Source organism: Xanthobacter sp. DMC47, assembly GCF_056313845.1.
In genome coordinates this window covers 313,113-425,441 of sequence record NZ_JBQUZM010000001.1, presented here as the reverse complement: position 1 = coordinate 425,441, position 112,329 = coordinate 313,113, and the positions used below count along the sequence as shown (strand labels likewise).

The 112,329-nt window shown below is 68.4% G+C and carries 109 protein-coding genes (1 of these 109 cut by a window edge); 73 read left to right on the top strand and 36 right to left on the bottom strand.

Going from position 1 to position 112,329, the window contains the following annotated elements:
* Positions 1–1,246 carry the 5' portion of a hypothetical protein gene (locus tag ACT54R_RS02035; RefSeq protein WP_476322947.1) on the bottom strand. 689 nt of this gene lie to the left of the window's left edge, so the window shows 1,246 of its 1,935 coding nt (coding positions 1–1,246); it begins with the start codon at positions 1,244–1,246; its stop codon lies off the left edge, out of view.
* A gap of 264 nt (positions 1,247–1,510) precedes the next feature.
* On the opposite strand from ACT54R_RS02035, the gene ACT54R_RS02030 reads away from it, so the two are divergent.
* From ACT54R_RS02030 to ACT54R_RS01995, 8 genes are all read left to right on the top strand, one after another.
* A complete protein-coding gene (locus tag ACT54R_RS02030) occupies positions 1,511–2,374 on the top strand; it encodes a peptidyl-prolyl cis-trans isomerase (protein ID WP_476322944.1) in 864 nt (287 codons plus the stop codon).
* Positions 2,375–2,385: 11 nt separating this feature from the next.
* Positions 2,386–3,375: a HupE/UreJ family protein gene (locus ACT54R_RS02025; RefSeq protein WP_476322941.1), complete on the top strand. Its 990-nt coding sequence runs from the start codon at positions 2,386–2,388 to the stop codon at positions 3,373–3,375.
* Between the two features lie 36 nt (positions 3,376–3,411).
* Positions 3,412–4,023 carry a HupE/UreJ family protein gene (locus tag ACT54R_RS02020; RefSeq protein WP_476322938.1) on the top strand — a complete coding sequence of 204 codons (612 nt, stop codon included), beginning with the start codon at positions 3,412–3,414 and terminating at the stop codon, positions 4,021–4,023.
* Entirely contained in the window at positions 4,020–4,649 is a 630-nt protein-coding gene (locus ACT54R_RS02015) for a HupE/UreJ family protein (protein ID WP_476322935.1), read from the top strand. Before ACT54R_RS02020 ends, ACT54R_RS02015 begins: the two co-directional genes overlap by 4 nt.
* A gap of 138 nt (positions 4,650–4,787) precedes the next feature.
* On the top strand, positions 4,788–6,371 hold the full coding sequence (locus tag ACT54R_RS02010; protein WP_476322933.1) for a Do family serine endopeptidase: 1,584 nt from the start codon (positions 4,788–4,790) through the stop codon (positions 6,369–6,371).
* 237 nt (positions 6,372–6,608) lie between these two features.
* On the top strand, positions 6,609–7,325 hold the full coding sequence (locus ACT54R_RS02005) for a winged helix-turn-helix domain-containing protein (RefSeq protein WP_476322930.1): 717 nt from the start codon (positions 6,609–6,611) through the stop codon (positions 7,323–7,325).
* Between the two features lie 98 nt (positions 7,326–7,423).
* Positions 7,424–8,782 carry an ATP-binding protein gene (locus tag ACT54R_RS02000; protein WP_476322927.1) on the top strand — a complete coding sequence of 453 codons (1,359 nt, stop codon included), beginning with the start codon at positions 7,424–7,426 and terminating at the stop codon, positions 8,780–8,782.
* A gap of 156 nt (positions 8,783–8,938) precedes the next feature.
* Positions 8,939–11,902 (top strand): bifunctional [glutamine synthetase] adenylyltransferase/[glutamine synthetase]-adenylyl-L-tyrosine phosphorylase, encoded by a 2,964-nt coding sequence (locus tag ACT54R_RS01995; RefSeq protein ID WP_476322924.1) that lies wholly within the window; start codon positions 8,939–8,941, stop codon positions 11,900–11,902.
* A 42-nt stretch (positions 11,903–11,944) separates the two neighbouring features.
* Here ACT54R_RS01995 and ACT54R_RS01990 read toward each other — a convergent pair whose 3' ends face one another.
* From ACT54R_RS01990 to ACT54R_RS01975, 4 genes are all read right to left on the bottom strand, one after another.
* Entirely contained in the window at positions 11,945–15,712 is a 3,768-nt protein-coding gene (locus tag ACT54R_RS01990) for a PIG-L family deacetylase (protein ID WP_476322922.1), read from the bottom strand.
* Between the two features lie 188 nt (positions 15,713–15,900).
* Positions 15,901–18,531 carry an aminopeptidase N gene (pepN, locus tag ACT54R_RS01985; RefSeq protein ID WP_476322919.1) on the bottom strand — a complete coding sequence of 877 codons (2,631 nt, stop codon included), beginning with the start codon at positions 18,529–18,531 and terminating at the stop codon, positions 15,901–15,903.
* 42 nt (positions 18,532–18,573) lie between these two features.
* Positions 18,574–19,434, bottom strand: coding sequence for a TSUP family transporter (locus tag ACT54R_RS01980; protein ID WP_476322916.1), 861 nt, complete (start codon positions 19,432–19,434; stop codon positions 18,574–18,576).
* A gap of 191 nt (positions 19,435–19,625) precedes the next feature.
* Positions 19,626–20,447 carry a sulfite exporter TauE/SafE family protein gene (locus ACT54R_RS01975; protein ID WP_476322913.1) on the bottom strand — a complete coding sequence of 274 codons (822 nt, stop codon included), beginning with the start codon at positions 20,445–20,447 and terminating at the stop codon, positions 19,626–19,628.
* Between the two features lie 207 nt (positions 20,448–20,654).
* On the opposite strand from ACT54R_RS01975, the gene ACT54R_RS01970 reads away from it, so the two are divergent.
* Complete coding sequence (locus ACT54R_RS01970) at positions 20,655–20,927, top strand: hypothetical protein (protein ID WP_476322910.1); 273 nt, start codon at positions 20,655–20,657, stop codon at positions 20,925–20,927.
* 46 nt (positions 20,928–20,973) lie between these two features.
* Here ACT54R_RS01970 and hisG read toward each other — a convergent pair whose 3' ends face one another.
* Both hisG and ACT54R_RS01960 read right to left on the bottom strand, forming a co-directional pair.
* Positions 20,974–21,951, bottom strand: coding sequence for an ATP phosphoribosyltransferase (hisG, locus tag ACT54R_RS01965; RefSeq protein WP_168460455.1), 978 nt, complete (start codon positions 21,949–21,951; stop codon positions 20,974–20,976).
* Entirely contained in the window at positions 21,948–23,111 is a 1,164-nt protein-coding gene (locus tag ACT54R_RS01960) for an ATP phosphoribosyltransferase regulatory subunit (protein ID WP_476322906.1), read from the bottom strand. The genes hisG and ACT54R_RS01960 overlap by 4 nt, the downstream gene beginning before the upstream one ends.
* A gap of 155 nt (positions 23,112–23,266) precedes the next feature.
* On the opposite strand from ACT54R_RS01960, the gene ACT54R_RS01955 reads away from it, so the two are divergent.
* Both ACT54R_RS01955 and ACT54R_RS01950 read left to right on the top strand, forming a co-directional pair.
* Entirely contained in the window at positions 23,267–23,656 is a 390-nt protein-coding gene (locus ACT54R_RS01955) for a hypothetical protein (RefSeq protein WP_210254646.1), read from the top strand.
* A gap of 63 nt (positions 23,657–23,719) precedes the next feature.
* The gene (locus ACT54R_RS01950) at positions 23,720–23,995 is read left to right on the top strand and encodes an exodeoxyribonuclease VII small subunit (protein WP_029559001.1); all 276 of its coding nucleotides are present in this window, start codon (positions 23,720–23,722) and stop codon (positions 23,993–23,995) included.
* A gap of 96 nt (positions 23,996–24,091) precedes the next feature.
* Here ACT54R_RS01950 and ACT54R_RS01945 read toward each other — a convergent pair whose 3' ends face one another.
* Both ACT54R_RS01945 and ACT54R_RS01940 read right to left on the bottom strand, forming a co-directional pair.
* Positions 24,092–24,682 carry a protein-S-isoprenylcysteine O-methyltransferase gene (locus tag ACT54R_RS01945; RefSeq protein WP_476322903.1) on the bottom strand — a complete coding sequence of 197 codons (591 nt, stop codon included), beginning with the start codon at positions 24,680–24,682 and terminating at the stop codon, positions 24,092–24,094.
* Positions 24,679–26,055: a hypothetical protein gene (locus ACT54R_RS01940; RefSeq protein ID WP_476322900.1), complete on the bottom strand. Its 1,377-nt coding sequence runs from the start codon at positions 26,053–26,055 to the stop codon at positions 24,679–24,681. The genes ACT54R_RS01945 and ACT54R_RS01940 overlap by 4 nt, the downstream gene beginning before the upstream one ends.
* 335 nt (positions 26,056–26,390) lie before the next feature.
* Between ACT54R_RS01940 and ACT54R_RS01935 the strand changes: the two genes are divergently transcribed.
* The 3 genes from ACT54R_RS01935 (at position 26,391) to dxs (ending at position 30,513) form a co-directional block, all read left to right on the top strand.
* Entirely contained in the window at positions 26,391–27,536 is a 1,146-nt protein-coding gene (locus tag ACT54R_RS01935) for a glycosyltransferase family 9 protein (protein ID WP_476322898.1), read from the top strand.
* A gap of 7 nt (positions 27,537–27,543) precedes the next feature.
* Complete coding sequence (locus ACT54R_RS01930) at positions 27,544–28,461, top strand: glycosyltransferase family 2 protein (RefSeq protein WP_476322895.1); 918 nt, start codon at positions 27,544–27,546, stop codon at positions 28,459–28,461.
* A 120-nt stretch (positions 28,462–28,581) separates the two neighbouring features.
* Positions 28,582–30,513, top strand: coding sequence for a 1-deoxy-D-xylulose-5-phosphate synthase (gene dxs / locus ACT54R_RS01925; RefSeq protein WP_476322892.1), 1,932 nt, complete (start codon positions 28,582–28,584; stop codon positions 30,511–30,513).
* A gap of 5 nt (positions 30,514–30,518) precedes the next feature.
* On the opposite strand, the gene ACT54R_RS01920 is transcribed toward dxs, so the two are convergent.
* From ACT54R_RS01920 to ACT54R_RS01895, 6 genes are all read right to left on the bottom strand, one after another.
* Positions 30,519–31,409 carry an MBL fold metallo-hydrolase gene (locus ACT54R_RS01920; RefSeq protein WP_476322890.1) on the bottom strand — a complete coding sequence of 297 codons (891 nt, stop codon included), beginning with the start codon at positions 31,407–31,409 and terminating at the stop codon, positions 30,519–30,521.
* On the bottom strand, positions 31,406–33,562 hold the full coding sequence (scpA, locus tag ACT54R_RS01915) for a methylmalonyl-CoA mutase (RefSeq protein WP_168460440.1): 2,157 nt from the start codon (positions 33,560–33,562) through the stop codon (positions 31,406–31,408). The genes ACT54R_RS01920 and scpA overlap by 4 nt, the downstream gene beginning before the upstream one ends.
* Positions 33,563–33,664: 102 nt before the next feature.
* The gene (locus ACT54R_RS01910) at positions 33,665–35,503 is read right to left on the bottom strand and encodes a methylmalonyl-CoA mutase subunit beta (protein ID WP_476322885.1); all 1,839 of its coding nucleotides are present in this window, start codon (positions 35,501–35,503) and stop codon (positions 33,665–33,667) included.
* Positions 35,504–35,746: 243 nt separating this feature from the next.
* Positions 35,747–36,976 (bottom strand): class I SAM-dependent methyltransferase, encoded by a 1,230-nt coding sequence (locus ACT54R_RS01905; protein ID WP_476322882.1) that lies wholly within the window; start codon positions 36,974–36,976, stop codon positions 35,747–35,749.
* A 344-nt stretch (positions 36,977–37,320) separates the two neighbouring features.
* On the bottom strand, positions 37,321–39,348 hold the full coding sequence (locus ACT54R_RS01900) for an acetyl-CoA carboxylase biotin carboxylase subunit (RefSeq protein WP_476322879.1): 2,028 nt from the start codon (positions 39,346–39,348) through the stop codon (positions 37,321–37,323).
* 199 nt (positions 39,349–39,547) lie between these two features.
* A complete protein-coding gene (locus ACT54R_RS01895; protein WP_168460432.1) occupies positions 39,548–41,080 on the bottom strand; it encodes an acyl-CoA carboxylase subunit beta in 1,533 nt (510 codons plus the stop codon).
* A 260-nt stretch (positions 41,081–41,340) separates the two neighbouring features.
* On the opposite strand from ACT54R_RS01895, the gene ACT54R_RS01890 reads away from it, so the two are divergent.
* From ACT54R_RS01890 to ACT54R_RS01880, 3 genes are all read left to right on the top strand, one after another.
* Complete coding sequence (locus ACT54R_RS01890; protein WP_476322876.1) at positions 41,341–42,765, top strand: helix-turn-helix domain-containing protein; 1,425 nt, start codon at positions 41,341–41,343, stop codon at positions 42,763–42,765.
* Between the two features lie 156 nt (positions 42,766–42,921).
* Positions 42,922–44,574 (top strand): SH3 domain-containing protein, encoded by a 1,653-nt coding sequence (locus tag ACT54R_RS01885; protein ID WP_476322873.1) that lies wholly within the window; start codon positions 42,922–42,924, stop codon positions 44,572–44,574.
* 101 nt (positions 44,575–44,675) lie between these two features.
* A complete protein-coding gene (locus tag ACT54R_RS01880) occupies positions 44,676–46,040 on the top strand; it encodes a glutamate--tRNA ligase (RefSeq protein WP_476322870.1) in 1,365 nt (454 codons plus the stop codon).
* A 229-nt stretch (positions 46,041–46,269) separates the two neighbouring features.
* On the opposite strand, the gene ACT54R_RS01875 is transcribed toward ACT54R_RS01880, so the two are convergent.
* The 6 genes from ACT54R_RS01875 to ACT54R_RS01850 all read right to left on the bottom strand — a co-directional run bounded on the left by ACT54R_RS01875 (position 46,270) and on the right by ACT54R_RS01850 (position 50,990).
* On the bottom strand, positions 46,270–47,760 hold the full coding sequence (locus ACT54R_RS01875; RefSeq protein ID WP_476322867.1) for a DegQ family serine endoprotease: 1,491 nt from the start codon (positions 47,758–47,760) through the stop codon (positions 46,270–46,272).
* A gap of 235 nt (positions 47,761–47,995) precedes the next feature.
* The gene (locus ACT54R_RS01870) at positions 47,996–48,184 is read right to left on the bottom strand and encodes a DUF2065 domain-containing protein (RefSeq protein WP_168460424.1); all 189 of its coding nucleotides are present in this window, start codon (positions 48,182–48,184) and stop codon (positions 47,996–47,998) included.
* Between the two features lie 17 nt (positions 48,185–48,201).
* Positions 48,202–49,116 carry a protease modulator HflC gene (gene hflC, locus ACT54R_RS01865; RefSeq protein ID WP_168460422.1) on the bottom strand — a complete coding sequence of 305 codons (915 nt, stop codon included), beginning with the start codon at positions 49,114–49,116 and terminating at the stop codon, positions 48,202–48,204.
* Positions 49,113–50,246 (bottom strand): FtsH protease activity modulator HflK, encoded by a 1,134-nt coding sequence (gene hflK / locus ACT54R_RS01860; RefSeq protein ID WP_168460420.1) that lies wholly within the window; start codon positions 50,244–50,246, stop codon positions 49,113–49,115. Before hflK ends, hflC begins: the two co-directional genes overlap by 4 nt.
* A 290-nt stretch (positions 50,247–50,536) precedes the next feature.
* Positions 50,537–50,815 carry a ribbon-helix-helix domain-containing protein gene (locus ACT54R_RS01855; RefSeq protein ID WP_476322862.1) on the bottom strand — a complete coding sequence of 93 codons (279 nt, stop codon included), beginning with the start codon at positions 50,813–50,815 and terminating at the stop codon, positions 50,537–50,539.
* Positions 50,796–50,990, bottom strand: a complete 195-nt coding sequence (locus tag ACT54R_RS01850) for a DUF4169 family protein (RefSeq protein ID WP_476326342.1) — start codon at positions 50,988–50,990, stop codon at positions 50,796–50,798. The genes ACT54R_RS01855 and ACT54R_RS01850 overlap by 20 nt, the downstream gene beginning before the upstream one ends.
* A gap of 266 nt (positions 50,991–51,256) precedes the next feature.
* Between ACT54R_RS01850 and fumC the strand changes: the two genes are divergently transcribed.
* Both fumC and ACT54R_RS01840 read left to right on the top strand, forming a co-directional pair.
* Positions 51,257–52,645, top strand: coding sequence for a class II fumarate hydratase (gene fumC, locus ACT54R_RS01845; RefSeq protein WP_476322860.1), 1,389 nt, complete (start codon positions 51,257–51,259; stop codon positions 52,643–52,645).
* Positions 52,646–52,756: 111 nt separating this feature from the next.
* Positions 52,757–53,356: a ParB-like protein gene (locus tag ACT54R_RS01840; protein WP_476322857.1), complete on the top strand. Its 600-nt coding sequence runs from the start codon at positions 52,757–52,759 to the stop codon at positions 53,354–53,356.
* Between the two features lie 6 nt (positions 53,357–53,362).
* Here the strand turns inward: ACT54R_RS01840 and ACT54R_RS01835 are convergent, their stop codons facing one another.
* Together ACT54R_RS01835 and ACT54R_RS01830 are read right to left on the bottom strand one after the other, a co-directional pair.
* Complete coding sequence (locus ACT54R_RS01835; RefSeq protein WP_476322854.1) at positions 53,363–53,740, bottom strand: type II toxin-antitoxin system VapC family toxin; 378 nt, start codon at positions 53,738–53,740, stop codon at positions 53,363–53,365.
* Complete coding sequence (locus tag ACT54R_RS01830) at positions 53,737–54,021, bottom strand: type II toxin-antitoxin system Phd/YefM family antitoxin (protein ID WP_476322851.1); 285 nt, start codon at positions 54,019–54,021, stop codon at positions 53,737–53,739. Before ACT54R_RS01830 ends, ACT54R_RS01835 begins: the two co-directional genes overlap by 4 nt.
* Positions 54,022–54,177: 156 nt before the next feature.
* Here ACT54R_RS01830 and ACT54R_RS01825 point away from each other — a divergent pair, with 156 nt between their 5' ends.
* The 49 genes from ACT54R_RS01825 to ACT54R_RS01585 all read left to right on the top strand — a co-directional run bounded on the left by ACT54R_RS01825 (position 54,178) and on the right by ACT54R_RS01585 (position 89,280).
* On the top strand, positions 54,178–54,804 hold the full coding sequence (locus tag ACT54R_RS01825) for a LemA family protein (RefSeq protein WP_476322848.1): 627 nt from the start codon (positions 54,178–54,180) through the stop codon (positions 54,802–54,804).
* Positions 54,805–54,820: 16 nt separating this feature from the next.
* Complete coding sequence (locus ACT54R_RS01820) at positions 54,821–55,678, top strand: TPM domain-containing protein (RefSeq protein WP_476322845.1); 858 nt, start codon at positions 54,821–54,823, stop codon at positions 55,676–55,678.
* 66 nt (positions 55,679–55,744) lie between these two features.
* Positions 55,745–56,407: a TPM domain-containing protein gene (locus ACT54R_RS01815; protein WP_476322842.1), complete on the top strand. Its 663-nt coding sequence runs from the start codon at positions 55,745–55,747 to the stop codon at positions 56,405–56,407.
* Positions 56,408–56,547: 140 nt separating this feature from the next.
* Positions 56,548–57,531, top strand: a complete 984-nt coding sequence (locus ACT54R_RS01810) for a malate dehydrogenase (protein WP_024278436.1) — start codon at positions 56,548–56,550, stop codon at positions 57,529–57,531.
* 538 nt (positions 57,532–58,069) lie between these two features.
* Positions 58,070–58,441, top strand: a complete 372-nt coding sequence (rpsL, locus tag ACT54R_RS01805) for a 30S ribosomal protein S12 (RefSeq protein WP_012113697.1) — start codon at positions 58,070–58,072, stop codon at positions 58,439–58,441.
* Between the two features lie 17 nt (positions 58,442–58,458).
* A complete protein-coding gene (gene rpsG / locus ACT54R_RS01800; RefSeq protein ID WP_024278437.1) occupies positions 58,459–58,929 on the top strand; it encodes a 30S ribosomal protein S7 in 471 nt (156 codons plus the stop codon).
* Positions 58,930–58,947: 18 nt separating this feature from the next.
* Complete coding sequence (gene fusA / locus ACT54R_RS01795; protein WP_476322839.1) at positions 58,948–61,023, top strand: elongation factor G; 2,076 nt, start codon at positions 58,948–58,950, stop codon at positions 61,021–61,023.
* Positions 61,024–61,088: 65 nt separating this feature from the next.
* Positions 61,089–62,279 (top strand): elongation factor Tu, encoded by a 1,191-nt coding sequence (gene tuf, locus ACT54R_RS01790; RefSeq protein ID WP_029557786.1) that lies wholly within the window; start codon positions 61,089–61,091, stop codon positions 62,277–62,279.
* A gap of 65 nt (positions 62,280–62,344) precedes the next feature.
* On the top strand, positions 62,345–62,653 hold the full coding sequence (gene rpsJ / locus ACT54R_RS01785; RefSeq protein ID WP_012113701.1) for a 30S ribosomal protein S10: 309 nt from the start codon (positions 62,345–62,347) through the stop codon (positions 62,651–62,653).
* 22 nt (positions 62,654–62,675) lie between these two features.
* A complete protein-coding gene (rplC, locus tag ACT54R_RS01780) occupies positions 62,676–63,404 on the top strand; it encodes a 50S ribosomal protein L3 (RefSeq protein WP_168458255.1) in 729 nt (242 codons plus the stop codon).
* Positions 63,404–64,024, top strand: coding sequence for a 50S ribosomal protein L4 (rplD, locus tag ACT54R_RS01775; RefSeq protein ID WP_476322834.1), 621 nt, complete (start codon positions 63,404–63,406; stop codon positions 64,022–64,024). Before rplC ends, rplD begins: the two co-directional genes overlap by 1 nt.
* Positions 64,021–64,326: a 50S ribosomal protein L23 gene (locus tag ACT54R_RS01770; protein WP_168458253.1), complete on the top strand. Its 306-nt coding sequence runs from the start codon at positions 64,021–64,023 to the stop codon at positions 64,324–64,326. Before rplD ends, ACT54R_RS01770 begins: the two co-directional genes overlap by 4 nt.
* 25 nt (positions 64,327–64,351) lie before the next feature.
* Complete coding sequence (gene rplB, locus ACT54R_RS01765) at positions 64,352–65,185, top strand: 50S ribosomal protein L2 (RefSeq protein WP_168458252.1); 834 nt, start codon at positions 64,352–64,354, stop codon at positions 65,183–65,185.
* A gap of 11 nt (positions 65,186–65,196) precedes the next feature.
* The gene (gene rpsS, locus ACT54R_RS01760) at positions 65,197–65,475 is read left to right on the top strand and encodes a 30S ribosomal protein S19 (RefSeq protein ID WP_168458251.1); all 279 of its coding nucleotides are present in this window, start codon (positions 65,197–65,199) and stop codon (positions 65,473–65,475) included.
* A gap of 6 nt (positions 65,476–65,481) precedes the next feature.
* Positions 65,482–65,862, top strand: a complete 381-nt coding sequence (gene rplV, locus ACT54R_RS01755) for a 50S ribosomal protein L22 (RefSeq protein ID WP_038193664.1) — start codon at positions 65,482–65,484, stop codon at positions 65,860–65,862.
* Positions 65,862–66,623: a 30S ribosomal protein S3 gene (rpsC, locus tag ACT54R_RS01750; protein WP_168458250.1), complete on the top strand. Its 762-nt coding sequence runs from the start codon at positions 65,862–65,864 to the stop codon at positions 66,621–66,623. Before rplV ends, rpsC begins: the two co-directional genes overlap by 1 nt.
* A 29-nt stretch (positions 66,624–66,652) precedes the next feature.
* Positions 66,653–67,066, top strand: a complete 414-nt coding sequence (rplP, locus tag ACT54R_RS01745; RefSeq protein WP_024278447.1) for a 50S ribosomal protein L16 — start codon at positions 66,653–66,655, stop codon at positions 67,064–67,066.
* 10 nt (positions 67,067–67,076) lie between these two features.
* Positions 67,077–67,289: a 50S ribosomal protein L29 gene (gene rpmC, locus ACT54R_RS01740; protein WP_024278448.1), complete on the top strand. Its 213-nt coding sequence runs from the start codon at positions 67,077–67,079 to the stop codon at positions 67,287–67,289.
* A 7-nt stretch (positions 67,290–67,296) separates the two neighbouring features.
* Positions 67,297–67,545: a 30S ribosomal protein S17 gene (gene rpsQ / locus ACT54R_RS01735; RefSeq protein WP_024278449.1), complete on the top strand. Its 249-nt coding sequence runs from the start codon at positions 67,297–67,299 to the stop codon at positions 67,543–67,545.
* Positions 67,546–67,736: 191 nt separating this feature from the next.
* Entirely contained in the window at positions 67,737–68,105 is a 369-nt protein-coding gene (rplN, locus tag ACT54R_RS01730; protein WP_024278450.1) for a 50S ribosomal protein L14, read from the top strand.
* Positions 68,105–68,422, top strand: a complete 318-nt coding sequence (gene rplX, locus ACT54R_RS01725) for a 50S ribosomal protein L24 (protein ID WP_168458249.1) — start codon at positions 68,105–68,107, stop codon at positions 68,420–68,422. The genes rplN and rplX overlap by 1 nt, the downstream gene beginning before the upstream one ends.
* On the top strand, positions 68,415–68,972 hold the full coding sequence (gene rplE, locus ACT54R_RS01720) for a 50S ribosomal protein L5 (protein ID WP_168458248.1): 558 nt from the start codon (positions 68,415–68,417) through the stop codon (positions 68,970–68,972). The genes rplX and rplE overlap by 8 nt, the downstream gene beginning before the upstream one ends.
* 145 nt (positions 68,973–69,117) lie before the next feature.
* Positions 69,118–69,423, top strand: coding sequence for a 30S ribosomal protein S14 (gene rpsN, locus ACT54R_RS01715; protein ID WP_024278453.1), 306 nt, complete (start codon positions 69,118–69,120; stop codon positions 69,421–69,423).
* A 10-nt stretch (positions 69,424–69,433) separates the two neighbouring features.
* Positions 69,434–69,832 (top strand): 30S ribosomal protein S8, encoded by a 399-nt coding sequence (gene rpsH, locus ACT54R_RS01710; protein ID WP_168458247.1) that lies wholly within the window; start codon positions 69,434–69,436, stop codon positions 69,830–69,832.
* Positions 69,833–69,846: 14 nt separating this feature from the next.
* The gene (rplF, locus tag ACT54R_RS01705) at positions 69,847–70,380 is read left to right on the top strand and encodes a 50S ribosomal protein L6 (RefSeq protein ID WP_168458246.1); all 534 of its coding nucleotides are present in this window, start codon (positions 69,847–69,849) and stop codon (positions 70,378–70,380) included.
* 12 nt (positions 70,381–70,392) lie between these two features.
* Positions 70,393–70,755, top strand: a complete 363-nt coding sequence (gene rplR / locus ACT54R_RS01700) for a 50S ribosomal protein L18 (RefSeq protein WP_168458245.1) — start codon at positions 70,393–70,395, stop codon at positions 70,753–70,755.
* A gap of 17 nt (positions 70,756–70,772) precedes the next feature.
* Positions 70,773–71,330 (top strand): 30S ribosomal protein S5, encoded by a 558-nt coding sequence (gene rpsE / locus ACT54R_RS01695; RefSeq protein ID WP_024278457.1) that lies wholly within the window; start codon positions 70,773–70,775, stop codon positions 71,328–71,330.
* Positions 71,331–71,360: 30 nt separating this feature from the next.
* Positions 71,361–71,543 carry a 50S ribosomal protein L30 gene (gene rpmD, locus ACT54R_RS01690; RefSeq protein WP_024278458.1) on the top strand — a complete coding sequence of 61 codons (183 nt, stop codon included), beginning with the start codon at positions 71,361–71,363 and terminating at the stop codon, positions 71,541–71,543.
* Positions 71,544–71,553: 10 nt separating this feature from the next.
* A complete protein-coding gene (gene rplO / locus ACT54R_RS01685; RefSeq protein ID WP_476322826.1) occupies positions 71,554–72,030 on the top strand; it encodes a 50S ribosomal protein L15 in 477 nt (158 codons plus the stop codon).
* Positions 72,031–72,533: 503 nt separating this feature from the next.
* The gene (secY, locus tag ACT54R_RS01680; protein ID WP_168458243.1) at positions 72,534–73,868 is read left to right on the top strand and encodes a preprotein translocase subunit SecY; all 1,335 of its coding nucleotides are present in this window, start codon (positions 72,534–72,536) and stop codon (positions 73,866–73,868) included.
* Position 73,869: 1 nt separating this feature from the next.
* Positions 73,870–74,457 carry an adenylate kinase gene (locus tag ACT54R_RS01675; protein WP_476322823.1) on the top strand — a complete coding sequence of 196 codons (588 nt, stop codon included), beginning with the start codon at positions 73,870–73,872 and terminating at the stop codon, positions 74,455–74,457.
* A gap of 113 nt (positions 74,458–74,570) precedes the next feature.
* A complete protein-coding gene (locus ACT54R_RS01670; protein WP_476322820.1) occupies positions 74,571–74,876 on the top strand; it encodes a hypothetical protein in 306 nt (101 codons plus the stop codon).
* A gap of 201 nt (positions 74,877–75,077) precedes the next feature.
* Positions 75,078–75,446 carry a 30S ribosomal protein S13 gene (gene rpsM, locus ACT54R_RS01665; protein WP_024278462.1) on the top strand — a complete coding sequence of 123 codons (369 nt, stop codon included), beginning with the start codon at positions 75,078–75,080 and terminating at the stop codon, positions 75,444–75,446.
* Positions 75,447–75,568: 122 nt separating this feature from the next.
* Positions 75,569–75,958 carry a 30S ribosomal protein S11 gene (rpsK, locus tag ACT54R_RS01660; protein ID WP_024278463.1) on the top strand — a complete coding sequence of 130 codons (390 nt, stop codon included), beginning with the start codon at positions 75,569–75,571 and terminating at the stop codon, positions 75,956–75,958.
* 142 nt (positions 75,959–76,100) lie between these two features.
* Positions 76,101–77,117, top strand: coding sequence for a DNA-directed RNA polymerase subunit alpha (locus tag ACT54R_RS01655; RefSeq protein ID WP_024278464.1), 1,017 nt, complete (start codon positions 76,101–76,103; stop codon positions 77,115–77,117).
* Positions 77,118–77,220: 103 nt separating this feature from the next.
* On the top strand, positions 77,221–77,637 hold the full coding sequence (rplQ, locus tag ACT54R_RS01650) for a 50S ribosomal protein L17 (protein ID WP_024278465.1): 417 nt from the start codon (positions 77,221–77,223) through the stop codon (positions 77,635–77,637).
* A gap of 220 nt (positions 77,638–77,857) precedes the next feature.
* Positions 77,858–79,318, top strand: coding sequence for a DegQ family serine endoprotease (locus ACT54R_RS01645; RefSeq protein ID WP_476322817.1), 1,461 nt, complete (start codon positions 77,858–77,860; stop codon positions 79,316–79,318).
* 20 nt (positions 79,319–79,338) lie between these two features.
* Positions 79,339–80,649: a replication-associated recombination protein A gene (locus ACT54R_RS01640; protein ID WP_476322814.1), complete on the top strand. Its 1,311-nt coding sequence runs from the start codon at positions 79,339–79,341 to the stop codon at positions 80,647–80,649.
* A gap of 71 nt (positions 80,650–80,720) precedes the next feature.
* Positions 80,721–80,948 carry a hypothetical protein gene (locus tag ACT54R_RS01635; protein ID WP_394008356.1) on the top strand — a complete coding sequence of 76 codons (228 nt, stop codon included), beginning with the start codon at positions 80,721–80,723 and terminating at the stop codon, positions 80,946–80,948.
* Positions 80,948–81,226 (top strand): type II toxin-antitoxin system RelE/ParE family toxin, encoded by a 279-nt coding sequence (locus ACT54R_RS01630; RefSeq protein WP_476322810.1) that lies wholly within the window; start codon positions 80,948–80,950, stop codon positions 81,224–81,226. The genes ACT54R_RS01635 and ACT54R_RS01630 overlap by 1 nt, the downstream gene beginning before the upstream one ends.
* 21 nt (positions 81,227–81,247) lie before the next feature.
* Positions 81,248–81,637 (top strand): fluoride efflux transporter CrcB, encoded by a 390-nt coding sequence (gene crcB, locus ACT54R_RS01625; RefSeq protein WP_168458236.1) that lies wholly within the window; start codon positions 81,248–81,250, stop codon positions 81,635–81,637.
* A gap of 168 nt (positions 81,638–81,805) precedes the next feature.
* Complete coding sequence (locus ACT54R_RS01620) at positions 81,806–82,900, top strand: RluA family pseudouridine synthase (RefSeq protein WP_476322806.1); 1,095 nt, start codon at positions 81,806–81,808, stop codon at positions 82,898–82,900.
* On the top strand, positions 82,897–83,595 hold the full coding sequence (locus ACT54R_RS01615) for a hypothetical protein (RefSeq protein ID WP_476322803.1): 699 nt from the start codon (positions 82,897–82,899) through the stop codon (positions 83,593–83,595). The genes ACT54R_RS01620 and ACT54R_RS01615 overlap by 4 nt, the downstream gene beginning before the upstream one ends.
* 166 nt (positions 83,596–83,761) lie before the next feature.
* The gene (locus tag ACT54R_RS01610; protein WP_168458232.1) at positions 83,762–84,388 is read left to right on the top strand and encodes a TRAP transporter small permease subunit; all 627 of its coding nucleotides are present in this window, start codon (positions 83,762–83,764) and stop codon (positions 84,386–84,388) included.
* Between the two features lie 148 nt (positions 84,389–84,536).
* Positions 84,537–86,351: a TRAP transporter large permease gene (locus tag ACT54R_RS01605; RefSeq protein ID WP_476326340.1), complete on the top strand. Its 1,815-nt coding sequence runs from the start codon at positions 84,537–84,539 to the stop codon at positions 86,349–86,351.
* Between the two features lie 248 nt (positions 86,352–86,599).
* The gene (locus ACT54R_RS01600; RefSeq protein ID WP_476322800.1) at positions 86,600–87,280 is read left to right on the top strand and encodes a hypothetical protein; all 681 of its coding nucleotides are present in this window, start codon (positions 86,600–86,602) and stop codon (positions 87,278–87,280) included.
* Positions 87,277–87,996 (top strand): HAD-IA family hydrolase, encoded by a 720-nt coding sequence (locus ACT54R_RS01595; RefSeq protein ID WP_168458231.1) that lies wholly within the window; start codon positions 87,277–87,279, stop codon positions 87,994–87,996. The genes ACT54R_RS01600 and ACT54R_RS01595 overlap by 4 nt, the downstream gene beginning before the upstream one ends.
* Before the next feature lie 11 nt (positions 87,997–88,007).
* Entirely contained in the window at positions 88,008–88,781 is a 774-nt protein-coding gene (locus ACT54R_RS01590; RefSeq protein WP_476322797.1) for an ATP12 family chaperone protein, read from the top strand.
* 25 nt (positions 88,782–88,806) lie between these two features.
* Complete coding sequence (locus ACT54R_RS01585) at positions 88,807–89,280, top strand: TfoX/Sxy family protein (protein ID WP_476322794.1); 474 nt, start codon at positions 88,807–88,809, stop codon at positions 89,278–89,280.
* 63 nt (positions 89,281–89,343) lie between these two features.
* Here the strand turns inward: ACT54R_RS01585 and ACT54R_RS01580 are convergent, their stop codons facing one another.
* Positions 89,344–90,933, bottom strand: a complete 1,590-nt coding sequence (locus ACT54R_RS01580; protein WP_476322791.1) for a DEAD/DEAH box helicase — start codon at positions 90,931–90,933, stop codon at positions 89,344–89,346.
* Positions 90,934–91,273: 340 nt separating this feature from the next.
* Between ACT54R_RS01580 and ACT54R_RS01575 the strand changes: the two genes are divergently transcribed.
* Positions 91,274–92,443, top strand: a complete 1,170-nt coding sequence (locus ACT54R_RS01575) for an MFS transporter (RefSeq protein ID WP_476322788.1) — start codon at positions 91,274–91,276, stop codon at positions 92,441–92,443.
* On the opposite strand, the gene ACT54R_RS01570 is transcribed toward ACT54R_RS01575, so the two are convergent.
* Positions 92,440–93,450, bottom strand: a complete 1,011-nt coding sequence (locus ACT54R_RS01570) for an aldo/keto reductase (protein WP_476322785.1) — start codon at positions 93,448–93,450, stop codon at positions 92,440–92,442. The two genes, ACT54R_RS01575 and ACT54R_RS01570, sit on opposite strands and share 4 nt — an antisense overlap.
* Before the next feature lie 107 nt (positions 93,451–93,557).
* Between ACT54R_RS01570 and ACT54R_RS01565 the strand changes: the two genes are divergently transcribed.
* Positions 93,558–94,454 carry a LysR family transcriptional regulator gene (locus ACT54R_RS01565; protein WP_476322782.1) on the top strand — a complete coding sequence of 299 codons (897 nt, stop codon included), beginning with the start codon at positions 93,558–93,560 and terminating at the stop codon, positions 94,452–94,454.
* A 39-nt stretch (positions 94,455–94,493) separates the two neighbouring features.
* Here the strand turns inward: ACT54R_RS01565 and ACT54R_RS01560 are convergent, their stop codons facing one another.
* Together ACT54R_RS01560 and parE are read right to left on the bottom strand one after the other, a co-directional pair.
* Positions 94,494–94,841: a hypothetical protein gene (locus ACT54R_RS01560; protein ID WP_476322779.1), complete on the bottom strand. Its 348-nt coding sequence runs from the start codon at positions 94,839–94,841 to the stop codon at positions 94,494–94,496.
* 59 nt (positions 94,842–94,900) lie between these two features.
* Complete coding sequence (gene parE / locus ACT54R_RS01555) at positions 94,901–96,970, bottom strand: DNA topoisomerase IV subunit B (RefSeq protein ID WP_476322776.1); 2,070 nt, start codon at positions 96,968–96,970, stop codon at positions 94,901–94,903.
* 122 nt (positions 96,971–97,092) lie between these two features.
* Here parE and recJ point away from each other — a divergent pair, with 122 nt between their 5' ends.
* Positions 97,093–98,958 (top strand): single-stranded-DNA-specific exonuclease RecJ, encoded by a 1,866-nt coding sequence (gene recJ, locus ACT54R_RS01550; protein WP_476322773.1) that lies wholly within the window; start codon positions 97,093–97,095, stop codon positions 98,956–98,958.
* Positions 98,959–98,982: 24 nt separating this feature from the next.
* Positions 98,983–99,672, top strand: a complete 690-nt coding sequence (locus tag ACT54R_RS01545; RefSeq protein WP_476322770.1) for a YoaK family protein — start codon at positions 98,983–98,985, stop codon at positions 99,670–99,672.
* A gap of 15 nt (positions 99,673–99,687) precedes the next feature.
* On the opposite strand, the gene ACT54R_RS01540 is transcribed toward ACT54R_RS01545, so the two are convergent.
* The 9 genes from ACT54R_RS01540 to ACT54R_RS01500 all read right to left on the bottom strand — a co-directional run bounded on the left by ACT54R_RS01540 (position 99,688) and on the right by ACT54R_RS01500 (position 109,911).
* The gene (locus ACT54R_RS01540) at positions 99,688–100,185 is read right to left on the bottom strand and encodes a hypothetical protein (RefSeq protein WP_476322767.1); all 498 of its coding nucleotides are present in this window, start codon (positions 100,183–100,185) and stop codon (positions 99,688–99,690) included.
* Positions 100,178–101,086: a ParA family protein gene (locus ACT54R_RS01535; RefSeq protein ID WP_476322764.1), complete on the bottom strand. Its 909-nt coding sequence runs from the start codon at positions 101,084–101,086 to the stop codon at positions 100,178–100,180. The genes ACT54R_RS01540 and ACT54R_RS01535 overlap by 8 nt, the downstream gene beginning before the upstream one ends.
* A gap of 59 nt (positions 101,087–101,145) precedes the next feature.
* Positions 101,146–102,537 carry a GntP family permease gene (locus tag ACT54R_RS01530; RefSeq protein ID WP_476322761.1) on the bottom strand — a complete coding sequence of 464 codons (1,392 nt, stop codon included), beginning with the start codon at positions 102,535–102,537 and terminating at the stop codon, positions 101,146–101,148.
* Positions 102,538–102,736: 199 nt separating this feature from the next.
* Positions 102,737–104,128 carry a GntP family permease gene (locus ACT54R_RS01525; RefSeq protein ID WP_476322758.1) on the bottom strand — a complete coding sequence of 464 codons (1,392 nt, stop codon included), beginning with the start codon at positions 104,126–104,128 and terminating at the stop codon, positions 102,737–102,739.
* A 246-nt stretch (positions 104,129–104,374) separates the two neighbouring features.
* Positions 104,375–105,427, bottom strand: a complete 1,053-nt coding sequence (gene argC / locus ACT54R_RS01520) for an N-acetyl-gamma-glutamyl-phosphate reductase (RefSeq protein ID WP_476322755.1) — start codon at positions 105,425–105,427, stop codon at positions 104,375–104,377.
* A 345-nt stretch (positions 105,428–105,772) separates the two neighbouring features.
* Entirely contained in the window at positions 105,773–106,768 is a 996-nt protein-coding gene (glpX, locus tag ACT54R_RS01515; protein ID WP_168458216.1) for a class II fructose-bisphosphatase, read from the bottom strand.
* Positions 106,769–106,805: 37 nt separating this feature from the next.
* Positions 106,806–108,101, bottom strand: a complete 1,296-nt coding sequence (locus ACT54R_RS01510; RefSeq protein ID WP_476322752.1) for a homoserine dehydrogenase — start codon at positions 108,099–108,101, stop codon at positions 106,806–106,808.
* 139 nt (positions 108,102–108,240) lie between these two features.
* Entirely contained in the window at positions 108,241–109,461 is a 1,221-nt protein-coding gene (locus ACT54R_RS01505) for an LL-diaminopimelate aminotransferase (protein WP_476322749.1), read from the bottom strand.
* A gap of 159 nt (positions 109,462–109,620) precedes the next feature.
* Positions 109,621–109,911, bottom strand: coding sequence for a hypothetical protein (locus ACT54R_RS01500; protein ID WP_476322746.1), 291 nt, complete (start codon positions 109,909–109,911; stop codon positions 109,621–109,623).
* 249 nt (positions 109,912–110,160) lie between these two features.
* On the opposite strand from ACT54R_RS01500, the gene phaC reads away from it, so the two are divergent.
* On the top strand, positions 110,161–112,131 hold the full coding sequence (gene phaC, locus ACT54R_RS01495; protein WP_476322743.1) for a class I poly(R)-hydroxyalkanoic acid synthase: 1,971 nt from the start codon (positions 110,161–110,163) through the stop codon (positions 112,129–112,131).
* Positions 112,132–112,329: the final 198 nt, after the last annotated feature.

Here is a 112,329-nt window from a genome sequence, read left to right as displayed (position 1 = left end):
GGTCGCCCTGCACCGAGTAGACGTTACCCGAACGCACACCGTCGACCACCACCTGCGGGCGCAGGGTGACGGACTTCTTGGGGCGCGGGATGTAGAGCTTCTGGAACTCGCCCGGATAGAAGTCGTTGGTGGTGCTCTTCTCATAGATGGAGAAGGCGCCGCGGTTGTGCCAGTCGGAGCTGGCGAAGAAGAACCAGTTGCGGCCTTCGCCCAGCAGCGCGTCCCACACGCCGCCGATCTTGGCGGCATAGACACCCGTGCCGCCGAAGGTGGTCACGCCCACCGAGTCGCAGCCATTGCCGCAGAAGCCGGCGCGGTATTCGCCGCGGTTGTTCGACGCCTGGTGGCCCGGCTGGCTCTCGAAGCCCACCGCGACGGTCGGACCCGCGTTGTTGAAGTCGCGGAAGTGCTCGATGTTGAAGCCGTTGTTGCCGTTCGGATTGAACACGCCGGCGCGCTCAACGTGCGCGGGCACGTAGTAGCTGTCGAGGGGATAGTACTTCTGCAGCCACTGGACGGACGGAACCGCCTTGGCGTCGTGGTTCTTCTGGCCCGAGCCGGAACCCGAGGCGTTGGCCACCTTGCCGGTCCAGTTGTGGGTGGGCGCACCGAGGCTGAAATCGGTGTCCGAACGGTCGAAGCGGTATTCGAACTCGGCCACGGCGCTCGCGTTGCCGGTGTCCTTGTCCTTGTTCTTGTTGCCGAACAGGCCCTTCTTCTCGATGGCGTTCTGCGGCTTCTGGTTGCCGATCACCGCCATGGAGGTGTGCTCGTGGCCGGGCACGTTGGTCTCGATGCCCGCGTAGAGCATCGGCACGCCGGTTTCCTTGGCGAGGCGGACGAGCTCGGGGAAGATGATCTCTTCCGCGCTCTGCCAGCGCCACATGGAGCGGTGGCCCTGCGAGGTGGCGGTGTCGCCCTTGATGACCAGGCCCTGGACCTGATCGAAGAAGCGGCCCTTGCCGGTGGTGGAGCCGTCACCTTCCGGATCGTCCACGCGGCAGTCGCGGGGGCTGGAGCCGCCGTGGTCGGCCGCGCCGAGCCATTCCAGGCCGTAGCTCTGGACCGCCTTCTTCACCATGGTCTCGACCGACGAGCGGCCATCCGAGCACGGCGTGTGATTGTGGAAGTCGCCGGCCATGTAGCTGTCGGCGAACGCCTGCGACGGCATAAACGCCGCTCCGCCGGCAACAGCGAGGACCGACGCCCCCGCGATGAGCTGCTGTGTCAGCACCCCGCCCTTCATGCTCCAACCCCTGATTTTCCCACGGACGCCAGTCCGCCCGTAAGGGCCTCCTAGCGGCGTTCTGTGACCGCGTGCTGAAGGTTCTGTGACGCCGGGGAAGATGAGCCGGGCAACCTTGCGAGACCGTCCGGACCCTGCGTCGGCCGCGGCGCTGTCATCAAGCCGACACTGGTCCCCCGTTAGGGGAAGCGCCGCCAGCGGTAGCGGACGCACGAGGTGGCGGGGATGCGTGTTTTTCGCATTCCTGTGGGCGGGGGACGAGTCTTGACGTCATCGGGTTTGAATACGGGCGCGGAAGCGCCGGCCGGCACCAAGAGCAAGAGCCTCATCCGGAGGCTCGTGGGCGAGCCGCTGCTCCAGTTCATGGTGCTGGGCGCCATGATCTTCGCGGCCCATGCGGCGGTGACGCCGGCGGTGCCGAAGGAAAAGCTCATCGAGGTCACCCCCGAGGTGCGCCAGAGCATCGTCGATGCCTTCAAGTCCACCCACGAGGGCCGCGAGCCGGGGCCGGACGAATATCGCAAGCTGGTGGACGTCTGGATCCTGAACGAGATCACCTTCCGCGAGGCGCTGGCGCAGGGCCTCGACAAGGGCGACGAGATGATCCGCGACCGCATCGTCCACAAGATGCGCCTGCTCATCTTCAACGGCGTGGAGGTCAAGGAGCCGACCCGCGCCGAGCTCGAAGCCTGGTATGAGAAGCGCCGGGCGCAGTATGACGTGCCCGAGACCATCAGCTTCATCTCCGTCCCCTTAACCGGCCCCAACGCCGAGGCGGACGCCCGCGCGACGCTGGAGCAGATTCTGGCCGGCACGGAATCCGAGGATACGCAGAACCGCGCCCTCATCTTCGGCGAGCGCCCGCGCAAGTCGCTGGAGCCGTCCTTCGGCACGCCCTTCGTCGAGACGCTCGTGACGCTGCCGCAGGGCGAGTGGCGGGTGGTCCAGTCGAAGGATGGCTGGAACGTGGTTCGCCTCGATGCCTATGCGCCCGGCCATCCCACCGATCTCGACGAGGTGTCCGCCCAGGTCGCCCTGGCCTGGAAGGATGAGCGCCGCCGCATCCTCGGCATCGCCGCGACCAAGGACCTCGGCAACGCCTACGTCATCCGGCGTGGCGAGCCATGATCGACCGCGCGATGACGACACAAGTCGCGAAAACGTCCGCGCGCCGCGCCCTCCGGTCCGGCCTGCTCGCGGTGCTGGCGCTGTTCTGCGCGTTCCTGCTGCCCTCGCTGGCGGCGCGGGCGCATGAGGCGACCATGGCGGTCATCACCCTGCGCGAGATCGCGCCGGGCCGCTTCATCGGCCAGTGGACCATGCCGCCGGTGGACGTGACCCTGCAGCCCATCTTTCCGGCCCATTGCGAATGGAACCCGCCCGAGCTGGTCTGCGGCGAGCGCGGGCTCACCGGCCGCCTCAGCTTCATGGGCCTCGGCAGCAAGCAGTCGGTGGCCACCATTCGCGTGGTGCCGCGCGAGGGACCGACGGTCGCCTACACCGTGAGCGCCGCCAAGCCCACCATGATGGTGGCGAGCGAGCCGGGCACCAATCTCGCTGTCTGGGCGGATCTCGCGGACACCTATGTGAATCTCGGCATCGACCACATCCTGCGCGGCATCGACCACCTCCTGTTCGTGCTCGGCCTGATCTGGATCGTGAAGGGCGGCTGGCGGCTTGTGAAGACCATCACAGCCTTCACGGTCGGCCATTCCATTTCGCTCGCCGCCGCCACCTTCGGCTGGGTCGGCGTGCCGGAGCGGCCGCTCAATGCCGCCATCGCTTTGTCCATCGTCTTCGTGGGCGTCGAGATCGTGAAGATGCAACGGGGCGAGCCGGGGCTGACCGCGCGCTATCCCTGGGTCGTCGCCTTCGCCTTCGGCCTCCTGCACGGCCTCGGCTTCGCCACGGCGCTCACCGCGCTCGGCATCCCGCAAGCGACGCTGCCCATCGCGCTCCTGTTCTTCAATGTGGGCGTGGAGATCGGCCAGCTGATGTTCGTCATGGCGGTGCTCGCCCTCATGTGGGCGCACCGGCAGGCGCAGGCGCTGCTGCCGCGCTGGGGCGCGGCCATCCCTGCCTATGTCATCGGCTCCGTCGCCTCGTTCTGGTTCCTCACCCGCATCTGAGCCCTACCGGGCGCGCACCTTGGAAGGACATTCGTCATGAAGTCCCAAAGCCCGAATCCGGCGCTTGTCCTCGCCGGCCTGCTGGCCATGATCCCGCTGTCTCCGGCCCTCGCCCATACGGGCACGGGCATGCAGATCGGCCTTCAGAGCGGCTTTCTTCATCCGCTCTCCGGCGCGGACCACATCATTGCCATGGTGGCGGTGGGCCTGTGGGGCGCGCAGCTCGGCAACCCGGCCATCTGGGTGCTGCCCATCACCTTCCCGCTGGTGATGGCGGTGGGTGGCCTCATCGGCGTGACGGGCATCGACCTGCCCTTCGTCGAGCTGATGATCGCGCTGTCCGGCATCGCGCTCGGCTCCATGGTGGCCCTGAACATCCGCCCGCCGCTGTGGGTGGCCGCGACCATCGTCGGCGTGTTCGCCATCTTCCACGGCTATGCCCACGGCAAGGAACTGCCGGATGCGGCCGATGCGGTGGCGTTCGCGGTGGGCTTCGTGGTCGCCACCGGCATGCTCCACCTGCTGGGCATCCTCATCGGCGTCGCTGTGCGCTGGGAGGCGGGGGCCAAGGCGGTGCGCGCCTGCGGCGCTGCCATCGGCTGCCTTGGCGTCTACTTCCTGCTCGGTGCCATCGGGATCATCGAATGACACGTCTTTTCCGGCGCGCCGCGACAGCCGGCGCGCTTGCCTGCCTCTTCGCGCTCACGCCCAGCTTCGCCCATGCCCACCTCGTGGACACGCGACTCGGCGATTTCTATTCCGGCGCACTGCATCCGCTGACCGATTTCGAGCAGATCCTGCCCTGGCTCGCGCTGGCGGTGCTCGCCGCCTTCCAGGGGCCGCGCACGGCGCGCTGGGTGGTGCTCGCCTTCCCGCTGGCGCTGGCCGCCGGCGGGGCGCTGTCACTGGTGCTGCCGCCGCCGCCCTTTGCGCCGGTGGCGGGCGTCACGCTGGTGGCGCTCACCGGCCTCGCCGTCGCCGCGCAGCTCAGGCTGCCGCTCGCGGCCCTGCTGGTGTTGGCGGTGGGGCTCGGCCTGCTCGATGGCTACCAGAACGGCGGCGCCATGCTGGCGAGCACCGACCGCTTCCTGTTCCTCTCCGGCGTGACGGTGATCGGCTACGCCTTCGTCACCCTCGCGCTGGGCTGCGCCGTCGCCTTCCTCTCCGGCGTCGGCGGCTGGCGGCCCATCGCGCTCCGGGCGGCGGGAAGCTGGGTCGCGGCGGTGGGAATCATGGTGCTGGGCCTTCATCTGGTGTCGCGCGGGGTCGGCTGATCCCGCGCCAGCCCCGCTCACGGCGTCGCGAACGACATTACGGAAGCTTAATCCAGCCGCCAGATTGCCGTAACGATCCAAGCCTTAGCTTCCCTCTCGAACCTGCCGGGCATGGCAGGCAACAGAGAGACGCGACGCATGACCCGCTCCCCCTCCACCCCGTCCGTGACGAAGCGCAACCGCCGTGCCATGCTCGCGAGCGTCTTCGGTCTCGCCCTCGCCGGCGTCGTGGCCGGCCAGTTCATCCCGCCCGCCAATACCCCCGCCCTCGCGCAGATCACCACCAGCCAGCCGGCCAACACCTTCTCCTTCGCCGACATCGTCGAGAAGGTCTCGCCCGCTGTCGTCTCGGTGAAGGTGAAGAAGGACATCAGCGACCAGCAGATGGCCATGGGCGGCGAGGGCCTCGGCGGCAACGTCCCGCCCCAGATCGAGGAATTCCTGAAGCGCTTCGGCTTCGGCCAGGGCGGCCCCGGCATGGGTCCGGGCGGTCCCGGCGGCTCCGGCATGGGCCCGCGCGGCGGCATGGGCCCCAAGGGCGAGCGCCCGGTGGTGGGCCAGGGTTCGGGCTTCATCATCTCGGCTGACGGCTATGTGGTCACCAACAACCATGTGGTGGACGGCGCCGACGAGGTGGACGTGACCACCACCGACGGCAAGGAATACGTCGCCAAGGTGATCGGCACCGATCCGCGCACCGACGTGGCCCTGCTCAAGATCGAGAACGTCACCAACATGCCGTGGGTGAAGCTCGCCGATGGCGCGCCCCGCGTCGGCGACTGGGTGATCGCGGTCGGCAACCCCTTCGGCCTTGGCGGCACCGTGACCGCCGGCATCGTCTCGGCCCGCGGCCGCGACATCGGCTCCGGCCCGTATGACGACTTCATCCAGATCGACGCCCCCATCAACCGGGGCAATTCCGGCGGCCCGACCTTCTCGCTGAACGGCGAGGTGATCGGCATGAACACCGCCATCGTCTCTCCCTCGGGCGGCAACGTGGGCATCGCCTTCGCCATCCCGTCCGAGACGGTGAAGACCGTGGTGACCCAGCTGCGCGACAAGGGCTCGGTGGCCCGCGGCTATATCGGGGTGCAGATCCAGCCGGTGACGGACGATCTCGCCTCCGGCCTCGGCATCAAGAGCGCCGAGGGCGCGCTGGTTGCCCAGGTGCAGCCCAACACCGCCGGCGCCAAGGCGGGCCTGAAGGCCGGCGACGTGGTGGTCAAGGTGAACGGCGAGCCGATCAAGGAAGCCCGCGAGCTGTCCCGCAAGGTGGGCATGATGAAGCCGGGTGCCGAGGTCCAGCTCTCGGTGATCCGCGACACCAAGCCCATGGACATCAAGGTGGTGCTCGACCAGCTGCCCAACGAGCAGGTGGCCGCGCGCACCAACGCCCCGCAGGGTGAGGACGACAGCGCCGGCAACAAGGACATGCCGCGCCTCGGCCTCCAGCTCGCGCCCTCCAAGAGCGTGCAGGGTGCCGGCGGCGAAGGCGTGGTGGTCACCGGCGTCGAGCCCAACGGCCCGGCTGCCCAGCGCGGCCTGAAGACCGGCGACGTCATCCTGAAGGTCGGCGACAAGACCGTCGCCACCCCCAAGGACGTGCGCGACGGCCTCGCGGCCGCCAAGGCCGAGAACCGCAAGGCGGTGCTCATCCAGGTGAAGAGCGGCGAGGGCGTGCGCTTCGTCGCCATCTCGCTGGAAGGCAAGGCCAAGGGCTGAGCCAAGATCGGCTGAGCCAAATCGGCTGACCTCTGGCCCGAGCCTGAGACAAGGCCCGACCCGCATGACACGCCGGGGCTCATCCCCCGGCGACGGGCCTCCGGACCGAGGCGGATATCGCCATCGCCCCTGATGCCGCTTCGGCTCCGCAGGCGCGGGAAGCTCCAGAGGGCTTCCCGCGCCACTTTTTTCGGTGCGCGCGCCCGCATGGACCTGCCTGAAAGGTGAGCTAGAGTGATGACAGCGAATCTTGATCCGGGTCCTCTCTCCGCCATGCGCCTTCTCCTGGTCGAGGACGACCGCGACGCCGCCGAATATCTGCGCAAGGCCTTCCGCGAGGCCGGTCACGTGGTGGACCATGCGGCAGACGGCGAGGAGGGGCTCGCCCTCGCCCTGGACGGCAAATACGACGTGATGGTGGTGGACCGCATGCTCCCCGCCCGCGACGGCCTCTCCCTCGTCACCGAGCTGCGCGGCCGCGGGCACACGACCCCGGTGCTCATCCTCTCGGCGCTCGGGCAGGTGGACGACCGGGTGCAGGGGCTGCGCGCCGGGGGCGACGACTATCTGCCCAAGCCCTACGCCTTCACCGAGCTTCTGGCGCGGGTCGAGGCCCTGTCGCGGCGTGGCGTCAGCCAGGGTGCCGAGACCGTCTACAAGGTGGCGGACCTCGAACTCGACCGCCTCGCTCACCGTGTCACCCGCTCCGGCAAGGAGATCCAGCTCCAGCCGCGCGAGTTCCGGCTGCTGGAATATCTCATGCGCCACGCGGGGCAGGTGGTGACGCGCACCATGCTGCTGGAAAACGTCTGGGACTATCATTTCGACCCCCAGACCAACGTTATCGACGTCCACGTCTCGCGCCTGCGCTCGAAGATCGACAAGGGCTTCGACGTGCCGCTGATCCATACCGTCCGCGGCGCCGGCTACATGGTGCGGGCGGGGCTGGCGTGAAAGCGGAGGGCGCCCCGGCGGCCGGCGCGGGTGCGTCCGGAAACGGGGGGAGGGGGCAGGGTCCCATTACCAGCCCGTTCGCGCACGCGGCGCGTCTCGTGCGCACCACGGCGTTCAAGCTGCTCGCCGCCTATCTCGTCGTCTTCGCGCTGTTTGCGGTGTCGGTCATCGTCTACACCGCCTGGCACACCCGCTCCCTGATCCAGGGGCAGGTGGCGGACGACCTCGACCGCGAGGTCGTCGGGCTTTCCGACCAGTACCGCATCGGCGGCATCCAGCGGCTGGTCTATGTCATCGACCGGCGCACGCGGCGCCCGGGCTCTTCCATCTACGTGCTCTCCAATTTCCAGGGTGAGGTGCTGGCCGCCAACGTGACGGACCTGCCCATCGGCCTGCTCGATAAGGAGGGCACCCGCTTCACCACCTACAATCGGCCGGACGATCCCGTCGCCAAGAGCCATGTGGCCTTCGTGCAGACCATGATCCTGCCCGGGGGCTACCGCCTGCTCGTCGGCCGCGACATCGAGGAGCGCGACACGCTGCGCGATCTCGTGGCGCGGCCCGCCCAGTGGGCGGTGGTGCTGATCGTGGTGCTGGGCCTTGCCGGTGGCGTGTTCGTGACGCGGCGGGTGCTGAAGCGCATCGATTCCATGACGGCCACAGCCGAGACCATCATGGCCGGCAACCTCTCCGGCCGCCTCGCGCTGATGGGGACGGAGGACGAGTTCGACCGCCTCGCCCACTCCCTCAACGCCATGCTGGACCGCATCGAGCGGCTGATGCTCGGCCTGAAGGAAGTTTCCGACAACATCGCCCACGACCTGAAGACCCCGCTCACCCGCCTGCGCAACCGCGCCGAGGAGGCGCTGCGCACCGCCCGCACCGAGGAGGACTGGCGCGCCGCGCTGGAGACCACCATCGAAGAGAGCGCCGGCCTCATCCGCACCTTCGACGCCCTCCTGATGATCGCCCGCGCCGAGGCTGGGCAGGGGCGGGCGACCATGGGCGACGTGGACCTCGCCGAGATCGCCGAGGCGGTGTCCGAGCTTTACGAGCCGCTGGCGGACGAGCAGGGGCTCGACCTCACCGTCAGCGCCGTACCGGCGACCGTCCACGGCGTGAAGGAACTGCTGGCGCAGGCGCTCTCCAACCTCATCGACAACGCGATCAAGTATGGCCGTCCGGCCGACGGGGGCAGGGGACGCATCACGGTCACGCTGAAGCGCGACGGAGCGGACGCCGTGCTGACGGTGTCGGACACCGGACCGGGCATTCCGCCGGGCGACCGCGAGCGGGTGGTGGAGCGATTCGTGCGGCTGGAGGCCAGCCGCACCCGCCCCGGCTCGGGCCTCGGCCTCTCGCTGGTCGGCGCCGTGGCGCGGCTGCACGGTGGCACGCTCGCCTTCTCCGAAAACGGACCCGGGCTGGTGGCCACTTTCCGTTTGCCGGCGAAATGATGGCCGAGCGTGAACCAAGCCGTCGGCGCGGGCGTTAACCGCTGTAATGACCTCTTCATTCTCCCTCAACCCTGATGCGCGCCGCGGCTCCCGTTGCGGTGCTCCGATGAAAGAAGGCTTGCGCGCGGCAAGTCGCTGGTGCCTTTAGACCTGACCATGCGTTGGCCCACGGAACCGGATTCGGCGGACCAGCCGCCCCTTGCCCTGCAGATGCGGGAAACGCCCGTCGTGGCGGATCCGGAGGCGGCAAAGATTAAGCTTTCCCACGCCATCGAACGGCTGGCGCCGGAGGCGTGCGCCGCGCTCGATGCGCTGTTGGCGGATGCGCCTTGCGCCGTGCAGGTCTGTCTCGGGATTGCGGAAAGCTCGCCCTTCCTCACCGAGGTGATCCGCTCCGATCCGGAGCGGCTGCTGCGTGTGCTGAGCCGCCCGCCGCAGGCGCATCTTCATGCGCTCATCGCCGAATGCGCGGCCGTCGAGGGGAGCGAGGCCAATGTGATGCGTGCGCTGCGGCGGATGCGCAGCGAGGCTGCGCTGCTCATCGCCGTCGCCGACATGGGAGGCGTGTTCGGCCTCGTGGAAGTCACCGCGGCGCTGACCGGCGTGGCCGACGCGGCGGTGCGCAAGGCGCTGTCCTTCCTCCTCGGCGAGGCGGTGAAGGCCGGGCGGCTGATGGTGCCTGATGCCGCTGATCCGGAGGCCGGCTCCGGGCTCGCGGTGATCGCCATGGGCAAGCACGGCGCCCGGGAACTCAACTATTCCAGCGATATCGACCTGGTGGTGGTCTACGACCGCGACAGGGCGCCCCTCTCGGATAGCGTCTCAGCCTCGCCCTTCTTCGTGAAGATCACGCAGGGGCTGGTGCGCCTGCTGCAGGAACGCTCGGCGGACGGCTACGTGCTGCGCGTGGACCTGCGCCTGCGCCCCGATCCCGGCTCGACGCAGGTCGCCCTCTCCACCGTCTCCGCCCTCGACTATTACGAGCGGGAGGGCGCCACCTGGGAGCGCGCGGCCTACATCAAAGCGCGCCCCGTGGCGGGCGATGCGGAGGTGGGGCGGCAGTTTCTCGCCGATCTCTCGCCCTTCGTCTGGCGCCGCGTGCTGGACTTCCAGGCCATCGCCGACGTCCACGCCATGAAACGCGAGATCCACGCCTTCCGCGGCCACGATGTGGTGGCGGTGGAGGGACACAATGTGAAGCTCGGCCGCGGCGGCATTCGCGAGATCGAGTTTTTCGTCCAGACCCAGCAGCTCATCGCCGGCGGGCGCGACCCCCTGCTGCGCACCAGCCGCACGCTGGACGCCCTTGATGCGCTCACCGCCCATCGCTGGATCGAGCCCAAGGTGCGCGACGACCTCGCCGAGGCCTATCACTTCCTGCGCCGGGTGGAGCACCGCATCCAGATGGTGGCGGATGCGCAGACCCATTCGCTGCCCGAGAGCCGCGAGGCCATGGAGGGCTTCGCCCGCTTCATGGGCTATCCTGACCGCGACGCCTTCGCGGCGGCCCTGGTGCAGCGCCTCACCACTGTGCAGGGGCACTATGCCCATCTGTTCGAGGATGCACCGCCCCCGGCCGTGCTCGATGCCGACCTGCTCTTTCCGCCGGACGAGAACGACCGGCCGACTCTCTCCGCCCTCGCTCGCCTCGGCTTCAAGGATCCGGCGGCGGCGAGCGGCATCGTCCGGCGATGGCTCGCGGGCGCGCCGCGTGCCTTGAAGACCGAGCCGGCCCGGGCCCATCTCGCCCGCATCGTACCGCTGATGCTGGAAGCCCTCTCGCGGGGCGGCGACCCGGATGGCGCGCTCATCGCCGCCGACCGCTTCCTCACCGAGCTGCCGGGGCCGCATCTTCTCACCGCCTTGGACCGGCATCCGGACCTGGTGCGGCTGCTCGCGACGATCCTCACCGCCGCCCCCCGCCTCGGCGAAACACTGGCGCGGCGGCCGTCGCTCACCGACGCGCTGCTCGATCCCGCCTTCTTCGACGTGCTGCCCGACGAGGCGAGCCTCTCCGAGCACCTCGAGCTGCTGCTCGACACGGCCGAGACCGACGAGGAACAGTTCGACCGCGCCCGCCGGTTCCGGCAGGAGCAGCATGTGCTCATCGGCGTGCGCATCGCCTCCGGCACGCTTCCGGCGGCGCGGGCGGGAGAGGCCTATGCGACGCTGGCGGAGGTCATCATCCGCGCCCTGCACCGGCGCGTGTGGGAGCGCTTTCGCGAGGCCCATGGCAGCATCCCGGGGGCGGAGACGGCCGTACTGGCCATGGGCAAGCTCGGCGGTCGGGAGATGACGGCGGGGTCCGACCTCGACCTCATCGTGCTCTATGATTTCGACCCCGAGGCAGATCCCACCTCCGACGGCGCGCGCCCGCTCACCGGCGCGCAATATTTCGCCCGCTTCACCCAGCGGCTCGTCACGGCGCTGACCTCGCTCACCAATGCCGGCAAGCTCTATGACGTGGACCTGCGCCTGCGGCCCTCCGGCCGCTCCGGACCGCTCGCGACGCGGCTCTCCTCATTCGCCACCTATCAGCAGGCGGAAGCCTGGACGTGGGAGCATATGGCGCTGACCCGCGCCCGCGTGATCGCCGCGACGCCGGAGTTCGGCGCCATCGTGCGCGATGTCATCGGTGGCATCATGGGGCAGCCGCGCGACCCGCGCCGGCTGGCGGGCGACATTCTCGACATGCGCCGCGCCATCGCCGCCGAGAAGGGCGAGGACGACCGCTGGAACCTGAAGCACGCGGCCGGCGGGCAGGTGGACGTGGAATTCCTTGCCCAGTATCTCGTCCTGGCTCACGCCCACGATCACCCCGAGATCGTGGACACGGCCACCGCCCGTGTGCTCGCCACCGCCGAGCGGCTGGCGCTGCTGGCGCCGGAGGATGCGCACGTCCTGCTACGCGCCTGCCGCCTCTATCAGAACCTGACGCAAGTGCTGCGCCTGTCCGTGGATGCCCACGTGGTGCCGCAGGACGCGAGCCCGGCGCTCCGCGCGCTCCTCGCCCGGGCCGGTGAGATGCCCGACTTCGCGACGCTGGAGGCCGATCTGTTCGAGACCGAGCAGAAGGTCCGCGCCATCTTCGCGCGCGTGCTGGAGACCGCGGCGGAGTGAGGCGATGCCCCGCCGCATGATCGCGGGGCGGGGCACCGAGCTTCAGTGGAAGTCGGCATCCCCGCCGGTCAGCCAGACATGCCCGCGCATCTCTTCTGCCGGAATGCCGGGCCGCCAGGCGGTGGTGGGCGTTTCCACCTGGATGTCACGCAACTCGCATTCCGGGCCGGCGATCCGCGCCGCGACGCAGGTCTCGGCGAACCAGCCCCAGAGGTCGCGCGCGCCCGCGGCCCCTGCAATGCGGCGTGCCGCTTCCACCAGCGCCGGCATGGCGGCGAGCGGACCGACGAGATCGAGCAGCTCCACGGCGTCTTCGGCGGTCCGCCGCAGGACGACGAGGCCGAGCGCGTCGCCCTCCTCCGGGCCGGTCACGAGGTGGAGTTCATAGACCTTTTCGGGATGGCGCAGATATCGCTGGACCAGGCTGTCCCAGTCCCGGATCGCGACCACCTCGGCGCTCAGGTCGGCCGCCATCTGCCCCCACAGCGCATCCACCTGCTGCCGCGCGTCGGCATTGTCCGGATCGGCGAGCCGGCGGGCCTCCGGGGAGGAGCCGTCGGTGATGGCGGGCCAGTGCAGCTCCATCACCCGGTCAGTGGCCTCGGTGTAGAGGCCGAGCAGGCGCGGCCCCCGCATGGCCTTGGCATTGGGGAAGCCGGCGGCCACGAGATGGTCCGTTCCGAACCCGCTGTAGATTTCCTGCATGGTGGCGGCCGCTGCGAAGAACGGACCCTGACGGCCGAGGCTGCGCTGGCTGCCCTTGCGGGCCATCAGGTCGCCCGAGAGCGACAGGCGCGTCGGATGGCCGAACGCCAGCGTGGGCCGGCTGATGCCGCCATAGTGGATGGCGAGCTGGCCGTCGATCCAGATGCCGAGGCCGTGGCCTCTGTTGTCACCGTACTTCCAGATCCAGTGATCGAGAGACATGTCGTGGCCGAACGTCTCGCGGAACAGTTCGGCGAACGCGGGAAACAGGTCCGGCGTGATGCGGCGCATGCGCCAGCCTTTTTCGACGCTGCGCCGCAGGACCAGCAGGCGATAGCCGAAGCGGCCTTCGGCATAGGCCGATTGATAGGCGCGGTTCGAGGCATCGAGGGCGTCGAGCATGGCCCCGGGCACGCCGAGTTCGCGTTCGAGCGTTGCCCGGTGGCGCCCGGTCATCTCCAGCATGGCGTCAACCGTATGCACCGCCATGGCGCTGAAGTCCTGCTCCACCTCCTTCGTGAAGCCAAGCCGTTCCGCCAGCGCGACGATGTGGCCGTAAAGGTGGAGCGGTTCCGGCGTCAGAAGAGTGCGCTGGATGGCGAACTCGTCGAGGATGACAACGACTCCCCCAGGCTTCAGCAGGTCGAGCGCGCGGTCGAAAATCTCAAGAGAGCCGATATATTGCGCGCTCTCCTGGAACAGGATCACGTCGAAGGGCGCGGCATCGGGCGGCGGGGTCCAGCCCTCGTAGGTGGCCTCGACCAGGGGCAGGTCGGCGCCGAAGCGCGCTCGCGCGACCGCGACCTGGGCCGGGTCCGGATTGATGCCGGTCACGTCGTAGCCTTTGGCCACGAGCTCGGCGAGCAAGGTGCCGAGCCCGGTACCAACCTCCAGAATGCGGGCCGGCGGCGGCGGGAGCTGCGCCAGCAGGAGGTCCGTGGACCGACGCTGGGCGGTGACCATCGGTTCGCCGGCATGATCGAACAGGGCGAAGTGCAGCCACGCCACCTCGCCCACCTCAATCTGCAGCAACGCCCCATAGACATTGAGCGGAAACGGCAGGGCCTTGAACGCGGACAGGTCCGGCGGCCCGTCTGGCCCGGCATGGCTGGCGTGCTCAGCGGCCTCGGTGGAGAAGGGGGATGTTGCCACGGCATCGTCAGGACCCGTGTCCGCCGGGGCATCCGGTGCCGGGGTGGCGGCCTCGGGGGGCGCCTCGTGTGCAAGGTCCGGAGCGTCGTCCGCCCCATGGAGGCCGATGCCGGGCCCATCAGTCGGCTGCGCGGGCTCGGCTGGGGGGGCTCCGGCTGGCTCTTCCTTCTCCGGCTGCTCGGTCGGGGCATCGGCCACTGCCGGCTCTTCGTCCTCGCGATTGCCCTCGTCTTGGCCTGGAAGGGCCGGGGTATCGCAGACTGGCTGGACCTCGGCGGTCTGCACGTCCTCCGGCTGCGGTTCAGCCGTTGCCGTCGCCGCTTCACCGGGCGCCGCGGCGGCTTTCGCCAGCTCCGCCTCCAGCGCGGCGATCCGGTTCTGCAGCGCGGCGGCCTCGCCGCGAAGCTTGCCATTCTCCGCCTGCACGTGACGCAGACGATGCTCGGTGGAGCGATGGAGGCCGAGGACGCGGTTGATGTCCTCCGGCTGCCACAGCCCCAGCCATTTGCGGTAGACGGCAAGGCGGGCACCGTGGGCGACCGCCGGATCGAACGCCCCCGTGCCCGCGCCCGAGCCGCCCGTGCTCACATAGGTCGCGCTTACGCCATCCGACCTCAGGAAGCGGCCGTGGCGCGATACCTGGAGCCAGAAATCCCAATCCTCATAGAGGACAAGGCTCTCGTCGAACCGGCAGCCGGCGTCGAGCGCGCGGCGGCGGAACAGCACCGCGTGGACCGGCAGGTAATTATCGTAGGCGAGGCGATCGGCGTCGAAATGTTCGTGAAATACGGTGATGGGGGGCTGCCTGGGGTCCCGGCTCTCGACCACGCGCACACCGGAATAGGCCGCGACGGCATCATCCGCGCCGCGGAGAAGGGCGGCGAGAGTCGCCACGTGGTCCGGGTCGATGTAGTCGTCATCATCCAGGAGGAGGATCATTTCGCCGCGCGCATGGGCAAGGCCGAGATTGGCTGCCGCGGGACGGTCGAGCGGCGCGGTGCCGCCCACGGCGCGCAGGGGATAGCGCCAGCAGCCCTCGCCGGAACGGCCGGCCTGTGCGGGATCCGCCTCCACCAGCACGATCTCGATATGGGGGTAGGTCTGGGCGCAGATGGAATCGAGCGTCTCCGCAAGGCTGCTGCGCCCGATGGTGCGCGTGACGATGGAGACGAGAGGGGCGACGGTGCCGGCCGGCGCGGCCACGGTCGGGGGCACCCCCGCATCGGCCCAGGCGCCCATGAGCGCGCGGTAGAGCCCCGGCGTGCGGGCCCGCAACTCCTCGCCCGTCGCCATCCAGTAGGCCTCGGCAGCATCCACGCCCGGCCCGAGCGTATAGGCGCGGAACCGGTTCAGGCCGTCGAGGACGTAGCTGTCATAGGGCCGCTCGGCGAGCTGGGAGGGAAAGCACCGCATGGCCGCCTTGAGCGTGTCGGTCAGGTCGGTCACGTCGAGGAGGCGGTTGGGCAATTGGGGATTGCCGATTTCGTAGCATGCGATGGCGAGCGGGCCGCCGCGCCGGCGCACCGCCTCGATGGCGGCCAAGGCCAGCGCGCGGTGGTCGGGATGCACCTCGTAGATGGAGGGCGCATAGACGATGGCCGGCCGGTGGATGGCGATGAGCGAGGCGACGCGGGCGACGAGGTCTTCGTCGTAGGCGAGCCCGCGGTCGGGATAGTCCAGAAAGTGGGGCGCGCCATAGCCCAGCACCTGCGCCGCAGCGCGGGACTCCGCCTGGCGCATGGCCACATAGTCGCCGGCATGGTCGGCCGCGCCGGAGGCCGCCGCGCCGTCCGTGAAGATCACCACCGTGACGGGCTCGCCGGCGCCCACATGGCGCAGAACCGCGCCGCCGCAGCCGAGAATCTCATCGTCGGGATGGGGCGCGAGGACGAGGGCGGCGCCCTCGATCAGACGCCGCACGCAGCTATAGGGGATGATGCTTGCTTCGTTCATTGGACCCCGACCGCCGGCTGGAGCACGCCTTCGCTTTGAAAAAAGCGGGCTCACCATGTGTCCCGCATCGCATGGCGGTACGGGACACATGGATCGGCTTTAGCACAGCCAAGGGGATATGCGAGCGAAACCCGATCCACCCTGCGTTGGTCACAGGGTGAACGGTGAGGGCGGCCTGTCTCGCGCCCTCAGCCCAGGGCGCGGGTGGCGATGTCGGCCACGTCCGGCGAGAGGCCGGGTGTCTCCGCCACCTTGCGCAGGGCCCGCTCCGCGCTGGCGCGGCGCACCGGCTCCAGCTGACGGAACGTCTTGAAAGAGGCGAGGAGGCGGGCCGCCACCTGCGGGTTCTTGCCGTCCAGCGTCAGCACCACGTCGGTGACGAACTCGTGCCCGGCGCCGTCCGCCCGGTTGAACTGGGTGGGGTTGGTGGCCGCGAAGGCCCCGACCAGCGAGCGCACCCGGTTGGGATTGCCCAGCGAGAAGGCGGGGTGCAGCATCAGGTCCTTGATGCGCTCAAGGGTGCCCGGCGCGGCGATCTGAGCCTGCAGGGTGAACCATTTGTCGATGACCAGGGCATCCCGCTCGAAGCGGTCATAGAAGGCCTGAAGCGCGGCCTCGCGCTCCGGCACCTCGTGCTGGGTCAGCACGGCGAGCGCCGTGATGCGGTCGGTCATGTTGTCCGCCGCCTCGAACTGCGCCTTGGCGCGGGCGATGCCGTCGGCGGAACCCGTCACCGCGAGGAAGTCCAGCGACAGGTTGCGCAGCGCCCGCCGCCCGGCCGAAGCCGCATCCGGCGAGAAGGGGCCGGTGGCGGCCATGGCCGCATAGGTGGTGGCGAATGCGCCTTCCAGCGCCGTGCCCACCGCGATGCGCAGCGCCTTGCGGGCGGCAAACACGGCATCCGGGTCCACGTCCTTCGCCAGCTCGCGCGCCACCTCGCCTTCACCGGGCAGGGCCAACGCCTGCGCCTTGAAGGCGGCGTCGAGCGTGGTATCGGCGAGGATGGCGCGGGCGGCGGTGACGAGCGCCTCCGTGGCCGGCAGGCTGCCGGTGCGCGCGCCGGTCTTCAGCATTTCCAGCGCGATGCGCTGGATGGCGTCGAAGCGGTTGAAGGGGTCGGCGTCATGGGCGGCGAGGAACACCCGGTCGGCCTCGGTGAGGTCGCTCACGAGGTTCACCGGGGCCGAGAACCCGCGATTGAGCGAGGGCACGGGCCGCGCATCGAGGCCGGTGAAGAGGAAGCTCTGGCGCGCCTCGCTCACCTCCACCACCCCGTTCTCCACCGGCGTATTGCCCAGCGCCAGCGGCCGGTCGCGCCCGTCCGGGCCGACGAGGCCGAGGGCGAGGGGGATGAGCATGGGCTTCTTGGTGGGCTGGCCCGGCGTGGGCGGCACCTCCTGCGCCACGTCCAGGCGATAGGTGCCGGCCTCGGCGTCCCACGCGCCGCTGACGGTGAGCACCGGCGTGCCGGACTGCGCGTACCACAGCGCGAATTGGGAGAGATCGCGGCCGGTGGCGTCGGCGAACGAGGCGACGAAGTCCTCGATGGTTGCCGCCTCGCCGTCGTGGCGCTCGAAATAGAGGTCCATGCCCGCCCGGAACCCGGCTTCGCCGAGCAGGGTCTTCAGCATGCGGACCACCTCGGCGCCCTTCTCATAGACGGTCGCCGTGTAGAAGTTGTTGATCTCGCGATAGGTCTCCGGCCGCACGGGATGCGCGAGCGGGCCCTGGTCCTCCGTGAACTGGGCCGCCTTCAGCGCCCGCACGTCGGCGATCCGCTTCACCGGGCGGGAGCGCTCGTCGGAGGAGAATTCCTGGTCGCGGAAGACGGTGAGACCTTCCTTCAGGCACAGCTGGAACCAGTCGCGGCAGGTGATGCGGTTGCCGGTCCAGTTGTGGAAATATTCGTGGGCGATCACGCCCTCGATGCCGGAGTAGTCCGCATCGGTCGCGGTCTCGGGCGTGGCGAGGACATACTTGTCGTTGAAGACGTTGAGGCCCTTGTTCTCCATGGCCCCCATGTTGAAGTCCGACACGGCGACGATGTTGAACACGTCGAGGTCGTACTCGCGGCCGAACGCTTCCTCGTCCCAGCGCATGGAGCGCTTCAGCGCGTCCATGGCATAGCCGGCCCGGGCTTCCTTGCCGTGCTCCACATAGATGCCCAGTTCCACCTCGCGCCCGGAGCGGGTGCGGAAGCTGTCGGAGATCTTGGCGAGGCGACCGCCCACGAGCGCAAACAGATAGGACGGCTTCGGCCACGGATCATGCCACACGGCGTAATGGCGGCTGGTGCCATCCACCTTGCCCGCTTCCACCAGATTGCCGTTGCCGAGCAGCACGGGCGCCTCGGCCTCGTCCGCCTCGACGCGGGTGGTGAAGACGGAGAGCACGTCCGGCCGGTCCGGATAATAGGTGATGCGGCGGAAGCCCTCGGGCTCGCACTGGGTGCAGTAATTGCTGGAGGTACGGTAGAGCCCCATGAGCTGGGTGTTGGCTGTGGGGTCCACCAGCGTCTCGATCTCCAGCACGAAGGCATCGGCCGGGGGATGGGCGAGGGTCAGGCGATCGGGCGTCGCCTCGAAGCTCGGGCCGGCGAGCGGCTTTCCGTCGATGGCGAGGCGCACCAGCGTCAGTCCGTCGCCCTCCAGCACCACCGGGGCGCCGGGGATGCCGGCCGGGTTGCGGCGCAGGGACAGCTTCGACGTGACGCGGGTCTGCGAGGGGTGCAGGGAGAAATCAAGGTCCACCTTGTCCACCAGCCAGTCCGGCGGACGATAGTCGGAAAGGTGGATGGCCTTGGGCTCGGCATCACGCATGTCAACGCTCCTGGCGCCGGCATGGGAAAGGCCGGCGTCTCGCTATTCTGTCGGGTCGGCGGGGAGAGTAGAGCGCGAAGGCGGCGGAGGAAAGCGCACGGCGGGCGCGGCGCTCCGTCCCTGCTGCCAGATCTTCACGGAGGAACCGGCCAGCAGCAGGGCGAGGAGCGGCAGCAGCACCTCTGCCCGGACGATGCCGAGGAGCAGGCTGCCCAGGAAGGCGCCCGCCACCGACCCGAGCCCCATCGCGATAAGGAAGCCGCGATTGCGCGCCAACACGGCGAAGCTCTTGTCCTGGCTGTAGCGCGCGAAGCCCACCAGCATGGTCGGCAGGCTCACGGCGAGGGAGAGGCTGCCGGCGAGCTTCACGTCGCAGCCGAAGAGCAGGATCAGGGTAGGGATGAGCAGTTCGCCGCCGGCCACGCCCAGCACCGAGGCGAAGATGCCGATGGCGAAGCCCGCCGCCACGCCCGCCACCTGTTGCAGGACGCCCTCGAACAGCGGCTGGCCCGTGCCGCCGGCATGGCCGAACAGCAGCACCACCGCGATCAGCGCCAGCAGCAGCGCGATCACCCGGTAGAGCGCGGGCGAGGCGATTCGCAGCACCATCCCGGCGCCGACCCAAGCCCCGAGCAGGCTTCCCGCCAGCAGATTGGCCACCACCAGCCAATGGTCCGCAATCTGCGCAAACGGAACGACGCTCGCGCGAAAGGGTAGGGCGACCGCCACCACGATGAGGCTGACGGCCTTGTTGACGATGATCGCGTCCAGCGCCCGGAAATGGAACAGGCCGATCAGCACCGGCAGCCGGAACTCCGCGCCTCCCAGCCCGATGAGTCCGCCGAGCGTGCCGATGACGCCGCCGGTGGAGAAGGCAAAGGAGTTGAGCGATGCAGCCTTCATGAAACGGGCGACCGTTGCGAAATGGGTCGACACCGTGCGCACGGAATGAACACGCCGTCCATGAATATTGCAGACGGCAACCTGTCTATTTCAATTACGTTCTCGTGGCGGGTTAAATGTATTGTATTCGTTCATATACAGGTGTTGATGAGCTGTATTTGCGGCAATACAATTTCATTCCCGGCGCGCCGCTATTTGCCCGATGCCGAGCCGTGACGCCAGATTTTCCATGCCGACATCAGCAGGATCACCCCGAGCAGCGGCAGCAACGCTGCAGCTGGCACGATGCCGAGCAGCTGGCCGCCGAGGAAAGCGCCGAGCATGGATGCGGCGGTCATCACCGCGAGGAATGTGAGATTTTCCCGCACGACGGCCAAGGTGTTGTCCCGGCCGAAGCGGGCGAAGCCGACGAGGAGGGTCGGCAGGCTCACCGCCAGCGCGACGCTGCCCGCAAGCTTCACCGGCAGGCTGAACAGCAGCACCAGCGTCGGCACCAGCAATTCCCCGCCCGAAACCCCCATGAGCGCCACTGCCAGGCCGATGATGAAGCCGGCGAGCACCCCGGACACCAGCCGCACGGTGCCGTCGATGGCCATGTGTTTCAGGTCCGGATCCTCGCTCAGCAGCATCATAAGCGCGGTGAAGACGAGCATGGCCGCGATGACGCGGAATAGGGTGCGCGAGGCGAAGCGGGTCGCGTAGGTCGCTCCCGTCCAGGCGCCTACGAGGCTGCCCGCCAATAGGGTCACGATCACCCGCCAGTGCTCGGCGACTTCGGCGAAGGGAATGGTGGCCGCCCGGGCCGGCAGGGCGAATGCCACCACCACGAGGCTCAGCACCCGGTTGATGATGATCGCCGGCAGCGCCTCGAAGCCCAGCGCGATCAGCACCGGCAGGCGGATTTCCGCGCCGCCGAGGCCGATGAGGCCGCCGACCGTTCCAATGGCCAGCCCTGCCAGGGACCCGTGCAGCAGACGCCGTCGCGTAGACGTTGCGGAACGCTCGAAAGACATGCCGATCACGCCCCCTTGAACGGTCCATTTCGCACCGTCACCCCAGTCTCAGGATAGGGGGTGGACCGTTGAATTCAAAGGAGTCTGGTCGATTGTCCAAAAATTCCCAACGATTGTTTCGCTAAGGGCGCCTTATCGAATTTTGCGCCGCACCCTAGCTCCTACTCATCAAAGGGCGTGGTGGGGTTGGTATTTAAGGAGATCAACATGCGTAATCTGACTTTTGGCGCCGTCGCGCTCGCCGCCCTGCTTGCTTCCGGCGCGGCCTTTGCGGGTGACGAACCGTCCCTCGCCGCAGCCGATGCCGAGGCGCAGGCTGCTGCGACCATCCATTCGCAGATTCAGCCGCTCGGCTACGCGACGCCCCGCGCCACCCATCCGGCCTTCGCGAATCTCTCGGCCGGCCAGGAGCAGAGCCCGATCTCGGCGGCCGACCGCCTGTTCCTGAGCCAAGGCGATCGCGGCCTCGGCACCAACTGATGAAGAACCCCGGCCGGCGTCGCGCGCCGGCCGGGGCCTTCCAAGTTCAGCCGCTCAGGCGCGCGTCCAGCGCCTCATAGAGCGGGTTGTCGGCGGCGAAGACGTATTCGATGGGGCCGACTGTCACCATGCTGGCACCGCGCTGGCGCAGGAAGGTGGCGAGGGCGTGCAGCGTGTCCGGCGGGCAGTGCAGCGTGAGCATGCCGGACGACGTCGGTCCGCCAAAGGGCGCCACGCAGCGATAGGCCGCCACCGCCTCGTCCACCAGCGAGGCATCGCAATCGGCGAAGCGCGTGCGCACCTCCCGCATGGTCCGCGCCCGCTTCTCGGCTCCCAGCCGGTCGAACATCGCGCGCGCGGCCGCGAGGGCCCCGCCGCTCCAGTTGGCGGTGAGCGAGGCGACGAGGTTCGCCTCGGACTTCAGGATGATGCCGTCGTCCACCACCTTCAGCGCATTGGCGGCGAGCGTCGCACCCGTGGTGGTGATGTCGACGATCAGTTCGGCCGTGCCGGCGGCTGGGGTGCCCTCGGTCGCGCCGGCGCTTTCGACGATGCGGTAGTCGATAATGCCGTGGCGGGCGAAAAAGCCGCGTGTGAGGTTCACGTATTTGGTGGCGACGCGGATGCGTCGGCCGGTGCGGCCGTGGAAGTGGCTGGCCACGTCGTCGAGATCGTCCATGGTGCGCACGTCGATCCACGCCTGCGGCACCGCGACCACCACATTGGCATGGCCGAAGCCGAGCTTCTCCAGAAGCGCCACGCGGCTGTCGGCCTCGTGGATGTTCTCGCGCACCAGATCCTCGCCGGTGACGCCGAGATGGGCGGCGCCGGAGGCGAGCGCGGCGGCGATTTCCGAGGCGGAGAGATAGGCGACCTCCACCCCCTCCACCCCGCCGAGCGCGCCGCGATAGTCGCGGGCGCCGCGGGCCTGCGTCAGCGGCATGCCGGCGCGGGAGAAGAAGGCGTGGACATTGTCCTGCAGCCGCCCCTTGGACGGCACGGCGAGGATGAGCGGGGTAGTCATCGGGCGTCCTCCGCGGCACCGGCGAGCCCTGCGAGGCGCTCCACCCAGGCGGCGAGGCCGACGCCGGGGATGGTGCCTTCCGCGCCGAGCCGGGACAGCAGCCGGTCGTAGCGCCCGCCCGCCACCAGAGGGCCGGCATCCGGCCGCGCCGGATCGCGCAGCTCGAACACCATGCCGCTGTAATAATCGAGGGGCCGCCCGAAGGCGGTGGAGAAGCGCACGGACGAGAGGTTCACGGCATAGGCGGTGAAGAAGCCGGTGCGTCGGTCGAACAGATCGAGGGCCGCGTGGAGATCGATGCCGGCATCCGCCGCCAGTGCCCGCATCCGAGCCGAGGCCTCGTCCGGCGTGCCGGATATGGCGAGGTAGCGAGAGAGGATTTCCGAGGTTTCCGCCGAAAGCCCGCCGCCTGCATCGAGCGAGGACTGCTCCAGGAACCGTTCGGCGATCTCGGACACGCTGCGCCCGCCCACCGTCGAAATGCCGGCGATGGAAAGAAGATCGGTGATGAGCGCACGCGCCGCTGCCGGGTCCGCGCCATCGAGCGCCGCCAGCACGCCAGCATGGGCGGGGGCGCCCTCGCGGTTTTTGTCGCTGAGCTGGGCGAGGTCGAGATTGACCCGTCCCTGGCCGAAATCCTTCAGCAGCCGGCGGCGCATGGCCGGCGCCAGCGGCAAGGCGTCGAGCAGCGTCGTGAACAGTCCGACATCGCCGAGCCGGATGTCCGGCTGGGGCAGGCCATAGAGCGCGCAGGCGTTGAGGCCGAGGGACAGGATCTCCGCGTCCGCCGCCTCGATGTCGGTGCGGCCGAAGGATTCGACGCCGGCCTGCCGGAACTCGCCGGGGCCTTCGCCGCGAAAGCGGAAGACGGGTCCGAGGTAGCTGACGCGCGCCGGCATCGCCATGCCCTCGGCCAGGACCGCACGGGCGACGGGAATGGTGAGGTCGGGCCGCAGGCAAAGCTCGCGGCCTTCGGCGTCGGCCGTCAGATACATGCGGCGGCGGATGGATTCCCCCGACAGGTCGAGGAACACGTCGGCAGGCTGGAGGATGGGTGGATCGAGGCGCGCGAAGCCAGCGGCCGCGAAGGTGGCGACCAGCGCCTCCTCGAGGCTCGGGGACGTGCGGAAGGTGAGGGGCGCGGGCGCCGCGGGCGACATGGCTGCAAGGGTTCCTTGAGTTCTGGCGGGCTTCTAGCAAAGCCGGCGCCCCGCGACCACCCCGGCCCGGTCATACGGGGTTGGCAACAGGCGGGGCTTTGCCGCTAAGCTGCTGCTGCCGGCGGGGGACCGGCTGGGCGACAGGCAAGGATCGAATGGCAGACGGACCGGCAGGTGCCGACGACGAAGGGCGCGAGGGCAGCCTTCCCGGCGCGCCGGGCCATCTTCTCGATCCCACCTTCCGCAACGGCTCCGTGACGGCCATTGGCGTTGTCGGCGGTTTCTCCCTCGCCTTTCTCTCCAACTGGACCCTGATGCCCGGACGTTGGAGCGGCTCGGCGTTCGTGGCGTTCGCGCTGCTGGCGCTGGGCATCGCCTTCCAGCTTCGGGCCCTGGTGGGCATGCTGGAGACGAGTTCGCTTCGCCGGGTGCGCTACAACCGGCTGGTGAAGATCTTCGCCATCGGCATCTATCTCACCGCGGCCGGGGTCCTGTTGGCGCTCATCGCCGAATTGCCTGGGGTCTCGCGCTATCTGCCTTTCTGACCCGCGCTTCGGGTGGCGGCGGGTGTCGTCTATGGTGAGCGCCTGTCGAATCAGGAGGCGGCCATGGCAGGCGCGAGCGGGGCAAAGGGCGGCACGGCGGTGGCCGGCGTCGAAAATCTCTCGTTCGAGCAAGCGCTTGCCGAGCTGGAAGCCATCGTGGCCAATCTGGAGCGGGGCAATGTGCCGCTCGAGGAATCCATCGCCATCTATGAGCGCGGCGAAGCCCTGAAGCAGCGCTGCGAGGCCCTGCTGAAGGCCGCCGAGGCGCGGGTGGAGACCATCACTCGCGATGCCGCCGGTCGGCCGGCGGGGACCCAGCCGCTCGATCCGGACGCCTGAGAACCGTCCCGAAACGGGACGATTGCAGGGTTTGCATGGGACAACGGGAGAACGCAGCGGGACCGAATCGCTGCCGCCCCCGTTTTCCCGGTCTGTTCAGTAGAGGCCCGGGATGACGCGCTTGGTGCGCCGGGCATAGGCGTCGTACTCGGCACCAAAGGCTTCCCGCATCATCTGCTCTTCGCGCCCGACGCGGAAGAAGAAAAGGATACCGAAGCCGATCAGGCCAGCCGGTCCAGCGATGAGATTTGGCAGCAGAAGAAGCTGTGCCAAAGCCCACAGGAAGAAGGCCGAGTACATGGGGTGACGCACTTTCTCATACACCCCGGAGGTGATGAGCTCGTGCTTGTCCTTGATTTCCAGCGTCACCGACCAATACTTTCCAAGCTGCCGGTGGGTGCGCCAGAACAGCAGCAGGGAGCCGGCGAATACGGCGACGCCCGCTGCCACCTGCAGGACGCTCGGCGGGTAGGAGGCGAACTTGGGGAAGCCCGTCGCCGCATAGATCGCCGGGATGATGCCGAGCCCCAGCGTGGAGATGGACAGGAGAATCATCTCCCGCAGATTGCGGTGCCGCGCATCCGCCACGCGCTGGCGTTTTGCCTTTCGTTCAAAGGGGATACGCAGGACGTACCACGATACGACGCCCACCGCCCAGGCGATCTTGGCGAAGGTCAGGAGGCTCATGCGGAGGTCTCGGGTTCGGTGAGGGGGAGGATGCAGCCGGCGGCGTCATGAACGAGCGGGCGCAGGGTTCCATCAGCCAGGAGATAGGCCCGTAAGCTATTGGTATGTGAGGCCAAAACGTCGAACGACAGGGGCCCGCAGACATACGCGTAAAAGTCGTGCGTAGACCGGATGTCGCCCGCCAGGAAGCACTGGCAGTGCAGGCGCATCACGTCGAACCAGTGGCGGCGGTAGATGGTCGGCGAGATCATCTGCCGGATTTCCACATGCCGGATCAATGGCTTGACGGAATAGTCGCCGGGCGGCAGCAGCACCGGGGCGAAGCTGACGGGGCCGAGGGTGACGGGGTTCACCTTGTAGAAGGAGACGATGTCGTCCCGCGACTGCACCTCCACCCAACCGATCCCGTCCGCCGCCGCAGCCCGTTCTGCCGCCTCACGAAAACGCCCGCCGGCCGGGTGCAGGGCGAACTTGGCGGTGGTCGAGCCGAGGGTGAGGATGCGCACGCGGGTGCGGCTTCCGAAGGCGGGGTCGGCGGCCACGGCAGCGGCCACCGCGCTCACCGCGAGCATGGCGCCAAGGCTATGGCCTGCAACGATAATTTCGTCCACGCCCTGCGCTGCCGCCGCGCCCTCCACGGCCCGCAGGCGGTCGGCGAAGGCGAGGATGCGGGCTTCCACCTCGGGATGCCGGCCGCGCACGAAATCCACTGAAAATTCAGCGAGATCCAGCGATTGCTTGAGCCGGAAGCGCCGCCCCGGCCAGCGCATCAGGAAAAGGCCAACGGCGAGGGTGACGCAAAGCCCCGCCACTGTCGCAGGCAGCATGCCGAATGCCGCAAGCCATTGAAAAGACAGGAATCCTGCCGTCGCCGCCAGCCCCCAGAACAGGGCGAGCAGCATGTAGGTAAAGAGGAAAAACAAGCCGTAGCGCCGGCTGGAGCGGAAGTAGTTGGCGATGGTGCCGCTCGACACCATGTCGGCCATCGCCCGCACGGAACCCTTCATGTGGCTCCACACCGAACGGCCCATGTCGGCGCGTGTCAGGTCATGCCACCCCAGGTTTTCAAACGTGGTTTCGGTATGCCAGTTGGGACCGCCAGCTTCGGTTCGCCAGAATCCGCCGGTGGGGGTCGGCACGGGTGCCGCGTCGCGGCAGTGGGTGCGCACATTCCACACATCGCCGAAGCGTTTTAGCTCGCGCACGAAAATGCGGTGGTGCCCTTCCACCGCCATGGGGTCGAAGCCGGCGATGAAGAAGACGTGGCGACGGCGCACCCGGGCGCGCGCGTCCGCGTCGTGGGCCGGGATACCGCGCGCTTCGGCGCCGGTCCCGGCGGTGGGGCCTGCGAGCGTTCCCTCGGCGTCGTGCATGGGCCGCCTTCTAGCGAAGATGGCCGGGCATGGCTAGGCCGGGGCGGAATGGCAGTCCCGCTCCGCCGGCCTCAGCCTGTGTCTGGTCGGCATTGCCTAAACGGCAGCGCCCAAGGATAAAGGGGTGACGTTGGGGTGGGTCGCAGGTTCACGGGACATCTGGCATGGCGCGGTTCCGTGATCTTCTGGCGGGCATTTGGCGGCAGACGCAGCCCAAGCCCGGGGCCATGCGGCCGGCGCCTGCGGCGCCGACGCCTTCAGGGGCCATGCGGCCTGCGCCCGCGGAGCCGACGCCTTCCAGCGCCACGCCCCCGCTGCCCTTGCCTCATTCCCCCATGGCCGCGCCGGACGCGACCTTCGCGCCCGGCCTCCGGGACAGCCCCCTGTCTCGCCTCGCCGCGCTTGGCCCGGCGCCGTCGCTGCTGGTGGTGAAGCTCGACCATGTGGGGGATTTCGTGACCGCGCTGCCGGCGGTCCGGCGGCTCCGCGAGGCCTTTCCCGCCTCCCGCCTGACCCTTCTGTGCGCGCCCTTCACGCGCGATCTCGCCGTGGCGACCGGCCTCTTCGATGCGGTGCAGGCGTTCGATTATTATCCCGCGCGCGGCCATCCGCCCGCCGCCGTGCCGGACGAGGCGCTGGCGGCACTGAAGGCGCTGGATCTGCCGCCCGCCGACATCGCCATCGACCTGCGCCATGCCGACGATGCCCGGGCGCTCCTCGCCGCACTGCCCGTGCGGTTTCGCGTCGGCTTCGCCGGGCTCGGCACGCGCCACGATCTCGACCTCGCGTTGCCGGAGATGGAGGCGTCGGCCCGCGCCGGTGGCCTCGTCGCGCCGCTGCCGGCGGGGGTGCGCCTTTCCGCCCTCGCCGAGGTGCTGGTGAGCGCCTTCCGCGCGGTCCAGCCCAGCCCCGCGGCATGCATTCCCTTCGGCCCTGCACCGGCGCTGCCGGATTTCGCCGATGGCTACGGGGTGCTCGCCCCCGGCGCCCGGCTCGCCATCAAGCACTGGCCGGTGGAAAGCTGGCGGGCTCTGGCAGGGCGGATGCTGGCGGGCAGCGGCCTTGGCCTCGTGCTTGCGGGCACGGCGGAGGAAGCACCGCTGTGCGCCGCCATCGTCGCCGGCCTCCCGACGGATCGCGTGGTGAACCTCGCCGGCCGGCTGGATCTTGGCGGGCTCGCTGCCCTTCTGGACGGGGCGCGGGCCGTGGTGGCGCTCGATTCCGCCCCGGCCCACTTGGCGGCGGCGCTGGGCCGGCCGACGCTGTGCCTCTTCTCCGGCCTTGCGGATATCCAGAGCTGGGCGCCGTCCGGGCCGCAGGTCGCGGTCCTGAGCGCCCATGCGAGTTGCGCGCCGTGCCTGCTGAACGATATCGCCCAATGCCCCCACGGCCACGGCTGCATGACGCGGCTGACGCCGGACCATGCGCTGGAGGGGCTCGCCGCCCTCGGCCTTGAGTTTGCCGGCGTTCCGCTGCACTAGAGCGGCCATGACGCGCTCTTTTGCGACCGCGGCGGAGACCCCGCCCGATGAGGACGGCCCAAGGCCCGGTCCCGCCGATGTGACGGTCGTGTTCGTCACCTACAACAGCTCCGGCGTCATCGGCCGCGCGGTGGCCAGTGTGCCGGCTGAATTCTCGGTGGTGGTGGTGGATAACGCCAGCCCCGAGGGCACCGGCTGGGCCGCGACGCTGACCCGCCCCGCCGATCTGCTCGCCATGCCTGACAATGCCGGCTTCGGCACCGCCTGCAATGCCGGAGCGCGGCGGGCGGCAACGCCCTACGTGCTCTTCCTCAATCCCGACGCGGTGCTGGAGCCGGACACCATCCCCCGCCTGCTGGCGGCGGCGCGGCTCTATGGGGAGCCGGCCATCCTCATGCCGGCCATCGTCGGCGAGAACGGCCGGCTGATGCGCAAGGAAGGCTCCATTCTGGAGAAGGTGCCGCGCAGCGCCCGCCTCGCGCCGGAGGAGATCGCGGGGGACTACTGCACCCGCTTTGTCCATGGCGCCGCCTTCATGGTGGCCCGCGACGCCTTCCTCGATCTCGGCGGCTTCGACGAATCCATATTCCTCTACCACGAGGACGACGACCTCTCGCTCCGCGTGCTGGCCCGCCGCATCCCCATCGTGGTGGTGACGGACGCGCGGGTGACCCACGCGGGCGGGCGCTCCAGCACGCCGTCCTTCGGCCAGACCTTCCGCATCAACCGCGCCAAGATGCACTCGGAACTCTATGTGCGGGAGAAGTACGGCCGCGCCGGCGGGCGGGCGTCGCGGCTCCTGTGGCTCGGCGCCGGCTGCGCGCTGGCGCTGGCGCTGTTCGACCTCCACCGGGTCGCCATCCGGGCGGGAAAATTCGCCGGCTGCCTCGATGGAGTGCGCCGAAACGTGCCGCCGCACGTATAGGTTTTAGCTGTAGACGAAGGTCGTCGGCACGCCGCCGCTGCGTCAGCCTTTGTACGTTGCATACCAGCGGGCCCGTGTGTAAGGCTCGCTTTTCCCGGTTCGTTCCGGTCGGAGTGGTCCGTGACCTTGCTGAAGACCCCGTTGCTCGACACCATTCGTGACCCTGCCGATGTGCGGCGCCTGCCTCAGGAAAAGCTCGTCCAGTTGGCGGCCGAGCTGCGCGCCGAGACCATCGATGCGGTGTCCGTCACGGGCGGGCATCTGGGCGCGGGCCTTGGCGTGGTCGAGCTGACGGTGGCATTGCACCACGTCTTCAATACGCCCCACGACCGGTTGATCTGGGACGTGGGCCACCAGTGCTATCCCCACAAGATTCTCACCGGGCGGCGCGAGCGCATCCGCACGCTGCGCACCGGCGGCGGCCTCTCCGGCTTCACCAACCGGGCCGAGAGCGAATACGACCCCTTCGGCGCGGGCCATTCCTCCACCTCCATCTCCGCCGGCCTCGGCATGGCGGTCGCGCGCGACCTCGGCGGGGTGGAGCGCAACGTGGTGGCGGTGATCGGCGACGGCGCCATGTCGGCGGGCATGGCCTATGAGGCCATGAACAACGCGGGCGCCATGGATTCGCGCCTCATTGTGATCCTCAACGACAACGACATGTCCATCGCCCCGCCCACGGGGGCCATGTCGGCCTATCTGGCGCGGCTCATCTCCGGCCAGACCTATCGTTCCCTGCGCGAGATCGGCAAGCAGATTGCCGGCCACCTGCCCAAGTTCGTGGAGCGCGGGGCGCAGCGGGCCGAGGAGTTCGCGCGCGGCTTCTGGACCGGCGGCACGCTGTTCGAGGAACTGGGCTTCTATTATGTGGGCCCCATCGACGGGCACAATCTCGACCACCTCCTGCCCGTTCTGAAGAACGTGCGGGACGCCAAGACGGGGCCGATCCTCGTCCATGTGGTCACCCAGAAGGGCAAGGGCTACGGCCCGGCCGAGCAGAGCGCGGACAAGTACCACGGCGTCGTGAAGTTCGACGTGGTGACGGGCGCGCAGGTGAAGGCCAAGTCCAACGCCCCGTCCTACACCCGCGTGTTCGCCGAGAGCCTGATCTCCGAGGCGCGGCGCGATCCCAAGATCGTCGCCATCACTGCCGCCATGCCCTCGGGCACCGGCATCGACCTGTTCGGGCAGGCCTATCCCGACCGCACCTTCGACGTGGGCATCGCCGAGCAGCATGCCGTGACATTCGCGGGCGGCCTCGCGGCGGAAGGCTTCAAGCCGTTCTGCGCGCTCTATTCCACTTTCCTCCAGCGGGCCTATGACCAGGTGATCCACGACGTGGCGCTGCAGGGCCTGCCCGTGCGCTTCATCGTGGACCGTGCCGGCCTCGTGGGGGCGGACGGGGCGACCCATGCGGGCGCCTACGACCTCGCCTATCTCGGCTGCCTGCCCGGCATGGTGCTCATGTCGCCCGCCGACGAGGCGGAGCTGATGCACATGATCGCCACCGCCGTGGCCTATGACGACGGTCCCTCCGCCGTGCGCTTCCCGCGCGGCGAGGGCGTGGGCGTGGAGCGGCCGGACAAGGGCGAGGCGCTGCCCATCGGCAAGGGGCGCATCGTGCGCGGCACGGGGGAGGGCGATGTCGCCATCCTCTCGCTGGGCACCCGCCTCGCCGCTGCGCTGGACGCCGCCGAGCGGCTGGAGGCGGCCGGCTTCACCGTGACGGTGGCCGACGCCCGCTTCGCCAAGCCCATCGACCGCGACCTCGCGCTGAAGCTGGCGGCCTGCCATGCCGCGCTGGTGACGGTGGAGGAGGGCTCCATCGGCGGCTTCGGCAGCCAGGTGCTCCAGCTTCTCACCGACGAGGGCGTGCTCGACCGCGGCACCGTCAAGGTGCGCTCCATGGTGCTGCCGGACATCTACATCGACCACGACACCCAGGCCCGCCAGCTCGCCGAAGCCGGCCTCGACGCCAACGCCATCGTGGCGAAGGTGGAGGGGCTGCTGGGCAAGGCGAAGGCCGGGCGGGAGCTGTCGAAGGCGGGGTGAGGGGGCTAAACCCCGAGCACCGCCTCCACATTCCGCCGGTGCACGGCCTCGTAGGGCTCGAAGTACGAGATCGCCCCGGTGCCGAAGGCCTCTGCTGCGAACGTCCGCAGATCGAGCCCCGCCAGCGCCGGCTCGGCCTTCAGGCGCAGCAACTTCTCCACATAGAGCCGCGTCGCGTCGATGAGCGCCGGGCCGTAGCCGCTGGCGGCGATCACGTCGGGATCGCCGTGGCAGGGCAGGATGCGCGTCGCGCCCAGCGCCGCGAGGCGCTTGAGCCCTTCGAGGTGCGCGGCGAGGCGGTCCGGCTCGTCCACATAGGTGATGGGGTCTTCCAGCGTGTCGCCGGCCAGAAGGATGCCGCCGGGCAGCAGCGCCACGGTGCCGTCGCGGCTGTGGATGTCCACGTGGACCAGCTCCACCGCAATGGTCCCGACGGTAAGGGAAAGCCGCGCCTCGAACAGCCGGTTGGGCAGCACCAGCGGGTTGATAGGCGGGTCGGCCGCCTCCAGCCGGGCGCGGTTTTCCCGCAGCAAGGTGTCCGTCTCCCGATTGGCGATGATCTCGCAATCGGCGAAGGCTGCGTTGCCGGCAACATGGTCGTCGTGCCAGTGGCTCAGCACCACGCGGATGCGCCGGGCGCCCCGCTCTTCCAGCGTGCGACGGACGATGTGGGCGTGGGCGAGGGTGATGTGGGTGTCGTAGACGAGGGCGTCGTCGCCATCGATCACCGCATAGGAGGCGATGCCGAGGGCGAAGGCGCCGTCGTCCAGCCAGTTCTCTTGCGGCCCATGCAGCCGCCCACCGGGAATGCGCCCGTCATAGAAGGCGAGCACGCCGGGCGCCGGCTCCAGCACGCGCAGAGTGGAGCCGGGGGTGAGGGCGCCTTCGGCCGTCACTCCGCTGCTTCGAGATTGTGCCCCAGACGGTGGGAGAGCGTGTGCAGCAGCTCCTTCGCCGCGTCGGCGATGACGGTGCCGGGCGGGAAGATGGCTTCGGCGCCGAAGGCCTTCAGGGCGTCATAGTCCTGCGGGGGCACGACTCCGCCCACCACCACCATGATGTCGCCGCGTCCTTCCGCCTCCAGCGCCGCCTTCAGGGCCGGCACGAGGGTAAGATGGCCGGCGGCGAGGGACGAGATGCCGACGACATGCACGTCGTTCTCCACCGCCTGCCGGGCGGCCTCCTCGGGGGTGGCGAAGAGGGGGCCGATGTCCACGTCGAAGCCGAGATCGGCGAAGGCGGAGGCGATGACCTTCTGGCCGCGGTCGTGGCCGTCTTGGCCCACCTTGGCGACGAGGATGCGCGGGCGGCGGCCTTCGGCGGTCTCGAAGGCTTCCACCAGCTTCTGCACCTTGCCCACCTTGTCCGTCATGGCGGAAGCCTCGCGCTTGTAGACGCCGGAGATGGCGCGGATTTCGGCGCGGTGGCGGCCGAACACCTTCTCCAGCGCGTCGGAAATCTCGCCGACCGTGGCCTTGGCCCGGGCCGCCTCGATGGCCAGCGCCAGCAGATTGCCGTTGCCGGCGGCGCCGTTGGTGAGGGCTTCGAGCTTGGAGGCCACCTCGGCCGGGTTCCGCTCGGCGCGCAGGCGGTTGAGCTTGTCGATCTGCGCGGCGCGGACGGCGGCGTTCTCCACCTTGAGAACGTCGATGAGCCGGTCCTTCTGCGGCTTGAACTTGTTGACGCCCACCACGGTCTGCGCGCCGCCGTCGATGCGGGCCTGGGTGGTGGCGGCAGCCTCCTCGATGCGCAGCTTCGGGATGCCGGCCTCGATGGCCTTGGCCATGCCGCCCAGCGCTTCCACTTCCTGGATGTGCGCCCACGCCTTGGCGGCGAGATCGGCGGTGAGCTTCTCCACGAAATAGGAGCCGCCCCACAAATCGATCTGCCGGGTGGTGCCGCTCTCCTGTTGCAGCAGGATCTGGGTGTTGCGGGCGATGCGGGCGGAGAAGTCCGTGGGCAGCGCCAGCGCCTCGTCCAGCGCGTTGGTGTGCAGCGACTGGGTCTGGCCCTGCGTCGCCGCCATGGCCTCGATGGCCGTGCGCATGACGTTGTTGAACACGTCCTGCGCGGTCAGCGACCAGCCGGAGGTCTGGGAATGGGTGCGGAGTGGCAGGGACTTGGGGTTCTTCGCCCCGAGGTCGGTCATCAGGCGCGTCCACAGGAGGCGGGCAGCGCGCAGCTTCGCCACCTCCATGTAGAAGTTCATGCCGATGGCCCAGAAGAAGGAGAGGCGCGGTGCGAACACGTCGATGGGCAGGCCCGCGGCGGCACCGGCGCGGCCGTATTCGACGCCGTCGGCCAGCGTATAGGCGAGTTCGAGATCCTGCGTCGCCCCGGCTTCCTGCATGTGGTAGCCGGAGATGGAGATGGAGTTGAAGCGCGGCATCTCCTTCGAGGTGAAGGCGAAAATGTCCGAGATGATGCGCATGGAGGGTGCGGGCGGATAGATATAGGTGTTCCGCACCATGAATTCTTTGAGAATGTCGTTCTGGATGGTGCCCGAAAGCTTGGAGGCCGCCACCCCCTGTTCTTCCGCCGCCACCACATAGAGCGCCAGGATCGGCAGCACCGCGCCGTTCATGGTCATGGACACGCTCATCTGGTCCAGCGGGATGCCGGAGAACAGGGTGCGCATGTCGTAGATCGAGTCGATGGCCACGCCCGCCATGCCCACGTCGCCGGCGACGCGGGGATGGTCCGAGTCATAGCCGCGGTGGGTGGCGAGGTCGAAGGCCACTGACAGGCCCTTCTGCCCGGCGGCCAGGTTGCGCCGGTAGAAGGCGTTGGAATCCTCCGCCGTGGAGAAGCCCGCATACTGGCGGATCGTCCAGGGCTGGGTGGCGTACATGGGCGCATAGGGCCCGCGCAGGAAGGGCGCGATGCCGGGATAGGTATCGATGTAGCCGAGGCCTTCGATGTCCGCCGGGCCGTAGAGCGGCTTCACCGGAATGCCCTCGGGCGTCGTCCACGCCTCGGCCGCGGCGGCGGGGACGGCGGGGGCGGCGGCGCGCCAGTCGATCTCGGCGAAATTGGGGATCCGGCTCATGGCATCCATCCTGTCGCGCTTCATCCTAGCGCAAATGCAGTGCCGCCTCCATCGGAGGGGCGTTGGTGTCGAAGGGGCGCCCCCGCACGGGAGGCGCCAAGCTCAGATCCCCGCCGCCGCCTGAGCGCGCTTCAGCGTGTCGAGCGCGTCGCAGCCGGCGAAGATGAAATCGGTGACCCCGGCCGGAGCAAGCGTCGCCTGAAGCTCTGCGGCGGGCTTGCCGGCGAGCCATACGGCGGTGGCTCCGGCGGCCTTCAGCGCCTCGGCCGCCGCCGCGCCCTCGGCGCCATACACCTCATCGGAGGAGACGAGGCAGGCGAAGGGCGTGCCCGACGCCTTGAAGGCGGCAACGAGGGCATCGTGGTCGGCGAAGCCGTCCGGCACCGCAGCCGCGATGCCGCCGGCCTCGAAGAAGTTCTTGGCGAAGGTGGCGCGCGCGGTGAAGGCGGCCACCGGGCCGAGGGCGGCGAGGAATACCACGGGCGCCTTGGGCGCGGCCTCGGCGGCATCGCGCAGGGCCTCGAAGGCTTCGGCGATGCGGCTGGGCGCGAGCGCGCCGTCCGCCACCGGGGCGGCGGGCGGCAGCGGCGCCAGCACCTCGGGCGCCTCCTGAACGAGGATGGGGAATTCGGACGTGCCGGTGATGGGGGCCTTGCGGGTGGCGACGTCCGCGTCGCGCTTGGCCTTCACCTCGGCAATCTCGGCCTTGAACCAGCGGTCCTCCAGCACGTCGGCCATGCCGCCGCGCTTCTCGATGGTGCGGAACAGGTCCCACGCCTTGGCAGCGAGGCCGTCCGTGTAGGCCTCCATGGCGCCGGCGCCGGCGGCGGGGTCGGCGACGCGATGGACGTTGCTCTCCTCCAGCAGCATCACCTGCGTGTTGCGGGCGAGGCGGCGGGCGAAGGCATCCGGCAGGCCCAGCGCCTGGGTGAAGGGCAGCACCGTCACGCTGTCCGCCCCGCCGACGCCGGCCGCGAAGGCGGCGACCGTGGTGCGCAGAAGGTTCACATAAGGGTCGCGGCGGGTGAGGGAGCGCCACGCGGTGGTGGCGTGCAGCTTCAGCGGCTTTTCCGGCAGGCCGCATTCGCGCAGCACGGCGGCCCAGAGCAGGCGGAGCGCGCGGAACTTGGCGATGGTGGCGGTCTGGTTCACGTCGGCGACGAGGGCGGCCTCGATGCGCCCGGCGGCCTCCTCCAGCGGGATGCCGGCCTCGGCATAGGCCTTCAGATACGCGACCAGGGTGGCGAGCACCGCCGCCAGCTCCTGCGCATCCGAGGCGCCGGCCGCGTGATAGACGCCGCCGTCCGCCCGGGCGAAGGGGCCGGCGAAGCCGCGGGCCTTGAGGATGGCCGATGTCTCGGCGAAGCGCTTGGCGAGCAGCGGCCAGGCCATGGGCAGGGTGCCGTGGGCGGCGAAATCGCTTAAGGGATCGAGGCCGAAGGAGACGGAGACGCCCTCCGGCTTGAAGCCGCGCGCTTCCACGAGATCGGCGAAGGCGAGGGCATCCTCGCGGCCCTGGAAATTGCCGCTCTCGATGCGCACGTCGATGAGGTCGAGCAGCACGTCCTTCAGCACCACCGCGAGGTCCACGCCCTCCGGCAGGCCGAAGCCGTAGGCCGAGGGGGCGGCGGCGAAGACGAGGGAGAGGCCCGAGGCGCCGCCGTCGAGGTCTTCCAGCGCCTGCGCATTGGCCTCGGCAGCGTCGGTCTGGTCCACCCGCATGGAGATGACCCACGGCGCCCCCGCCGGTCGGCCGGCGACGAGGGGCGCATCCGCCTTGCGCTCCGGCAAAGCGTCCAGCGCCAGGCCCTCGTAGGTGCGCGTCACCAGCCGCTTGTCATAGGGCGCGCCCTTCAGCACGCCTTCCACCAGCTTCAGCCAGTCCGCGCGGGTGACGGGAGCGATGTCGGTTGCGAAGGGGAGGGCGGTGGCGTCGGTCATGTCAGGACCTCGGGAGGGAAGGGAGTCGTTCGCTTGCTTCGCGACGGCGGCAAAGCAGCAACGAATGATGAGCCGGCATAAGCGTTCGCGCGCCCTCTCCCCTCGCGGGAGAGGGCCGGGGTGAGGGGGTGTTCGAGCGTGGCGGAATGTGCGGTCGGAGGAGCCGCAGCCCCCTCACCCCCAGCCCCTCTCCCGCGAGGGGAGAGGGGAGGCAAAGGGCGGCGCTTGCCCCCGCCTTACCCATCACCGCCGCTCCCGCGCGGCCAGCGCGCGCTCGGCGTCCACGATGTAGTCGCGGATCACCGGCACGTCGTCGCGCTTCTCGGAGAGGAGGAGCTGGAACACCATGTTGGAGCCGTGCAGGAAGCCCAGCTCCACGGCGGCGAGGTAGAATTCCCACATGCGGCCGAAGCGCTCGCCCATCATGGCGTCGGCTTCGGCGCGGCGGGCCATGAAGTTCCGCCGCCAGGCGCGGATGGTCCAGTAATAGTGCAGCCGCAGCACCTCGCAATCGTCCACCCACAGGTGCGTGCGCTCGGTGGAGGCGAACACTTCCGACAGCGCCGGCACATAGCCGCCGGGGAAAATGTACTTGCGGATGAAGGGCGCCGTGGTGCCGGGGGGCGACATGCGGCCGATGGCGTGGATCAGCGCGAAGCCGCCCGTGTCCAGCAGGTTGCGGATGGTGGTGAAATATTCGTCGAAATGGGCGACGCCCACATGCTCCATCATGCCGATGGAGACCACGCGATCGAACTTGCCGGTGAGGTTGCGGTAGTCCACCTCGCGGAAGTCGATGCGGTCGATGACGCCCGCCGCCTCGGCGAGGCGCCGGCTCTCGGCCAGCTGCTCGGGCGAGACGTTGATGGCGGTGACCTGCGCGCCGCATTCCTTCGCCATGTAGATGGCGAGACCGCCCCAGCCGGAGCCGATCTCGGCCACCCGCATGCCGGGGGAGATGTTCAGCTTCGCCGCGATATGGCGGAACTTGTTGCGCTGGGCGTCGGCCAGCGGCTCGTCGGGATGGGTGAAGTAGGCGCAGGAATACGCCATCGTCTCGTCCAGCCACAGCCGGTAGAAATCGGCCGGGTGGTCGTAGTGGGAGGAGACGTTCTCCTTCGCCTTGCCGACGGGGTTCGCCTGCTGGAACCGGCGCACCGAGCGCCACGCCTGCCTGAGCGCCTGCTGCACCGGGTGGGAGCCGAGGCCCTTGCGGTTCACCGAGAAGAGATTGAGCAACTCGAAGGCGCCGGCCCCATCCTCGAAGGAGAGGCGGCCGTCCATATAGGCTTCGGCCGCCACCAGCTCCGGGTTGAAGAACAGGTCGCGCTCCAGCTTCTTGTCGTGCATCCGCACCGTGACGGACGGGCCGTCCTTGCCCGAGCCGAACACGTGGCGCTTGCCATCGGCCGTGATGACCGTGAGCTGGCCCTTTTCCACGAAGCGGCTGAGGAGGTGGGAGAGGAGGCGCATTCAGAAGGCTCCGGCAGGCGCCCGCGCCCGCAGATGCGGGAGGGACGGGGAGGGGGCGAATGTGCCGGACATTTTCACATGACGAGGCGCGAGGCCACCCTCGTGCCCCGGCCAAACAGAACCGAAGGAACTCCCTCTCCCCTTGCGGGAGAGGGCAGGGGTGAGGGGTATGGCGCCCCTCGTCCCTGCATCATGAATGCGGCACGGCAGCCCCCTCACCCCCGGCCCCTCTCCCGGGCGAACTCGGCTGTTGCCGAGTTCGCTTCGTGAAATTCGAAGTCGGCAACAGCCGACTTCGAGGGGAGAGGGGAGGTGCATGGAGAAGAATTGCCCTTCCCCAAGCATCACGCGAATTCCAGGATCACCGCGTCCACCGCGAGGCTGTCGCCGGCCTTGGCGTGGACGGACTTGACCACCCCGTCGCGCTCGGCGCGCAGCACGTTCTCCATCTTCATGGCTTCGACGATGGCGAGGATTTCGCCGTTCTTCACCTCCTGGCCGGGCACCACCGCGATGGAGACCACGAGGCCGGGCATGGGGCAGAGCAGTTCCTTGCCGCCGCCGGCATTCTCCTTCTTCGGCATCAGCGCCGCCAGCGAGGCGGACAGCTCGGTGTAGACCTGCGCCTTGGTGGAGATGCCGCGGTGGGCGAGCACGTAGCCGTTGGGGATCGGGCGCACCTGCACCGCCACCTGATCGGCATCGATGGTGCCGGTCCAAACCACGTCGCCGGGCTTCCAGGTGGAGCGCAGCAGGTGGATATGGCCGGGGGTGCCGTCCGCCTCGAAGATCTGCACCTTGAAACCGCCGTCCACCGCCTCGACCTCGCAGGGGGTGGAGAGCGTCGCCTCGCCGGCCGAGAGGTTCACGATGCGGCGCTTGGCGAAGCGCCACGTCACGCCCGAGGTCTGGCCGGAGATCTGCCGCTTGCGGGTGTTCTGGATGTGGTCGATCACCGCCGCCACGGCGGAGAGCGTATGCGTCAGCTCGCCTTCCGGCGCACGGGCGTGGAAGCCGTCGGGATATTCCTCGGCGATGAAGCCGGTGGAGAGGTTGCCCGACTGCCAGCGCGGATGCGCCATCAGCGCCGAGAGGAAGGGGATGTTGTGGCCGATGCCGTCGATGGCGAAGGCATCCAGCGCATCCGCCTGCGCCTCGATGGCGATGGCGCGGGTGGGGGCGTGGGTGACCAGCTTCGCGATCATGGGATCGTAGAAGATGGAGATTTCCCCGCCCTCATAGACGCCCGTGTCGTTGCGCACGGTGATGGGGCCGTCCTTGCCTTCCGCCGGGGGGCGGTACCGCACGAGGCGGCCGGTCGAGGGCAGGAAGTTGCGGTAGGGGTCTTCCGCATAGATGCGGCTTTCCACCGCCCAGCCGGTGAGCTTCACGTCGTCCTGGGTGATGGTCAGCGGCTCGCCGGCGGCGACGCGGATCATCTGCTCCACGAGGTCGATGCCGGTGATGAGTTCGGTGACCGGATGTTCCACCTGCAGACGGGTGTTCATCTCCAGGAAGAAGAAGCTCTTGTCCTGCCCGGCGACGAACTCAACCGTGCCGGCGCTGTCGTAGCCCACGGCCTTGGCCAGCGCCACGGCCTGCTCGCCCATCTTCTTGCGGGTGGCCTCGTCCAGCAGCGGGGAGGGGGCTTCCTCCACGACCTTCTGGTTGCGGCGCTGGATGGAGCACTCGCGCTCGCCGAGATAGATGACGTTGCCGTGCTTGTCGCCCAGCACCTGGATCTCGATGTGGCGCGGATCGACGATGAACTTTTCCACGAACACGCGGTCGTCGCCGAAGGAGGACTTGGCCTCCGAGCGGGCGCGGTCGAAGCCGTCCTGCACCTCGTCACGGCTGTAGGCGATGCGCATGCCCTTGCCGCCGCCGCCGGCGGAGGCCTTGATCATCACGGGATAGCCGATCTCGTCGGCGATCTTGGCCGCCTCCTCGCCGGAGGCGATCTCGCCGAGATAGCCGGGCACGGTGGAGACCTTGGCCGCGGCGGCCGCCTTCTTGGACTCGATCTTGTCGCCCATGGCCTCGATGGCATGGGGGTTCGGGCCGATGAAGACGATGCCGTGCTCGGCGAGCAGCTTGGGGAAGGAGGCGCGCTCGGAGAGGAAGCCGTAGCCGGGATGCACCGCCTCGGCGCCGGTCTTCTTGCAGGCCTCCACGATCTTCTCGGCGATGAGATAGGACTGGGCGGCCTGCGGCGGGCCGATATGCACCGCCTCGTCCGCCATCTCCACATGGAGGGCGTCCTTGTCGGCGTCGGAATAGACGGCAACGGTCTTGATGCCCATCTTGCGCGCCGTCTTGATGACGCGGCAGGCGATCTCACCCCGGTTCGCGATCAGGATCTTCGAGAACATGGCGTTCGTTCCTTTGCGCCAGCGGCGCTGAATTCTTTGCGGTCCTCTCCGGTGTCTTCCCCTCTCCCCTTGCGGGAGAGGGTGCCGGAGCGCAGCGGAGGCGGGTGAGGGGGCTCGCCGGCGTCTGGCGCAGCGGCGCGATACCCCTCACCCCGGCCCTCTCCCGCAAGGGGAGAGGGAGATCACCGAAATCCCGGCCTCACACCGGCATGTTGTCGTGCTTGCGCGGGGGCTGCTCCAGCTTCTTGGTGCGGAGCATGGCGAGCGCGCGGGCGAGGCGGCGGCGGGTGGAGCGGGGGGTGATCACCTCGTCGATGAAGCCCCGCTCGGCGGCGACGAAGGGCGAGAGGAAGCGCTCTTCGTAATTCTTGGTCTGGGCGGCGATCTTCTCCGGGTCGCCCATGTCCTGGCGGAAGATGATCTCCACCGCGCCCTTGGCACCCATCACCGCGATCTGGGCGGTGGGCCAGGCATAGTTCACGTCCGCGCCCACGTGCTTGGAGGCCATCACGTCATAGGCGCCGCCGAAGGCTTTGCGGGTGATGACGGTGACCAGCGGCACGGTCGCCTGCGAATAGGCGAACAGGAGCTTGGCGCCGTGCTTGATGAGGCCGCCGTATTCCTGCGCGGTGCCGGGCAGGAAGCCGGGCACGTCCACGAAGGTGACGATCGGGATCTCGAAGGCATCGCAGAAGCGCACGAAGCGGGCCGCCTTGCGGGAGGCGTCACTGTCGAGCACGCCCGCGAGCACCATGGGCTGGTTGGCGACGAAGCCCACCGTGCGCCCTTCGATGCGGCCGAAGCCGGTGATGATGTTCTTCGCGTAGGCCGCCTGTATCTCGAAGAAATCGCCCTCGTCCACGACCTTCAGGATCAGCTCCTTCATGTCGTAGGGCTTGTTGGGATTGTCCGGCACCAGCGTGTCGAGGCTGGCGTCGGTGCGGCCCGGATCGTCGAAGGAGGGCCATTCGGGCACGCCGTCGATGTTGTTGGCGGGCAGGAAGTCGATGAGCCGCCGGGTCTCCAGCAGCATCTCCACGTCGTTCTCGAAGGCGCCGTCGGCCACCGAGGACTTGGAGGTGTGGACCTTGGCGCCGCCCAGCTCCTCGGCGGTGACGGTCTCGTTGGTCACCGTCTTCACCACGTCGGGGCCGGTGACGAACATGTAGGAGGTGTCGCGCACCATGAAGATGAAATCGGTCATGGCGGGGGAGTAGACGTCGCCGCCGGCGCAGGGGCCCATGATGAGCGAAATCTGCGGGATGACGCCGGAGGAGAGGACGTTCCGCTTGAACACCTCGCCGTAGCCGCCGAGCGCCGCCACGCCCTCCTGGATGCGCGCGCCGCCGGCATCGAACAGGCCGATGATCGGCGCCCGCACCTTCACCGCCATGTCCTGGATCTTGGTGATCTTGCGCGCGTGCTCCTCGGAGAGGGAGCCGCCGAACACCGTGAAGTCCTTGGCGAAGACGAAGACCTTGCGGCCGTTGATGGTGCCCCAGCCGGTCACCACGCCGTCGCCGGGGACCTTCTGGTCCTCCATGCCGAAGTCGACGCAGCGGTGCTGCACGAAGGTGTCGTATTCCTCGAAGGTGCCGCGATCGAGCAGCAGGCTGATGCGCTCGCGAGCGGTGAGCTTGCCGCGGGCGTGCTGCGCCTCGATGCGCTTGATGCCACCACCAAGGCGGGCGACACCCCGCCGGCTCTCGAGCTCCTCAAGGATGTCCTTCATGCCGGGCGCCTTTCAGTGGGGCCAGAGGTAGATTCAAGACTAGCGGGTTCCTGCGGTCGAGCCAGAGCTTTCCGGCTGGTTTCGCAAAGGCGTCCCGCACTTGCGTCGCAATCCGGCTAACAGGAGTTGCGACGCAGTGGAATATGTGAAAAATTGACAATGCGAATTGTAAATCGTTCACATTCCGGAACTCGAAGCTCTGGCGTCGCAGGACGTTAGGTCAGGCGCGGCGGGCTACCGCCGCACGTGCTGGAGGGGCCATGCGCCAGAAGGTGTTCGCCGGCCATGCGGTGCGCCGGCTGCGCGAGAAACTCGGATTGAAGCAGGGCGAGCTGGCACAGCGCCTCGCCGTCTCGCCCTCCTACATCAACCAGATCGAGAGCAACCAGCGCCCGCTCACGGCATCGGTGCTGATTGCCATCTCGCGCACCTTCGCGGTGGACATCACCTCCTTCGGCGCGGAAGACCTCGACCGGCTGGTGGCCGACCTGCGCGAGGCGACGGCCGATCCGCTGTTCAAGGACCTCGACCTCGGCCTTCAGGACATGAAGGCGGTGGCGAACCTCTCGCCCGCCTTCGCCCACGCCTTCCTGCGCATGCACGTCGCGCTGCGCCGCACGGCGGAATGGCGCGCCTCCCTCGACGACATGATCTCGGCCGGTGTCACGCCCGGCGCGGATGAGGCGAAGCTGATTCCGTACGAGGAAGTGCGCGACTTCTTCCATTACATTGACAATTACGTGGATGGCCTTGATCGCGCGGCTGAAAATGCCGCAACTTCACTTGGCATCATGGAGGGCGGGGACCCCGGCGCGGCCATCGCCGCCCACCTAGCCCGGCGCCATCAGGTGCAGGTGGAGATCGGCGCGGCGGACCCCGACGCCCCCCTCTCCCGCTACGATCCGCGGGCGCGGCGCCTCGTGCTCTCCGGCGTGCTGCCGGCGGCGACGCGGGCCTTCCGCATGGCGGTCACCATGGCCCAGCTGGAGCATGGCGCGCTGGTGGAGCACACGGTGTCCTCCGGCGCCTTCCGCAGCCAGACTGCGGCGGAGATCTGCCGGCTGGCGCTGCAGAACTATTTCGCCGGCGCGCTGATCCTGCCCTACCGCCGCTTCCTCGATCTCGCCCGCCGCCTGCGGCACGACCTCGACCGCATGGCGCTGGAGACCGGCGCGAGCCTGGAGCAGGTCTGCCACCGCCTCTCCACCCTCCAGCGTCCGGGGGCGAAGGGCGTGCCCTTCTATTTCGCCAAGGTGGACCGGGCCGGCAACATCACCAAGCGGCATTCGGCGACGCGCTTCCAATTCGCCCGCCACGGCGGCGCCTGCGCGGCGTGGAACGTCCACGAGGCGTTCGAGGTGGCGGGCCGCACGTTGGTGCAGGTGGGCGAGATGCCGGATGGGGCGCGCTACATCTGCCTTGCCCGCGCGGTGTCGAGCCCGGCGCTGCGTCATGGCCAGCCGGCGCGGGCCTATGCCTTCGGGCTCGGCTGCGAGGTCTCCTTCGCCCACGACATCGTCTATGCGGACGGGCTGGATCTCAAGGCCGCGCCGGTGGCCAAGCTCGGCGTCTCCTGCCGCATCTGCCCGCGCCGGGATTGCGACCTGCGCGCCTTTCCGCCCCTCGATCGCGACATCCGCATCGACGAAAACGTGCGCGATATCGTTCCGTTCACCATCTCCTGACGCAATTCGGCCGTGCCTGCGCTTGCGAAACGCCGCGCCTGCGCACACGAAACGCCACGAGGGCCGGTTTAAAGTATGGTCCTCGGCTCGATGCGAGTCGCATGGGAGTGATCCATGAGGGTGCTGAAGCTGGCCGGCTGGGTTGCCGGTTTGGCCATGGCGGGGATGGTTTCGGCGCAGGCCGCGCCGGCCTTCTCCACGGCAAACGTCAACATCCGGACGGGGCCGGATACCGAATTCCCCAGCCTCGGCGTCATTCCCGACGGCTCGCCCATCGAGGTGGAGGGCTGTCTCCAGGACGAGTCCTGGTGCGACGTCATCTGGCAGGATTTCCGCGGCTGGGTGTACAGCGAATACATCGGCTACGAGCAGCAGGGCCGCACCGCGGTGCTGCCGGACTGGGGTCTCGCCGCGGTCGGCGTGCCGGTGGTCGCCTTCGCGGCGTCGCAGTACTGGAACACCTATTACGTCAATCGCCCGATCTATGTGAACCAGCCCTGGTATGCCGATCGCTACCGCTGGGAGGTCTATAACCCGCGGCCGCGTCCCGGCTGGGGCCCGCCGCCTCCCGGCCCGCGTCCGCCCGGCTGGTGGCGCACCAATTACGTCCCGCCTCCGGGCATGCGCCCGCCGCCGGATGCCCCGCGCCCGCCGCCCAACTGGGGCCAGCCCGGTTATCCCGGCAGCCCCGGCTATCCGCCCGGCCGTCCCGGCTACCCCGGTGGTCCCGGTTATCCGGGCGGACCCGGCCAGCCCGGCGGTCCCGGCTATCCTGGTGGTCCCGGTCAGCCGGGCCAGCCCGGTGGTCCGGGCTATCCCGGCTATCCCGGCGGTCCCGGCCAGCCTGGTCAGCCGGGCGGTCCGGGTTATCCCGGTGGTCCCGGTCAGCCCGGCGGTCCCGGCGGTCCCGGTCGTCCGGGCCAGCCTGGTGTGCCTCCGGGTCAGGTTCAGCCCGGCCAGCCTGGTGTGCCTCCCGGACAGGGCCAGCCTGGCGGTCGTCCGGGCCAGCCCGGTGTGCCTCCGGGACAGGTTCAGCCTGGTCAGCCTGGCGGTCGTCCGGGTCAGCCTGGCGTGCCTCCGGGTCAGGTTCAGCCCGGCCAGCCCGGCGTGCCTCCCGGACAGGGTCAGCCCGGTCAGCCCGGCGGTCGTCCGGGTCAGCCCGGTGTGCCTCCGGGTCAGGTGCAGCCCGGCCAGCCCGGCGTGCCTCCCGGACAGGGCCAGCCCGGTCAGCCCGGCGGTCGTCCGGGTCAGCCCGGTGTGCCTCCGGGTCAGGTTCAGCCCGGCCAGCCCGGGGTGCCTCCCGGACAGGGTCAGCCGGGGCAACCCGGCCAGCCCGGCCAGCCGGGCGGGCGTCCGGGCCAGCCGTCGCCGGCCGAGCGCCAGCAGCAGTTGCGCCAGCAGCAGCAGGAGCTGAACCAGCAACGCCAGCAGCAGCAACAGCAGCTGCGCCAGCAACAGCAGGAGCAGATCCAGCAGCGCCAGCAGCAGCAACAGCAGATCCAGCAGCGTCAGCAGGAGCAGATCCAGCAGCGTCAGCAGCAGATGCAGCAGCAGCGTCAGCAGCAACAGCAGCAGATCCAGCAGATGAACCAGCAGCGTCAGCAGGAGATGCAGCAGCAGCGCCAGCAGTATCAGCAGCAGCGCCAGCAGCTGATTCAGCAGCAGCAACAGCAGCGCCAGCAGCAGCAACCCCAGCAGCAGCGTCAGCAGCCGCAGCAGCAACAGCAGCAGCCGCAGCAGCGCCAGCAGCCGCAGGGTGGCGGAGGCGGCAACCGCTGCCAGGGCCAGGACTGCCAGCAGCCCCGCTGACCCAGACTGAACGAGAAGGAGAGCCCGGCCGCAACGCCGGGCTCTCTGCTTTCAGGGCGGCGCCCATCGACGCGCGGCGCAAGGCGGGTTATGGGCTGGCCATGTCCGCGCCTTCCCGCAATGCTGCGCCCGTGCTGCGCTTCGCCCCGTCACCCACCGGGCTGATCCATGTGGGCAATGCCCGCACCGCGCTCCTCAACGCGCTGATCGCCCGCCGCGCCGGCGGTACCTTCATCCTGCGCTTCGACGACACGGATGCCGCCCGCTCCCGCACCGAATATGCCGACGCCATCGCCGCCGACCTCGCCTGGCTCGGCATCGCGCCGGACATCACCGTGCGCCAGTCGGACCGGATCGCGGACTATGAGGCTGCGGCGGAGCGGCTGAAGGCCCTGGGCCGCCTCTATCCCGCCTATGAGACCGAGGAGGAGCTGGACCTCAAGCGCGGCCTCCAGCGCGCCCGTGGCCTGCCGCCGGTCTATGATCGCGCCGCCCTCGCGCTCTCGCCCGAAGACCGCGCGCGGCTGGAGGCCGAGGGCCGCCGCCCGCACTGGCGCTTTCGGTTGGAGCATCGCGTGGTGGCATGGGACGACGGCGTGCGCGGCCCGCAGCAGGTGGACACCAGCACCCTCTCCGACCCCGTTCTGGTGCGCGCCGACGGCAGCTTCCTCTACACGCTCCCCTCGGTGGTGGACGATCTGGCGCTGGGCGTGACGCAGGTCATCCGCGGTGAGGACCACGTGACCAACACGGCGGTGCAGATCGAGATTTTCGCGGCGCTGGGCGGGCCGGTGCCGGGCTTCGCGCACCACAACCTGCTCACCCTGCCCTCCGGGGAGGGCCTCTCCAAGCGGCTCGGCCACCTCTCTTTGTCGGCGCTGCGCGAGGCGGGGCAGGAGGCGCTGGCGGTGGCCGCGCTCTCGGTGCTGGTCGGCACCTCCCATGCGGTGGAGGCGGTGGACAGCCTCGATGCATTGGCGGGGATGGTGGACCTCTCCGCCATCTCCCGCGCGCCCGCCCGGTTTGATCCGGCGGACCTCGATGCGCTCACCGCGCGCACCCTCCACATCATGCCCTTCGCCGCCGCCGCCGCGCGGCTTCAGGCGGCGGGCATCGGCGGCGGGGAAGCGTTCTGGCTGGCGGTGCGGGCGAACCTCGGGCGTTTCGAGGATGCACACGACTGGTGGGAGATCGTCGCGATGCCGCGGGCGGGCGTCATCGTGGACGCGGATCGCGCCTTCCTCGCTGAAGCCGCCGGCCTGCTGCCGGCCGAGCCGTGGGACACCGCCACCTGGAAGGCCTGGACGGGCGCGGTGAAGGCCGCGACCGGGCGGTCCGGCCGAGGCCTGTTCCACCCCCTGCGCCTCGCCCTGACTGGCCGCGAGACCGGCCCGGAACTCGCCGCCCTGCTGCCGCTGATGGGACGGGCAGGGGCGGAGTATCGGCTGAGGGGCGAGGTGGGATAGGGGGGGCGCGGACCACCGCTCATCCCGCCGTCGCCCTCCGGCTTGACCGGAGGGCCCATCCCGCCGGCACGGAAGCCTCCGGGGGCGTGACGAGCGTCTCAATGGGTCCTCCGGTCAAGCCGGAGGATGACGGCCGATCATGAAGCGCCTTCGGCGGCCCCTTGCGCTGGGCCCCGGCTCGCATTCCGCTTCGCTGCACGCGTCCGGGGCGCGAGGGCGGTGCCGCTCCTCAGTTCAGCGGCACCGTCACGAACTCCTGCTTGCCCTCGCCGTCGGAGACGAGGAACAAAGCGGAGCGCTTGCCGGACTTGCGCAGGGCGTCGATCTGCTTCTCCACGTCGGCGGGGCTCGCAACCGCCTCCTGGCCCACCTGCACGATGACCTGACCGGCCTTCAGCCCCTTGTCGGAGGCGGGGGAGGAGCGGTCGACGTCGGTGATGACGACGCCGGAAATCTCGCTCTTGATCTTGAAGCGCTTGCGCAGGTCGTCGCTCATGGCGGACAGCTCGATGCCGAGCGCCTTCTTGGGCGGCACCTTCTGCGCCTCGGGGGCGGGCTTGGAGGCTTCCGGCTTGTCGTCCTCGGGCATGCGGGCGACCTTGACGCGCAGGGTTTCCTCCTTGCCCTTGCGGATCACCACCACCTCCACCTCGCTGTCGGCCATGGTGTCGGCCACCGTGCGGGTGAGGTCGCGCACTTCCTTGATGTCGCGGCCGTTGAACTTGACGATCACGTCACCGGCCTTGACGCCGCCCTGGGCGGCCGGGCTGTTTTCCGTCACGACGCCGATGAGCGCGCCGCGCGGCTTGCCGAGGCCAAGGCTCTCGGCGATGTCCTCGGTGACGGGCTGGATGCGCACGCCGATCCAGCCGCGCCGGACTTCCTTGAACTGCTCGATCTGGGCGATCACCGGCTGGGCGGTGGCCGAGGGCACGGCGAAGCCGATGCCGATGGAGCCGCCCGAGGGGGAGATGATGGCGGTGTTGATGCCGATCACCTCGCCCTCCATGTTGAACAGCGGGCCGCCGGAATTGCCCCGGTTGATGGCCGCATCCGTCTGGATGAAGTTGTCGTAGGGGCCGGAATTGATGTCGCGGTTGCGGGCGGAGACGACGCCCACCGTGAGCGTGCCGCCGAGGCCGAACGGGTTGCCGATGGCCATCACCCAGTCGCCCACGCGCAGCTTCTCGCTGTCGCCGAACTTCACCGCCACGAGGGGCTTGGGCGGGTTGACCTTGAGCAGCGCGAGGTCGGTCTTGGTGTCGCGGCCGACCACCTCGGCCTTCAGCTTCGAGCCGTCGTTGAAATTGGCGAAGATCTCGTCGGCATCCGAGATGACGTGGTTGTTGGTGACGATGAAGCCGGACGGATCGATGACGAAGCCGGAGCCCAGCGAGGAGACGCGGCGCGAGCGCTGCTCGCTGCCATCCTCCGGGCGGCGCTTGAAGAATTCGTCGAAGAAATCCTCGTAGGGCGAGCCGGGCGGGAGTTGCGGCGCGGGCACCGAGCGGGAGGGGGCGACGTTCTGCGAGGTGGAGATGTTCACCACCGCGTCCATCACCTTCTCGGCCACGTCCGCCACCGTGTCCGGCCCCTTGCCGGGCGCGGCGTGGAGCGGCGCGCTGCCGATGCCGGCGAGGGCCACCGCCGCCGCCAGGAGCAGCGCGGGCAGCCGGGACCGGCGGGGACGGGAACGGGAAGGCACGAACGGTGCGGGCATGGCTGTCCTCGAAATCATCCCCTGAGGCTGCGACGCCAGCGCGCCGGGCGCAAGCCCCGCAATGCTCACGATCCAGCGGGCGGGGGAGGGGGACATTCGGGGACGATTGCGGCGGTCCTGCGCCGGCCGTCGCTTTCGGGGCAGCCCGGAATGCAAACGCCCGGGCGAGCCGGGTGACGACGCGCGTCGATGGAAAAGAAAACGGGGCCCGAAGGCCCCGTTGTCAGAAGCTAGGTCAGAAGCTGCGCACCAGGAACACCACCAGCACCCCCAGGGCGCCGACGCCGAGGCCGACGAGGCGCATGGGGGTTTCCGGCGCGTGCAGGACGGCGCGGATGGCCTTGCGCCACGCCGCCGGGAAGGCGGCGAGGCACAGGCCCTCGATGGCCAGCATCAGGCCGAGGGCGGCCAGAAGGTCCTTCATGCCGCCCGCCGGGCCGGTCAGTTGCCGGCCGCCGGCGCGGCGACGGGCGCGCCCGCGGCGGGGGCTCCCGTCGGGTTCTGGAAGAAGCGGAAGAAGTTCGAATCCGGCGCCAGCAGCATGCGGGTGTCGGACGACTTCATGCTCGCCTCATAGGCCTGCATGGAGCGGTAGAAGGCGAAGAAGTCCGGATCACGCTGGAAGGCGTCGGCGAAGATGCGGTTGCGCTCCGCGTCGCCCTCGCCGCGCAGCTGCTCGCCCTTGGAGTTCGCCTCCGCCACCACGATGGTGACTTCGCGGTCGGCCCGGGCGCGCAGGCGCTGGGCGGCCTCGTTGCCCTGCGCGCGGATTTCCGCGGCTTCCCGCTGGCGCTCGGTCTGCATGCGCTGGAACACCGCCTGGCTGTTGGCCTCGGGCAGGTCGGCGCGGCGGATGCGGACGTCCACCACGGTGATGCCGAAGTTGGCCGCCTCACGGTTCACCTGCTCGTTGATCTGCCGCATCAGCCCTTCGCGCTGGTCGCGCACCACGCTGATGAAGGTGTTCTCGCCGAGCACCCGGCGCAGCGCCGAGTTGAGCACCGTGGAGAGACGGGAATTGGCGCCCTGCACCGTGCCCACCGACTGGTAGAAGCGCAGCGGGTTGGTGATGCGGTAGCGGGCGAAGGCGTCCACCACGAGGCGCTTCTGGTCTGCCGCGATCACCTCCTGCTGGGGGTTTTCCAGGTCGAGGATGCGGTTGTCGATATAGACCACGCTGTCGATGAACGGCACCTTCCAGTGCAGTCCGGGCGAGGTCACGGGCGCCAGCGGCTCGCCGAGGCGCAGCACCAGCGCCTGCTGGGTCTGGCTGACGATGTAGGCCGACGAGTAGACGAGGACGAGGGCGATGACGCCGAGGACGGCGAGGACGCCGCCGTAGACCGGATTTCTCATCGGGCGGCTCCCTGGGGCTGCGTGGCGGGCGCCGGGGTGCGGCGGGACTGGTCGGCAAGCGGAAGCACGGGCACGATCCCGCTGCCGCCCTGACGGCTGGCGGCCGGATCGACCAGCACCTTGTCCACGCTGCCGAGCACGCGCTCCATGGTTTCGAGGTACATGCGCTCGCGCGTGACCTCCTTCGCCTTCTGGTACTCGTCATACACCTTGAGGAAGCGGGCGGCCTGGCCGCGGGCCTCCACCACGGTCCGCTCGCGATAGGCCTGGGCCGCATTCTCGATGCGGGAGGCTTCGCCGCGGGCCTCGGGCAGTACCCGGTTGGCGTAGGTCTGGGCCTCGTTCTGGGTGCGCTCGGCGTCGGCGCGGGCGGCCTGGACGTCACGGAAGGCGTTGATGACGGCCTCCGGCGGGTCGACCTTCTGCAGCTGCACCTGGGTCACCTGCACGCCGGCCTTGTAGCTGTTGAGCACCTGCTGCATCAGCTCCTGGACGCCGGTCTCGATGCCCTGGCGGGCGCCGGTGAGGATGGGCTGGATGTTGGTGCGGCCGATGACCTCGCGCATGGCGCTCTCGGCCACCGCCTTGATGGTGCCCTCGGGGTTCTGCACGTTGAACAGGTATTCCTCGGCGTTGTTGATGACCCAGAACACCGAGAAGTCCACGTCCACGATGTTCTCGTCGCCGGTGAGCATCAGGCTCTCCTCGGCCACGTCGCGCATCACGGCGGTGTTGCGGCGCGTGTCCTCGCCCACCCGCATGCCGATGTCGATGCGGTTGACAAACGTCACCTTGGGGGTGAGCACGGTCTCGACGGGGTAGGGCCAGTGATAGTTCAGGCCCGGCTGGGTGATGCCGACGAACTTGCCGAAGCGCAGCACCACGCCCTGTTCGTCGGGCAGCACGCGGTAGAATCCGGAGAGGAACCAGCCGGCCACCACGAGCGCGATGACGAGGATGATGCCGTTGGTTCCAAACGAGCCCGGCATCATGGTGCGCAGGCGGTCCTGGCTGCGGCGGATCAGGTCTTCAAGGTCTGGCGGCGTCGGTCCCGATGAAGAGGGTCCCGAACCCCAGGGACCCCGCGGCCCATTACCCCATGGGCCGCCACTCTGATTCTTCCACGACATCCGTCGTCTCCCGTGGGCGGTGCCGCCACCGGCACCCGCGTCGCTGTTCCTGCCACCGGCGCGGGTGCGGACAGGCCGCACGCTAGCACGCCGCCCGCAGCGGGTCGCCCACGGCAAGCGGCTCCACTCGGGAAGGCGCATGCCGGGAAAACCCGTTCGGCGGAGAGGACCGGGACGTGGCGCGCCGCGTCAGGCCTGCCCCGCCGGGCCAGGTGGTTATAGGAAACCGCGCACCGCCTTTCAACGCGATGCGCGGTCAGCTCAGTCCGCAGATAAGGTTGACCTCGCGCTTACGCAACGGGAGGGCTGGAGACCTGGATGCGTTCTCCTGCGGCCTGGGCGCGCGCCTGGGACGCGGCGCCGCGATAATGGTCGAGCACGAACAGGCGGATGGCGGAGGAGAGGTTCCCCTGCGAACGGCCGGAATCGATGGTCGCCACGAGATCGGACAAGGTGAGCCGGCGGCCGCTGGCAATCTCCTTCAGAGCCTCCCAGAAGGCATCTTCGAGACTGACGCTGGTCTTGTGCCCGGCGATGACGATGGATCTTTTAACCACGGGGCTTTTCATGTTCATCCCTCTCGGTCAGGGCGTGGCCCTCAAGGTGGCGCTCTTGCCGCGCGAGCTCGTCCGCAGATTGCTGACGCTCAGCCTTGGTCCGACCGAATCGGATCCGGTTCTGGCTGGCTGCCGCATCAGCCGCCTGACGGGCCCGCGCTTTGCGCGCCCGGTGAAGATTGACCACGTCGCCCAACGCTTGCCTCACCTTGCCGCCGGATTCCTCCGCGCCGACGGCAGATGATCTTCTGTACGGCCGGCGTCACGCGTCAGGCCACTTAGCCCGCAGAGAATTTTACCTCATTGAGCACAGTCAAGATATGGCTAAATTCCGCGGAGGTAACATCCCCCGGCTACCTCTCTGGAACTATTTTAGGGTGGAACTCCGCCTCCCCCACGGGCGGCCAGCTGTGCTAAGAGCCGGCCCGCCCGCGTCTTAAGGAAAGGCTCGCCATGACCACCCGCACAGAGACCGATACCTTCGGTCCCATCGAAGTTGAATCCGACCGCTATTGGGGCGCGCAGGCGCAGCGCTCGCTCGGCAACTTCAAGATCGGCTGGGAGAAGCAGCCGCTGCCGGTGGTGCGCGCCCTCGGCATCGTCAAGCGTGCCGCTGCGGAAGTGAACCGCGACCTCGGCCGCCTCGATCCCAAGATCGCCGACGCCATCGTCGCGGCGGCGCAGGAAGTGATCGAGGGCAAGCTCGACGCCAACTTCCCGCTGGCCGTCTGGCAGACCGGCTCCGGCACCCAGTCCAACATGAATGCAAACGAGGTGATCTCGAACCGGGCCATCGAAATGCTCGGCGGGGAGATGGGCTCCAAGAAGCCCGTGCATCCCAACGATCACGTCAACATGAGCCAGTCGTCCAACGACACCTACCCCACCGCCATGCACATCGCCTGCGCGGAGGAGATCGTCCACCGCCTGCTGCCGGCGCTGAAGCACCTGCACGGCGCGCTCGCCGCCAAGTCGGCCGAGTGGAAGGACATCATCAAGATCGGCCGCACCCACACCCAGGATGCGACGCCCCTGACGCTGGGCCAGGAATTCTCCGGCTACACCCAGCAGGTCGAGAACGGCATCAAGCGCATCGAGATGACCCTGCCGGCGCTCATGGAGCTGGCGCAGGGCGGCACCGCCGTCGGCACCGGCCTCAACGCCCCCGTCGGCTTCGCCGAGCAGGTGGCGGCCAAGATCGCCGGCATCACCGGCCTCGCCTTCACCTCGGCACCCAACAAGTTCGAGGCGCTCGCCGCCCATGACGCCATGGTGTTCTCGCACAGCGCCATCAACACGGTGGCGGCCTCGCTGTTCAAGATCGCCAACGACATCCGGCTGCTCGGCTCCGGCCCGCGCTCCGGCCTCGGCGAATTGTCGCTGCCCGAGAACGAGCCCGGCTCGTCCATCATGCCGGGCAAGGTGAACCCCACCCAGTGCGAGGCGCTGACGCAGGTCTGCGTGCAGATCTTCGGCAACAACGCCGCGCTCACCTTCGCCGGCAGCCAGGGCCATTTCGAGCTCAACGTCTACAATCCGGTGATGGCCTACAATTTCCTCCAGTCCGTGCGCCTGATGGCGGACGCGGCCATCAGCTTCACCGACAATTGCGTGGTCGGCATCGAGGCGCGCGAGGACAACATCAAGGCGGCGCTCGAGCGCTCGCTGATGCTGGTCACAGCGCTCGCCCCGAAGATCGGCTACGACAACGCCGCCAAGATCGCCAAGACCGCGCACAAGAAGGGCACCACCCTGCGCGATGAGGCCGTGGGCGGCGGCTACGTGACCAACGAGGAGTTCGACGAGGTGGTGCGCCCGGAGAAGATGATCTCTCCCGGCTGATCGCTTTCCGACGGTTGAAGTCTTGGCGGCGGCACCCGGCCCGGGTTGCCGCCGCCTTCGTTTTCGGGCCTGCTCCGCCGGCGCGGAAGAGGGCAGGGCAAGGGGACTAGAATGGCGGACCTCACCGAGATCGACATCGCGGCGCTGAACCCCACCCAGCTCACGCTGGGTCTTGAGGAGGTGGAGCGTCGCGCCGCGCAGATGCGCAAGCTCTCCCGCCGCGAGCTGAGGACGCTGAAGGAAAGCAAGCCGGTGCCCTATGTGGTGGGGCCGAAGCGCCGGCTCTACATCGTCGACCACCACCATCTGTGCCGGGCGCTGCTCGCCATCGGCGAGGAGACCGTTCTCCTGGGCGAGGCGCGGGCCGACTGGTCGGACCTCGACCTGAAAGCCTTCTGGCACCGCATGGAGACCGAGGGACTGTGCTGGCCCATCGACGTGGATGGCAACCGACGCCCCTGCCTGAAGATCCCCGGCCATGTGAGCGAGCTCACCGACAACCCGTGGCGTACCTTGGCCCGCGGCGTGCGCGGGAAGGCCTATGCCAACGAGGACACGCCGTTCCAGGAATTCATGTGGGGCAATTACTACCGCTCCTTCATGACCACGCGGCTGCTGGAGACCGACATCGCGCTGGCCGAGAAGCTGGCCGTGAAGGTGTCCCTGCTGGACGAGGCGCAGGATCTGCCGGGGTATCTCGGCGCGGTGTGAGGGCCCTCACACCGGCAGGACGATGTCGCCATAGGCGGCGAGGGTGCGGTCGGCGGTGAGAAGGCGCAGGGGCTCGCAGAGCGCCTGCGCCACCAGCATCCTGTCGAAGGGATCGCGGTGAATGGGCGGCAGATCGAGCACGGCCCGCGCGTGGGCGTGGGTGATGTCCAGCCGCTCGACGCCCGTCGACGCGAGCACGGCGAGAAGCCGGTCCATGTCGAGCGTGAGCTTGCCCAGCGCGACCTTGATGGACATTTCCCAGATGCTCGCCGCGCTCACATGAAGGGCCGTGGCATCTTGCATGGCTTTGGCCGCCGCCGCCGGTAGCCTGCCGTCGCCCGCGAGCGCGAAGAGCACGATGTTGGTGTCGAGGAGGAGCCTCACCCCTCCCTCTCCACAGGGTGCGTCTCCACCGGGTCCGGATCCGCGCCACCTTCGAAGGCGGAGAGCACGTCCTCCGGCAGCGGGGCGTCGAAATCGGCGGCGAAGCCGATTTCCCCGGCCATGGCGCCGATGAGGGTGAGATCGGCCGGTCTCGAGCCGAGGGGCACGAGCTTCGCGACCGGCGTGCCGGACTTGGAGATGATGAAGCTCTCGCCCCGCGCCGCCGCATCCACCAGCCGGGAAAGATGGGTCTTGGCCTCGTAGAGATTGACCTGCTTCATGGGCCGCAGGATAAGCCCCTGACCAACTTTGGTCAACAACACCCGCGCCCCGCACCCTCAGTGACTTTCCCGATGACTGACGGGGACGCCCACCGTGCTATAAGCGCCCCGTTGCGCCTCGGCGCCGGGAAGTGTTTGGACTTGGAGAGGCCAACCATGTCTACCGCTCGCGTTTCCATGATGTTTCAGGGCTTCGCCCGCCTGCGGGCACCGCTGTTCGCCATGCTTGCCGCGCTGACGCTGGCGGGCTGCGGCGTCAATGTGATTCCCACCGAGGAAGAGCGCGCCAAGGCGGCGTGGAGCGAGGTGCTGAACCAGTACCAGCGCCGCTCGGACCTCATTCCCAATCTGGTGGAGACGGTGAAGGGCTATGCCGCCCAGGAGAAGGACGTGCTGACCTCGGTGATCGAGGCGCGCGCCAAGGCCACCTCCATCAAGGTCGATGCCTCCACCGTCACCGACCCGGCGCAGTTCAAGCAGTTCCAGGACGCGCAGGCGGGGCTGTCGTCCGCGCTCGGACGGCTGATCGCGGTGTCGGAGGCCTATCCGGACCTGAAGTCCAACGCCAACTTCCTCGCCCTCCAGTCGCAGATCGAGGGCACGGAGAACCGCATCGCCGTGGCGCGGCGCGACTATATCGAGGCGGTCAGGGTCTATAACACCGAGCTGAAGACCTTCCCCGGGGCGCTCTGGGCCGCCACCCTCTACCGCGCCTACAAGCCCATGGAGACCTTCACCATCTCCGAGCAGCAGATGCAGGTGCCGAAGGTGAAGTTCAACTGAGCGCGGAGTGACGGCGATGGGCCGCCAGATGGGCCATCTGCGCGTATTCGGGGGGCGCGGGCCTGCCGGCCGGCTGGCGGTCGTGCTGGCCGGCCTGCTGGCGCTGTGCCTTGCCATCGCGCCCGTCGCCGTCGCGCCCGCATGGGCGGAGCTGACCTTCCCGCCCCTCAGCGGGCGGGTGGTGGACGCCGCCCACGTGCTCGATGCCGGCACCGTCGCCGCGCTGGACGCCAAGCTCGCGGCGCAGGAGGCGAAGGCCACCGACCAATTGGTGGTGGCCACCATCCCCTCGCTGCAGGGCACCTCCATCGAGGATTACGCCAACCGCCTGTTCCGCACCTGGCAGATCGGGCAGGCGAAGAAGAACAACGGCGTGCTTCTCCTCGTCGCCCCCGCGGAGCGCAAGGTGCGCATCGAGGTGGGCTACGGGCTGGAAGGCATCCTCACGGACGCGGTGTCGGCCACCATCATCCGCAACGCCATCGTGCCCGCCTTCAAGTCTGGCGACATGGCGGCCGGCATCGTCAAGGGCACGGACGCCATCCTCGAAATCCTGAACCTCGACCCTGACGAGGCGAAGGCCCGCGCGAAGCAGCTGGAATCCTCCGACTGGACGGAAGAGGAGGTGGACAACCTCATCTTCTTCGCGGTGATGGTCATCTTCATGGGCTTCATCATCTGGCGCGTCATGCGCGGCGGCGGTCCGGGCGGCCCTGCGGCCCGCAGGCGGCGGGGCGGCGCGGTGGCCGGAGGTCCGATTTCGTGGGAATGGGGGACCGGCAGCAGCTCCGGCTGGTCCGGCGGCTCTTCCGGCGGCGGCTGGTCGGGCGGTGGGGGCTCGTCCGGCGGCGGCGGCGCTTCGGGCGATTGGTAGCCCGCCCTTGCGATTTTACCGTGTGCCTGCAAACTGCGGTTCCCGCTGGCGCGGGGGAGAGCTTCCGTGAACGAGCAGACCGCCACGACGACCACCACCCAGGATGCGGGCCGCTACGGCCTGCCGCAACACGCGCTCCAGCGTATCGCCGAGGCGGTGACGCAGGCGGAGGCCAGGACGTCCGCCGAAATCCGGGTGGTGGTGACGCGGGCGCCGCTGGTGCAGCATCCCTTCTTCTCCATCCTGTGGGCGTCCCTTGCGGCATTGGTGCTGCCGTGGCTCGTCGTCCTCGCCTATCCCATGCCGGCGCTTTCGGCGCTGGCGCTGCAGTCCATGCTGTTCGTCATCCTCGCCGCGGCGCTGCTGATGCCCGGAGCGGCGGAGAAGGCGGTGCCCCGCCTCGCGCTCAAGGCGGCGGCGCGCAACGCGGCCATCGAGACTTTCCTGAGCTACGGCATCCCGCAGACCAAGGGCCGCACCGGCATCCTCATCTTCGCCGCCGCGCGTGAGCGGCTGGTGGAGGTGGTGGCGGACGATGCCGCCCACGGCCCGCTGGGCGCCGCGGCGTGGCGCGACATCTGCGATGCGGTGGCCGCCCGTGCCCGCGAGGGCAGCCTCGCCGAAGGGCTGGTCGCCGGTGTCGAGAAGGCCGGTGAACTCCTCGCCGGCCCCCTGCCGCGCCGGCCCGATGACCGCAACGAGATGCCGAACCACGTGGTGGTGCTCTGACGCGGCGCGGCCTGCCCTAGCCGAAGGTCGTGCGGCATCGCCGATTCTGAGGGGCGCGAGCGCCTTTCCATCGGCCGCGCTGCGGCATAGATTGCGCCCCCGAGCCTTCGGGGCTCATCCAAGGCAAAGGGCTTCTTCTCATGACCAAACCCGCCGTTCGCGTCGCAGTCACGGGCGCCGCCGGTCAGATTTGCTATTCTCTCCTTTTCCGCATCGCCAACGGCGACCTGTTCGGCAAGGACCAGCCGGTCATCCTCCAGCTTCTCGACCTCCCGCAGGCGCAGGGTGCCGTGAAGGGCGTGGTGATGGAGATCGAGGACTGCGCCTTCCCGAATTTCGCGGGCGTGGTCATCACCGATGATCCCAAGGTCGCCTTCAAGGACATCGACGCCGCGATTCTCGTGGGCGCCCGTCCCCGCTCGAAGGGCATGGAGCGCGCCGACCTCCTCTCCGCCAACGCCGAGATCTTCAAGGTCCAGGGCAAGGCGCTGAACGAGGTGGCCAAGCGCGACGTGAAGGTGCTGGTGGTCGGCAACCCGGCCAACACCAACGCCTACATCACCGCCAAGAGCGCCCCGGACCTGCCGGCCCGCAACATCACCGCCATGCTCCGCCTCGACCACAACCGCGCGCTGTCGCAGTTCGCGGCCAAGGCCGGTGTCGAGAGCAAGGACATCGAGAAGGTGGCGGTGTGGGGCAACCACTCCCCGACCATGTATGCGGACTACCGCTTCGCCACCGTGAAGGGCAAGCCGCTGCCGGAGCTCATCAACGACGAGACCTGGTATCGCGAGACCCTGCTGCCGACCGTCGGCAAGCGCGGCGCGGCGATCATCGAGGCCCGCGGCCTGTCGTCCGCGGCGTCTGCGGCCAACGCTGCCATCGACCACATGCACGACTGGATCCACGGCACCGCCGGCAAGTGGGTATCCATGGGCGTCGCCTCCGACGGCTCCTACGGTGTGCCCGAGGGCATCGTTTTCGGCATGCCTGCCATCTGCACCGCGGGCGAGTATGAAGTGGTCCAGGGCCTGCCCATGGACGACTTCTCCAAGACCCAGTTCGACAAGACCCTCAAGGAGCTGCTGGAAGAGCGCGACGGCGTCGCCGCCCTCCTGGCCTGATTCCTTTAAAATCGCCCCCTCCCGCGCCGCGGGCGGGGGCATTCGTTAAAAAAGAATGAATTACCGGCAGGGTGGGGGCGATTTATGGCTTCGGTCACGCCTTCGTAAGCCTCAAAGCCGCGTATTTACGGGAAAGTCGGCGCGATCCTTATTGACGTTCGGCGACTCTCCGGTTAGAAGCAGCCCACTTTCGCGGCAGGCGGTCGGCGTCTGAGTGATTGTCCCCTTCGTTTTCAGCGCTCCCAAGTGCTTGAAGGGCCGATCTTGAAGCCGAAACGCTGCCAGGAACAGCACTGCGATAACTTCAGGTGCATGATCGCGGCGCCGGCCGGGAAAAAAGCCCCGGTATAGCGCGCTGTGATCCTCTGTCGCGAGAAAGGCGTGTCTGCCCCCTTTTGGGCGGTGGACGGCGCCTTTCGTGTTCGTTGGTGCGAAGGGAATTCGGGCCCCGTCGGGGCCGGTCGTGGCGATCCCCAAAGGGTCGTCGAAATGAAGGAATGCGGCCCAGGCCGCAGATCAGGACGAGGCGAAGGCGTACATGCCGACGATCAACCAGCTGATCCGTAAGCCGCGCGAAGCGCAGAAGGCGCGCGACAAGGCGCCGGCGCTTCAGGCGAGCCCGCAGAAGCGCGGCGTTTGCACGCGCGTTTACACGACGACCCCGAAGAAGCCGAACTCGGCTCTTCGTAAGGTCGCCAAGGTGCGGCTCACCAACAGCTACGAAGTGATCGGCTACATCCCCGGTGAAGGCCACAACCTTCAGGAACACTCCGTGGTGATGATCCGTGGCGGCCGCGTGAAGGATCTTCCCGGCGTGCGCTACCACATCCTGCGTGGCGTGCTGGATACCCAGGGCGTGAAGAACCGTAAGCAGCGCCGTTCGAAGTACGGCGCGAAGCGGCCGAAGTGATAGTGAGGATCTGAACGATGTCCCGTCGTCACAAGGCCGAGCGCCGCGAAGTCATCCCGGACGCCAAGTATGGCTCGACCACCCTGTCGCGCTTCATGAATTCCGTCATGCGCGACGGCAAGAAGTCGGTTGCCGAAGGCATCGTCTATGGCGCCCTCGACGTGGTCGAGGCCAAGGCCAAGCACGATCCGGTCGAGGTCTTCATCCAGGCGCTCGAGAACGTTGCCCCCGCGGTTGAGGTTCGCTCCCGCCGCGTCGGTGGCGCGACCTACCAGGTCCCGGTCGAGGTGCGCACCGAGCGCCGCCAGACCCTCGCGATCCGCTGGCTCATCGCCTCGGCCCGCGCCCGCAACGAGAAGACCATGGTGGAGCGTCTCTCCGCCGAGCTGCTCGACGCGGCCAACAATCGCGGCTCCGCCGTGAAAAAGCGCGAAGACACGCACCGGATGGCCGAAGCCAACCGCGCGTTCTCGCATTACCGCTGGTGATCGGAGAGGACTGAGCAAATGGCCCGTACTCACGCGATCGAGGACTACCGCAACTTCGGCATCATGGCCCACATCGATGCCGGCAAGACCACGACCACGGAGCGGATCCTCTATTACACCGGCAAGAGCCACAAGATCGGCGAAGTCCATGATGGCGCTGCCACCATGGATTGGATGACCCAGGAGCAGGAACGCGGCATCACCATCACGTCGGCCGCGACGACCGCTATCTGGCAGGGCAAGCGCCTGAACATCATCGACACCCCCGGGCACGTGGACTTCACCATCGAGGTGGAGCGTTCGCTCCGCGTGCTCGACGGCGCCGTGTGCGTGCTGGACGGCAACCAGGGCGTCGAGCCGCAGACCGAGACCGTGTGGCGCCAGGCGGACAAGTACAACGTGCCGCGCGTCGTGTTCGTCAACAAGATGGACAAGATCGGCGCCGACTTCTACCGCTGCGTCGAGATGATCGTGGACCGCGTCGCCGGCAACCCGGTGTGCTGCCAGCTCCCGATCGGCTCGGAGAACAACTTCAAGGGCATCATCGACCTCGTCCGCATGAAGGCGGTCGTGTGGGAAGATGAAGCCCTCGGCGCCAAGTATCATGACGAGGAGATTCCCGCGGATCTCGCCGACAAGGCTGCCGAATACCGCAACAAGCTGGTGGAAGCCGCCGTCGAGCTCGACGACGACGCCATGGCTGCCTATCTCGACGGCACCGAGCCGGACGAGGCGACCCTCAAGCGCCTGATCCGCCTCGCCGTCATCGGCCGCAAGTTCAACCCCGTGTTCTGCGGCTCGGCCTTCAAGAACAAGGGCGTGCAGCCCCTGCTCGACGCGGTGGTGGACTATCTGCCGTCGCCGATCGATCGCGGCGCGATCAAGGGCATCGACTTTAAGACCGAGGAAGACACCGTGCGTCTTCCCTCGGACGAGGAGCCGACCTCCGTGCTCGCGTTCAAGATCATGGACGATCCGTTCGTCGGCACCATCACCTTCTGCCGCGTCTACGCCGGCAAGATGGAAACCGGCATGGGCCTGCTCAACTCCACCCGCGACAAGCGCGAGCGCGTCGGCCGGATGCTGCTGATGCACGCCAACAACCGGGAAGACATCAAGGAAGCCTATGCGGGCGACATCGTCGCCCTCGCCGGCCTCAAGGATGTGCGCACGGGTGATACCCTCTGCGATCCGGCCAAGGCCGTGATCCTGGAGAAGATGGAATTCCCCGAGCCGGTCATCGAGATCGCGATCGAGCCGAAGTCCAAGGCCGACCAGGAGAAGCTGGGCATCGCCCTCTCCAAGCTGGCCGCCGAGGATCCGTCCTTCCGCGTGTCGACCGACTTCGAGAGCGGCCAGACCATCCTCAAGGGGATGGGCGAACTGCATCTCGACATCAAGGTCGACATCCTGAAGCGCACCTACAAGGTGGACGCCAACATCGGCGCTCCGCAGGTCGCCTATCGTGAGACCCTCACGAAGAAGACCGAGGTGGACTACACCCACAAGAAGCAGACCGGTGGTACCGGCCAGTTCGCGCGGGTGAAGTTCACGGTGGAGCCGAACGAGGCCGGCAAGGGCTTCGCCTTCGAGAGCGCCATCGTCGGCGGCGCGGTGCCGAAGGAGTACATCCCGGGCGTCCAGAAGGGCCTCGAGAGCGTGCTTGGCGCCGGCGTGCTGGCGGGCTTCCCGGTGGTGGACGTCAAGGTGACGCTCACCGACGGCGCGTTCCACGAAGTGGACTCGTCGGCCCTGGCGTTCGAGATCGCGTCCCGCGCGGCGTTCCGCGAGGCCCTTCAGAAGGGCTCCTCGGTGCTGCTCGAGCCGATCATGAAGGTCGAGGTGGTGACCCCGGAAGACTACACCGGCTCGGTCATCGGCGACCTGAACTCCCGTCGTGGCCAGATCCAGGGCCAGGACATGCGTGGCAATGCGAACGTCATCAACGCGATGGTGCCGCTGGCCAACATGTTCGGCTACGTGAACACCCTGCGCTCCTTCAGCCAGGGCCGCGCCACCTTCACCATGCAGTTCGACCACTACGAGCAGGTGCCGTCGAACGTCGCTCAGGAGGTCCAGGCCAAGTACGCGTGATCGCGTTGGCCTGAACCCCACTTCACCCTATCGGATCACGCCAGAGAGACCCAACGGAGAGTCCCATGGCCAAAGAGAAGTTCAACCGCTCGAAGCCGCACTGCAACATCGGCACGATCGGTCACGTTGATCACGGCAAGACGTCTCTGACGGCTGCGATCACGAAGATCCTTGCGGAGTCTGGCGGCGCGACGTTCACGGCGTACGACCAGATCGACAAGGCGCCGGAAGAGAAGGCGCGCGGCATCACGATCTCGACCGCTCACGTCGAGTACGAGACCAACAACCGCCACTACGCGCACGTCGACTGCCCCGGGCACGCCGACTACGTGAAGAACATGATCACCGGCGCGGCGCAGATGGACGGCGCGATCCTGGTGGTGTCGGCGGCCGACGGCCCGATGCCGCAGACCCGTGAGCACATCCTGCTCGCCCGTCAGGTCGGCGTGCCGGCGCTGGTGGTGTTCCTGAACAAGTGCGACATGGTCGACGATCCCGAGCTGCTCGAGCTCGTGGAGATGGAGGTGCGCGAGCTCCTCTCGAAGTACGACTTCCCCGGCGACGACATCCCGATCATCCGCGGCTCGGCGCTGGTTGCGCTCGAGAACGGCGATCCAGAGCTGGGCAAGAACGCGGTGCTGAAGCTGATGGAGGCGGTCGACGCCTACATCCCGCAGCCCGAGCGTCCCATCGACCTGCCGTTCCTGATGCCGATCGAAGACGTGTTCTCGATCTCCGGCCGCGGCACCGTGGTGACCGGCCGTGTCGAGCGCGGCATCATCAAGGTGGGCGAGGAAGTCGAGATCGTCGGCATCCGCCCGACCGTCAAGACGACCGTGACCGGCGTCGAGATGTTCCGCAAGCTGCTCGACCAGGGCCAGGCCGGCGACAACGTCGGCATCCTGCTGCGCGGCACCAAGCGCGAGGACGTGGAGCGTGGCCAGGTCGTGTGCAAGCCGGGTTCGGTGAAGCCGCACACCAAGTTCAAGGCCGAGGCCTACATCCTGACGAAGGAAGAGGGTGGCCGTCACACCCCCTTCTTCACCAACTACCGCCCGCAGTTCTACTTCCGCACGACGGACGTGACCGGCGTGTGCACGCTGCCCGAAGGCACCGAAATGGTGATGCCGGGCGACAACGTGTCGATGGACGTGCACCTGATCGTTCCGATCGCCATGGAGGAGAAGCTGCGCTTCGCCATCCGTGAAGGCGGCCGCACCGTCGGCGCCGGCGTCGTCGCCGCCATCATCGAGTGATCAACAAGAACGAAACGCGCTGCGCACCGGCGTGCGCGTTTCCTCTTCCTGGAGCCAATTGAGCCATGAACGGCCAGAACATTCGAATTCGCCTGAAGGCGTTCGATCACCGCATCCTCGATGCGTCGACGCGCGAGATCGTCGCCACGGCCAAGCGCACGGGCGCGCAGGTGCGCGGCCCGATCCCGCTGCCCACGCGGATCGAGAAGTTCACCGTCAACCGTTCGCCTCACATCGACAAGAAGTCGCGTGAGCAGTTCGAGATGCGCACCCACAAGCGCCTGCTCGATATCGTCGATCCGACGCCCCAGACGGTGGACGCGCTGATGAAGCTCGACCTCGCCGCCGGCGTTGACGTCGAAATCAAGCTCTGACGTGGTGCGAGGAGACACGACCATGCGGTCAGGCGTCATCGCCCAGAAGGTCGGCATGACCCGCATCTTCACCGATGCTGGCGAGCATTTGCCGGTCACTGTGCTGAAGGTTGAGAGCTGCCAGGTGGTTGCCCACCGCACGCTCGAGAAGAATGGCTACGTCGCGGTCCAGCTCGGTGCTGGCCGTCGCAAGCCGAAGAACGTGACCCGCGCCGAGCGCGGCCACTTCGCGGTCGCTCAGGTCGAGCCCAAGCGGAAGATGGCCGAGTTCCGCGTGCCGGAAGACGGGCTCATCCCCGTCGGTGCCGAGATCACCGCTGACCACTTCGTCGTGGGCCAGTATGTGGACGTCACCGGCACCACCATCGGCAAGGGCTTCGCCGGCGGCATGAAGCGCCACAATTTCGGTGGTCTTCGCGCCTCGCACGGCGTCTCCATCTCGCATCGTTCGATCGGTTCGACCGGCGGCCGTCAGGACCCCGGCAAGACCTTCAAGAACAAGAAGATGCCCGGCCACATGGGTGACGTCACCGTTACCACCCAGAACCTGAAGGTCGTGATGACCGACGTCGAGCGCGGCCTCATCGCCGTCGAAGGCGCCGTTCCCGGCCACGCGGGTGGCTGGATCACCGTGCGCGACGCCGTGAAGAAGAGGCTGCCCGCCGAGGCCCCCAAGCCCGGCGCGTTCAAGCTCGGCAACGGTTCGGACGCGGCCCCCGCCGCTGAAGCCGCCAATGAGGAGGGCGCGTGATGGAACTCACCGTCAAGACGCTCGACGGCTCCGAAGCCGGCTCCGTGACCCTGTCGGACGAGATCTTCGGTCTCGAGCCGCGCGCGGACATCCTGCACCGCTGCGTGACCTGGCAGCTGGCGCGCCGGCAGGCCGGCACGCACCGCACCAAGGGCCGTTCGGAAATCAACCGCACGTCCAAGAAGCTGTACAAGCAGAAGGGCACCGGCAACGCCCGTCACGGCGCCGCGTCCGCTCCGCAGTTCCGCGGCGGCGGTCGTGCCTTCGGCCCGGTGGTGCGTTCGCACGCCATCGACCTGCCGAAGAAGGTCCGTGCCCTCGCGCTGAAGCATGCGCTGTCGTCGAAGGCGAAGGCCGAGCAGATCATCGTGCTCGACACCGCCAACCTCGCCGACCCCAAGACCAAGGCGCTCAAGGAGCGGCTTGAGAAGCTCGGCATCTCGTCCGTTCTCTTCGTGGACGGCGCCCAGGTGGAGCAGAACATCGCGCTCGCGGCGCGCAACCTGCCCTACGTGGACGTGCTGCCCATCCAGGGCATCAACGTCTATGACATCCTGCGCCGCGACACCCTGGTCCTGACCAAGGCCGCCGTGGACGCGCTGGAGGCGCGCTTCAAATGAGCACGCGCAACATCGAACCGCGTCATTACGACGTGATCGTCTCGCCCGTCATCACCGAGAAGGCGACGACCGCGAGCGAGCAGAACAAGGTTGTCTTCAACGTCGCGAAGACCGCTTCCAAGCCTTCCATCAAGGAAGCCGTGGAGAAGCTTTTCGACGTGAAGGTCAAGAGCGTGAACACGCTGGTCCGCAAGGGCAAGACGAAGATCTTCAAGGGCCGCAAGGGCGTCCAGAGCGACGTCAAGAAGGCGGTCGTGACCCTCGAAGAGGGCCAGAAGATCGACATCACCACGGGCCTCTGAGAGCCGAGGGGAACGGGATAAGACCATGGCGCTGAAGCATTTCAAGCCGGTCACGCCGAGCCTTCGCCAGCTCGTGATCGTGGACCGCTCCGGCCTCTACAAGGGCAAGCCGGTCAAGACCCTGACCGAGGGCAAGAGCTCCTCGGGCGGACGCAATAACAATGGCCGCATCACCGTCCGCTTCCGCGGCGGTGGCCACAAGCAGACCTACCGTCTGGTCGACTTCAAGCGCCTCAAGCGCGGCATGTCGGCGACGGTGGAGCGGCTTGAGTACGATCCCAACCGCACCTCGTTCATCGCCCTCATCAAGTATGAGGACGGCGAGCTGGCCTACATCCTGGCGCCGCAGCGCCTGGCCGTGGGCGACCAGGTGATCGCCGGCGACAGCGTGGACGTGAAGCCTGGCAATGCCGGTCCGCTGTCCTCGCTCCCGGTCGGCACGATCGTGCACAACGTCGAGCTGAAGATCGGCAAGGGTGGCCAGATCGCCCGCTCCGCCGGCACCTACGCGCAGATCGTGGGTCGCGACGAGGGCTACGTGATCGTCCGCCTGAACTCCGGCGAGCAGCGCCTCGTGCATGGCGCTTGCTATGCCACGGTGGGCGCGGTTTCGAACCCGGACCACATGAACATCTCGCTGGGCAAGGCCGGCCGCAGCCGGTGGCTGGGCCAGCGTCCGCATAACCGCGGCGTCGTCATGAACCCGGTGGATCACCCGCACGGCGGCGGTGAAGGCCGCACCTCGGGCGGCCGTCATCCGGTCACGCCCTGGGGCATCCCCACCAAGGGCAAGAAGACCCGCAGCAACAAGGCGACGGACAAGTTCATCGTGTCCAGCCGCCACAAGCGCAAGAAGTGAGGGCCTGAGCTATGTCTCGCTCTGTCTGGAAAGGCCCGTTCGTCGACGGCTACCTGCTGAAGAAGGCGGAAGCTGCCGCGGGTTCGGGTCGCCGCGATGTGATCAAGATCTGGAGCCGGCGCTCCACCATTCTGCCCCAGTTCGTGGGCTTAACCTTCGGCGTCTACAACGGTCACAAGCACGTGCCCGTGAATGTCACCGAGGACATGATCGGCCAGAAGTTCGGCGAGTTCGCTCCGACGCGGACTTACTACGGGCACGCGGCCGACAAGAAGTCGAAGCGGCGGTGATCGGTCATGGGTAAGCAGGCAAAGCCCCGCGCGCTCGCGGACAACGAAGCCAAGGCGGTGGCGCGCAACCTGCGCGTCTCGCCCCAGAAGCTCAACCTCGTCGCGGGCCTGATCCGCGGCAAGAAGGTGGCGACGGCGCTCGCCGATCTCGAGTTCTCTCACAAGCGGATCGCCCGCGACGTGAAGAAGTGCCTCGAGAGCGCGATCGCCAACGCCGAGAACAACCACGAGCTCGATGTCGACGATCTCATCGTCGCCGAGGCGCACGTGGGCAAGGGTCTGGTCATGAAGCGGTTCTCGCCGCGGGCGCGCGGTCGCGCCTCGCGCATCGAGAAGCCCTTCGCCCACATCACCATCGTGGTGCGGGAAGTCGAGGAGCGGGCCTGATGGGTCAGAAGGTCAATCCGGTCGGGCTCCGGCTCGGCATCAACCGCACGTGGGATAGCCGCTGGTTCGCCAACAAGGGCGAGTACGGCAAGCTCCTGCACGAGGACATCAAGATCCGCGAGATGCTGATGAAGCAGCTCAAGCAGGCGGCGGTGTCCAAGGTGGTGATCGAGCGCCCGCACAAGAAGTGCCGCGTGACCATCTACTCGGGTCGTCCGGGCGTGGTCATCGGCAAGAAGGGCGCGGACATCGACAAGCTGCGCAAGAAGGTCTCCGAGATGACCAACTCGGAAGTCTTCATCAACATCGTCGAGATCCGGAAGCCGGAAATCGACGCGCGCCTCGTCGCCGAGTCCATCGCCCAGCAGCTGGAGCGCCGCGTGGCCTTCCGTCGCGCCATGAAGCGCGCCGTGCAGTCCGCCATGCGCCTCGGCGCCGAAGGCATCCGTATCAATTGCTCGGGCCGTCTCGGCGGCGCTGAGATCGCGCGCCTTGAGTGGTACCGCGAGGGCCGCGTTCCGCTGCACACCCTGCGTGCGGACGTGGACTACGGCACCGCCACCGCCTTCACCACCTACGGCACCTGCGGTGTCAAGGTGTGGATCTTCAAGGGCGAGATCCTCGAGCACGATCCCATGGCGCAGGACAAGCGCCAGGCCGAGCAGGAAGCCGGTCCCTCCTCGCGTCCCCCGCGGCGCGAGCGCGGTGACCGTGAGCGTGGCGATCGCGGCGATCGCGGCGACCGCGGCTCCCGGGCTTGATGGCCGGCTAGAGAGAAGGCGATCAAGCCATGCTGCAACCCAAGCGCACCAAGTTCCGCAAGCAGTTCAAGGGACGCATTCACGGCGTCGCCAAGGGCGGCACGGAATTGAACTTCGGCGAATTCGGCCTCAAGGCCGTCGAGCCGGAGCGCGTGACTGCCCGCCAGATCGAGGCGGCCCGCCGCGCGCTCACCCGCCACATGAAGCGCGCCGGACGCGTCTGGATCCGGGTGTTCCCCGATGTCCCGGTGTCGGCCAAGCCCACGGAAGTCCGTATGGGTAAGGGCAAGGGCGCGCCCGAGTATTGGGCGGCTCGCGTCAAGCCCGGCCGCATCATGTTCGAGATCGACGGGGTGAGCGTCGAGCTCGCTCGCGAGGCGCTGACCCTCGCGGCGGCCAAGCTGCCCATCAAGACGCGCTTCATCCAGCGCATCGCCGAGTGAGGAGAGGCTCATGAAAGCCGAGGACGTTCGGGCCCTCAGCCCCGATCAGCTCGCCGATGAGCTGCTGAAGCTGAAGAAGGAACAGTTCAACCTGCGCTTCCAGAAGGCGACGGGTCAGCTGGAGAATACCGCCCGGTCCAAGCAGATCCGCCGCGACATCGCGCGGATCAAGACCGTGCAGACCGACAAGCGCACCGGTTCGCCGGTGCAGAAGGCGAAGTGAGGAAGCGATGCCGAAGCGCGTGCTCCAGGGCGTCGTGGTGAGCGACAAGACCGACAAGACCGTGGTGGTCCGGGTGGAGCGTCGCTTCACCCACCCGCTGCTCAAGAAGACCGTGCGCCGGTCCAAGAAGTATCATGCCCACGACGAGGCCAATAACTGGCACGTGGGCGATACGGTGTGGATCGAGGAGCACCGTCCGATCTCGAAGCTGAAGAACTGGATCGTGATCCAGGGCGAAAAGCGCGCCGAGGTCTGATAGAGAGTTTCCCGTCCGGATGGATCGTCCGGCCGGGAGGGCTCCGGTGCCGGGTCCGTCGATCGTCCCTCGGGAGGATCGAGTGGAGACCGCACCGCGGCAACACCGTGTTCCGATGAGCGGGCACGGCGAACAAGGGTTGAGGCAATGCCGGTGCGCCGGCGGCGCTGGATGACGAGAACAGGTGCGTCATGATCCAGATGCAGACCAATCTCGACGTGGCGGACAATTCCGGCGCCCGTCGCGTCATGTGCATCAAGGTACTTGGCGGCTCGAAGCGGAAGTATGCCCACGTCGGCGACATCATCGTGGTGTCCGTCAAGGAGGCGATCCCGCGCGGCCGCGTGAAGAAGGGCGACGTGATGAAGGCCGTGGTGGTTCGCACCGCCAAGGACATCCGTCGCGTCGATGGCTCGGTCATCCGCTTCGACAAGAACGCGGCCGTGCTGATCAACAACAACAAGGAGCCGGTGGGCACCCGCATCTTCGGACCGGTTCCGCGCGAGCTGCGCTCCAAGAACCACATGAAGATCATCTCGCTGGCGCCGGAGGTGCTGTGATGGCCGCGAAGATCAAGAAGGGCGACAAGGTCGTCGTCCTCGCCGGCCGCGACAAGGGCCGCACCGGCGAGGTCATTCAGGTGATGCCGAAGGACGAGAAGGCTCTCGTGCGCGGCGTGAATATCGTGAAGCGTCACCAGCGCCAGTCGGCGAACCAGGAAGGCGGGATCATCTCCAAGGAGGCTCCCATCCACCTGTCGAACGTCGCCATTGCCGATCCCAAGGACGGCAAGCCGACCCGCGTCGGCTTCGATGTGCTGGAGGACGGACGCAAGGTCCGCGTGGCCAAGCGTTCCGGGGAGAGGATCGATGGCTGAGGCGACCTACAACGCGCGGCTGCGCACCTTCTATGACGAGGTGGTGCGGCCGAAGATGATCGAGCAGTTCGGCTACAAGAACCCCATGGAAGTGCCGGTCATCGAGAAGATCGTCATCAACATGGGCGTGGGCGAAGCCACCGCCGACACCAAGAAGGTGACGACCGCCGCCGCGGACCTCGCCCAGATCGCCGGCCAGAAGCCGGTCATCACCCGGGCCCGCAAGGCGATCTCGAACTTCAAGCTGCGCGAGAACCAGCCGGTCGGCGCGAAGGTCACCCTTCGCAAGACCCGCATGTACGAGTTCATGGACCGCCTCGTGACCGTGGCTCTGCCCCGCGTCCGCGACTTCCGCGGCCTGAACCCGAAGAGCTTCGACGGCCGTGGCAACTATGCCATGGGCGTGAAGGAGCACATCGTGTTCCCCGAGATCAACTACGACCGCGTCGAGCAGATCTGGGGCATGGACATCATCGTGTGCACCACGGCGAAGACCGACGAGGAAGCCCGCGCGCTTCTGAAGGCCTTCAACTTCCCCTTCCGCCAGTGAACGGGTATGAGGGGCGCTTCGCTCGAAGCGCCTCTTCGGTTCCGGCCTCTCGCCGGACCCGGACGACACGACGAGTGAAGACATGATTTTCCGGCCGTGAGGGGCTCAGGACGAGCTGCTCAGACGCGGAGAACAGGAGCTTAAGATGGCGAAGAAGAGCGCGATCGAGACGAACGAGCGCCGCCGTAAGCTGGCCACTGGCCAGGCGGCGAAGCGCGCGCGTCTGAAGGCGATCGTGAATGACAAGACCCTGCCGATCGAGGAGCGCTTCCAGGCGACCCTCAAGCTGGCGGAAATGCCGCGCAACGGCGCGAAGATCCGGATCCGCAACCGCTGCGAGGTGACTGGCCGTCCGCGTGCCTTCTACCGCAAGCTCAAGATGAGCCGTATCGCGCTGCGCGAGCTGGGCAACCAGGGCATGGTGCCCGGCCTCGTGAAGTCGAGCTGGTGAGGAGGGAACGATGGCTGTAACTGATCCCATCGGCGATCTGATCACCCGCATCCGCAACGCCCAGATGCGCCGCAAGGACAAGACCTCGACCCCCGGCTCGCGTCTGCGCGCCTCGGTGCTCGATGTGCTCCGCGACGAGGGCTACATCCGCGGCTACACCTCGACCGATCACGGCAACGGCCGGACCGAGTTCGAGATCGAGCTCAAGTATTTCGACGGAACGCCGGTGATCCGCGAGATCGCTCGCGTGTCGAAGCCCGGCCGCCGCGTCTATGCGGCCGTCAAGAACCTTCCCCGCGTCGCCAACGGTCTCGGCATCGCGGTCGTCTCCACGCCCCAGGGCGTGATGGCCGACCACGAAGCCCGCGACAAGAACGTCGGCGGCGAAGTGCTCTTCACCGTGTTCTGACGACGGAGGACAAGATGTCGAAGATCGGCAAGTTGCCCGTCGCCATTCCGGCTGGTGTCACCGCCAGCCTGGACGGACAGACGGTGAAGGTGAAGGGGCCCAAGGGCGCCCTCGAAGTGACCCTGGTGGAAGAGATTGCCGCCAAGGTCGAAGGCTCGGAGATCAAGCTCGCCATGAACGGCGAGACCTCCCGGCACAAGGCCATGTGGGGCATGTCCCGCACGCTGGTTTCCAACCTGGTCGAAGGCGTGACCAAGGGCTTCGAGAAGAAGCTCGAGATCACCGGCGTCGGCTACAAGGCGGCGGTGCAGGGCAAAAACCTGAACCTCTCGCTCGGCTACAGCCACGACGTGATCTACGCGATCCCCGAGGGCATCCAGATCGTCACCCCCAAGCCCACCGAAGTGGTGATCTCGGGCATCGACCGGCAGAAGGTCGGCCAGGTGGCGGCGGAGATCCGCGAGTTCCGTGGCCCCGAACCCTACAAGGGCAAGGGCGTCAAGTATGCCGGCGAATTCATCTTCCGCAAGGAAGGCAAGAAGAAGTGACGGAGGCGAACCATGGCTAAGGATTTGGAGGCGCAGGCGCGCCGCAAGGCCAAGGTGCGCCGTGCGATCCGCGTTGCTGCGAGCGGGCGTCCCCGCCTGTCGGTGCACCGGACCTCGCAGCACATCTATGCGCAGATCATCGACGATGCGAAGGGCGAGACTCTCGCCGCTGCATCGAGCCTCGAGAAGGATCTGCGCGGGTCGCTGAAGACCGGTGCGGACACCGAGGCCGCCAAGACCATCGGCAAGCTCGTTGCCGAGCGGGCGGTGGCGAAGGGCGTGACTGCGGTCGTCTTCGACCGTGGCGCATACATCTATCATGGGCGCGTCAAGGCGCTCGCTGAGGGCGCCCGCGAAGGCGGCCTTCAGTTCTGACGCAAGGACGAGCGAACATGGCCCGTGAACGGGAACAGCGCCACGAGCGCGAGGACCGCGACAATACGTTCGTGGACAAGCTGGTCCACATCAACCGCGTCGCCAAGGTTGTGAAGGGCGGCCGTCGCTTCGGCTTCGCTGCCCTGGTGGTGGTCGGTGACCAGAAGGGCCGCGTCGGCTTCGGCCACGGCAAGGCCCGCGAGGTGCCGGAGGCCATTCGCAAGGCCACCGAGAGCGCCAAGCGCGCCCTCATCCGCGTGCCGCTGCGCGAAGGCCGGACCCTGCACCACGACGTGCATGGTCACCACGGTGCTGGCAAGGTGGTGCTCCGCGCCGCCCCGGCCGGTACCGGCATCATCGCCGGCGGCCCGATGCGCGCGGTGTTCGAGACTCTCGGCATGCACGATGTGGTGGCGAAGTCCTTCGGGTCTTCCAACCCCTACAACATGGTGCGCGCCACCTTCGACGCCCTGAAGAACCAGGACTCGCCGCGCTCCGTCGCTGCGCGTCGCGGCATCAAGGTCTCCCAGCTCCAGTCCCGCCGCCGCGTCGAAGACGCGGAAGCGACCGACTGAGCGGCGCAGACCGAAGGATAGGATTGCGCCATGAGCGACAAGACCATCACCGTGGAGCAGATCGGCTCGCCGATCCGCCGCCCGTTCGACCAGGAGGCCACCCTCGTCGGCCTCGGGCTGAACAAGCGGCACCGCCGCTCCACTCTCAAGGATACCCCGGCCGTCCGCGGCATGATCGCCAAGGTCGCCCACCTCGTCCGTGTGGTCGAGTGAGGAGCGGGACATGAAGCTCGACGAAATCAGGGACAATCCCGGCGCCCGCAAGAAGCGGATGCGCGTGGGTCGGGGCATCGGCTCCGGCAAGGGCAAGACCGCAGGCCGCGGCGTGAAGGGTCAGAAGGCCCGGACCGGCGTCGCCATCAAGGGCTTCGAAGGCGGCCAGATGCCGCTGCATCGTCGCCTGCCGAAGCGCGGCTTCCACAACATCTTTCGCCTGGACTACAACGAGGTCTCCCTCGCCAAGATCCAGGCTGCGGTCGATGCCGGCCGTCTCGACGCGGGCCAGCCCGTGACCGAGGCCGCCCTCGTCACCGCCGGCGTGCTCCGCCGGGCAAAGGATGGCGTGCGCGTGCTCGGCACCGGTGAGCTGTCCGCCAAGGTGACGCTGGAAGTGGCCTACGCCACCAAGTCCGCCGTCGCCGCCGTGGAGAAGGCCGGTGGCTCGGTGACCGTGCTCGCGGCGGCCGTCGAGGCCGAGTGAGCCGAGGCTGATCCGGAACAGGGGACGGCGCGGGGCTTCATGGCCGCCGCGCCGAACCCATGTTCGGGCCAACCTCTTGCGGATGCCCGGCCGGTGGCCGGGTCCTCGTGTTTCGGGCGGCGCGTGTCGCTTGCCCTGTTTAGGTGACGCTCAGGTGCCGCCGTAGGTGTGACGGGTGTGATGGTCCCTTGGGTCCATCACCCGAGTGGGTTCGGCCCCGCGTGCCGTCAGCGGCGCACCATCGGCCGGATATCGGCTCTTTCTGCCGGCCTGCGGCCATCCGTCGCGCCGGCCCAGTTTGCCCCAACGCTCTGTTCGGGACTCATGGTCCAGGACGCGCCCGGGCACCGGCCCCATGGCATTCCCGCCAGGGTCCATCGCTTCGGCAAGGGAGCCGGTTGCGGGACCGTCGGCGGGGAGCCTTGGTCCCTTTGCCTTGGCACCCGAGCGTTGCGCCCTCATATAAGGGCCGCCCACCAGGGTGGCGTCCATCGGAGCAAGGCATGGTCTCGGCGGCGGAACAACTCGCGGCGAACCTCAATTTCGGTGCCCTCGGCAAGGCCGAGGAGCTGAAGAAGCGCATCTGGTTCACCCTCGGCGCGCTTCTCGTCTACCGGCTCGGCACCTACATCCCCATGCCCGGCATCAATCCGGACGCGCTGGCGGACGTCTTCAAGAACGCCCAGCAGGGAATCATCGGCCTCTTCAACATGTTCTCGGGCGGCGCCGTGCAGCGCATGGCGATCTTCGCCCTGAACATCATGCCGTACATCTCCGCCTCCATCATCATCCAGCTCCTCACCAGCGTCTCGCCGACGCTGGAGGCGCTGAAGAAGGAAGGCGAGGCGGGCCGCAAGCAGCTCAACCAGTACACCCGCTACCTCACCGTGGTGCTGGCCCTGTTCCAGGCCTACGGCATCGCCGTCGGCCTCGAGGGCTCGGGCAGCGTGGTGGCGGAGCCCGGCTGGTTCTTCCGCATCTCCACGGTCATCACCCTCACCGGCGGCACCATGTTCCTGATGTGGCTGGGTGAGCAGATCACCTCGCGCGGCATCGGCAACGGCACCTCGCTCATCATCTTCGCCGGCATCGTCGCCGAGCTGCCGGGCGCCTTCGTGCGCACCCTGGAACTCGGCCGTGAGGGCGCCATCTCCACGGTGGTGATTCTCGGCATGATCCTGATGGCCGTGGTGGTCATCGCCTTCATCGTGTTCATGGAGCGGGCCCAGCGCCGGCTGCTGATCCAGTATCCCAAGCGCCAGGTGGGCAACCGCATCTATGAGGGCCAGTCCTCGCACCTGCCGCTGAAGCTGAATACGTCGGGCGTCATCCCGCCTATCTTCGCCTCCTCGCTGCTCCTCATCCCCACCACCATCGCCAGCTTCATGCAGGGCTCGGGGCCGGAGTGGCTGCAGACCGTCACCACCCACATCGGCCACGGGCGCCCGCTCTACATGGTGCTGTATGTGGCGCTGATCGTGTTCTTCTGCTTCTTCTACACCGCGATCGTGTTCAATCCGGTGGAGACGGCCGACAATCTGAAGAAGCACGGCGGCTTCATTCCCGGCATCCGCCCCGGCGAGCGGACGGCCGAGTACATCGACTATGTGCTGACCCGCATCACCGTGGTGGGCGCCGCCTACATTGCGGCGGTTTGCCTCTTCCCCGAACTGCTGATTTCCTACGCCTCTCTTCCGTTCTATTTCGGAGGAACGTCGCTTCTGATCGTGGTCAGCGTGACCATGGACACCGTGTCCCAGATCCAGGGACATCTGTTGGCCCACCAGTACGAAGGACTGGTCAAGAAGGCCAAGCTGCGCGGGGGGAGGAGGAAGTAATATGAGGCTGGTGCTGTTGGGCCCGCCCGGGGCAGGCAAGGGAACTCAGGCACAGCGGCTGGTGGCCCGTCACGGCATCGTCCAGCTTTCCACCGGAGACATGCTGCGCGCGGCGGTTGCCGCGGGCACGCCGGTGGGGCTGAAGGCGAAGGCGGTGATGGATGCCGGCGGGCTGGTCTCGGACGAGATCGTCATCGGCATCATCGCCGAGCGCATCGGCGAGCCGGACGCGAAAAACGGGTTCATCCTCGACGGCTTCCCGCGCACGGTGGCGCAGGCCGAGGCGCTGGACCGGCTGCTCGCCGAGAATGGCCTCAAGCTTGACGCGGTGATCGAGCTGGTGGTGGACCAGGAAAAGCTGGTCAACCGCATCCTCAACCGCGCCGCCGAGGCCGCCGCCAAGGGCGAGCCGGTGCGCAAGGATGATGATCCGGTGGTCTTCAAGACCCGCCTCGAGGCCTACAACCGCGACACCGCGGTGGTGGCGCCCTACTACAAGGCCCGCGGCCAGCTGAAGCAGATCGACGGCATGGCGCCCATCGATCAGGTCACCGCCGCCATCGACGGGGTGCTCGCCGAGGCGGCGTGAGGGCAGGGGGCTTCGGCCTTCCGATAAGAAATCAAGGCCCTTTCGCCGGATGGCGGAAGGGCCTTTTCGTTGGGCATCTTGGGGTGGGGGCGGAGAGCCGGGACAATCGCTCCATGCAGCGGGACTTCGGCAAGATCGACGTCAAAGCGGCGATCAGCGCCGTCCGGCAAGTCCTGATCGATGTGTGGGATCCCATCGGTGTCCGGGAGGTTGCCCAGGCGCGAGACGAATACGAAGGCTACGCCGGCCGCGTAGTCCGGGCGCTGGCAGACGGCGCCAGCGTTGCGGCTATCCAGTCGCTGCTCGAGCACATCGCCGTGAGCGAAATCGGCCTTCCCGCCGGTTCCGGCAATCCGCAAGGAGCGGCGGAGCGGATCGTGGCCCTGGGCTGGCCGGAAGGCAGGGGCTCATGCCCTTGACCCCTCGCGGAATCTCCGCTATGGGCACTCCCTCGCTTCGGAACAGGTGCCGTTCGGTCCACCCGAAAGGGTCGGGCAGGGCGGCCGCTTTGTCGTATCCGGGGCAGATTTCGTCAAGATCCCGCATGGGCCGGCCTCCACCGGACGCGGGGACAACAACCGGCCGGCGGCCCTCGGGCTCCGGCGCACATGGAGAGCGCAGTGGCTCGTATTGCAGGCGTCAACATCCCGACCAACAAGCGCGTCGTCATCGCGCTCCAGTACATCCACGGCATCGGCCCCAAGAAGGCTGAAGAGATCGTCGAGAAGGTGGGTATTCCCGCCGAGCGTCGCGTGAACCAGCTGACCGACCAGGAAGTGCTGCAGATCCGCGAGACCATCGACCGCGACTACATCGTGGAAGGCGACCTGCGCCGCGAAGTGGCGATGAACATCAAGCGCCTGATGGACCTCGGCTGCTACCGCGGCCTGCGCCATCGTCGTGGCCTGCCCGTGCGCGGCCAGCGCACCCACACCAACGCCCGCACCCGCAAGGGTCCGGCGAAGCCGATCGCCGGCAAGAAGAAGTGATCGGCCGCAAGGCTTGAGAATTGGGGAGGCCGGCCAAGCCGGCCTTTCCCCGTTGACCGGCCCGTCAAGGGCCATCCCGAGCGCCTGGAGCTACGGGCGCGCCTGAAGGATCTGAGAGACAGATGGCTAAAGAAGCAACACGCGTGAAGCGCCGCGAGCGCAAGAACATCGCCTCCGGCGTGGCGCATGTGAACGCCTCGTTCAACAACACCATGATCACCATCACCGACGCCCAGGGCAACACCATCTCCTGGTCCTCGGCCGGTGCCATGGGCTTCAAGGGCTCGCGCAAGTCCACCCCGTACGCCGCGCAGGTCGCGGCCGAGGACGCGGCCCGCAAGGCGGCCGAGCACGGCATGCGCACCCTGGAAGTGGAAGTCTGCGGTCCGGGTTCGGGCCGTGAGTCCGCTCTTCGCGCGCTGCAGGCGGCGGGCTTCCTCGTCACCTCCATCCGCGACGTGACGCCGATCCCGCACAACGGCTGCCGTCCGCGCAAGCGCCGCCGCGTCTGATCCGCACTTCGTTCCTCCGCGGGCCCGGCCCGTGGGGATCAAGCCCGGTTTCTCCTCCCCCGAGCGGGACGGGCCAGGCCTCCGGTTGAGGCTCACCACCCCGGCAGATGCCGTGGCCCGGCGAGAAAGCAAGGTGAAGCAAGTGATTCAGAAGAACTGGCAAGAGCTGATCAAGCCCGAGAAGCTGCAGGTCAATCCCGGCCACGATCCCAAGCGCCTCGCGACCGTCGTCGCCGAGCCGCTGGAGCGCGGCTTCGGCATGACCCTCGGCAACGCCCTGCGCCGCATCCTCCTGTCGTCGCTCCAGGGCGCGGCGGTGACCTCGATCCACATCGACGGCGTGCTGCACGAGTTCTCGTCGATCCCCGGCGTGCGTGAGGACGTGACGGACATCATCCTCAACGTGAAGGATGTGGCCATCAAGATGCAGGGCGACGGCCCGAAGCGCATGGTGGCCAAGAAGACCGGCCCCGGCGTGCTGGTGGCCGGCGACATCCAGACCGTCGGCGACGTGCAGATCCTGAACCCGCATCTGCCGATCTGCACCCTCGACGAGGGCGCGGAGCTGCGCATCGAGTTCACGGTCGACACCGGCAAGGGCTATGTCGCCGCCGACCGCAACCGTCCCGAGGACGCCCCGATCGGCCTGATCCCGATCGACAGCCTCTACTCGCCGGTGCGCAAGGTCTCCTACAAGGTCGAGAACACCCGTGAGGGCCAGATCCTCGACTATGACAAGCTGACGCTCCAGATCGAGACCAACGGCTCGATCACGGCCGAGGACGCGCTGGCCTATGCCGCGCGCATCCTGCAGGACCAGCTGGAGATCTTCGTCAACTTCGAGGAGCCCAAGCGCGAGAGCGAGGCGACCGCGATCCAGACGCTGCCGTTCTCTCCGGCCCTGCTGAAGAAGGTGGACGAGCTCGAGCTCTCCGTCCGTTCGGCCAACTGCCTGAAGAACGACAACATCGTCTACATCGGCGACCTGATCCAGAAGAGCGAGACGGAGATGCTCCGCACGCCGAATTTCGGCCGCAAGTCGCTCAACGAGATCAAGGAGGTGCTCGCCTCCCTCGGCCTGCATCTCGGCATGGAAGTGCCCGGCTGGCCGCCCGAGAACATCGAAGAGCTGGCCAAGCGCTTCGAGGAGCACTACTGATCCGCAATCCGGGGCGGCACGCTGCCCTGATCCCTTTTGAGCGGCCCGAGCCGCGCAACCCTTCGACCGGCTCGTCCGTCGCTATCTTCAGGAGTTCGCCGTCATGCGTCACGGCAAGGTACACCGCAAGTTCAACCGCACCTGGGAGCACCGCAAGGCGATGTTCTCCAATCTCGCGGGCGCCCTCATCACCCACGAGCAGATCGTGACCACCCTGCCCAAGGCGAAGGATCTTCGTCCGGTGGTGGAGAAGCTCGTGACCCTCGCCCGTCGCGGCGACCTGCACGCCCGCCGCCAGGCCATCGCCGAGCTGAAGGACCAGGCCGTGGTCAAGAAGCTGTTCGACGTGCTGGCGCCCCGCTATGCGGCCCGTCCGGGTGGCTACACCCGCATCGTCAAGGCCGGCTTCCGCTATGGCGACAACACCGCCGTCGCGGTGATCGAGTTCGTGGATCGTGACGTGGACGCCAAGGGCGCCGCCGACCACGCCCGCACCGCTGCGGCTGCTGAAGCCGCGTGAGATCTGGCGGCGTGAGCTGCCTTTGATTTCAGGGTATGAAAAGGGGCGGTCCTCGGACCGCCCTTTTTTCGTTCGAGAGAACGTCTTTCGTTGCGAGGATCGGCTGCACCGCGCGAATCGGCCGGGCCTCCCGCCGCGGCGGGAACGGGTCACCCCGTCCGGCATTGAGCGCGGAGCAGGCTTCAAGGGTGGCGGCGAAGGTCGCGGCAAGGGTAGCGCAATGTTCGGACGGCTCTCAGGTGTGGCGGCAGCGGCCGCCTTCGCTCTTCTCCTCGGCGCGCCCGCCTTCGCCCAATCGGCGGCGCAGCAGCAGAAAGTGCCGGCCTCCCAGGCGGAAGTGACGCTCACCTTCGCGCCGGTGGTGGCGAAGACGGCGCCGGCCGTGGTGAACGTCTATGCGCTGAAGACGGCGCAGCAGCGCGTGAACCCGATCTTCGACGATCCCTTCTTCCGCCGCTTCTTCGGCATGCCCGGCCCCGGCGGGCCGGGTGGTCCCGGCGACGGTCCGGGCCTGCGCGCGCCGGAGCGGGTGCAGCGCTCGCTCGGCTCGGGGGTGATCGTCGATCCCTCGGGGCTGGTGCTCACCAACTACCATGTCATCGAGGGCGCGGACGAAATCCGCATCGCCCTCAACGACCGCCGCGAATACGAGGCCGAGGTGCTGCTGCGCGACCAGCGCACCGACCTCGCCGTGCTGCGCATCAAGAGCGAGGCGAAGGAGCGCTTCCCCTTCCTGGAGCTGGGCGATTCGGACGGGCTCGCCGTGGGCGATCTCGTGCTCGCCATCGGTGATCCCTTCGGCGTCGGACAGACGGTGACGCAGGGCATCGTCTCGGCGCTGGCTCGCACCCAGGTGGGCGTTTCCGACTACCAGTTCTTCATCCAGACCGATGCGGCCATCAATCCCGGCAATTCGGGCGGGCCGCTGGTGGACATGGCCGGGCGCGTGGTGGGGATCAATTCCGCCATCTACTCGCGCTCCGGCGGCTCCCACGGCATCGGCTTCGCCATTCCCGCCAACATGGGCCGGGTGGTGGTGGAGCAGGCGAAGAGCGGGTCGAAGTCCGTGCGCCGCCCGTGGCTGGGCGCCCGGCTGCAACGCGTGACGCCGGACATCGCCGAGAGCCTCGGCCTGCCGCGCCCCACCGGCGTGCTGGTGCAGGGCGTCACCGCCGGCAGCCCCGCCGCCAAGGCCGGGCTCAAGACGGGCGATCTCGTGGTGTCGGTGGAGGGGCAGGGGATCGACGATCCCGAATCCCTCAACTACCGGCTCGCCACCCGCCCCATCGGCGGCAAGGCAGCGCTGCTGGTGAACCGCTCCGGCAAGGAGCAGACGCTGGTGGTGGTGCTGGAAGTCGCGCCCGAGACGGTGCCGCGGGAGGAGCTGCAGCTGCGCGGCCGCTCTCCCTTCGCCGGGGCGACCATCGTCAACCTGTCCCCGGCCGTCGCCGAGGAGCTGAAGGTGGACACCAACGCCACCGGCGTCGTGGTCTATGACGTGGAGGAGAATTCGCCGGCGGCGGCGGCGGGTTTCCGCCCGGGTGACGTCATCGTCGAGGTGAACAACGAAAAGGTCGGCCGCACCGGCGATCTCGGCCAGCTCTCCGCCGTGCCCCAGCGCGGCTGGCGGGTGACGGTGATGCGCGGCGGCCGCAGCATCACCGCGGTCCTGCGCGGCTGAGGCGCGGGAACACAAAGCGCATGAGCGATCTGTTCGCAGCGGCGGGACTGGGGGAGGGGGTGGCGCGCCCCCTCGCCGACCGGCTGCGCCCGTCGCGCCTCTCGGAGGTGGTGGGGCAGGACCATCTGGTGGGGCCGGACGGCGTGCTCTCGCGCATGCTGGAGACGCGCTCCCTCGGCTCGCTCATCCTGTGGGGGCCGCCGGGCACCGGCAAGACCACCGTGGCGCGCCTGCTGGCCTCGGCGACCGACCTGCATTTCGAGCAGATCTCCGCCATCTTCTCCGGCGTCGCCGACCTGAAGAAGGTGTTCGAGCAGGCCCGTGGCCGCCGCCTGTCGGGCACCGCGACCCTCCTGTTCGTGGACGAGATTCACCGCTTCAACCGCGCCCAACAGGATAGCTTCCTGCCCGTCATGGAGGACGGCACGGTGACGCTGGTGGGCGCCACCACGGAAAATCCCTCCTTCGAGCTGAACGCGGCACTTCTCTCCCGCGCCCGCGTGCTGGTGTTCCGCTCGCTCGATGCCGAAGCGGTGGCCAAGCTGCTCTCCCGCGCCGAGGAGGTGGAGGGTCGCGAACTCCCCCTTACCGAGGAGGCGCGCGTCGCGCTGGTGAACATGGCGGACGGGGATGGCCGCGCCTCCCTCACGCTGGCGGAGGAGGTGTGGCGCGCCGCGCGGCCGGGCGAGGTGTTCGACGTGGCGGGCCTGAGCGAAGTGGTGCAGCGCCGCGCGCCCATCTACGACAAGAGCGAGGACGGCCACTACAATCTCATCTCCGCGCTGCACAAGGCGGTGCGCGGCTCCGACCCCGACGCGGCGCTCTATTATCTCGCGCGCATGCTGGACGCCGGGGAAAGCCCGCTGTTCCTCGCCCGGCGCATCGTGCGCATGGCCATCGAGGACATCGGCAATGCCGATCCGCAGGCCCTCGTCGTGGCGAATGCGGCGAAGGAGGCCTACGACTTCCTCGGCTCACCCGAGGGCGAGCTGGCGCTGGCGCAGGCGGTGGTCTATGTGGCCACCGCGCCGAAATCCAATGCCGTCTACACCGCCTTCAAGGCCGCCATGCGCGTCGCCAAGGAGGGCGGCTCGCTGGTGCCGCCCAAGGTCATCCTGAACGCGCCGACCAAGCTGATGAAGGCCGAGGGCTACGGCACCGGCTATCGCTACGACCATGACGAGCCGGACGCCTTCTCCGGCCAGAACTATTTCCCCGAGGCGCTGGGCCGCCAAAGCTTCTACCATCCGGTGGAGCGCGGCTTCGAGCGCGAGATCAGGAAGCGCCTGGATTACTGGGCGCGCCTGCGGGCCGAGCGGGGCGGGAAATAGCGGGCCCAAATAGCGAGGGCTTGGGCCATCGTGTATGATTGGCCAACAGGCTGGCACCGACGAAGACCACCATGACCCGGCTGATGCGCGAACTCATCGAGAAGCTCGAAGCCCTGCCCGAGGCGGAGCAGGACGCGCTCGCCCGCGAATTTCTCCACGTGATCGAGGCGGGCGCAGCGGACGGCGACCTCTACGTCCTCACCCCCGAGCAGGAGGAAGAGGTTCGCCGGGCGCTGGAGGATGGGGAGCCGAACGCTTCTCCCGAGGAAGTCGAAGCCTTTTTTGCCCGCTATCGGTGATGAAGGTCTCCTTCCGTGCCCGGGCCCTCGGGCATCTGCGGCAGATCGAGCGCTATGTTGCCGCCGACAGCCCTGCGGCTGCGGGCCGCCTTATTGCTCGCATCGAGCGCGCGATCCTTAATCTCGTGGACCACCCGCTATCCGCTCCGGTGGGCGTCGTGCCGGGCACGCGGCAACTCGCCATCGCTGATACGCCCTATCTTGTCATCTATCGTGTGGATGGAGATGGCATCACCATCCTCGCCGTTCTCCACGCCGCGAGGCGCTTGCGCTCCTGATCCCGTTCCGGAACCTGCCCAATGACCCTGCCCCCCGCCCTCATCGTCTTCCTCGGCGCCGGTCTCGGCGGCACCATCCGGCATTTCGTGAATCTGGCCGTGCCGCGGCTCTTGGGCACGGGCTTTCCCTTCGCCACCTTCCTCATCAACATTTCCGGCAGCCTCATCATGGGGCTCATGGCGGGCTATCTCGCCTTCAAGGATGGTGAGGGGTGGACGCAGCCGGTGCGGCTGTTCCTCACCACCGGGGTGCTCGGCGGCTACACCACCTTCTCCACCTTCTCGCTGGATTTCCTCTACCTCGCCGAGCGGGGCGAGCTCGGGATGGCGCTGGCCTATGCCTTCGGCTCCGTGCTGCTCGGCTTCGGCGGCGTGTGGGCCGGCATCATGCTGGTGCGCAGCCTGACGTGATTTTGGCGTTGCCACGCTCACGCGCCGCGCGGGCTTTGGGGGCGTTGCCCAAGCTCAGGCGCCGCGCAGGCTGAGGCGCGCGCAGGACTTTCGGCGAGACGGTGGCCATGGCGCGGTGAAAGCTCTATTGCTGCGGCATAAAGGGTTTGCGCGAGGACTAGGGCAAAGATGGCTGTCGTGACCAGAACCGTGGCCGAGGACGAGGCGGGCATGCGCCTCGACCGCTGGTTCAAGGTGCATTATCCCGACCTCTCGTTCGGGCACCTGCAGAAGCTGGTGCGCACGGGACAGGTGCGGGTGGACGGCGGCCGGGTGAAGACCTCCTCCCGCGTCGAGCCGGGCCAGAGCGTGCGCGTCCCGCCGCTCGGAACCGACGAGCCCGAGGCAGCGGCCGCGCCGGCAAAGGGCGCGCGCACCAGCGAGGCCGGCAAGGAGGGCGCACGCACGGCCCCCGCCGAGCCCGGCGCCACTGCGCCCGCAAAGCCGCGCGCGTCGAAAGACCCCGCCGTGCGCAAGCTGGAGGAGGACCGGGCCTTCCTCAAATCCATCACCCTGTTCGAGGACAAGGACGTGATGGTGCTGAACAAGCCGTTCGGCCTCGCGGTGCAGGGCGGCTCCGGTACCTACCGCCATGTGGACGGGCTTTTGGAGGCGCTGAAGGACCGGGACGGGCAGAAGCCGCGCCTCGTCCACCGCATCGACAAGGACACCTCCGGCTGCCTGCTCATCGCCAAGTCGCGGCTCGCCGCCTCGGTGTTGGCCAAGAGCTTCCGCTCGCGCGAGGCGCGCAAGGTCTATTGGGCGGTGGTGCCCGGCGTGCCGAAGCCCCGGCAGGGGCGCATCTCCACCTATCTGGCCCGCGACGAGGACGAGGAGAAGATGCGCGTCGCCCGCCATGGCGAGGACGAGGCGAGCCACGCCATCACCTATTACGCCGTGGTGGATCAGGCCGCGCAGAAAATGAGCTGGCTGTCGCTGAAGCCGGTGACGGGCCGCACCCATCAGCTGCGCGCCCACCTCGCCCACATCCACCACCCCATCCTCGGCGATCCGAAGTATTTCAACGTCGAGAACTGGGAATTGCCCGGCGGCCTGCAGAATCGCCTGCACCTGCTGGCGCGGCGGCTCGTCATCCCGCATCCGCGCGGGCAGGGGGTGATCGACGTCTCCGCGCCGCTGCCGCCGCATATCGCGCAGACCTTCGCCGTGCTCGGCTTCGACGCCTCCCAGTACGATCCCATCCTGGAAGCGCCGGAGGCATGAGGCGCGCCGCCCTGTGGTGGCTTGCTGCGGCGGCTTTGGCCGTCGCACCGGCGACCGCGGGCGGAGCCGGGGCCAGGCGGGACGACGTGCTCTATCTCTTCCGCGACCTCCAGATCGCGCAGGCCACCGGCTTTCCCGACTATGAGATCCACGGGGAGGGCGCCGGCGCCACCGCTTCCGGCGGCCGCCTCTACGGGCCGCGAGCGCGGGTGACGCTCACCCTCGACGTCCCGCACGGCTACCTGCGCATCGACGACCGGGGAGACGGGGACGGGGCGGCGCACTTCGCGACGGAAGCCGCCGTGTGGTTCGATCGTGAGGGCTTCCCGCTCCTCGGCCTCAGCGAACGCGCGGTGCGCGGCGGCGTGCCGTTCGGCGGACGGGTGCGCTTCTATTCCCACGCGTCCGGGCGGTGGAATCTGGTCACGGACAGGGTGATGCCGCCGCAGGACGAAAGCCTCTGCCGCACCGCGCCGCAGGAGGTGGACGAGACCACCGCGGCGTTCGAGGGCCTGGGCCGGGCCATCACCCTCCTGCCGCGGCAGGGAACCGACCTTGCAGTGTGGTGTGTGGCGCCGAGCCCCGTCGCCGGAACCGGCCGAATGCTGGAATGGGACCGCGCTGCCGCCCGCTTCACGCAGGGGCAGAGTCTGCCCGGTCCGCCGCCTTGGCCGGACGCGCCGGTGCCACGCTGAAGCTTGGTCTTCGACTTTGGTCTGACCCCTGCCGCATTCGGCAGTCCGGTAACCGCCTCCGGCTTGAAGTCACGGCATCTTCCCCTATGGTGCGCGCCAAGGCCTGAAGGCCAAAGAAGAAGCAGTCCGGAGCCATCTCCGGCCGCGCCCGAGGGAATTGATCTCAATGACAGCCCTTCTCGCCCTCTCCCGAGGGATCGATGCCGTCAACACCCGCATCGGCAAGGCCGCCGCTTGGCTGATCCTGGTCTCCATTCTTGTGTCGGCGCTCAATGCCATCATCCGCAAGCTGTTCGACATGAGCTCCAATTCATGGCTGGAGCTGCAGTGGGTGCTGTTCGCCGCGGTGTTCCTGCTGTGCGCCTCGTGGACGCTCATCGACAATGAGCATATCCGCATCGACATCGTGAATTCCCGGCTGCCCAAGCGCTGGCGCGACGGCATCGACATCTTCGGCCACGTCTTCTTCCTGCTGCCCTTCTCCATCCTCCTGCTGTGGACCTCCTGGCCCTTCTTCCTGGCCTCCTATGAGATCAACGAGCAGTCGCTGAATGCCGGCGGCCTGCCCCAGTGGCCGGCGAAGCTGCTGGTGCCGTTGGGCTTCTTCTTCCTGACGCTGCAGGGCATCTCCGAACTCATCAAGCGCATCGCCATCTTCACCGGAAAGATGGAGGACCCCCACGAAGGCGCGGGCGGCAGCCATGCGGCGCTCGCCGCCGAGGCGGAGCGCCTGCTCGCCGATGCGGAACTCCCCGAAGGGGCGCCCGGCGCCGCTGCCGCGGCCAAGAAGTAGGAGCGCGTTCATGTCCTTCGTCCGCACGCTCCTGAAGCGCCGCCCCCTCGCCGCACTCGCCGTCGCGTTCCTCGCCGCTCTGCTCATCGCGCTGCCCGACGTGGCGCTGGCGGCAGAGCCGGGCTTCCGCGGCTGGTTCATCCACAACATGGCGCCGATCATGTTCGGCGCGCTGGTGCTGTTCCTGCTGCTCGGCTACCCGGTGGCCTTCTCGCTGGCGGCCAACGGCCTGATCTTCGGCCTCATCGGCATCGAACTGGGTCTGTTCGAGCCCAAGTTCCTCCAGGCGCTGCCGGAGCGCGTCTACGGCACCATGAACAACGAAGTGCTCCTCGCGGTGCCCTTCTTCACCTTCATGGGCCTCATCCTCGAACGTTCCGGCATGGCCGAGGACCTGCTCGACACTATCGGGCAGGTGTTCGGCTCCATCCGCGGCGGCCTCGCCTATGCGGTGATCTTCGTCGGCGCTCTGCTGGCGGCCACCACCGGCGTGGTGGCGGCCTCGGTGATCTCCATGGGCCTCATCTCGCTGCCTATCATGCTGCGCTACGGCTACGATCGGCGCGTCGCCTCGGGCGTCATCGCGGCGTCGGGCACGCTGGCGCAGATCATCCCGCCGTCCCTCGTGCTCATCGTCATGGCCGACCAGCTCAACCGCTCGGTGGGCGACATGTACGAGGGCGCGTTCGTGCCCGGCCTGCTGCTCGCCGGCCTCTACGCGCTCTACATCTTCATCGTCTCCTCGATCTTCCCGAACGCAGCGCCCGGCCTGCCGCTGGAGGCGCAGACCCTGCGCGATCCGGATCAGAAGGCGATGCCCGCGCGCATCCTCGGCGCGGTGGCGGCGGCGGGCTTCGCCTACCTCATCGCCACCGGCTCCCTGCCGGGCCTGACGGCGGGGGCGCTTCCCGGCGTCGCCAACATGGCGGTATGGGGCATCGTGGCGTTCGTGCTGCTCTTCTTCGTCATGTCGGGCACGGCGAAGCTGCTCACGCCCTCGCTCTTCATCGCGCTCGCCCTCTCCATCGCCGGCGGCATCGTGCTGATGGAGCGCAGCCATGTGAAGTTCGGCGCCGACTATGTGGTGCTCACCATGTCGGCCACCGTGGGCATCGCCTTCGTGGTGGCCGTCATCAACCGTGTGTTCCGGCTGGGGCTTTTGTCCAAGCTCGCCGAGCAGGTGGTGTTCGTGATGGTGCCGCCGCTGGCGCTCATCTTCCTCGTGCTCGGCACCATCTTCATCGGCGTCGCGACGCCGACCGAGGGCGGCGCCATGGGCTCGCTCGGCGCGGTCATCCTCGCCTTCGCCCGCGGTCGGCTGAAGTTCGACCTGATGCGGCAGGCGACCTATTCCACCGCCAAGCTCTCCGCCTTCGTGCTGTTCATCCTGCTTGGCGCCCGCGTGTTCTCGCTCACCTTCTACGGCGTGGACGGGCACAAGTGGGTGGAGGAGCTGCTGGTGTCGCTGCCCGGCGGGCAGACCGGCTTCCTCATCGCGGTGAATGCGCTGGTCTTCGTGCTGGCCTTCTTCCTCGACTACTTCGAGCTGGCCTTCATCATCATCCCGCTGCTCGGGCCGGCTGCGGACAAGATGGGCATCGACCTCATCTGGTTCGGCGTGATGCTGGCGGTGAATATGCAGACCTCGTTCATGCACCCGCCGTTCGGCTTCGCCCTATTCTTCCTGCGCTCGGTGGCGGCGAAGGTGCCCTATGTGGACCGGGTGACGGGCAAGATGATGCAGCCCGTGACCACCGGGCAGATCTACTGGGGCGCGGTGCCGTTCGTGTGCATCCAGCTCGTCATGGTGGCGCTCATCCTCGCCTTCCCGGGCATGGTGACCCACTACAAGAGCGGCGGCGTGCAGCTCGATCAGAAGCAGATCCAGCAGCAGTTCGAGAACCTTTCGCCCGGCCTCGATGCCGCGCCGCCGCCGCCGCTGGATCTCGGCTTCGGGAAATAGCGGCCCCCGGCGGGCTGGCCTTGCCCTGCTAAGGGCGCATTCGGAATGGACATGACGGGGTGGAGGGCTTCTGTTCCTCCGCCCCGTCGTGCATTCGTGGTGACGGGGAAGGCCCTGCGATTCGCGGCGCGCCGCGGACGCCGGGGTCCATCGACAAATCGAGATGCTGGACCGGCCGGGGCGACCGCCAGCGTGGCGCAGTCCGGGTGACCCAAACGGGCGCGGCCGAGCGTGCGGAGGTGAATGCGATGAACCCGAGGCCCGACTTCTGTCCCGGCTGCGGGGCGCAGGTCTATCCCGAGGAGGCCCATTGCCCCTTCTGCGGCCGCAAGCTCCACACGAGCCTCCTGATGCCCTTCCTCGTGGGCGTCGGCGGCACGGTGGTGGCGCTGGTCTCGGGCGGCCTCGTCTGGTGGGTGATGTCGGGCGAGCCCGGCGAGGCGCCGGACGCGCAGCCGCAGGTTCAGGCTACAGCCCCTGCAGCCCCCGCGCCCCAGAACCCGCCCCCTGCCGCGCCCCAGCAGAAGCCCGCCCAGCCTCCGGCGCAGGCCGCTGCCCCGCCGCAGCCGGAGCCGCCGACGGCTGCGCCCGCCGCGCCCGCTCAGGATGCCGCGCTGCCGCTGCCCACGGTGAATAGCCCCGCTCCTGCCCCTGCGGCAGATGCCGCCGCGCGCCGGGCCTTCGCCAAGAGCAAGCAGGACAGCTTCGCCCAGAACGGCCTCGACCTCACCGTGACGGCCGGCGGCGACGACGCGACGCTCCTCACCATCAAGTTCAACTTTCCCGCCAAGACGGCTGCCGAGCTGATCGTCGCCGGACCCTTCCCGAAGCAGTGCGAGCAGCGCGGCTTCCGGCAGGTGTTGTTCGTCGATCCCTCCGGCACCACATGGATCTATGATATCGCCACCCAGCAGATGACGCAGAAATGAGCGCAGCAGGCGACACCGAAGCTCCCCCCGCCGCCGGCCTCAAGCTGGTGCTGTTCGATTGCGACGGCACGCTGGTGGACAGCCAGCACCTGATCGTGTCCGCCATGAACGACGTCCACGCCGCCCACGGCGTTCCTGTGCCGGACCGCGAGACGCTGCTCTCGGTGGTGGGGCTTTCGCTGCCGCAGGCCTTCTCGGTGCTGTCGCAGGGGGATGCGTCCTATCCCATCCAGGCGATGGTGGATGCCTACCGGGTCGCCTTCAACCGCCTGCTCAATGCCGAGGCGCCGGAGCCCATGTTCGACGGTGCCCGCGAGGTGCTGGAGGAGCTCAATCGCCGGGACGATGTCGTGCTCGGCATCGTCACCGGCAAGTCGCGGCGCGGGGTGGACCGCATCCTCGCCGTCCACGGCATGGAAGGCTGGTTCTCCACCATCCAGACCGCCGACACGGCGCCGTCCAAGCCGCATCCGGCCATGGTGTTCCAGGCCATGGGGGAGATCGGCGCGCGGCCGGAGGACACGGTGGTGATCGGCGATACCACCTATGACATCTCCATGGCCCTGCAGGCCGGGGCCTCGGCGCTCGGCGTCGCCTGGGGTTATCATGGGACGCCGGAACTGGAGCGGGCGGGCGCCGACCGTATCGTCCGGCATTTCCGCGAGGTGCCCGACGCCATCGCCGAGCTTCTGGCCCGCCGCCGCGTCGTGATCTGAGGACAGTCGAGATGCGCGAGTTCCTGGAAGATGTGGAAAGCGGCGACCCGGGCGATCCCGTCGCCCGTGCCCGCGCGGCCCAGAAGGCGCCCCTGCCCAAGCGCTTCTACACCGATGTGAGCGTGGGTGAGGGGGAGGGCGGCTACACCATCCTGCTCGACGGGCGGCCGGTGCGCACGCCCGCCCGCGGGCTGCTCAAGGCACCGACCCGCGCCCTCGCCGAGGCCATGGCGGCCGAATGGGCGGCCCAGCAGACCGAGATCGACCCCTTCACCATGCCGCTGACCCGTCTCGTCAACGTCGCCCTCGACCGGGTGGCGCCGGAGGCGCAGGCGGTGGCGGACGAGGTGGTGAACTACGCCGGCACCGACATGCTGTTCTACCGCGCCGATGGCCCGCAGAAGCTGGTGGACCGGCAGGCCAAGCACTGGGACGCCGTGCTGGACTGGATGCGGGAGGCCCACGGCGCGCGCTTCTATCTCGCCGAGGGCATCAGTCATGTGGCGCAGCCCGAGGAGGCGCTGGCGAAGGTGCGGGCGCTGGTGCCGGCCGATCCGCTGCGCCTCGCGGCGGTGCATTCCATGACGACCCTCACCGGCTCGGCGCTCCTGGCGCTGGCGGTGGCGGAAGGCGCGCTCTCCGCCGACGCCGCCTGGACGGCGGCGCATGTGGACGAGGATTTCAACCGCGAGCAGTGGGGCGAGGACGAACTCGCCAGCCAGCGCCGTGCCGCCCGCCGCACCGAGATGGACGCGGCGGCGCAGGCGCTGGCGCTGGCGGTGTGATCTCGCGCTGACCGGGGCTGGCCTGATGGACGAGGACGCAATTGCCGACCTGTTCGCCGCCTTCGGTCCGGTGGCGGTGAAGCGCATGTTCGGCGGGGCCGGGCTCTATGCGGACGGGCTGATGTTCGCCCTGTGGGCCGGGGACACCTACTATCTCAAGGCCGATGCGGCGCTGGCCGAGGATCTGAAGGGGCGGGGATCGGTCCCCTTCAGCTATGAGGCCAAGGGTGTCGTGCGCACCATGGGCGGCTACTGGTCCGTGCCCGAGGCGGCGCTGGACGATGCGGACGATCTCGCCGCCCTCGCCCGCCGCGCCCTCTTCGTGGCCCATGCGGCCAGCGAGGCCAAAGCCAAAGCCCGGCCGACAGGCCAGGCGTCCGAGGCCAAAGCCAAAACCCGGCCGACAGGCCGGGCGTCCACGGACAAGGCGAAACGGGCAGGCGGGGCGTCCGGGAAGAAGCCCCGCGCCAAAAAGAAAAGCGCGCCGGCCCAAGGCTGAGCGGCGCGCCGATCCATCTGAAAACTCAAGAAGAAGCGCCGGCCCGGAGGTCGGCGCGAACCGTCACGCACCTGCCTTCACGCGCACCGGGCGCAGGAGGAAGGCGGGGAGGTGGGACATGTCCGCCGGCTCGTTGGCGGGCGCCCGCTCGCGGCGCTGGGGACGCGCGTCGGCGGCCTCCTCGCGGGCGGGACGACGGTTGCGCTCGGGGCGGTCGCCACGCTCGGCAGACCGTTCCGGCCGCGCGGCGCGTTCCCGCTCCTGACGCTCGGGGCGGTCCTGACGTTCGGGGCGGTCCTGACGCTCCGGACGCTCAGTCCTTTCAGCCCGCGGCTGACGTTCGGTGCGCTCGGGCCGCTCGGCACGCTCCGCGCCTTCGGCCCGGGGCTCGCGCTCGCGGCGCGGCTCACGCTCGCCGCGACCTTCGCGGTCGCCACGGCCCTCACGGGGCTCCTTGTCCATGCGGCGCTTGCCGCGCAGACGGCCATCCTCGCGCCCACGGCGCTCGGAGGCCGGCGGGGCATCGCCCAGGGGCGCACCATGCCAGGGGATCGGGTTGCCGATCAGCTTCTCGATGGCCGAGAGGGACTTGGCATCGAGGTGCGTGACCATGGTGTAGGCCGTGCCGGAGCGCCCGGCGCGGCCGGTGCGGCCGATGCGGTGGACGTAATCCTCGGAGTGGTGGGGCACGTCATAGTTGAAGACGTGGCTCACCGCCGGGATGTCGAGGCCACGGGCCGCCACGTCGGACGCGACCAGCAGGGTCGCCTCGCCGTTGCGGAACTCGTCCAGCGCCTTGATGCGGGCGTGCTGGTCCATGTCGCCGTGCAGGGCCACGGCATTGAAGCCGTGCTTCTGCAGCGAGCGGTGGAGCACCGCCACGTCGCGCTTGCGGTTGCAGAAGATAATGCCGTTCTGCAGGTTTTCGCAGCCACGGATCAGTTCGCGCAGAACCTCGCGCTTCTCGTAGTCCTCGCGGCCGGAGGCGACCAGTTCCTGCGTCACCGTGGTGGCGGTGGACGCGGGCTTGGAGACTTCCACGCGCACCGGGTTGGAGAGGAACTGCGAGACGAGGCGCTGGATCTCCGGCGGCATGGTGGCCGAGAAGAACAGCGTCTGGCGGGTGAAGGGCACGAGCTTGCAGATGCGCTCGATGTCCGGGATGAAGCCCATGTCCAGCATGCGGTCGGCCTCGTCGATGACGAGGACTTCGATGCCGGAGAGGAGCAGGCGGCCGCGCTCCACATGGTCGAGCAGGCGGCCGGGGGTGGCGATCAGCACGTCCACGCCGCGCAGCAGCTTGGAGTCCTGGTCACCGAAGGAAACGCCGCCAATGAGCAGGGCGACGTTGAGCTTGCTGTACTTGCCGTAGCGCGTGAAGTTCTCTTCCACCTGGGCCGCGAGCTCGCGGGTGGGCTCCAGGATGAGAGTGCGCGGCATGCGGGCACGGGCGCGGCCCTGCTCCAGCAGCGTCAGCATGGGGAGCGTGAAGGCGGCGGTCTTGCCGGTACCTGTCTGCGCGAGGCCGAGAACATCCCGGCGCGCGAGAACATGGGGAATGGCCTGGGACTGGATCGGGGTCGGGGTCGTATAGCCGGTGTCGGCGACCGCCGCGAGGACCTTGTCGCTCAGGCCGAGTTCGGAAAATGACATTGCATCTTTTGGATGCGGCGGCGCGCCGCTGATCGAACGTCCCGTGCCGTACGGGGTCAGACGAGTGGTCGTCGGTCGGCGCGCTTGGATTCGACATATCTCGGACGACGCATAGCAACATAAGAAAATGATGCGCCGTGTCAATGTTTTCCGGCCGGTCTCCCCGATTCGGCCGGTGAAAAGCGCCATTTCGCGGGCGGTGGCGCACAAATGCTCGCTTTGCGGGCAGACGCCATGCGCCCTGCGAATGAGTGTGCGCTGCACCCATGCGGCCTCGTCGGGTTGACCCGTTCCGGCCGACGCCGCACGGATGGCATCCCTGTCTCCGTCCCCGGATCCCATGCCCTTCCTTCTCGTCCTCGGCCTTGCGGCGTTCGCGAGCGCGTTCTCCATGCGCGTCGTCGATCCCATGCTGAACATCCTGGCGAGCGAGCTTCAGGTGACGTTGCAGCAGGTGGCCATGCTCGCCAGCGCCTTCACCTTTCCCTATGCGCTGATGCAGCTGGTGTTCGGCCCCATCGGCGATGCGGTGGGCAAGGTGCGGCTCATCCGCGTCAACCTCGCCATGCTCTCCATCGGCCTCGCGGTCTCGGCCACCTCCAACAGCCATGAGATGCTGCTCGCCTCCCGCGTCTTCTGCGGCGCCTTCGCCGGCGGCATCATTCCCGTGGTGCTGGCGACGGTGGGCGACCGGGTGCCGTTCGAGCGGCGGCCGGTGGCGCTGAGCCGCGTGCTGCTCGCCTTGGTGCTGGGCCAGCTCTCCGGCTCGGCGCTGGCCGGTTTCATCGCCGAGATGGCCGGGTGGCGCGAGGTGTTCTGGTGCGCCTTCGGCGTGGCGGCGCTGGCCGCGCTCGCCACCACCTTCGGGCTCAGGGAGGAAGGCGAGCGCCGGCCGCTGTCGTTCGCCGCCTCCATTGCCCGCTATGGGCTGGTGCTGCGCAACCCGCTGTCCATCAAGGTCTACGCGGTGGTGGCCATCGAAGGGGCGCTGAGCTTCGGCGTGTTCCCGCTGGTGGCGCCGCTGATGGTCCACCAGGGCATCGGCGACGCCAAGGAGGCCGGCCTCGCGCTCGGCGCCTTCGCCGTGGGCGGCGCGTTCTATACCTTCGCCGTGCCGCTATTAGTGCGCTATCTCGGCCTCGGCGGCATGGTGCGCTGGGGTGCCGTGGGGGTGGGCGTGCTGCTCATCCTCGCCACGCGCGCCCATGGGCTGCTCCTCATGGCGGCGATCTTCGCCGCCGCGGGCTTCGCCTTCTACATGATCCACAACGTGCTGCAGATCCTCGCCACGGAGCTGGCCCCCGAGGCGCGCGGGTCGGCGCTGGCGCTGTTCGCGTCTTCCTTCTTCATCGGCCAGGCGGTGGGCGCCCTGGCGCTGACGCAGGCGGCGGGCTTGGCTGGCGTGGTCGCCATGTTCATCGCCGCCGGCATCGGGATGCTGGTGCTCGCGGGCCCCGCCGGGCTGCTCCAGCCGCGACGGGGCCATGTCTCGCCCCCCGAGGCGCTTTAGCGGGCGCGCTCGCTGTCGAGCATGGCCATCTGCGCGGCCGCATAGCGCTCGCCCTTCGCCGCGCCCTTGGGGATGGCGGCCTCGATGGCGTTGAGCGCATCGGCATCGAGCGTGACATTCAGCGACCCCAGTGCCTCGGCGAGCCGGACGCGGCGGCGGGCGCCGACGAGGGGCAGGATGTCCGCGCCCTGTGCCGCTACCCAGGCGATGGCCACCTGCGCCACCGAGGCGCCGCGGGCCTCGGCAACCTGCCGCAGCGCGTCCACCAGCTTCAGGTTTTCGGCGACGTTCTCGCCCTGGAAGCGCGGGCTGTGGGCGCGGAAATCCTTCCCCGCCTCGCCCGCCTGCCAGTGCCCGCTGATGAGCCCGCGCGAGAGCACGCCATAGGCGGTGATGCCGATGCCGAGGTCCCGGCAGGTCTGAAGGATGCCGTCCTCGATGCCACGGGAGATCAGCGAATATTCGATCTGGAGATCGCTGACGGGATGCACCGCCGCCGCCCGCCGGATGGTCTCGGCGCCCACCTCGGAGAGGCCCACATGGCGCACATAGCCGGCCTTCACCATGTCGGCGATGGCCCCCACCGTCTCCTCGATGGGCACGTTCGGATCGAGGCGGGCCGGGCGGTAGATGTCGATATGGTCCACCCCGAGGCGCTTCAGCGTGTAGGAGAGCGCGGTCTTCACCGCCTGCGGGCGCGCGTCATAGCCGAGCCAGTTGCCGGCGGGATCGCGCAGCGCGCCGAACTTCACGCTCAGCACCACGTTCTCGCGCGGCCGGCCCTTCAGCGCCTCGGCGATCAGCATCTCGTTGTGGCCCATGCCGTAGAAATCGCCGGTGTCGAGCAGCGTCACGCCGGCATCGAGGGCGGCGTGAATGGTCGCGATGCTCTCCGCGCGGTCGGAGGGGCCGTAGAAATCCGACATGCCCATGCAGCCGAGGCCGAGGGGGAAGACCTCCGGGCCGGTGGTGCCGAGGCGGCGGGGGGAGGGGACAAGGGCGGTCATCTTCATGCTCCGTGGCCGGATGGCGTATGGGATGGCTGGAGCATGCCTCGGGATCGGCTGTTCGATAATCCTGTCAGTGTGGCAAGCCCTGTGCGATATTTTGCACAATGAGCAGTGCCAGCCTGTCCGATCTCGACGCCTTCGTGGCGGTGGCGCGCGCCCGCGGCTTTCGCGGGGCGGCAGTGGCGCGCGGGGTGTCGCCCTCGTCCCTCAGTGCGGCGGTGCGGCGGCTGGAGGCCCGCATGGGCGTGCGCCTGCTCAACCGCACCACCCGCAGCGTCACGCCGACCGAGGCCGGCGAACGGCTCATGGAGCGGCTCGCGCCGGTGCTGGCCGAGGTGGAGGGCGCGCTCGACGCGGTGAACGCCTTCCGCGACAGCCCCACCGGCACCTTGCGGCTCAGCGTGCCGAGCGCGGTGGCGCGCGTCATCCTGCCGCCGATCATCACGCCCTTCCTCGCGCGCCACCCGGGCGTCGCGCTGGAGGTGTCAGCGGACGATACCTTCATCGACGTGGTGGCAGGCGGCTTCGATGCCGGCATCCGCTACGACGAGCGGCTGGAGCGGGACATGATCGCCGTGCCCATCGGCCCGCGCGTGCAGCGCTTCGTCACCGCCGCCGCGCCGTCCTATCTGGCGCGCCACGGACGGCCCGAGCATCCCGACGACGTGCTGAAGCACGCCGCCCTCCGCCACCGCTTCGCCAGCGGGCACATGCCGATATGGGAGTTCGAGAAGGACGGGGAGATCGTAAAGGTACGGCCGGAAGGGCGCATCATCGCCTCCAGCATCGACCTCAAGGTGGCTGCCGCCGAGGCGGGGCTCGGCCTGATCCACAGCTTCGATCAGCTGCTCGCGCCCTCCATCGCCGCCGGGCGGCTGGTGCCGGTGCTGGAGGACTGGGAGCAGGAATTCCCCGGCCCCCGCCTCTATTTCCCCAGCCGCCGGCTGATGCCGGCGCCGCTGCGGGCCTTCGTGGATTTCGTGAGGGCCGGCAGTTCGTGAACGTGCAGCCCGCCCCGCAGTGAGGGCGGGCCGCCCGGGTCAGATGTTGATCTTCACCGATGCGCCCTGCTTTGCGCAGCGGGCGGTGACGCCGTTGCGGTGGACCTGCGGCGCCCTGGACATGGATTGCGCCGACTGGCCCATGCACCACTTGGCGTGGCGCATGGGGTCGATCCATTCGTTGGCGCGCTTCCAGTCGCAGCCCTGGCTCGCTGCCAGATAGATCACGGAGACCGCCCAGTAGCCGTAAGAGACGCAGGACTGCTCGTCATTGCCGAACGACTGCGCCCGCGCCGCCCCCGGCATCAGCGTCGCAAGCGCGAGGCCCGCCGCCAGACCCATCCGCACGCGGTGCCCTGCGCGCGTCAGTGCCTTTCCGTCCCCCATGACCGTCCGCCTCCGGTGCCGCGATGGCGGCGTTCATCGCCCGGCGCCCCCGCGCCGGCTCAGATGTCCAGCATCTCCTCGCCCGCGAAGGCGGCGCGCTCGGAGATGAAGGCGAAGCGCGCTTCCGGCTTGTTGCCCATCAGCCGCTCGACGAGGTCGACGGTGGCGGCCCGCTCGGCATCCTCCACGGAGACGCGCTGGAGCGTGCGCGTCTTCGGGTCCATGGTGGTTTCCTTGAGCTGCGCCGGCATCATCTCGCCGAGGCCCTTGAAGCGTCCCACTTCCACCTTGCCCTTGCCGGTGAATTCCTTCTTCAGCAGCCGCTCGCGGTGGGCGTCGTCGCGCGCATAGAGGGTCTTGGCGCCCTGGGTGATGCGGTAAAGCGGCGGCACGGCGAGGAAGAGGTGGCCCTCCTCGATCAGCTTCGGCATCTGGCGGAAGAAATAGGTGACGAGGAGGGAGGCGATGTGCGCCCCGTCCACGTCGGCGTCCGTCATGATGATGACCTTCTCGTAGCGAAGGTCGGTCTCGCGGTAGTGGGTGAGTGTGCCGCAGCCCAGCGCCTGGCCGAGGTCGGCGAGCTGCTGGTTGGCGGCGAGCTTGTCGCGGGTGGCGTTGGCGACGTTGAGGATCTTGCCACGCAGGGGCAGCACCGCCTGCGTCTTGCGATCCCGCGCCTGCTTGGCCGAGCCACCGGCCGAGTCGCCCTCGACGATGAAGATCTCGGAGCCGGCCGCCTCGGTGTTGGAGCAGTCGGCGAGCTTTCCGGGCAGGCGCAGCTTGCGCACGGCGGTCTTGCGGGAGACCTCCTTCTCCTGCTTGCGGCGCAGCCGCTCCTCGGCGCGGTCGATCACATGGTCGAGCAGCCGACTCGCCTGAACCGGATTGGCCGCGAGCCAGTGGTCGAACGGGTCGCGCAGCGCCTGCTCGACGATGCGGGCGGCCTCGGCGGTGGCGAGGCGGTCCTTGGTCTGGCCCTGGAATTCCGGCTCGCGCACGAACACGGAGAGCATGGCGGCGCAGCCGGTGATCACGTCGTCGCCGGTGATGATCGAGCCGCGCTTGCCCTGGCCGGCGCGCTCCGCATAGTCCTTCAGGCCCTTGAGCAGCACATTGCGCAGGCCGTTCTCATGCGTGCCGCCATCGGGGGTCGGGATGGTGTTGCAGTAGGAGGAGATGCCGCCGTCGGCGTCCGCCACCCAGGCCACCGCCCATTCCACCGAGCCATGCCCACCGGTCTTCTGGATGCGGCCGGCGAAGATGTCCGGATGGACCAGCGTGTTGCCTTCGAGATCGGCCGCCAGATAGTCCTTGAGGCCGCCGGGGAAGCGGAAGACCGTCTTCTCCGGGATGTTCTCGCCGGCCTTCAGCAGTTCCGGGTCGCACGCCCAGCGGATTTCCACGCCGCCGAACAGGTACGCCTTCGAGCGGGCCATGCGGAACACGCGGGCCGGCTCGAAATGGGCACCGGCGCCGAAGATCTCCGGGTCGGGATGGAAGCGCACGCGGGTGCCGCGCCGGTTGGTGATGCGGCCGACTTCCTTGAGCGGACCCTGCGGAATGCCTCTCGAAAAGCTCTGGCGATAGAGGGTCTGGTTGCGTGCGACCTCCACCTCCAGATCATCGGACAGAGCGTTCACCACCGAGACGCCGACGCCGTGCAGGCCGCCGGAGGTCTCGTAGACCTTGCTGTCGAACTTACCGCCGGCATGCAGGGTGGTCATGATGACCTCCAGCGCCGACTTGCCGGGAAACTTGGGGTGCTCCTCCACCGGTATGCCGCGCCCGTTGTCCGAGACGGTGAGATAGCCGTCGGCGCCGAGCTGCACCTCGATGAAGGTGGCGTGGCCGGCCACCGCCTCGTCCATCGAATTGTCTACCACCTCGGCGAAGAGGTGGTGCAACGCCTTGGAATCGGTGCCGCCGATATACATGCCCGGCCGGCGCCGCACCGGCTCCAGCCCTTCCAGCACCTCGATATGGGCGGCAGTGTAGTCGCCGGCCATGGCGGGCACCACGGCGGCCTTGCCGCGCGCGCTCTCCTTCGCGGTCGATTCCCGCGCAGGCGACTTGCTGGCACCGCGCGGGCGGGCAGCGAAGAGATCGTCGGAATTGTCGGATTCGGACATGGGACTCTGAGGTCGGAGGTTTGGGCGCCAGATAGCAGAACGGCAGGGCCGGCGCGAATCGGGACGCCGCCGCGGCCCCTGCTTTCCCCAGTGTGACAGAGCCGGCGAGCGAGGGGAACAGAATGGCAACAATTGAGCCATGCCCGCCCGCGCTCGACGCCGCGCCTCTCCTCTGGCTTCATGCGCGCGTGAACATAGCCGTGCCGAATCGCCTCTTCCTCGACGTCGCCCGCTCCGCCACCGGCCGCACCTGGCGGGAGCGCTTGGACGTGCGCGGGGGGCAGACGGCGCTCGCCATGGCCCAGCGCTTCGGCATCAGCGAGCTTCTGGCCCGCGTGCTCGCCGCCCGCAATGTGCAGCTGGACGAGGTGGAGCGCTATCTCGACCCCTCCATCCGTACCCTTCTGCCCGATCCCGATACCCTCACGGACATGCCCGCCGCGGTGGCGCGGCTCGCCCGCGCGGTGACGACCGGCGAGCAGGTGGCGGTGTTCGGCGATTATGATGTGGATGGCGCCTGCGCCACCGCCCTCATGGTGGGCGTGCTGCAGGCGGGCGGGCTCGATCCGTTCTTCCACATTCCCGACCGCATCTTCGAGGGCTACGGGCCGAACGTGCCGGCCATCGAACAGCTCGCCGCGCGGGGCGTGACGTTACTGGTGACGGTGGATTGCGGCACCACCTCGCTGGAGCCGCTCGCCGCCGCGCAGCGGCTCGGCATGGATGTGGTGGTCATCGACCACCATCAGGCCGGCGAGACCCTGCCACCCGCCACAGCCATCGTGAACCCGAACCGGGAGGACGACCTCTCCGGCCTCGGCCATGTCTGCGCGGCGGGGCTCGCCTTCGTGGTGGCGGTGGGCCTCGTGCGGGCGCTGCGCCAGAACGGGCATTTCAATGCCGAGCGTCCGGCGCCGGACCTGCTGGACGCCCTCGACATCGTGGCGCTGGCGACGGTGGCGGACGTGGTGCCGCTCATCGGCCTCAACCGGGCGTTCGTGGCGAAGGGGCTCATCGCCATGCGCCGGCGCACCCGCATCGGCCTGACCGCGCTGATGGATGCGGCGCGGCTCGACGGGCCGCCCCGGCCGTTCCACCTCGGCTTCCTCATCGGTCCGCGCATCAATGCCGGCGGGCGCATCGGCGAGGCGACGCTGGGCGCGCGCCTGCTGCTGACGCAGGACCCCGCCGAGGCGCGCGGCATCGCCGCCGAGCTGGACCGCCTCAACGCCGAGCGGCAGGAGGTGGAGCGCGCCATCCTCGCCGCCGCCGAGGCCGAGGCGCACGCGGCGCTCGGCATCTCGGAAGAGGGCGCGGTGGTGGTTGTGAGCGGCGAGGGGTGGCACCCCGGCGTCGTCGGCCTCGTCGCGGCGCGGCTGAAGGAGCGCTTCCAGCGCCCGGCTTTCGCCATCGCCTTCAATGGCGAGACGGGCACAGGCTCCGGCCGCTCCATTCCCGGCGTGGATATCGGCCGGGCGGTGCGCGGCGCGGTGGAGAGCGGACTGCTGGTGAAGGGCGGCGGCCATGCCATGGCGGCCGGCCTCACGGTGGAGCGCCGCCAGCTCGGGGCGCTCCGCGCGGAGCTGGAGCAGCGCCTCGCGCCGGATGTGGAGCGCGCCCGCGCCGAGGGCACGCTGTCCATCGACGGCGCGATGACCGCGCGCGGGGCGACGGTGGACATGGTGGAGACGGTCTCCCGCGCCGGCCCGTTCGGCGCCGGCAATCCCGAGCCCGTGTTCGCCTTTCCCGGCCATCGCATCAGCTATGTGGAGAGCTTCGGCGCCGGCCATGTGCGCGCCCGCATCTCCTCGCCGGACGGCACGACCCTGAAGGCCACCGCCTTCCGCTGCGCCGAGGAGCCGCTGGGCCGGGCGCTGCTGGCCGCGCGCGGACGCAATCTGCATGTGGCGGGGTGCCTCGACATCGACACCTGGCAGGGCGAGACGCGGGTCGCGCTGCGCATCCGCGATGTGGCCGAGGCCGGATGAGGTTCAATCCGTGAAGGTGTTTGCGTGAAGGTGCTGCTCGCCGTCCTCCTCTGCTTCAACGCCGGCTTCGTGGATGCGGCGGGCTTCGTCGCGCTCGGCGGGCTGTTCGCGGCCCATGTCACCGGCAATTTCGTCACCATCGCCGCCTCTCTGGCTCATGGGGAGGCGCCATCGCTGGCGAAGGTCCTGGCGCTGCCGGTGTTCGCCATCGTGGTGCTGTGCGCGCGGGAATTGAGCCTGTTCCTCGCCCGGCGCGGGCGGGACGATTTCCGTATCCTGATGGCGGCGAAGCTGGTGCTGCTCGCCCATGCGGCGCTGGTGGCGGTGCAGAACGGGCCATTCTACGACCACGACTCTCCCGCTGCCGTGATGATGGGCATGACCCTGGTGGCGGCCATGGCGCTGCAGAATGCGCTCCACCGCACCCACCTCACCGACTCGCCGCCCTCCACGGTGATGACGGGCACGTTCACACAGGTGCTGGTGGACATCGCCAATCTCTGGCGGCCGCTGGAGGGCACGAACATCCCCGCCACCCGCGCCCGCCTCGGGCGGATGAGCGCTTACCTCGCCGCCTTCCTCTTCGGCTGCCTCTCGGCCGCGCTGCTCTATCGCGCGGTGGGCATGTGGTGCCTGTTCGTGCCCACCTTCGTGGCGGTGGCGGAAATCTTCACGCTGGGGCCGGACGCGGCGCCGGAGAAGGACAAGGCGTAATCGGGCGGGGCCGGATCAGCGCTCTTCCGACACCCGAAGCGCCGTTCGCCCGGTAATCTTCCGCTTGCGCGGGGCGGGTTTCCCATCGGCCGGAACGGCTTCCGGCAGTGGGGCGGCGGGCGCAGCAGGAGCGGACGCAGAAGCCTTGCGCGACGACGCCTTCTTCGCCGGCTTGGCCACCGGAGCGGCCGGGTCGCGGCTGGCGTCGGCTAAAGCGAGCAGCGCCTTCACCCGGTCGCCGGGCTGGGCGAGGGCCGGGGCATGCGGATCGACGCGCGTCAGCAGCGCCTTGGTCTTGGGCGCCGGCACCCCGTCCAGCGCCTCGGCGAAGGCCGCGGGGCCGAGCAAAGCGCGGATGGCGCGCAGGGCTTCAAGATCGGTGCCGTCCGCCACCAGTTGCGCGCGCACGATCTCGTTCACCGCCTTGCGCGCGAGGTTGCCGCCGGCCGGAAACAGGCTGGCCCGGCCGCCGATGGCCGCGAGCAGAGCGAAGAAATCCGAAGTCTCAGCCATTGAGCCGCCTCCGCGTCTCGTTCACCAGATCACGCACGGCGTCCACCGCATTGTACCATTTCTGCTCGAAGGAGGGGGCGTAGGGAAAGTTCTCGGGGTCCATCGCCCGCTCGATGGCGGCGAGGTTGCGGACCTCGGTGTCGAAGATTTCGTAAACCGCGCCGTCCTCTGCCGCCTCTTCCCGCAGGCTGATGAGCGTGTCGCGGTGCTGGATTTTCTGCGCATGCACCCGGCTCGCCAGCACCAGCGGGAGGCGCTTGGGCTGGGGCAGGGCCGAGCGCGTGACATGGGCGTTCTCCCACACCGAGGCGCGGAAGGCGTCGAAGCCGAGCGTGGAGAGATAGTCGGGAATGGTGGGCACGATCACCATGTCGGCAAGGCGGATGGCCACCTCGGTGAAGGCGGAGATGCCCGGCGCGCAATCGAACAGCACCACGTCATAGTGCGCGCGCAGGTAGCCGAGCGCCTCGTCGAGCACCTTCAGGGACTGGCCCTCCAGTGAGCGCAGCCCGTAATTCTTCTCTGCCAGCCGCAGCACGATCTCGCGCTCCAGCAGACGCAGGCGGGGGCTCGCCACCACCATGTCGATGGCCAGTTCCTCACCCGCCTTCATCACGTGGCAGATGTGCGGCGTGACGTATTCGGCGATGGATTTGCGGTCGCCGTAGAGCAGCCGGTCGGCGAGGAAGGACGTGACCGACTGGCGCCGGTCGAGGATGGCGCGCAATTCGTCGTCATGGGCGAAGCAGTAGGAGGCGTTGGCCTGCGCGTCGAGATCGACCACGGCCACCCGCGCGCCCTGCTCCGCGAAGCCTTCCGCCAGCATGACCACGGTGGTGGTCTTGCCCACGCCGCCCTTCATGTTCGCAACGGCGATCACCTGCCCCCCGGCATCCGCCATCTCTGCACCACCCTCGCAACCCATGTTGCGCCGCAACCTAAAGGCGATGCTGCACCTGCTCAATAGAGGCCGGTCAAATAATAGAAGCCGATCACGAAGAAGGCGGCGGTGGTCTTGATGATGGTGACGGCGAAGATGTCGCCGTAGGACTGACGATGCGTCAGGCCGGTCACGGTGAGCAGCGTGATGACCGCGCCGTTGTGCGGCAGCGTGTCCATGCCGCCGGCGGCCATGGAGGCGACGCGGTGCATCACCTCCAGCGGGATGCCATAGGCGTGCGCCTCGGCGATGAATTGCTGCGCCATGGCCCCGAGCGCAATGGAGAGCCCGCCCGAGGCCGAGCCGGTGATGCCGGCGAGCGTCGTCACCGTGATCGCCTCGTTGATGAGGGGATTGGGGATGGAGGTGAGCGCCGCCTTGATGACGAGAAAGCCCGGTAACGCCGCGATGACCGCGCCGAAGCCGTATTCCGTCGCGGTGTTGAGGCCGGCGAGCAGCGCGCCGCCCACCGCTTCCTTGGAGCCGCCGGCGAAATGTCCGGCGATGGCCCGGTAGCCGAACGCCACCACCGTGAGGATGCCCAGCAGCAGGGCCGCCTCCACCGCCCAGATGCCGGCCCAGACGTGGGTCTCAACGCTCACCGCCGGGCCGCCTTGAACGAGCGTGGCGCTGGCCTGCGGCCCGAACCATCCGGGGATGTGCCAGGCGAAGAACAGGTTCGCGAGGCCCACCACCACCAGCGGCAGCACGGCGAGCAGCGGCGGCACGGGCGGGACGCTGTCGTCCGGCAGGCTCTCATTGAGGTGGCCGGTGCCGTAGCCTTCGCCGGCGCGGTGGGCCTGCATCCGGCGGAATTCCAGATAGGCGATGCCTGTCACGAAGATGAAGATGGAGCCGACGATGCCGAGGATGGGCGCCGCATAGGCTGTCGTGCCGAAGAAGGCGGTGGGGATGATGTTCTGCAGCTGCGGCGTGCCGGGCAGCGTATCCGCCGTGAAGGAGAAGGCGCCGAGCGCGATCACCGCCGGCAGCAGGCGCTTGGGGATGCCCACCTGCCGGAACATCTCCGCCCCGAACGGATAGAGCGCGAACACCACCACGAACAGCGAGACGCCGCCATAGGTGAGCACCGCGCCCACCAGCACGATGGAGACGATGGCCCGCGTCGGACCCAAAAGGTTCACCACCGCCGAGACGATGGAGCGCGAGAATCCGGCCAGCTCGATGAGCTTGCCGAAGATGGCGCCGAGCAGGAAGACCGGGAAGTAGAGCTTGATGAAGCCCACCATCTTTTCCATGAACAGGCCGGAAAAGATCACCGGTACAGCGGCCGGATCGGTGAGCAGCACCGCGCCGATGGCGGCGACGGGGGCGAACAGGATGACGCTGAAGCCGCGATAGGCCACGAGCATCAGGAAGAAGAGCGCGGCGAGGCAGACGACGAAGCTCATGGCGGTCCATCCGGCGCAGGGTGGGTAATCCCTCAAGCGGGACAGTAATGCGCCCTACGGCCGAGCACCAGCTTCGGAAATCATAAGAATTGTTGCACTGCAATGGTTTGCCGCCGCCTCGGCGTGCGACGGGGCGGCCTCATTCCCTGCCCCTGTCGCGGCGCGACCCGGGCGTCACCGGTCGCGCCGCTGCACCCGCTCAATAGAGGCCGGTGAGATAATAGAAGCCGATCACGAAGAACACCGCGGCGGTCTTCACCAGCGTGATGGCGAAGATGTCGCCATAGGCCTGCCGGTGGCTCAGGCCGGTCACGGCGAGCAGGGTGATGACGGCGCCGTTGTGGGGCAGCGTGTCCATGCCGCCGGAGGCCATGGAGGCGACGCGGTGCAGCACCTCCATGGGGATGCCGGCCGCATTGGCCTGGGCGATGAACTGCTCCGCCATGGCCGCGAGAGCGATGGACAGGCCGCCCGAGGCCGAGCCGGTGATGCCGGCCAGCGTGGTCACGGTGATGGCCTCGTTGACCAGCGGATTGGGAATGGCCGACAGGGCCGACTTTATGACAAGGAAGCCCGGCAGCGCCGCGATGACCGCGCCGAAGCCGTATTCGGTGGCGGTGTTGAGGCCCGCGAGCAGCGCGCCCGACACGGCATCCTTGGAGCCGGTGGAGAATTTGCCGGCGATGGATTTGAAGCCGAACACCGCGACCGTGAAAATGCCGAGGAGCAGCGCGGCTTCCACCGCCCAGATCGCCGCCCAGGTGCTGGTCGGCACGCTGACGGGGGCCGCGCCCGGAACCAGCGTGGCGGTCGCCGTGGCGTCGAACCACTGCGGGATGAGGCGAGCGAAGATCAGGTTGGCGATGCCCACCACCACCAGCGGCAGCAAGGCGAGAAACGGGGAGACGAGCGGCACGGTGTCGTCCACCACCACCTCGTTGAGGTGGCCGGTGCCGTAGCCTTCGCCGGCCTTCGCGGCCTGGCGGCGGCGGAACTCGAGGTAGGACAGCCCCACCGCGAGGATGAACGCGGTTCCCACGAGGCCCAGGATGGGCGCGGCATAGGCGGTGGTGTGGAAGAAGGTGGTTGGGATGATGTTCTGGATCTGCGGCGTGCCGGGCAGCGTGTCCATGGTGAAGGAGAAGGCGCCGAGCGCCACCACCGCCGGCAGGAGCCGCTTGGGGATGCCCACCTGCCGGAACATTTCCGCGCCGAAGGGGTAGACGGCGAACACCACCACGAACAGCGAGACGCCGCCGTAGGTCAGCAGGGCGCCCACCAGCACGATGGAGAGAATGGCGCGGCCCGGCCCCAGCAGCTTCACCACCGCCGAGACGATGGACCGCGAAAAGCCGGACAGCTCGATGAGCTTGCCGAACACCGCTCCCAGCAGGAACACCGGGAAGTAGAGCTTGATGAAGCCCACCATCTTTTCCATGAACAGGCCGGAAAAGACGACCGGCACCGCGGCCGGATCGGTGAGCAGCACCGCGCCGATGGCGGCGACGGGGGCGAACAGGATGACGCTGAAGCCCCGATAGGCCACGAGCATCAGGAAGAAGAGCGCCGCAAGGCAGACGACAAAGCTCATGGGATGAATCCGGTGGAGGTAAGAAAGCGATCGGACCGGACACTAGTGCGGCCCGCGACCGGACACAGCTTGTCCATTGGTATGGGGGTCCTGATGGCCACCTGCACCGCCTGCTTGGCGGCTGTTGCGACGGCCATGGTCCTGCCGAGGCAGTATGCGGCTGATCCGGCGGATCGGCATCGCAGATGAAAAAAGGCCGCGCCTGATGAGGGCGCGGCCTTTTCGCATCGGGTCGGGATCACGGCCTCACGGCATCAGCGCGATCTGCTCCAGGCCCTCGGTCTCCGGGAAGCCCATGACGAGGTTCATGTTCTGCACCGCCGAGCCGGACGCGCCCTTCACGAGGTTGTCCAGCGTGGAGATGATGACGGCCCGGCCGGGCACGCGGTCCGCTACCACGCCGAGGAACACCATGTTGGAGCCGCGCACGTGGCGCGACTGGGGCACCTGGCCGAAGGGCAGGACGTGGACGAAGGCCGCGCCCTTGTAGAAGTCGGTCAGGATGCGGTGCAGGTCCTCGGCGGTGGCGCCGGTGGTGCGCACATAGATGGTGGCGTAGATGCCCCGGTTCATGGGCGAGAGCACCGGCACGAACATGGGCCGCACCGGCCGGCCGGCGGCCTTGGAGAACTCCTGGTCCAGCTCGCCCATGTGGCGATGGCCGGAGACCGCATAGGCGTGGATGCCCTCCGACACCTCGGAGAACAGCATCGCCTCCTTGGCCGAGCGCCCGGCGCCGGACATGCCGGTCTTGGAATCGATCACGATGCTCTCTGGCTCCAGCGCGCCGGCTTCCAGCAGCGGCACGATGGGCAGGATGGCGGTGGAGGAATGGCAGCCGGGATTGGCGACGAGGCGCGCCTTCTTGATCTCGTCGCGATAGATCTCGGCGATGCCGTAGACTGCCTCCTTCTGCAGCTCCAGCACCTGATGGGGATGGCCGTACCATTCCTCATAGGCGCCGGGATCGGAGAGGCGGAAGTCGGCGGAAAGGTCCACCACCTTCACGTTCGGCGCCGCGTCGAAGACTTTCTTGATGACGAGCTGCGTGGTGGCGTGCGGCAGGGCGCAGAACACCACGTCGACGGCGGTGAAATCCACCTCGTCGATGGTCACGAGCTTCGGCAGCGGGAAGGGCGCGAACTGGGGGAACACCTCGGCCATGGACTGGCCGGCCTTCCGATCCGCGGTGAGGGCGACGATCTCGACGCGTGGATGGCGCAGCAGCAGGCGCACCAGCTCGGAGCCGGTGTAGCCCGAGGCGCCCAATACCGCGATCCTTGCCTTTGCGTCAGACATCTTGCTCTCCCGAAGGGTCTCCCGTCGCCCGGCCGCAGCCGGCGAACGGGGCCAAGGTGCTTACACCCAATCCCACGTCAGGGAAACGACAGGCGCGCGCATGGCCGTTCCGCGCTCGGCGGTTTCCCTCTCCCGCCCGAACTCGGCTGCTGCCGAGTTCGGTTCGTGAAGGTCGAAGTCGGCAGCAGCCGACTTCTATGGGAGAGGGTGGATCGCGGCGACGCCGCGAGACGGGTGAGGGGGCTGGCGCCGCGAAAGCAGGGGTCGGGGCCTCGCACCCGGAATACCCCTCACCCCCAGCCCCTCTCCCGCAAGGGGAGAGGGGAGGAGAGAAACAAGGTCCCCTCAAGCCAGGCCGAACTTGGAGAAGTCGCGGTGCTCGGTGGCGATGCGGCGGACGGTGCCGGTGGCGGCGCGCATGACAATGGTGTCGGTGGAGATCACGTCCCGGCCGAAGCGCACGCCCTTCAGGAGCGCGCCGTCCGTCACCCCGGTGGCGGCGAACAGGCAGTCGCCGCGCACCATCTCGTTCAGCTTGTAGATCTTGGAAAAGTCGCTGATGCCCAGCGCCTTGGCCTGGGCGCGCTTCTTCTCGGTGTCGAGCACGAGGCGGCCCTCCATCTGCCCGCCGATGCAGCGCAGCGCGGCGGCGGCCAGCACGCCCTCGGCGGCGCCGCCGAGGCCGAGATAGATGTCGATGCCGCTCTCGTGCGGGTTGGCGGTGTGGACCACGCCGGCCACGTCCCCGTCGGTGATGAGCTTGATGGCCGCGCCGGTCTTGCGCACCGCATCGATCAGCGGGCCGTGGCGCGGCCGGTCGAGGATGAGGGCGGTGACGTCGGAAGGCGGCACGCCCTTGGCCTCGGCCAGCGCGCGGATGTTGTCTTGCGGGCTCTGGGAGAGGGAGACGATGCCCTCGGGATAGCCCGGCCCGATGGCGATCTTCTCCATGTAGCAGGGCGGCATCTTGAGCAGCGAATCACGCTCGGCGAGCACCAGCACGCAGAGCGAGCCCTCCATGTTCTTGGCGCAGAGGGTGGTGCCTTCCAGCGCATCGACCGCGAGATCCACCTCGGTGCCGCCGCGCCCCAGCGTCTCGCCGACGAACAGCTGGTCGCACTCGCCCTCGATGCCCTCGCCGATCACCAGCGTGCCGGAGACCGGGATCTCGTTCACCTCGCGGTGGCAGACGGACATGGCGGCGATGTCGGCGGCCTGCTCGTCGCCGTGGCCGCGCAGGCGGGCGGCGGCGACGGCGCAGCGCTCCATGGCCTGGGCCATGTCGAGGGCGAGACGGCGGTCGAGCACTTGAGGCGTCCTCTGGGTCCGGGCACCGCTCATGAGGTCGGTCCTTCTGGTTCTGTCACGCGCTTCCGGATCAGTCCTTCTCGATCCGGATGACCTGGGGCAGGGAGGCGACCACGCCGTCCGCCTCGATGGCGGCGATGGCGCGGCGCACGGCGGCCTCGGTCGTGGCATAGGTGATGAGGATCACGTGCGCCGTATCGGACGGCACCGCGCCGCCCGGCTGCCGCTGCACGATGGATTCCAGCGAGATCTGCTCGTCGGCCATGCGGCGGGTGATGGTGGCGGCCGTGCCCGGCTTGTTCACCACGGCGAGGCGAATGTAGTAGCCGCCCTCGTGCCGCTGCATGGCGGCGCGCTCGGCCTTGGCGAGGCGGTCCACCGGCAGGCCGAAGGCATAGCCCCTGGCGCCGCGCGCGACGTCGAACAGGTCGCCCACCACCGCGGAGGCGGTGGCATCGCCCCCGGCGCCGGGGCCGACCAGCGTCAGCGTCACCGCGTCGCCGTCCACCGCCACCGCATTGGTGACGCCGGAAACCTGCGCGATGGGCCAGTGCTTGGGCACCATGGTGGGATGCACGCGCTGCTCGATGCCGGTGTCGGTCTTGACCGCCACGCCGAGCAGCTTGACCCGGTAGCCGAGATCGTCGGCCGCCTCGAGGTCGGCGAGGGTGAGCTGGCGGATGCCCTCCACATAGATCGCCTCCGCATCCACCTGCGTGCCGAAGGCCAGCGAGGTGAGGATGGCGAGCTTGTGGGCGGTGTCGAAGCCGTCGATGTCGAAGGTGGGGTCGGCCTCCGCATAGCCGAGGCGCTGGGCCTCCGTCAGGCAGACGTTGAACGAGAGCTTCTCGTCCGCCATGCGGGTGAGGATGTAGTTGCAGGTGCCGTTGAGGATGCCGGACACGCGCTCGATGGCGTTGCCCGTCAGCGCCTCGCGCAGGGTCTTCACGATGGGGATGCCGCCCGCCACCGCCGCCTCGAAATGCAGGCCCGCGCCTCCGGCCTCGGCCCGGCGGGCCAGGTCCACGCCGCATTTGGCGAGCAGCGCCTTGTTGGCGGTGACCACCGGAATGCCACGGTCCAGCGCGGCAGCGACCGCGGCCTTGGCCGGATCGCCGTCGCCGCCCATAAGCTCCACGAATACGTCGATGTCACCCTCGCGGGCGAGCGCCACCGGGTCCTCGAACCACGCCACGCCGGAGAGATCGAGGCCGCGGTCGCGGCTGCGGTCGCGGGCGGCCACGGCGGTCACCTTCACGGTGCGCCCGGTGCGCGCCTCCAGCTCGCCGGCGCGGCGTTCGAGCATGCGGAAGACCGCGGCCCCGACGGTGCCGAGGCCGGCGAGGCCCACTTTCAATTCGCTCATCTGTCCGTCCGGTTTCTGTCCGCGGCTGGCCGTCATAACACAGCCCGCGCTGCGCGAGGTTCCGGCTGTTGCCGGAACGCTCCATGGTCGATGGCCAGCCCGACCGGCCCCGTCCTCAGCCGGGGCCGATGGCGAAGGTTCAGCGCGCGGCGCTGAGCGGAACCACGTTGTGCAGCGTGGTGCCGGCCTGCTCGAAGAAGCGGCGGACATTGCGTGCCGCCTGGCGGATGCGCTGCTCGTTCTCGACCACGGCGATGCGCACGTAGTCGTCGCCATGCTCGCCGAAGCCGACGCCGGGCGACACCGCCACCTCCGCCTTCTCGATGAGGAGCTTGGCGAATTCGACCGAGCCCATGGCCCGGAAGGGCTCCGGGATTGGCGACCAGGCGAACATGGTGGCGCGGGGCACGGGGATGTTCCAGCCGGCGCGGCCGAAGCTCTCCACCAGAGCGTCGCGGCGCTTCTTGTAGGTCTCGCGCATCTCGGCGATGCACTCCTGCGGGCCGTTGAGCGCCGCAGTGGCCGCCACCTGGATGGGGGTGTAGGCGCCGTAGTCGAGATAGGACTTCACCCGCGAAAGCGCGGCGATGAGGCGCTCGTTGCCCACCGCGAAGCCCATGCGCCAGCCGGCCATGGAATAGGTCTTGGACATGGAGGTGAACTCCACCGTCACGTCCATGGCGCCCGGCACCTGCAGCACCGAGGGGGGCGGGTTGCCGTCGAAATAAAGCTCGGCATAGGCGAGGTCGGAGAGGACGATGAGGTCGTTCTTCTTCGCGAAGGCCACCACGTCCTTGTAGAACTCGAGGTCCGCCACGCAGGCCGTGGGGTTGGACGGATAGCACAGCACCACCGCGATGGGCTTGGGAATGGAGTGCTGGACCGCCCGCTCCATGGCGTGGAAGAACTCCGGCCCCGGCTCGGCCGGAACCGAGCGGATGACGCCGCCGGCCATCAGGAAGCCGAAGGCGTGGATGGGGTAGGAGGGATTGGGGGTCAGGATCACGTCGCCGGGGGCGGTGATGGCCTGCGCCATGTTGGCGAAGCCTTCCTTGGAGCCCAGCGTCGCCACGACCTGCCGGTCGGGGTCCAGCTTCACACCGAATCGCCGCTCGTAATAGGCCGCTTGCGCCTTGCGCAGACCGGGGATGCCCTTGGAGGCGGAATAGCGGTCGGTGCGCGGCTTGCCGATGGTCTCTTTCAGCTTCTCATAGACATGCGCCGGCGCGTCGAGGTCCGGATTGCCCATGCCGAGGTCGACGATGTCCACCCCGGCATTGCGGGCGGCGGCCTTCACACGGTTCACTTGCTCGAACACGTAGGGCGGCAGCCGGCGAATGCGGTGGAAATCGGTCGTCATCTCAATGGCTCCAGAGGCCGCGCATGTTGTCTCCCGGCGCGGCAGTCGGGCTTTGTAGCACTGTTCGGTGAATGAAAAAGCCTTGATTGCGGTGGCGATGGGGCGATGGCCCGCATATCGCACCGCACAATGCTCCGACTCCCACGGGGCAGCGGCGACTTACTGGGCCTGCTGCACCTGCTTCGCCTGCTGCTGGCGGGCGAGGCGTTCGAGGTCGCGCTGCAGCTTCTGCTGCTGCTCGGGGGTCAGCGGATCGCGCCGTTCGGCGGGCGGGGCGCCGAGCGTGGGGAAATGCGTGGCGTCCACCTCCGGCACCGAGGTCTGCGGCGGCGCGAGGCCCGGGATGTTCGAGCCGGCGCAGGCGGACAGGCTCGCGCCGAGGGCGAGAAGAAGCGCGGCGCGCAGAGTCGGGACGACACGGCCTCGTGCCGTCGGGGAGAAGAAGTCCATTGTCCGTTCCGGCTGGCTCCCGGTCCCGGCGGTGACGATGCCGGGGCGAGATACCTCCTGAGGGGCCACTGCCGTGCGGGCATACCGCACACTCGACCAAGGAGGTGTGTCTAAGGGTGCCTCTGGCGTGGCCGTGAGGCTCGATCCTGTCACTTTCACACTCTAGAGTATGAAGGAAGCGCAGGCAGCGATAAAGATGGGCTACGTTTCGTAACGGCCCGCGAGCAAGACCCGCGAGAGGAAACGCGAATGTCCCGTGTTGAGGAAACGCCTAACGTATCCGCCGCCCCGATGATGCCGGTAGAGGCGCCCCCGCATCTCAGCGTTGTCCCCCCCGCGGCCCAGCACAGCGCGTCTCCCGCCCCCGAATCCGCGCCGGCCCCCAAGGTCGAGGCGCCGAAGGCCAGCGCGGGGCCGAAGCCCGCGGCCGACGGCCCCTCCGAGGGCGCCCGCCCCGGCCTCGACATCGAGGCCTTCTCCCAGAATCTCGCGCAGATGGTGGACGAGGGCGGCAAGGCGCTCGCCGCCTATCTCGGCCCCCGCACGCAGGCGAAGACCGACGATCTTGCCGAAGAGATCGCAGACGCGCTCAAGACCGTGGGGCAGGTCGCCGAATACTGGATGACCGATCCCCAGCGCTCGCTGGAGGCGCAGACCCGCCTCATGGCCGGCTATCTCTCGGTCTGGACCAACACGCTGAAGCGCCTCGGCGGCGAGCAGGTGGAGCCGGTGACCGCGCCGGACGCCCGCGACGCCCGCTTCAAGGACGAGGGCTGGCGCGAAAGCCCCATCTTCGACGCGCTCAAGCAGGCCTATCTCGTCACCAGCCGCTGGGCCGAGGACATGGTGGAGGAGGCCGAGGGCCTCGACGCCCACACCAAGCACAAGGCCGGCTTCCTGGTGAAGCAGGTAACGAACGCGATCTCGCCCTCCAACTTCGTGATGACCAATCCGGAGCTGATCCGCGAGACCTTCTCCTCCTCCGGCGAGAACCTCGTGAAGGGGATGAAGAACCTCACGGAGGATCTCGTCGCCGGCAAAGGCTCGCTCAAGATCCGCCAGTCGGATCTGAGCGCGTTCGAGGTGGGCCGTAACCTCGCCACCACGCCGGGCAAGGTGATCTACGAAAACGATCTGATGCAGCTCATCCAGTACGAGGCCACCACCGGCAGCGTGAAGAAGATGCCGCTGCTGATCGTGCCGCCGTGGATCAACAAATTCTATATTCTCGACCTGACGGCGGAGAAGTCCTTCATCCGGTGGCTGGTGGACCAGGGCGTCAGCGTCTTCGTCATTTCCTGGGTCAATCCCGATGCCCGCCTCGCCGAGAAGGGCTTCGACGATTACATGCGCGAGGGCATCATGGCCGCCCTCGACAAGGTGGCGATCGCCACCGGCGAGCGGCAGGCCCACGCCATGGGCTATTGCGTCGGCGGCACGCTGCTCGCCACCACGCTCGCCTACATGGCCGCGACGGGGGATGACCGCATCGCCTCCGCCACCTTCCTCACCACCCAGATCGACTTCACCCATGCGGGCGATCTGAAGGTGTTCGTGGACGAGGACCAGCTCGCCGCCATCGAGCGCAAGATGAAGCAGACGGGGTATCTCGAAGGCAGCAAGATGGCGTCGGCCTTCAACATGCTGCGCTCGAACGATCTGATCTGGCCCTATGTGGTGAACAACTACATGAAGGGCAAGGCGCCGTTCCCGTTCGACCTTCTGTTCTGGAACGCCGATTCCACCCGCATGCCGGCGGCGAACCATTCCTATTACCTGCGCAACTGCTACCTCACCAACAACATCGCCCGGGGCCTTGCGGAGCTTTCCGGCGTGCGCATCGACATGACCAAGGTGAACGTGCCGGTCTATTCGCTGGCGACGCGGGAAGACCACATCGCCCCGCCCAATTCGGTGTTCATCGGCGCCAACATGCTGTCCGGCCCGGTGCGCTACGTGCTCGCCGGCTCCGGCCACATCGCCGGCGTGGTCAATCCGCCGGCCAAGATGAAGTACCAGTACTGGGCGGACGGCCCCACCGGGCCGAGCTACGATTTGTGGCTTCAGGGCGCGCAGGAGCACAAGGGCTCCTGGTGGCCGGACTGGCTGAACTGGTTCTCCAGCTACTATCCCGACGACGTGCCCGCCCGCGCCATCGGCGGCGGCCACTTCACCCCCATCGAGGACGCCCCCGGCCGTTACGTGCGCGAGAAGAGCTGAGGGTTTAGGAACCGTCGCCCTCCGGCTAGACCGGAGGGCCCATCCATCCGCCGGAGCCACCCCGCGGGCAGTGGGACAAACGTGGCCATGGGTCCTCCGGTCGAGCCGGAGGACGACGGCAGGCGTGGCTTGGCCCCCTGGGCACAGCCCCTGTCGCCACCGCCAGCCCGTTCTTGCCCGCTGCGGCGCTTCTCTTTT

Coding starts and splice junctions, on each gene's coding strand:
- ACT54R_RS01580 (WP_476322791.1), bottom strand. CDS start 90,933: ATGTCATTTTCCGAACTCGGCCTGAGCGACAAGGTCCTCGCGGCGGTC.
- rpsC (WP_168458250.1), top strand. CDS start 65,862: ATGGGTCAGAAGGTCAATCCGGTCGGGCTCCGGCTCGGCATCAACCGC.
- rplB (WP_168458252.1), top strand. CDS start 64,352: ATGGCGCTGAAGCATTTCAAGCCGGTCACGCCGAGCCTTCGCCAGCTC.
- ACT54R_RS01810 (WP_024278436.1), top strand. CDS start 56,548: ATGACCAAACCCGCCGTTCGCGTCGCAGTCACGGGCGCCGCCGGTCAG.
- ACT54R_RS01590 (WP_476322797.1), top strand. CDS start 88,008: ATGCGCGAGTTCCTGGAAGATGTGGAAAGCGGCGACCCGGGCGATCCC.
- ACT54R_RS02010 (WP_476322933.1), top strand. CDS start 4,788: ATGACCCGCTCCCCCTCCACCCCGTCCGTGACGAAGCGCAACCGCCGT.
- rplP (WP_024278447.1), top strand. CDS start 66,653: ATGCTGCAACCCAAGCGCACCAAGTTCCGCAAGCAGTTCAAGGGACGC.
- ACT54R_RS01875 (WP_476322867.1), bottom strand. CDS start 47,760: ATGCCCGCACCGTTCGTGCCTTCCCGTTCCCGTCCCCGCCGGTCCCGG.
- rpsN (WP_024278453.1), top strand. CDS start 69,118: ATGGCGAAGAAGAGCGCGATCGAGACGAACGAGCGCCGCCGTAAGCTG.
- rplN (WP_024278450.1), top strand. CDS start 67,737: ATGATCCAGATGCAGACCAATCTCGACGTGGCGGACAATTCCGGCGCC.
- ACT54R_RS01970 (WP_476322910.1), top strand. CDS start 20,655: ATGCGTAATCTGACTTTTGGCGCCGTCGCGCTCGCCGCCCTGCTTGCT.
- ACT54R_RS02025 (WP_476322941.1), top strand. CDS start 2,386: ATGACGACACAAGTCGCGAAAACGTCCGCGCGCCGCGCCCTCCGGTCC.
- ACT54R_RS01990 (WP_476322922.1), bottom strand. CDS start 15,712: ATGAACGAAGCAAGCATCATCCCCTATAGCTGCGTGCGGCGTCTGATC.
- ACT54R_RS01575 (WP_476322788.1), top strand. CDS start 91,274: ATGCCCTTCCTTCTCGTCCTCGGCCTTGCGGCGTTCGCGAGCGCGTTC.
- rplR (WP_168458245.1), top strand. CDS start 70,393: ATGGCTAAGGATTTGGAGGCGCAGGCGCGCCGCAAGGCCAAGGTGCGC.
- ACT54R_RS01980 (WP_476322916.1), bottom strand. CDS start 19,434: ATGAAGGCTGCATCGCTCAACTCCTTTGCCTTCTCCACCGGCGGCGTC.
- rplF (WP_168458246.1), top strand. CDS start 69,847: ATGTCGAAGATCGGCAAGTTGCCCGTCGCCATTCCGGCTGGTGTCACC.
- ACT54R_RS01930 (WP_476322895.1), top strand. CDS start 27,544: ATGACGCGCTCTTTTGCGACCGCGGCGGAGACCCCGCCCGATGAGGAC.
- argC (WP_476322755.1), bottom strand. CDS start 105,427: ATGTCTGACGCAAAGGCAAGGATCGCGGTATTGGGCGCCTCGGGCTAC.
- ACT54R_RS01525 (WP_476322758.1), bottom strand. CDS start 104,128: ATGAGCTTTGTCGTCTGCCTTGCGGCGCTCTTCTTCCTGATGCTCGTG.
- ACT54R_RS01540 (WP_476322767.1), bottom strand. CDS start 100,185: ATGGCTGAGACTTCGGATTTCTTCGCTCTGCTCGCGGCCATCGGCGGC.
- rpsK (WP_024278463.1), top strand. CDS start 75,569: ATGGCTAAAGAAGCAACACGCGTGAAGCGCCGCGAGCGCAAGAACATC.
- ACT54R_RS01610 (WP_168458232.1), top strand. CDS start 83,762: ATGACAGCCCTTCTCGCCCTCTCCCGAGGGATCGATGCCGTCAACACC.
- rpsG (WP_024278437.1), top strand. CDS start 58,459: ATGTCCCGTCGTCACAAGGCCGAGCGCCGCGAAGTCATCCCGGACGCC.
- ACT54R_RS01585 (WP_476322794.1), top strand. CDS start 88,807: ATGGACGAGGACGCAATTGCCGACCTGTTCGCCGCCTTCGGTCCGGTG.
- ACT54R_RS01945 (WP_476322903.1), bottom strand. CDS start 24,682: ATGAGCCTCCTGACCTTCGCCAAGATCGCCTGGGCGGTGGGCGTCGTA.
- tuf (WP_029557786.1), top strand. CDS start 61,089: ATGGCCAAAGAGAAGTTCAACCGCTCGAAGCCGCACTGCAACATCGGC.
- ACT54R_RS02015 (WP_476322935.1), top strand. CDS start 4,020: ATGACACGTCTTTTCCGGCGCGCCGCGACAGCCGGCGCGCTTGCCTGC.
- ACT54R_RS01950 (WP_029559001.1), top strand. CDS start 23,720: ATGGCAGGCGCGAGCGGGGCAAAGGGCGGCACGGCGGTGGCCGGCGTC.
- ACT54R_RS01600 (WP_476322800.1), top strand. CDS start 86,600: ATGAACCCGAGGCCCGACTTCTGTCCCGGCTGCGGGGCGCAGGTCTAT.
- ACT54R_RS01870 (WP_168460424.1), bottom strand. CDS start 48,184: ATGAAGGACCTTCTGGCCGCCCTCGGCCTGATGCTGGCCATCGAGGGC.
- rplQ (WP_024278465.1), top strand. CDS start 77,221: ATGCGTCACGGCAAGGTACACCGCAAGTTCAACCGCACCTGGGAGCAC.
- fumC (WP_476322860.1), top strand. CDS start 51,257: ATGACCACCCGCACAGAGACCGATACCTTCGGTCCCATCGAAGTTGAA.
- ACT54R_RS01880 (WP_476322870.1), top strand. CDS start 44,676: ATGTCCGCGCCTTCCCGCAATGCTGCGCCCGTGCTGCGCTTCGCCCCG.
- rpsS (WP_168458251.1), top strand. CDS start 65,197: ATGTCTCGCTCTGTCTGGAAAGGCCCGTTCGTCGACGGCTACCTGCTG.
- ACT54R_RS01645 (WP_476322817.1), top strand. CDS start 77,858: ATGTTCGGACGGCTCTCAGGTGTGGCGGCAGCGGCCGCCTTCGCTCTT.
- ACT54R_RS01905 (WP_476322882.1), bottom strand. CDS start 36,976: ATGCGCCTCCTCTCCCACCTCCTCAGCCGCTTCGTGGAAAAGGGCCAG.
- scpA (WP_168460440.1), bottom strand. CDS start 33,562: ATGAGCCGGATCCCCAATTTCGCCGAGATCGACTGGCGCGCCGCCGCC.
- ACT54R_RS01960 (WP_476322906.1), bottom strand. CDS start 23,111: ATGTCGCCCGCGGCGCCCGCGCCCCTCACCTTCCGCACGTCCCCGAGC.
- rpsQ (WP_024278449.1), top strand. CDS start 67,297: ATGCCGAAGCGCGTGCTCCAGGGCGTCGTGGTGAGCGACAAGACCGAC.
- ACT54R_RS01630 (WP_476322810.1), top strand. CDS start 80,948: ATGAAGGTCTCCTTCCGTGCCCGGGCCCTCGGGCATCTGCGGCAGATC.
- ACT54R_RS01975 (WP_476322913.1), bottom strand. CDS start 20,447: ATGTCTTTCGAGCGTTCCGCAACGTCTACGCGACGGCGTCTGCTGCAC.
- ACT54R_RS01995 (WP_476322924.1), top strand. CDS start 8,939: ATGCGTTGGCCCACGGAACCGGATTCGGCGGACCAGCCGCCCCTTGCC.
- ACT54R_RS01670 (WP_476322820.1), top strand. CDS start 74,571: ATGCAGCGGGACTTCGGCAAGATCGACGTCAAAGCGGCGATCAGCGCC.
- ACT54R_RS01895 (WP_168460432.1), bottom strand. CDS start 41,080: ATGAAGGACATCCTTGAGGAGCTCGAGAGCCGGCGGGGTGTCGCCCGC.
- recJ (WP_476322773.1), top strand. CDS start 97,093: ATGGCAACAATTGAGCCATGCCCGCCCGCGCTCGACGCCGCGCCTCTC.
- rplC (WP_168458255.1), top strand. CDS start 62,676: ATGCGGTCAGGCGTCATCGCCCAGAAGGTCGGCATGACCCGCATCTTC.
- ACT54R_RS01840 (WP_476322857.1), top strand. CDS start 52,757: ATGGCGGACCTCACCGAGATCGACATCGCGGCGCTGAACCCCACCCAG.
- ACT54R_RS01890 (WP_476322876.1), top strand. CDS start 41,341: ATGCGCCAGAAGGTGTTCGCCGGCCATGCGGTGCGCCGGCTGCGCGAG.
- pepN (WP_476322919.1), bottom strand. CDS start 18,531: ATGCGTGATGCCGAGCCCAAGGCCATCCACCTTTCCGACTATCGTCCG.
- ACT54R_RS01940 (WP_476322900.1), bottom strand. CDS start 26,055: ATGCACGACGCCGAGGGAACGCTCGCAGGCCCCACCGCCGGGACCGGC.
- rpmC (WP_024278448.1), top strand. CDS start 67,077: ATGAAAGCCGAGGACGTTCGGGCCCTCAGCCCCGATCAGCTCGCCGAT.
- secY (WP_168458243.1), top strand. CDS start 72,534: ATGGTCTCGGCGGCGGAACAACTCGCGGCGAACCTCAATTTCGGTGCC.
- ACT54R_RS01635 (WP_394008356.1), top strand. CDS start 80,721: ATGACCCGGCTGATGCGCGAACTCATCGAGAAGCTCGAAGCCCTGCCC.
- ACT54R_RS01675 (WP_476322823.1), top strand. CDS start 73,870: ATGAGGCTGGTGCTGTTGGGCCCGCCCGGGGCAGGCAAGGGAACTCAG.
- rpsH (WP_168458247.1), top strand. CDS start 69,434: ATGGCTGTAACTGATCCCATCGGCGATCTGATCACCCGCATCCGCAAC.
- rplV (WP_038193664.1), top strand. CDS start 65,482: ATGGGTAAGCAGGCAAAGCCCCGCGCGCTCGCGGACAACGAAGCCAAG.
- glpX (WP_168458216.1), bottom strand. CDS start 106,768: ATGAGCGGTGCCCGGACCCAGAGGACGCCTCAAGTGCTCGACCGCCGT.
- ACT54R_RS01510 (WP_476322752.1), bottom strand. CDS start 108,101: ATGAGCGAATTGAAAGTGGGCCTCGCCGGCCTCGGCACCGTCGGGGCC.
- ACT54R_RS02020 (WP_476322938.1), top strand. CDS start 3,412: ATGAAGTCCCAAAGCCCGAATCCGGCGCTTGTCCTCGCCGGCCTGCTG.
- ACT54R_RS01935 (WP_476322898.1), top strand. CDS start 26,391: ATGGCCGCGCCGGACGCGACCTTCGCGCCCGGCCTCCGGGACAGCCCC.
- ACT54R_RS01560 (WP_476322779.1), bottom strand. CDS start 94,841: ATGGGGGACGGAAAGGCACTGACGCGCGCAGGGCACCGCGTGCGGATG.
- rplO (WP_476322826.1), top strand. CDS start 71,554: ATGAAGCTCGACGAAATCAGGGACAATCCCGGCGCCCGCAAGAAGCGG.
- ACT54R_RS01830 (WP_476322851.1), bottom strand. CDS start 54,021: ATGAAGCAGGTCAATCTCTACGAGGCCAAGACCCATCTTTCCCGGCTG.
- ACT54R_RS01565 (WP_476322782.1), top strand. CDS start 93,558: ATGAGCAGTGCCAGCCTGTCCGATCTCGACGCCTTCGTGGCGGTGGCG.
- ACT54R_RS01535 (WP_476322764.1), bottom strand. CDS start 101,086: ATGGCGGATGCCGGGGGGCAGGTGATCGCCGTTGCGAACATGAAGGGC.
- rpmD (WP_024278458.1), top strand. CDS start 71,361: ATGAGCGACAAGACCATCACCGTGGAGCAGATCGGCTCGCCGATCCGC.
- fusA (WP_476322839.1), top strand. CDS start 58,948: ATGGCCCGTACTCACGCGATCGAGGACTACCGCAACTTCGGCATCATG.
- rplD (WP_476322834.1), top strand. CDS start 63,404: ATGGAACTCACCGTCAAGACGCTCGACGGCTCCGAAGCCGGCTCCGTG.
- parE (WP_476322776.1), bottom strand. CDS start 96,970: ATGTCCGAATCCGACAATTCCGACGATCTCTTCGCTGCCCGCCCGCGC.
- ACT54R_RS01620 (WP_476322806.1), top strand. CDS start 81,806: ATGGCTGTCGTGACCAGAACCGTGGCCGAGGACGAGGCGGGCATGCGC.
- ACT54R_RS01910 (WP_476322885.1), bottom strand. CDS start 35,503: ATGACCGACGCCACCGCCCTCCCCTTCGCAACCGACATCGCTCCCGTC.
- hisG (WP_168460455.1), bottom strand. CDS start 21,951: ATGACTACCCCGCTCATCCTCGCCGTGCCGTCCAAGGGGCGGCTGCAG.
- phaC (WP_476322743.1), top strand. CDS start 110,161: ATGTCCCGTGTTGAGGAAACGCCTAACGTATCCGCCGCCCCGATGATG.
- rpsL (WP_012113697.1), top strand. CDS start 58,070: ATGCCGACGATCAACCAGCTGATCCGTAAGCCGCGCGAAGCGCAGAAG.
- ACT54R_RS02005 (WP_476322930.1), top strand. CDS start 6,609: ATGACAGCGAATCTTGATCCGGGTCCTCTCTCCGCCATGCGCCTTCTC.
- ACT54R_RS01820 (WP_476322845.1), top strand. CDS start 54,821: ATGGGCCGCCAGATGGGCCATCTGCGCGTATTCGGGGGGCGCGGGCCT.
- ACT54R_RS01955 (WP_210254646.1), top strand. CDS start 23,267: ATGGCAGACGGACCGGCAGGTGCCGACGACGAAGGGCGCGAGGGCAGC.
- hflC (WP_168460422.1), bottom strand. CDS start 49,116: ATGAGAAATCCGGTCTACGGCGGCGTCCTCGCCGTCCTCGGCGTCATC.
- ACT54R_RS01605 (WP_476326340.1), top strand. CDS start 84,537: ATGGCGCCGATCATGTTCGGCGCGCTGGTGCTGTTCCTGCTGCTCGGC.
- ACT54R_RS01595 (WP_168458231.1), top strand. CDS start 87,277: ATGAGCGCAGCAGGCGACACCGAAGCTCCCCCCGCCGCCGGCCTCAAG.
- ACT54R_RS01640 (WP_476322814.1), top strand. CDS start 79,339: ATGAGCGATCTGTTCGCAGCGGCGGGACTGGGGGAGGGGGTGGCGCGC.
- ACT54R_RS01825 (WP_476322848.1), top strand. CDS start 54,178: ATGTCTACCGCTCGCGTTTCCATGATGTTTCAGGGCTTCGCCCGCCTG.
- ACT54R_RS01505 (WP_476322749.1), bottom strand. CDS start 109,461: ATGACGACCGATTTCCACCGCATTCGCCGGCTGCCGCCCTACGTGTTC.
- hflK (WP_168460420.1), bottom strand. CDS start 50,246: ATGTCGTGGAAGAATCAGAGTGGCGGCCCATGGGGTAATGGGCCGCGG.
- rplX (WP_168458249.1), top strand. CDS start 68,105: ATGGCCGCGAAGATCAAGAAGGGCGACAAGGTCGTCGTCCTCGCCGGC.
- ACT54R_RS01615 (WP_476322803.1), top strand. CDS start 82,897: ATGAGGCGCGCCGCCCTGTGGTGGCTTGCTGCGGCGGCTTTGGCCGTC.
- rpsJ (WP_012113701.1), top strand. CDS start 62,345: ATGAACGGCCAGAACATTCGAATTCGCCTGAAGGCGTTCGATCACCGC.
- ACT54R_RS01885 (WP_476322873.1), top strand. CDS start 42,922: ATGGCGGGGATGGTTTCGGCGCAGGCCGCGCCGGCCTTCTCCACGGCA.
- crcB (WP_168458236.1), top strand. CDS start 81,248: ATGACCCTGCCCCCCGCCCTCATCGTCTTCCTCGGCGCCGGTCTCGGC.
- ACT54R_RS01570 (WP_476322785.1), bottom strand. CDS start 93,450: ATGACCGCCCTTGTCCCCTCCCCCCGCCGCCTCGGCACCACCGGCCCG.
- rplE (WP_168458248.1), top strand. CDS start 68,415: ATGGCTGAGGCGACCTACAACGCGCGGCTGCGCACCTTCTATGACGAG.
- ACT54R_RS01770 (WP_168458253.1), top strand. CDS start 64,021: ATGAGCACGCGCAACATCGAACCGCGTCATTACGACGTGATCGTCTCG.
- rpsE (WP_024278457.1), top strand. CDS start 70,773: ATGGCCCGTGAACGGGAACAGCGCCACGAGCGCGAGGACCGCGACAAT.
- ACT54R_RS01855 (WP_476322862.1), bottom strand. CDS start 50,815: ATGAAAAGCCCCGTGGTTAAAAGATCCATCGTCATCGCCGGGCACAAG.
- ACT54R_RS01500 (WP_476322746.1), bottom strand. CDS start 109,911: ATGGACTTCTTCTCCCCGACGGCACGAGGCCGTGTCGTCCCGACTCTG.
- ACT54R_RS01530 (WP_476322761.1), bottom strand. CDS start 102,537: ATGAGCTTCGTCGTCTGCCTCGCCGCGCTCTTCTTCCTGATGCTCGTG.
- ACT54R_RS01900 (WP_476322879.1), bottom strand. CDS start 39,348: ATGTTCTCGAAGATCCTGATCGCGAACCGGGGTGAGATCGCCTGCCGC.